This is a genomic window from Cellvibrio sp. ARAG 10.3 (assembly GCF_051846955.1).
Classification (GTDB): Bacteria; Pseudomonadota; Gammaproteobacteria; order Pseudomonadales; family Cellvibrionaceae; genus Cellvibrio.
Map to the genome: position 1 here is coordinate 1 of NZ_JBPYCU010000012.1, position 115,343 is coordinate 115,343.

Here is a 115,343-nt window from a genome sequence, read left to right on the forward strand (position 1 = left end):
TCCCCATGTGAGAGTAGGTCATCGTCAAGCTCTTAATCCCGAGCCCCGTCTGTATACACAGGCGGGGCTTTTTCTTTGTGGATCAGATAATTCTAATAAATTGACTATGTCTCGTGTGATTGATATGCATTGAGATATTTTTATGTGTAAAAATCTATCCCTCAGTAAATAACTGCTTAACAAATCTTAAATAGACTTGTCTCCGGCTCGTTTTCCGGACCTTGATGTTCAATGTTATAGTTTTGCAAACATTAAGATTCATAAAATAGAGTTTATTCCTATGCAAGCAAAAACGATAAAAAAAAATACTGTCCTGACAATTGTTTCCTTATGCTGTTTTGTCCTGGGGTTTGAGGCTGCAGCTAAAGAAAAAAAAGAACCTTGGGAGTTGGCTCAAGAAACGGAGGTTTGGGAGCCTGTTCCAAAGGTTGTTACGACATCGGAGAAGAATCCCCCCTCGGATGCTGTAGTGCTTTTTGACGGAAAGAGTCTTGATCAATGGCAAGGTGTGGATGGTGGTGCAGCGCGTTGGCACGTTGACAAGGGGGCAATGGTCGTTGCTCCTAAGACAGGAGACATAAGAACAAAGGAGACTTTTTGTGATATCCAACTGCATATTGAATGGAAATCACCAAAAGAAACCCGGGGGCTGGAAGGGCAGGGGCGTGGTAATAGCGGCGTTTTTTTGCAGGAACGCTACGAGGTTCAAATTCTTGATTCATACAAGAACGAAACATACCCCAATGGCCAGGCCGCATCAGTTTATAAACAGTCCATACCCTTAGCTAACGCTTCGCGCGGCCCTGATGTTTGGCAAAACTACGATATTATTTTTCGTTCCCCGCGGTTTGATGAAGAGGGTACTTTGATTAAACCTGCGTATGTCACTGTCTTGCATAATGGTGTATTGGTGCAAGACCATGTTGAAATTCAGGGGCCGACCTCCTGGATTGGACAGCCACCCTATGAGGCCCACGGTTGTGCTCCATTGCGTCTTCAGGATCATGGAAACCCGGTAAGCTTCAGAAATATCTGGGTCAGAAAACTTTAACTCTCCCTCCTTTATCATAAATATTACGCAGCCATTGAGAATCTGCAGTGCAGATTTTCAATGCAGGGGTGCTTATGTTCTTTCGTTTTAAATTATTATTTCTGCTTTTAACTGTACTGCCATTCACAAGTGTCTTCGCTGAATATCAATCTGACATCGGTGATTTATTCAAGCCTACTACGCATTGGCAGCATGTCGACTCGGTTGTTCTTGCAAAAGATGCCAAACAATTAAGTGTTGTTGATGGTAAGTCAGCTTCTGTTTTACTTAAAAATACGACGGAAGAGGATGATCTCATTTCCAGTACGTTTTTTGCTGATAGTCAACTCAGTTTTGAATTTATGCTGGCAGAAGATGCTCGAGCACAGGTCTACCTTCAGGGCCGTTACGCAATAAATCTCGCAGGGATTTCAAATTCAAAAGTCTTAACGCCCCTGAGTGCGGGCGGGTTAGATGTTCGTGGTGCAAATGGGGAAGGTGTCGCGCCGTTGTTAGATGCAGCCAAACCGGCCGGTGAGTGGCAACGTCTGGATGTCAAGTTTAGAGCACCCCGGTTTGATGATGCGCGTAATAAAGTTGAAGATGCGCTATTCATTGAAATCAAATTGAATGGTTTAGTAATTCAGCAAAACACTCTGGCAAATGGTGTTGGCCAAACCAGTAAATATGGCTGGGAAGATCAATACGGTCCTTTAGTTATTAGAAATCTTGAAGGTGCGGTTGCGCTTAAGAATCTGGATATAAAGCATGCGGATTTCGAGGCGGTTAAAGTGCCGGCTTCGAGCGGCCAAAAAACCAATGTTGACGGTTTAACAGACCTGGTTGCCATGGGAAATGAAACATTCCATTCACTGGGATGCGCTTCCTGCCATGCGATTAAAGAGAACGATCCGTCCGTTAAAAGCGGTCCCAATTTATTCGGTTTATTTAAGCGAGTACCGCGAGATCGAGAGGTTATTGAGGGTAAAGACAACCGCCGCTTTACCATTAAAGCGAATCGTAATTATTTGTTAAAAAGTATTCGTGAGCCCGCTGCTCAAAGAGCTGTGGCGGAAACGGGCGCCTCCGTCGGTGAGGCTTATTTGCCGATCATGCCTCCTTACTCGGATCAATCTGTTTCAGATAAACAGGTTGATGCAATCAATGCTTATCTGGCCACGCTTAATCCACTTCAAGATCAAGGGCCGATTACTCTTCTGGTGACCAAAGAGGGGCCGGCTAAATATGACCCGCTAAAGGATGATCTACAACTGCTGGTTGATGATCAAACGCGCATCCAGCGTGGTCCAATGGAGGGTGTTTCCGGGAGAGCGATTCATGTGGGGCAAACCAATGGCATTAATTACACCTTTGACCCTCGCCTGCTAGCCATCGCTAAAATATGGCAAGGTGGTTTTCTTGACGTGTCCGGTGAGCTCAAAAACCGGGGTGGACGCGGATTGAAAACCGGCTATGAGAGTCAGGTGCTGGAGATGGGGCGGGCTGGCTTCTTGCTGGCACCTATGAACGATAAAGAACAATTAATAGATTTTTCATTTAAAGAGGCTGTGTTTAATGATACGGAGACGATAGCGGAGTCTTTGTACAGCAAACAGGATCATCTTGAGCGATTAAAATCCATTGATGCACAATTTCTCGGGTATGAGCGCAATTCAGCTTCACCAGAATCGCTTCCGCAATTTCGATACCGTGTAGGGAAGAATATCATTGCAATGGAAACTCGCATCGCTGCAAGCGGCGAAACAGAGATTCATCTCCGCGGTAAATTTACAACTGCACAAACGTTTGCAATCAATACAGATGTATTGCTCGAAGCTCAAGCCTCTGCCGGCGACATCAAGCCTGGATCGGGTAGTGCTCAGGCAACATGGACTATTCCTGCAAAAACCAGTAAAGACATCGTCCTAAAAGCCAAATTGAGAGTGGCTGCATCAAGCTGGCGTCCGTCACCATCTGACTTTAACTATCAAAAACAAAAGCTACAAATTATTCCTGCCAGCGCGGAGTTGCCAGAGGGTTATAGAATAGAAAGCTATTTACCTCCGCGCGACAACTACGGCAGAGAGCAATTATTTGAAGCGCTGGGCTTAGCTGTTGCGGACGACGGCACCATTGTTGTCGCGACGCGTACAGCAGGTATATGGCGTATCGTGAAAGGTGAATGGCAATTGTTTGCGGAAGGTGTTTTCGATAGCCTGGGTGTGATAATCGAAGATAAAAAAGGTTTGCAGTTGGTGGTGGGTCAAAAGGCGGAGTTGACTCGCATCACTGACACTAATCGTGATGGCCGCGCCGATACATTTGAAACATTATTTGATGCGCACAGTTATCATGGAAACTACCATGCCTACATGCATGGCCCTGCCCGAGGTGTGGACGGTGCCTACTACATTACACTGAACCTGTCTCATACTGATGAGGCAGTCTATAAAGCCGATGGCATGTACATGGGTACGACCGGAGGTTTAAGTGGCTGGGCTATCCGTGTCACTCCTGAAGGTAAATATGATTTGTGGGCGAACGGTCTACGCAGTCCGGCAGGTATCGCGAAAGCCCCGGATGGTCGTTTATGGTATTCCGATAACCAGGGAGAGTTTGTTGCAACCTCCAAAATCTTTGTCCTGAAAAAAGAGGCATTCTACGGACATCCATCCGGTTTGGTGGATTTGCCGGGAATGACTCCTGACTCACCGGAGATTGCCTGGGAAAAGGTGCGAGACAAACGAGAAAAAGCGGTTGTTTTGCTGCCTCAGAACCGGGTTGCCAACTCGCCCGGGCACCCGGTTTGGGATACCACAGATGGCCGTTTCGGTCCCTTCACCGGTCATATGTTTATCGGTGATCAAACGCAGTCCAACTTACTGCGGGTGATAACAGAAACGGTAGATGGCATAGAGCAGGGGGTGGTTATTCCTTTTGCCACAGGCCTTGAATCCGGCGTGATGAGACCGGTGTTTTTGGCGGATGGAAGTTTGTTATTAGGACAAACCGGACGTGGCTGGCAAGCAAAAGGTGGACATGTGGCCAGTTTGCAACGCATTGTGCGGAGCAGCAAAGCGCTGCCAGCAAGCATATTCAAGGTTTCTGCCCGAACCAACGGCTTCGAGATTACATTTACCAAGCCTGTGCTGACGGCGCCGGACTCAGCAAGCCTATTGGAACAATTAAAAGTCTCCTCCTGGGTATACCGTGATGCACCCGACTATGGTTCTGAAGTTATGGACGAACGGCAGGAGTCAATAGCGGGTCTGACATGGTCGGATGACAAGACCTCTCTTGTTGTGCAGTTGGCATCAACGAAACAGCCCGAGGTTCATCCACAGCAAACTGCCCGGGTATACCATTTTGCTTTAAATGCGACTGCGCTTTACGGCGCTGAGGCGGCCCACTCCCTGGAGGCGTATTACACGCTTTACCAATTTCCTGCCAAATAGATCCGATTGATTGCGCTTAAAATCCTGTAGTCCAGATAGGGCTACAGGATTTTTTTGATTCGCGTAGCTACAGCCTCTGCCTTCCCGAAATATTCTTTATCGTCTGGATAGATTTCTAGCACCAACTTTGTTTAGATGCTTCGGCATGTGAGCGAGGTGTGCGGATTTATGAAATCATCAACGGGTATATTGACTATAGATTTATCTGCCATTGAGGCGAATTGGCGCACGATCAATAACCAGCTTTCTGGCAAGACCTCTGCTGCCGCAGTCATTAAAGCCAATGCATATGGACTGGGGGCAGCTTATGTGGGCCCGACACTTTATCAAGCAGGTTGCCGGGAGTTTTTTGTGGCCACGCTGGAAGAGGCAATGGCCGCACGTCAGTATCTGAAACCGGATGCGCGGGTTTATGTATTGGGCGGAGTCCGGCCTGGTGCAGAACGATTATTCTTGCGCAATCATCTTTCGCCGGTCTTGTTTTCTCTGGAGGATATTCGGCGTTGGCTGGCATATACCCAGGAGTGGGATAGTTCGCCCCCGTGTGCGATTAAAATCAATACGGGCATGAACCGCCTCGGCCTGGATATTCAGGAATGGTCGGCATTGCTGGCATCCGGCGAAGAGCTACAATCGCTTCGCCCGGCCTTGATAATGAGCCACTTGGCTTGTGCCGATGAACCGGAACATCCTTTGAATAGCTATCAGTTGATTCAGTTTCAGGCGTTGGTGAGTGTATCCCGGCAGCTATTGCCTGAGGCGCGTTTCAGTTTGGCTAATTCCTCCGGCATTTATCTCGGCCCAGCTTGGCATTTTGATCTTGTGCGACCAGGTGCAGCACTTTATGGCGTGAATCCTCAACCACTAGAGCCTTCGCCAGTTAAACCGGTCTTGCGCCTGGCTTTACCTATTCTCCAAATTCGTCAGTTATCAGAGGACGCCAGCATCGGCTACGGAGCAACAGTCACGGTCTCTCCGCCAGCGCGGCTTGCCGTTGTTGCTGGCGGATACGCTGATGGCTTGCACCGCACCATTGGTCGGCAGGGCTTCGGTATGATTGGCCATCATCACGTCCCTGTGGTGGGACGTATATCTATGGATACCACTATTTTTGATGTCTCAACGGCTAGTGCAGATAAGGACAGCGTAATTCATGTGTTAAACAATGAACTAACCGTCGACAGGTGGACCGTTCTGACGGGGGCGTTGGGTTACGACATTCTTACGAGCTTGGGAAACCGCTATCAACGCTGCTATGTGAAAAATGGTACGAGGGTTGAGCAAGGGGCTCTTTATGAATGATGATTCTCTGCAGCGAATTCTACAGCTGCTGGCCGATGGGCAATTTCATTCCGGACAAGAGTTGGGCGAAATATTGAACCTGAGCCGCACGGCCGTATGGAAGCAACTGCAAAAACTTGAAGGACTCGGTATTTCATTGGAATCCATCAAGGGCAAAGGCTACCGTTTGCCTGATGGGCTGGATTTGTTGAATGCCGGATATATTGAGTCACAACTTTCACCGGACGCGTCAAAGCTATTGCGCGAACTCGATATTCACACAGTCATTGACTCCACCAACAACTACGTCATGCAGCAAGCCATGAATCATGAAAATGGTTATGTTTACCTGGCAGAACAACAAACCGCAGGTAAGGGGCGGCGCGGGCGCCACTGGATCAGTCCCTTTGGTAAAAATATTTACCTGTCCCTGTTATGGAATTTCAATGGTGCTGCTGCGTTGGAAGGATTAAGTTTGGCCGTCGGCGTTGTCATTGCTGAAGCATTGGGGCAATTGGGAATCGCCGGCATACAGTTAAAGTGGCCAAACGACGTGCTGTGGAGGCAACGCAAATTGGCTGGCATATTGCTGGAGATGACAGGTGACCCGGCTGGTCTTTGTCAAGTGGTGGTCGGCATCGGAATAAATGTCTCGATGCCGAAATCCAGCGCGCTAGCTATTGATCAGCCATGGGTTGATGTTGAAACAATCCAGACGGAGACCAACCTTGATCGGGAAGTCTCACGCAATGATTTAGTTGCGACCTTGTTATCCCATTTATTGCCTCTCCTGCATCATTATGCAGACCAAAAATTTATTGCCTATCGCGAGCGATGGGAGTCGCTAAATATTTTCGCCGATCAGACGGTAGAGCTTCATACTGCAAAATCTGTTGTTACTGGTCGAATGCTGGGTGTGGATGCATCGGGTGCCTTGCGTTTACGCACGGAAGAGGGCGAGACATTATTCCATGGCGGTGAGGTTTCCTTGAGGGGTGCGCCATGATATTGCAAATTGACCGGGGCAATACGCGTCTTAAATGGCGATTGCGAGAAGATCGTCGTGATGTAGCGCACGGTGCTATTCCCAATGATGAAGTTTATTCCTCACTTTCGAGTATATTGGCCGGCCAATCCATTCAGCACATTTTTATCGTTAGCGTGCTGGGCGAAGCGCAAGATAGGACATTTGCTGATTGGGCAGTAAAAGAATTCGGTGTTATGCCTCGTTTTGCCAGGGCCGAAAGCAAATGCGCTGGAGTAACCAATGGATATGCTTTTCCGGAGCGCCTCGGTGTTGATCGATGGTTAGCGATGCTTGCCAGTTATACGCGAGTGAATGGCTCTTGTGTGGTGGTTGATTGCGGCAGTGCGATCACTGTGGATTTGCTGGATCAACAAGGGGTTCATCACGGCGGTTATATTGCACCGGGTATCGCCGCTATGCAGCGCGCTTTGTCCATCAACACGCAAGGCGTGAAAGTGCAGGGTGGGGTGATGTCAACTGGCCTCGCTCCAGGCCGGGATACGGTCTCTGCTGTTGCTGCCGCCCAGCTGGCTATGATGGTCGGCTTGGTTCAACAGGCGATCCAGCAGCTTTCGTTAATCGAAAACTCGGCCTTTCCTCCTGCGCTTTTGTTCACTGGCGGGGATGGATCCCTGCTGGCGAAATTCTTTAATACGGCAGTGTTTGTGCCTGATCTGGTGCTAGATGGTCTGGAATTAATATTTTCCGCCGATTAATTTTTGTTTTATGGGGATGCGTTAACTATGCGTTCAATTTGCTTATCGTTGTTGGGCATCAACATTGTTGTTCTTTTGATGCAATTATTTGTAGGGCCTGACGAGCCTGCCAGATCAAGTGCTGCGCCTCCTGCGCGCGCTTTAAGTGGTGCTTCGTTAAAAATGCTCAGCGAGGCAGAGCGTGACATATTGACGGAAAAAGCGGGTGCAAATAAAAGTTCATCGAGAAACCCTTCAGCAAGTAATAGCGAAATGTGCACGATGGTTGGGCCGTATGCGCAACTGCTTCACGCCGAATACCTTGTGGAGCGACTGGCAGCGATGGATGCCCATGCAGCGATCACCTCCGTTGAAGTGCCGGACAGCGTCGCATATTGGGTCTACCTGCGTCCGGAAATGTCTGAGAAAGAGGCATTGCGTCGATTGTATGAAATTCAGTCTAAAAATATTGATAGTTACATCATTCCTTCAGGTGAGCTGGCAAACGGTATTTCATTCGGCATGTTTAATGATCAATCAGCCGCGCAGGCGCGCCTTGAAGAAATCCGTATGCAAGGATATCAACCAGAACTACGCGAAGTTGAGCGCACGCATAACGAAACCTGGGTAACACTCGCGCCCGGTGAAGCGGAAAAAATAGACGCTGCGGTTTGGGTAGATTTGCTGAATCAGCAGCCGGGCCTCGAAAAAAGACAAAATTTCTGTCTGGGTGTTGCGCGCGGTTAAAACTTTCACTAGAATCCCGCCTCCACAATAAGTCGTGGTTTTAAAAGCTGGCGTAGCTCAGTAGGTAGAGCAGCTGACTTGTAATCAGCCGGTCGGGGGTTCAATTCCTCTCGCCAGCTCCATTTTTAAGCATGACTTATTCGTAACTCTGTGAATTTGTTGAAAAAAATAAGTTGACAGTGGTTCGGGTCGGCCTGAAAATGCCGGCTGTTTTTGGCAGGGGTTCCCGAGCGGCCAAAGGGATCAGACTGTAAATCTGACGCGTGAGCTTCGGTGGTTCGAATCCACCCCCCTGCACCATATTCCAGCTGACTTCCTGTGTTGGCAAACGCCGCTGAGTAGTGATGTAGATTCCCGTATTCGGTGGTGAGGCAAGATTGATCGTCAGGTTACAGGTTTAAATCTGGCGTAAGTCGGGCGGGTTCGGCGGGTATAGTTCAATGGTAGAACCTCAGCCTTCCAAGCTGATGACGCGGGTTCGATTCCCGCTACCCGCTCCAGATTTTGCCTCATGGCAAGGTTTCGGCTCAAGTAGCTCAGTTGGTAGAGCACACCCTTGGTAAGGGTGAGGTCGGCAGTTCAAATCTGCTCTTGAGCTCCATATCTGCTGCGGGAGTCCATGCTCTCGCGGCTGTTTTTTGTCTGTGTATTTGGTTTTTCACAACTGATTGCGTTTTATTTCATATATATAGTCTGAGGAGGCGCTCGCAATGGCGAAGGAAAAGTTTGAACGTAACAAGCCCCACGTCAACGTGGGCACCATTGGTCACGTTGACCACGGCAAAACCACATTGACTGCAGCGCTGACCCGCGTGTGTGCAGAAACCTGGGGTGGTTCAGCGGTAGCATTTGATGGTATCGACAATGCACCGGAAGAGAAGGCGCGCGGTATTACCATCAATACCTCGCACGTTGAATACGATTCGCCGACACGCCACTATGCGCACGTCGACTGCCCGGGTCACGCCGACTATGTAAAAAACATGATCACCGGTGCGGCCCAGATGGACGGCGCTATCCTGGTGTGTGGTGCGACTGACGGTCCGATGCCGCAAACCCGTGAGCACATCCTGTTGTCCCGTCAGGTAGGCGTTCCCTACATTGTGGTCTTCCTGAACAAGGCTGACCTGCTGGCTGAAGACTGTGGCGGTGTAGGTACCGACGAATACAACGAAATGCTGGAACTGGTTGAGATGGAACTGCGTGAGTTGCTGAGCAACTACGACTTCCCGGGTGATGACACCCCGATCATTGCCGGCTCTGCGCTGATGGCGCTGAATGGTGAAGATGAGAACGGTCTGGGCACCAGCGCCGTGAAGAAACTGGTTGAGTCTCTGGATGCATACATTCCTGAGCCGGTTCGCGCCATTGACCAGCCCTTCCTGATGCCGGTAGAAGACGTATTCTCCATCTCTGGTCGCGGTACGGTAGTAACCGGTCGGGTAGAGCGTGGTGTTATCAAGGTGGGTGAAGAGATTCAGATCGTTGGTCTGAAAGAAACCATCAAGACCACCTGTACCGGTGTGGAGATGTTCCGCAAGCTGCTTGATGAAGGTCGTGCCGGTGAAAACGTTGGTGTGTTGTTGCGTGGTACCAAGCGTGATGAAGTGGAGCGTGGCCAGGTATTGTGTAAGCCAGGTTCAGTGACACCGCATACCAAGTTCCAGGCAGAAGTGTACGTGCTGTCCAAAGAGGAAGGTGGTCGTCATACGCCGTTCTTCAAGGGCTACCGTCCGCAGTTCTACTTCCGTACCACGGACGTAACTGGTGCCTGTGAGTTGCCGGAAGGTGTAGAGATGGTTATGCCAGGTGACAACATCCAGATGGCGGTGACGCTGATTCACCCGATTGCGATGGAAGAAGGTCTGCGCTTCGCGATTCGTGAAGGTGGCCGTACTGTCGGTGCTGGTGTCGTTGCCAAGATCATTCAGTAAGCAACCTTCTCTCAAAAAAGGCGCCTCATTGAGGCGTCTTTTTTTATCTGGAGGGAATATCGGATAAGTTGATAGCTTTTCCCGATGATTGTATGGGGTGACGATAGATTCGGGGCGTTAAATTGCGGGTTGAGCTCGGTATTTTTTGTTGCTGGTGCGTCTCGTCGTGCAATAGTGGCAGAGGCTTTTGTCTGATCGCTACGCTATCGGGTTTGTGCTGTTAAATATCTTTATCTTTTTAAATTATCCCTGTTGACAGCTTGTGTGCTGATCATTAAGATTGCGCCTCCTTTTGCTGGGGTGCTTTCTGCGTCAGCAAGCAAGGTTGTTCTTTAATAACATTTGGAGTTCGGTTCACATGCAGAATCAACGCATTCGGATTCGCCTGAAGGCTTTCGATCACAAGCTTATCGACGCCTCTACTCAAGAGATTGTTGAAACAGCAAAGCGTACAGGTGCTCAGGTTCGTGGTCCGATTCCGCTGCCGACTCGTAAAGAGCGCTTCACTGTATTGATTTCTCCGCATGTTAATAAAGATGCGCGTGATCAGTACGAGATTCGTACACATAAGCGTTTGCTGGATATTGTTGAGCCTACTGAAAAAACTGTAGACGCCTTGATGAAGCTGGATCTGGCTGCAGGTGTTGAAGTTCAAATTAGTCTCGGCTAAGTAAATGTTTTAAGTCATGCGGCATAGGGTCGCATGACTGTGTAACGCTCTGAAATGGGCGGCCATAGCGGGTAAAAGCCCCGTACACTAAGAGGTTAGTAAAATGACGATTGGTATTGTCGGCCGCAAGAGCGGCATGACTCGCATATTTACCGATGATGGTTTATCCATTCCTGTCTCCGTGATTGAGGTTGAGCCCAACCGCGTCACTCAGGTTAAGAATGTAGAAACCGATGGTTACTCTGCTGTTCAGGTGACTATTGGTTCTCGTCGCTCCTCCCGTGTTACCAAGTCCGAAGCTGGTCATTTTGCCAAAGCGAATGCTGAGGCAGGTCGTGGCCTGTGGGAATTGCGTAACGACTCTCAAGAAGCTTTCGAAGTGGGTTCTCAGATTACTGTTGAGACCTTCGTGGCTGGTCAAAAGATTGATGTTACAGGCACCTCTAAAGGTAAGGGTTATGCCGGTACCGTCAAGCGTTGGAACTTCGGTATGCAAGATGCTACTCACGGCAACTCGCGTTCGCACCGTGTTCCTGGATCTATTGGTCAGTGTCAAACCCCGGGTCGTGTCTTCAAAGGCAAAAAAATGACTGGTCACATGGGTGCTGAGCAGGTAACTGTTCAGAATCTCGAAGTGGTTCGGGTCGACGTTGAGCGTAATCTGCTTTTGGTCAAGGGTGCTATCCCTGGTGCGCCAGGTGGCGATGTGATTGTGCGTCCAGCTGTTAAAGCGCGCAACAACGCTTAAGTATCCGAGAGGAATCGACGATGGAATTAAATATTGTTACACCCGGTGGCGCTAAAGGTACATTAAATGTATCCGAGGTGGCTTTCGGTAGAGAGTTTAATCAGGATCTGGTTCATCAGGCTGTTGTTGCTTACATGGCTGGTGCTCGTCAGGGGACGAAGGCGCAGTTGACTCGTGCTGAAGTCTCTGGTGGTGGTAAAAAGCCCTGGCGTCAAAAAGGTACTGGTCGTGCGCGTGCGGGTACTATTCGCAGCCCGATCTGGCGTTCAGGTGGTGTCACCTTTGCTGCCAAGCCGCGCAACCATGATCAAAAGCTTAACAAGAAAATGTATCGTGCAGCGCTGCAGTGCATTTTGTCTGAGCTGAACCGTCAGGATCGTCTGGTTGTTGTTGAGAGCTTCGATGTTGATGCTCCGAAAACAAAGAGTTTGGTTCAAAAGTTGGCTCAGTATGATCTGTCAGAAGCGTTGATCGTGACAGAGGAAATGAGTGAAAACCTGTTTCTTGCGTCTCGCAATCTGCACAAAGTTGACGTGCGTGATGTGCAAGGTGTTGATCCAGTCAGCTTGATTCGTTTCGATAAAGTTGTTGTTACTGTTCCTGCTCTGAAAAAATTTGAGGAGATCCTGGGATGAACCAAGAACGCCTGTACAAAGTGTTGCTAGGTCCAGTGGTTTCCGAGAAAGCCGCAGCAGCTGGCGATGCTAGTAACCAAGTTGTTTTCAAGGTGCTGCCGAGTGCGAGCAAGCTTGAAATTAAAGCCGCTATTCAGTCACTTTTTAACGCCAAAGTTGAAAGCGTAAGAGTGCTGAATGTTAAAGGCAAAACCAAGCGTACCCGCTACGGAGTTGGCGCAAAGAGCGATTGGAAGAAGGCTTATGTACGTCTTGAGCAAGGTCAAGAAATCGACTTTGCGGTAGCTGAGTAAGGGGATCGTTGCAATGGCTATTGTAAAAAGTAAACCAACCTCGCCCGGTCGCCGCTTTGTCGTCCGTGTGGTGAACCCTGATTTGCATAAGGGTGAACCCTACGCGCCGCTGTTGGAAAAGAAATCCAAAAGTGGTGGCCGTAATAATGCAGGTCGTATCACTACCCGTCATGTGGGTGGTGGTCACAAACAGCATTATCGTGTGATTGATTTTCGTCGTAACAAAGATGGCATTCCGGCAGTTGTTGAGCGTATTGAGTACGATCCAAACCGTACTGCGTATATTGCGCTGGTGTGCTACGCAGATGGTGAGCGTCGCTACATCATTGCTCCGAAAGGTTTGTCTGCCGGAGACAAGATTGAGTCAGGTGATGCCGCTTCTATCAAAGTTGGCAATGCGTTGCCAATTCGCAATATCCCGTTAGGTAGCGTGGTTCACTGTGTTGAGCTGAAGCCTGGTAAGGGAGCACAAGTTGCTCGCTCAGCAGGTGCGTCTGCTCAGTTGGTTGCTCGTGAGGGTGCGTATGCCACCTTGCGTTTGCGTAGTGGTGAAATGCGCAAAGTATTGAGTGAGTGTCGTGCTACTTTGGGCGAAGTTTCCAACAGCGAACACAACTTGCGTTCACTGGGCAAGGCGGGTGCTACTCGCTGGCGTGGTGTTCGTCCAACTGTGCGCGGTGTTGCGATGAACCCGGTTGATCACCCGCACGGTGGTGGTGAAGGTCGTACTTCTGGTGGTCGTCATCCGGTTTCACCATGGGGTATCCCAACCAAGGGTTACAAAACGCGCAAAAACAAGCGCACCGATAAGATGATTGTTCGTCGTCGCGACAAGAAGTAAGCGTCGACTTAACAGCTGAGTGAGGAAACAACAGTGCCACGTTCACTGAAAAAAGGTCCTTTTATCGATCTTCACCTGATTAAGAAGGTCGAAGCAGCGATCGCAGGTAATGATCGTCGTCCAATTAAAACCTGGTCGCGCCGTTCCATGATTATGCCGGAGATGGTGGGTTTGACTTTGGCTGTTCATAATGGACGTCAACACGTGCCGGTCCTGGTCAACGAAGAAATGGTTGGTCACAAACTTGGCGAGTTTGCAGCTACCCGCACATACCGCGGTCATGCTGCAGATAAGAAAGCTAAAAAGCGCTAAGCGCTAAAAGTGCCTACGAGGTAATACGATGGAAGTATCAGCAAAACTAAGCGGTGCTCGTCTGTCGGCGCAGAAAGCGCGTTTGGTAGCCGATCAAATTCGCGGTAAAGGCGTTGAAGACGCTCTTGATATTCTGGCCTTCAGTACTAAAAAGGGTGCCGCAATAATCAAGAAAGTGCTCGAATCTGCAATTGCAAACGCAGAGCATAACGAAGGCGCTGATGTTGACGAGTTGAAAGTGTCGACAATTTATGTGGGTGAAGGTACCAGTCTGAAGCGCATCAAGCCTCGCGCCAAAGGCCGTGCTGACCGCATTGTGAAACGCACTTGTCACATCACCGTTAAAGTAGCCGACTAGTAAGAGAGCAGGCGTTATGGGTCAGAAAGTACATCCGAACGGTATTCGTCTGGGGATCATTAAAAAGCACACCTCTGTTTGGTATGCCGATGGTACCCAGTACGCCGACAAACTGAATATAGACTTGAAAGTACGTTCGTACATTCAGGAAAAGCTTGCCAGCGCATCTGTCAGTCGCGTCGATATTGAGCGTCCGGCTAATACGGCGAGAATCACAATTCATACCGCTCGTCCGGGAATTGTGATCGGCAAGAAAGGCGAAGATGTTGATAAGTTGCGCGCTGAAATCAGCAAGCAAATGGGCGTTCCAGTCCATATCAATATCGAAGAAATTCGCAAGCCTGATCTGGATGCGGCTCTGGTAGCACAAAGCGTTGCTCAACAATTGGAGCGTCGTGTGATGTTCCGTCGCGCAATGAAACGCGCTGTACAGAATGCTATGCGTCAGGGTGCAGAAGGTATCAAAATCCAGGTGGGTGGTCGCTTGGGTGGTGCCGAGATCGCTCGTAGTGAATGGTATCGTGAAGGTCGTGTGCCGTTGCACACATTGCGTGCGGACATCGATTACGCAACTGCCGAAGCGAGCACAACCTACGGCATCATCGGTGTAAAAGTCTGGATTTTCAAAGGTGAGGTTATCGGCGAAGTGGTAGAAGCCGAAGCAGCATCCAAGAAAAAACCTGCAAAAGCCAAGTAAGGAGTACGCAAAATGTTACAACCAAAGCGTACAAAGTTTCGCAAGCAAATGAAAGGTCGCAACCGCGGCCTGGCCCAGCGCGGCTCCAAAGTGAGTTTTGGTGATTTTGGCTTGAAAGCAACTGGTCGCGGTCGCATAACTGCTCGCCAAATTGAAGCGGCTCGTCGTGCGATGACTCGTCACGTAAAACGTGGTGGAAAGATCTGGATTCGTGTATTCCCGGATAAACCAATTACCGAAAAGCCCTTGGAAGTTCGTCAAGGTAAAGGTAAGGGTAACGTGGAATACTGGGTGGCACAAATTCGTCCTGGCAAGGTTCTTTATGAAATGGATGGCGTGAGCGAAGAGTTAGCTCGTGAAGCCTTCTCTCTTGCAGCGGCTAAATTGCCTATTACTACAACATTTGTAAAACGTTCGGTGATGTGATGAAAGCTTCAGAACTCCGCGAAAAGTCCGTCGAAGAACTGAATGGCGCACTGTTGGCTCAATTGAAAGAGCAGTTCAAGCTGCGTATGCAAGCTGCTACTGGTCAGTTAGGACAATCTCACTTGTTGGCGAAGACTCGTAAAGATATCGCTCGCATTAAGACAGTGCTTAAACAAAAGGCAGGTAACTAACGATGACTCAGGCTACTAACCAGGCTCGTACATTGACCGGTAAGGTCGTTAGCGACAAGATGGATAAAACCATCACTGTGCTGATTGAGCGTCGTGTTAAGCATGAAGTTTATGGCAAGTACACGACCAAGTCATCAAAGCTGAAAGCTCACGATGAAAACAATGAATGCAAAATTGGCGACATTGTTACCGTTGCTGAGTCTCGTCCACTGTCAAAAACCAAGACTTGGACTTTAGTCAATATTGAAGAGCGCGCTACCGAGATCTAATTGATCTCAGCGACTTTATAAGTTTCGGAGACGGACGATGATTCAAACAGAAAGTTACTTAGATGTTGCTGACAATAGCGGCGCTCGCCGTGTCATGTGCATCAAGGTTCTTGGCGGCTCCCACCGTCGCTATGCATCCGTGGGCGACATCATCAAAGTTACCGTTAAGGAAGCAATTCCTCGCGGTAAGGTGAAGAAGGGCCAAGTAATGAAGGCAGTTGTCGTGCGCACCAAAAAAGGTGTTCGTCGACAAGACGGTTCATTAATCAAGTTTGACGATAATGCTGCCGTACTGCTGAACAACCAGGATGCTCCGATTGGTACCCGTATTTTCGGACCGGTAACTCGTGAGTTGCGTGGCGAGAAATTTATGAAAATCATTTCTCTTGCACCTGAAGTACTTTAAGTAACCGGGCCAAGCAGAGAATCGAGGGCAGACAAATGCGTAAGATTAAACGTGATGACGAAGTGATTGTTATCGCCGGTCGCGACAAGGGCAAGCGTGGGAAGGTATTACGCGTATTGGCTGATGATCGTTTGATTATTTCAGGCATTAACATGATCAAAAAGCACCAGAAACCTAACCCGCAACTGGGTGTGGCTGGTGGGATTGTTGAGAAAGAAGCCTCCATTCACGCTTCCAACGTTGCTATTTTCAATCCGGCAACCAAGAAAGCTGATCGCGTCGGCTTCAAGATCCTTGAAAACGGCGACAAAGTTCGTGTTTTCAAATCCAATGGCGAAGCCGTAGGGGCGTAATTAGACATGGCTAGGCTCAAAGATCTATACAGCAAAGAAATCGCCCCCAAACTCAAAGAAGAGTTGGGCTTGGCGAATGTAATGGAAGTGCCTCGCATTACCAAGATCACTTTGAATATGGGTGTAGGTGAAGCGGTAGGTGACAAAAAAGTGCTTGAGAACGCAGTGAATGACCTGATTAAGATTTCTGGTCAGAAAGCTGTTGTGACTAATGCGCGTAAATCAATTGCGGGCTTCAAGATTCGTGATGGTTGGCCGATCGGTTGTAAAGTAACTCTGCGTCAAGAGCGTATGTATGAGTTCCTGGATCGTTTGATTTCGATTGCGATTCCTCGTATTCGTGACTTCCGCGGAATCAGCCCGAAGCAGTTCGACGGTCGTGGTAACTTCTCTATGGGTGTTACCGAGCAAATTATCTTCCCGGAAATCGACTACGATAAAGTTGATAAACTCCGTGGTCTGGATATTTGTATCACCACTACTGCGCGGACAGACGAAGAAGGTCGTGCGCTGTTAAAAGCGTTCAACTTCCCGTTCAAAGGCTAAGGGTTACGTCATGGCGAAGAAATCTATGATTGCACGTGAAGTCAAGCGTGCTCAGATCGAGAAAAAATATGCCGCTAAACGCGCAGAGCTGAAGGCGACAATTGTTAATCCCGCGTCTACTGAAGAGCAAGTGTGGGAAGCGCAAATCAAACTTCAAAAAATGCCTCGTGATGCCAGCAAATCTCGTCAACGTAATCGTTGCCGTGTAACTGGTCGTCCTCATGGTGTTTATCGCAAATTCGGCTTGTGCCGTCACAAGTTGCGTGAAGCGGCCATGCGCGGTGATGTCCCCGGCTTGGTTAAAGCCAGCTGGTAAGCCTCGGCTTAATTTTAGGAGCAGAATCTGATGAGCATGCAAGATCCGTTGGCAGATATGCTGACCCGCATTCGTAATGCGCAACAAGTGGGTAAAGCAACTGTAACCATGCCATCTTCCAAGTTGAAGATCAGCGTGGCAAAAGTACTCTCTGATGAGGGTTACGTTAGTGGTTTCTCAATTAGCGAAGGTGCTAAACAAGAGTTAACCATTGAATTGAAATATTTCGAAGGCAAGCCGGTAATTGCTGAGCTTGACCGTGTAAGCCGTCCTGGCTTGCGTAACTATGCCGGTAAAACTGCGCTTCCTACCGTTCGCGGTGGCTTAGGAATCGCAATTGTTTCTACCAGTAAAGGTGTAATGACTGATCGTGCTGCACGCGCCGCTGGCGTGGGTGGCGAAGTCCTCTGCACAGTATTCTAATTGGGAAATCGTCATGTCACGAGTTGCAAAAAGTCCGGTTGAAGTACCAGCCGCGGTGACTGTAAGCCTGAATGGCCAAAGTCTCTCCGTAAAAGGTGGCAAGGGTACGTTGGCGCTCGAAATTCACCCGAATGTAGAAGTGAAACAGGATAATAACGTCCTGACCTTCGCTCCGCGTGATGGTGCCAAGCAGTCAGATGCATTAGCAGGAACAACCCGCGCACTGGTCAACAATATGATGATCGGTGTAAGTCAAGGCTTTGAGAAAAAGCTGACACTTGTTGGTGTAGGTTATCGTGCTAAAGCAGAAGGTAACACTGTAAACCTGTCTTTGGGTTATTCAAATCCCGTTAATTACTCTCTGCCTGCAGGTGTAACGGTAGAAACCCCGAGCCAGACTGAAATTGTACTTAAAAGCGCTGACAAGCAATTGCTTGGTCAAGTTGCTGCTGAGATCCGTTCTATTCGTGCACCAGAGCCTTATAAAGGTAAGGGTGTTCGTTACTCGGACGAGCAAGTACTGCGTAAAGAAGCCAAGAAAAAGTAGGGCCTAGGTTATGAGCGATAAGAAGTTATCTCGTCTTCGCCGTGCGCGCCGTGCCCGTGCAAAGATTCGTGAATTGAATATCACCCGTTTGGCGATTCATCGCACCCCGCGTCATATCTACGCGCAAGTTATTGCAGAAGATGGTGCAAAGGTGTTAGTTAGCGCCTCAACGCTTGATGCAAGTTTACGTAGCGGCAAAACCGGCAACGTTGATGCTGCGAAAGCCGTCGGCGCCCTGATTGCCGAGCGTGCCAAAGCTGCCGGTATCACCCAGGTTGCATTTGATCGCAGTGGTTTCAAATACCACGGTCGTGTCAAAGCGCTGGCTGATGCTGCGCGTGAAGGTGGACTGGAATTCTAAAGGTTAAGATATGGCTTACTCCAAGAAAGAAGAAGACAACAACGAAGGCTTGCAAGAAAAGCTGGTACAAGTAAATCGTGTTGCCAAAACTGTTAAAGGTGGTCGTATCTTTGCTTTTACAGCGCTGACTGTGGTTGGTGACGGTAATGGTAAAGTCGGCTTCGGTCGTGGTAAAGCGCGCGAAGTACCTGTAGCGATTCAAAAAGCTATGGAAGCCGCTCGCCGCAACATGATCAGTGTTGAGCTGAACGGCGATACGCTGCAATACCCAACCAAAGGACGTCATGGCGCATCGAAAGTTTACATGCAGCCTGCTTCTCAAGGTACAGGCGTAATTGCCGGTGGCGCAATGCGTGCTGTTCTGGAAATTGCAGGCGTTCAGAACGTATTGGCTAAGTGTTATGGCTCAACCAATCCTGTGAACGTTGTTCGTGCAACCTTTGACGCGTTGAAAACAATGGCCTCTCCTGATGCCGTTGCAGCGAAACGTGGTAAAAGTGTTGAAGAGATTCTGAACTAGTCGATAGTTATCGATTACTTGATAGCGGAATATCATCATGGCTAAGAAAATGATTAAGGTTACTCAGATCAAGAGCACTGCTCATCGTCTGAAGAACCACCAGGCTTGTGTGAAAGGCTTGGGCCTGCGCCGTATCGGCCATACTGTTGAGGTTGAAGATACTCCCTCAGTGCGTGGCATGATCAATTTGGTAAATTATCTGGTTAAGGTAGAGGGAGAGTAAGATGCGTCTTAATACGCTAAGCCCCGCCCCCGGCAGAATTCGCGAGAAAAAGCGTGTTGGTCGTGGTATCGGTAGTGGCCTGGGTAAAACTGCAGGTCGCGGCCACAAAGGTTTGAAGTCTCGCTCAGGCGGTTCAGTCAAGCCAGGTTTTGAAGGCGGTCAAATGCCGCTGCAGAAACGTCTGCCTAAGTACGGTTTCACATCTCGCATCAGTCTTGTTACTGCTCAGGTTCGTTTGTCAGAACTGAATCTGGTTGAAGGTGATGTCGTGGATCTGGAAACGCTGAAGCAAGCTGATGTTCTTAATGCAAATATCAAGCGCGCCAAGATTTTTGCGTCTGGCGAGTTGAAAAAAGCAGTTACAGTGAAAGGCTTGTCTGTGACTAAAGGTGCTAAAGCGGCTATTGAAGCTGCTGGCGGAAAAATCGAAGAATAAAAGAGGCGCGAATGGCAACTCCCGGTAATCTGCCGCTAGCAAATCAAAAAGGTTTAGGCGAGCTTTGGGCTCGCCTTCGCTTTCTGTTTTTGGCTATTGTGGTTTATCGCATCGGTACTCACATTCCAGTTCCGGGTCTTGACCCCGAGCGTATCGCCAACTTATTTAATCAAAGCCAGGGGACAATCCTGGGTTTGTTTAATATGTTTTCCGGTGGTGCTTTGGAACGTATGAGTATCTTGGCTCTGGGGATTATGCCCTATATTTCGGCCTCCATTATTATGCAGTTATTGACAGCTGTTACGCCGTCTCTGGAGCAGCTGAAAAAAGAAGGTGATGCAGGGCGTCGTAAGATAAACCAGTATACGCGCTACTTTACGGTTGTTCTTGCAACTGTGCAGGCATTAGCCATGGCCGTGAGCTTCTCATCATATGCCTATGGTGGAGAGCCAGGCTTTTCGTTTTACTTCATTGCTATCGTATCCCTCGTAACGGGAGCGGTATTTATGATGTGGCTTGGTGAGCAGGTTACGGAGCGTGGTATTGGCAATGGTATATCGATGCTGATTTTTGCCGGTATTGTTGCAGGCTTGCCCAGTGCGATCGGTCAGGCATTTGAAAGTGCTCGGCAGGGTGATTTGCATATCTTGTTACTGCTGGTAATCGCTGTTATTGCTCTTGCTGTTATCTGGTTGGTTGTTCGTATAGAGAGAGGCCAGCGTCGGATCACAGTAAACTACGCGAAACGGCAACAAGGTCGTCAGGGTTACGCTGCACAAAGTAGCCATCTGCCTCTGAAGATTAACATGGCTGGTGTTATCCCTGCGATTTTTGCCAGCAGTATCCTGTTGTTTCCGGCATCTATTGCTCAGTGGTTCGGTCAAGGCGGTGAAGGCGCTGTAAATGAGTTTTTACAGGAGTTTGCTTTGGCTATTGGCCCTGGGCAGCCCCTTAATATTATTCTGTTTGCCGGATTGATTACCTTTTTCTGCTTCTTCTACACGGCGTTGATGTTTAACCCGAAAGAAGTGGCCGATAACTTGAAAAAGTCAGGTGCTTATATTCCCGGGATTCGTCCTGGTGAGCACTCAGCCAAATATATCGATAGCGTGCTGACACGTTTGACAGTGGTGGGCGCTATCTATATGTCCGCGGTGTGTTTGTTACCCCAGTTCCTGGTGGTGGCTACTAACGTGCCATTCTATTTGGGCGGCACCTCTCTGCTGATTGTGGTAGTAGTGGTGATGGACTTTATGTCCCAGGTTCAGGCACACCTGATGTCTCATCAGTATGAATCACTGATGAAGAAGTCAAACTTAAAAGGATTCGGCGGCAGTAACGTCCGCTGATCCCGGTTATTAGGGTTGGATCATGAAAGTTCGTGCTTCTGTTAAAAAGATTTGTCGTAACTGTAAAATGGTGCGTCGCAACGGTGTTCTGCGGGTTATCTGCAACGTTGAGCCGCGTCATAAGCAGCGTCAAGGTTAAATAGCTTTAGAATAAGCTTGTTCTGATGCATACGCAGGTGGAGCTACACTCGCCACCTGCGTGTTGTTTTGGGGTGAGGGTTATTCGACAAATAGCTATTATGGGGGCGTTGACTGTCGTTTGATGAAAAATTCGTCAGGCTATTGATTTCAAGTGGCTTTATCGCTATCCTTTCGCGCCTTTTTGGAATGCTGGATGGCGTGGCTACTGTCAACGCTACACAATTTACGTGTTACTGGAGTAATTTGAATGGCCCGTATTGCTGGTGTAAACATACCAGATAATAAACACGCGGTTATCTCTCTGACCTATGTCTACGGGATTGGCCGTACCACAGCTAAGCAGATTTGTGCTGCTACTGGTATCGCAGAAGATGTAAAGATCTCCACGCTCTCAGAAGAGCAGATGGATGCGATCCGTAACGAGGTGGCCAAGCGCACCGTTGAAGGTGACTTGCGTCGTGTTATATCTATGAACATCAAACGCCTCATGGACTTGGGATGCTACCGTGGCTTGCGTCATCGTCGTAGTTTGCCGCTTCGTGGTCAGCGTACAAAAACCAACGCTCGTACCCGCAAAGGTCCGCGTAAGCCAATCAAGAAATAATTGATCGCTTACGTTTGTCATTCAAGTACGGTAACAACAGGTTAGGAAGAGATTGCTATGGCGAAGCCAGGTAATAAAACCGCAACGAAAAAGAAAGTTAAAAAGACGGTGGTAGATGGGGTAGCCCATATCCACGCTTCTTTTAACAACACTATTGTGACTATCACAGACCGTCAGGGTAATACCCTGTCATGGGCTACCTCAGGTGGTTCAGGTTTCCGTGGCTCACGTAAAAGTACTCCTTTTGCTGCCCAGGTCGCAGCAGAACGCGCCGGTGAAGCCGCAAAAGAATACGGCTTGAAGAACCTCGACGTTGAAGTGAAAGGCCCTGGCCCAGGTCGCGAATCAGCAGTTCGCGCACTGAACAATGTTGGTTACAAAATTACCAACATCACTGACGTAACGCCGATTCCTCACAACGGCTGTCGTCCGCCGAAGAAACGTCGCGTTTAAGGGGGATTTAGAAAATGGCACGTTATATTGGACCTACTTGTAAATTGTCCCGCCGCGAAGGTACTGATCTCTTTCTGAAGAGCGGTGCGCGCGCGCTGGATTCCAAGTGCAAGATTGAAACAGCACCCGGCCAGCATGGCCAACGTCGTGGTCGCCTTTCTGACTATGGCGTTCAGTTGCGTGAAAAGCAAAAAGTACGTCGTATTTACGGTGTGCTGGAAAAGCAATTCCGTAGTTATTACAAAGAAGCTGCACGCCGTAAAGGCGCCAGCGGTGAGAACCTGCTGAAATTGCTGGAATCTCGCTTGGATAACGTGGTTTATCGTATGGGCTTCGGTGCTACACGCGCAGAATCCCGTCAGCTCGTTTCCCACAAAGCTATCAGCGTAAATGGCAAGACTGTGAATATTGCGTCTTACCAGGTTGCTGAAGGCGATGTTGTTGCGGTTCGTGAGAAAGCGAAAAAGCAATTGCGCATCCAAAACGCTATTAACATTGCTACTCAACGCAGTCATGTTGAGTGGGTTGATGTTAATTTCGACAAGAAAGAAGGTGTTTTCAAGCGCGTTCCTGATCGCAGCGATTTGCCAGCTGATATTAACGAGAACCTCATCATAGAGCTTTACTCTAAGTAAGGGACAAACCGCTAACAGGTGTGGCTATGCAGACTGCAGTAAACGAATTTTTGACCCCGCGTCATATCGATGTTTCAGAGATCAGTTCAACCCATGCGCGCGTGGTGTTGGAACCTTTGGAGCGCGGCTTCGGACATACCCTTGGCAATGCGCTGCGTCGCATCCTGCTGTCCTCTATGGCTGGTTGTGCCATTGTTGAAGCTGAGATTGAAGGTGTTTTGCATGAGTACAGCGACATAGAGGGTGTGCGGGAAGACGTGATTGAAATCCTGCTTAACCTGAAAGGCGTTGCTGTTGTAATGCATGGTAAGGACCAAGCGGTTCTTACATTAAGTAAGAAAGGCCCCGGCGTTGTTACGGCAGCTGATATTCAGCTTGATCATGATGTGGAAATTAAAAATCCGGATCATATTATTGCCAACATTACTGGCAATACTGAGCTGAAGATGCGTCTGACAATAGCTCGTGGCCGTGGTTACCAACCGGCAGACAGTCGTCGTCGCGATGACGACGAAAGTCGCGCGATTGGTCGCCTGCAATTGGATGCTTCTTTCAGTCCGGTTAGACGTCTGGCATACAGTGTTGAAAGTGCTCGGGTAGAACAACGCACCGACCTTGACAAGCTGGTGCTTGATCTGGAAACCAATGGCACTATCGATCCTGAAGAAGCTATTCGTCGCGCAGCGACTATTCTTCAGCAACAGTTGGCGGTGTTTGTTGATCTGGAGGGTGAGAAACAATCAGCACCGGAGCAAAAAGAAGAGGCGATTGATCCTGTTCTGTTGCGTCCGGTAGATGATCTTGAACTGACCGTTCGTTCAGCTAACTGTCTGAAAGCCGAGAATATTTACTACATTGGTGATTTGATTCAGCGCACCGAAGTCGAGCTATTAAAGACTCCGAACCTGGGTAAGAAATCACTGACCGAGATCAAAGATGTGTTGGCTTCACGCGGACTATCTCTCGGTATGCGTTTGGAAAACTGGCCGCCCGCCAGCTTGAGAAACGACTAACATTATTAGTTCGCCCGTTAACTCTCTTCGGTGCGGGCGGTTAACGAGATTGCAATTAAGCAATCCATTTTGAAGGGTTTGTATCATGCGTCATCGTCTTAGTGGCCGTCAGTTAAATCGTAACGCCTCTCATCGTAAAGCCATGTTTCGCAATATGACTGCGTCTCTGGTTGAGCATGAGTTGATTAAAACTACCTTGCCAAAGGCTAAAGAACTGCGTCGTGTAGCGGAGCCGTTAATTACTTTGGCTAAAGTAGACAGCGTTGCTAATCGTCGTCTGGCTTTTAGCCGTCTGCAAAGTAAAGAAGCTGTAGGTAAGTTATTCAGCAACCTCGGTCCTCGTTACCAAAATCGTCCCGGCGGCTACATTCGTATTTTGAAATGTGGTTTTCGCGCTGGTGACAAGGCGCCTATGGCTTATGTTGAGCTGGTTGATCGTCCTGTTCAGTCAGTTGAGACAGCGGTAGAAGCTGAGTAATTACAAGCTGAAAGCGAACTAAACAAAAAAGCCAGGCGAGTGCCTGGCTTTTTTGTTTTTAATCATTGGTGATCAAGCCTTCCCTGGCAAATCTATCTGTAGTTACTTTTTCTTTGTCGCGCTGGTGACTTTTTTGGGGCTGACTTTCTTAGTTGATTGATTGCGTATCTTTGCTGATTGCAGCATGGGCTTCAAGAATCTGCCGGTATGGGAGTCTTTTTGTTTGGCGACATCTTCAGGTGTGCCGGTAGCGATAATTTGACCGCCGCCGCTGCCGCCTTCGGGGCCAAGGTCAATGATCCAATCCGCTGTTTTAATTACATCCAGATTGTGCTCGATTACCACAATGGTATTCCCATGATCACGCAGCCGATGCAAGACATTCAGCAGTTGTTGGATGTCGTAGAAATGTAGGCCGGTCGTCGGTTCATCGAGAATGTAAAGTGTTTTTCCGGTATCGCGTTTCGACAGTTCTTTAGCTAATTTCACGCGCTGTGCCTCACCTCCCGACAACGTGGTCGCGGCCTGTCCCAGGCGAATGTAAGAGAGCCCCACATCAATCAGCGTTTTTAATTTCTTCTCAACCGCCGGGATTGCCTCGAAGAAAGCGTGAGCATCTTCTACCGTCATCTCCAGGACTTCGTGAATATTCTTGCCTTTGTATTTAACCTCCAGTGTCTCACGATTGTAGCGTTTCCCTTTGCAGACATCGCAGGGAACGTAAACATCGGGCAGAAAGTGCATTTCTACTTTGGTTACACCGTCGCCCTGGCAGGCTTCGCAACGTCCGCCTTTAACGTTAAAACTGAAACGTCCGGGTTGGTAGCCGCGTGAGCGCGCCTCTTGTGTGCCGGCAAACAGGTCGCGGACCGGAGTAAAGATGCCGGTATAGGTAGCAGGATTGGAGCGCGGTGTTCTTCCAATGGGGCTTTGATCAATATCGACGCACTTGTCGAATAATTCCAATCCTTCGACGGCTTTGTAAGGGGCCGCTTTCAGAGTGCTCGCGCCGTTAAGTGCTGTCGAGGCCAAGGGGTGGAGCGTGGCATTAATCAATGTTGATTTGCCGGAACCTGAAACACCCGTCACGCATGTCATCAAGCCAACAGGAATCTCGACGGTGACATCCTGTAAGTTGTTGCCGCTGGCACCGATCAGCTTCAAAACCTGTTCCGAATTGAATGGGTGACGTTGTTCCGGTATGGCGATTTCGCGCCTGCCACTCAGGTATTGGCCGGTGATCGAGTCTTTGTTGGCCATGATTTTTTTTACATCGCCTTGGGCAATCACCTGACCGCCATGCACCCCGGCGCCGGGTCCGATATCAATAACATGGTCGGCCTGGCGAATCGCATCTTCATCGTGCTCAACAACAATCACTGTGTTTCCGAGGTCGCGCAAATGTGTCAGTGTTTTAAGCAGCCGCTCATTATCACGCTGATGCAGACCTATGGAGGGTTCATCAAGGATATACATGACGCCGACCAGCCCGGCACCGATCTGGCTGGCAAGCCGAATGCGCTGGGCCTCGCCCCCGGATAAGGTTTCTGCGCTGCGATTAAGTGTTAGATAGTTCAAGCCCACGTCAACCAGAAAGCGGAACCGATCGCGCAATTCTTTCAAAATCTTGTCGGCGATACCGGCTTTGCGTCCGCTGAATTTTAATTGTTGGAAGTACGTGTACGCATCGGCGACAGGTAGTTCCGTGATTTGCGGTAAGGTCCGCTCATCAACGAAGACGTGGCGAGCCTCTACTCTCAAGCGCGTGCCCTCGCAATCGGGGCAATGGTGGGTTGATAAAAACTTTGCCAGCTCTTCGCGCACCATTTGCGATTCGGTGTCGCGATAACGGCGTTCCATATTCGGTAGAACGCCTTCAAATATATGGCTTCGCTTGTAAATGTCGCCACGATCATTGACATAGTTAAATGCAACAACGTCGTTGCCCGACCCGTAAAGCACTGCGTCGCGCTGCTTTTGGCGGAGTTTTTTCCACGGCGTATCAACGTCAAACCCATAGTGCTCAGCCAGCGAAGCCAGCATATGAAAGTAGTATACGTTGCGTTTATCCCAGCCGCGTATCGCGCCCTCTGATAAGGAGGCTTCAGGAAACTGTACGACCTTGTCTTCATCAAAATATTGCTTAACCCCCAGCCCGTCGCATGTCGGGCAGGCGCCGGCCGGGTTGTTAAATGAAAATAGTCGCGGCTCAAGTTCGCTTAAACTGTAATCGCAAATGGGGCAAGCGTGTTTGGAGGAAAATAACCGATCAGGTTCTTCACCGTCCATGTAGCTGATGCTGGCAATACCCTCGGACAGGTTTAATGCGGTTTCAAAGGATTCGGCAAGACGTAGCTTGAGATCGTCGCGCACTTTGAAGCGATCTACCACCACATCGATATTATGTTTTTTCTTTTTATCCAGCTTGGGGGCATCATCGAGGTCTACCAACAGACCATTAATGCGCGCGCGGATAAATCCATCGCGTTTCAATTGTTCCAGGATATGGAGGTGTTCGCCTTTCCGGTCCCGCACAACGGGTGCCAACAGCATCAATTTTGTGCCTTCAGGTAATGCGCAGACGGTATCCACCATTTCACTGACGGTTTGTGCGGCAAGGGGTTCTCCATGAATAGGGCAGCGAGGCTCACCGACGCGCGCGTAAAGCAGGCGCAGGTAGTCATAGATTTCCGTGATGGTTCCGACGGTGGACCGAGGGTTATGTGAAGTCGATTTTTGCTCAATGGAAATTGCCGGGCTCAATCCTTCCACATGGTCGACATCGGGCTTTTCCATCATGGATAAAAATTGACGCGCATACGTAGACAACGACTCGACATAGCGGCGTTGGCCTTCCGCGTAGAGTGTGTCAAATGCGAGGGAGGATTTTCCTGAGCCGGAGGGGCCGGTGATGACCACCAGCTTGTCGCGCGGTATATCCAGATCAATGTTCTTGAGATTGTGGGTGCGGGCACCCCTTACGATAATCGTATCCATTAACCACCTTACATCTGCGCTGGTGAAAGAAAGACAAAGCGCTCAATTATACGGAAATCGCTTGTCAAAAGTTGTCAGGAGAGGCGTTTCTGTGGAAGAGGTTGGGAATCGTGTATTTGGCTGGCCTCTCACTCACCGCTCTTGTTAGAATCGCCTCTTTTCTTTGGGCATCATATCTGTGCAAATAACTCCGGTTCCCTTTGAGCGTCGCGTCGTTATCTCCCTGGCTGCACTTTATTCATTCCGTATGTTTGGTTTGTTTATGCTGCTGCCGGTGCTGGCGCTGCACAGCTCTGACTACAGCGGTAGCACGCCGTTCCTGCTGGGGCTGGCTTTGGGAGCTTACGGCTTTAGTCAGGCGCTGTTACAAATTCCCTTTGGTGTCCTATCGGATCGTATCGGCCGTAAACCGGTCATTTTTGCCGGTTTGATCATCTTCATCCTGGGTAGTCTGATAGCGGCTCAGGCTGACACGGTGATCGAATTAATCATTGGTCGTTTCCTTCAGGGCGGCGGCGCTATCTCAGCAGCAGTCATGGCATTGCTGACTGATCTGACATCAGAGGAAAATCGCACCAAAGCCATGGCGACCATTGGCGCATCCATTGGTGTCTCCTTTTCAATTGCATTGACTGTCGGCCCGTTGATGGCGGCATGGGCAGGTGTGTCCAGTATTTTTTGGCTGACGGCTGTTTTGGGCGTGGTCGGCATGGTCATCCTGTTCAAAGCTGTGCCGGTCGTAGCGACCCGGCGGCGTCAGCGGGAAGCAGGCGCAGTACCGGCTTTATTGTGGCGGACCTTTAGAAATCCTGATCTGTTACGGTTGAACGTCGGGATTTTTTCATTGCATTTTGTATTGATGGCCAACTTCATGGTGTTGCCTTTGATTCTTGAGCAGCAATTGAATGTTGCGCGTAATTATCACGGTCTGCTCTATTTTCCTCTTCTGGCAGCAGCGTTTGTTGTCATGTTGCCATTTATCATCGTTGCGGAGAAACGTCGAAAAATAAAACCGGTTTTTTTGGGAGCTGTTGCATTGCTGGTGTTGATGGAGCTTATGCTAATGCGCGTGCCTCCCAATCTGCCTTTGACGTTGTTAGCTATTTTTCTTTTTTTTGCTGCGTTTAATCTGCTTGAAGCGACCTTGCCATCCATGGTCAGCAAGATAGCGCCGGCGGGCTCCAAGGGTACCGCCACCGGCATTTATGCTACCAGTCAGGTATTGGGCGTATTTGCAGGCGGTGCTATCGGCGGCTGGGTGTTGCAGCACTGGGGGATGATGGCTGTCCTTTCTATGGCGGCTTTGGTTGGTCTGGTTTGGTTGATTGTGACGTGGTCCATGCGCCCACCCCGTTTCCTTGCCAGCGTACTCATTCCACTAAGGGATCATGACCCACAGGTAATCTCCGAGAAATTGCGTGCAGTGCACGGGGTTGCTGAAGTGTTGGTCGTCGCCTCGGAAAACACGGTATACCTTAAAGTGGACCCGCGTTTGGTGGATCGGCAGGCACTGACAGGCATAGTGGAAAACCAGATTTGAATGGCGTTTTAGCGGCTGTGGATGATAGAGTTGCAGCCAAATTAATAGGGCAAATGTCGCCGTCGGCGAATACACGATAAATCAAGAGGAGAAGTTTCATGGCTCGTGGAATCAATAAAGTTATTCTGATTGGTAATGTGGGTCAGGACCCGGAAGTCAAATATATGCCCTCTGGCGGAGCAGTGACCAACATCAGTGTCGCGACATCGGAAACCTGGAAAGATAAAAATACCGGACAACCCCAGGAGCGCACCGAGTGGCACAGAGTTGTATTCTTTAATCGCTTGGGTGAGATTGCAGGAGAGTACTTGCGCAAGGGCAGCAAGGTATACATAGAAGGCTCACTGCGCACGCGCAAATGGCAGGCCCAGGACGGTACAGACAGATATACCACCGAAATTGTTGCCAACGAGATGCAGATGCTTGATAGCCGTGGCGACAATAGCGGCAGCAGTATGGGTGGCGATTACGGCCAAGGCTATAATCAGGGCCAAAACTTCAACCAGCCCAAACCCGCCGCGAGTGGCCCGCAGGCAGCGCCCCAATACGGTAACCAGGGTGGTTATGCTGCAGCGGGTCAGGGCAATGCGCCCCAGCAGCCGCCGGCCGGTTTCGACAGTTTTGATGATGACATCCCGTTTTAACTGATCTTCAGTGAAAAAGCCCTGCTAGGCAGGGCTTTTTTGTATGTGGAGAGTATCACCTCTATTGCTAGAACGCGCTTACCGTTGGGCGCACGATAAGTTCATTCACATCGACGCTGTCGGGTTGTGATACGGCGTAGAGTACCGCCTGCGCAATAGCATCCGGTGTTAGTGATGCTTTGCGCCACTCCTTGAGCTGGCCTTTGGTTGCTTCATCGGTGATGTCGTGGCCCAATTCAGTCTCCACCACGCCGGGGCACAGGGTCGTCACGCGAATGTCTTTCGATTCCTGGCGCAGTCCTTCTGAGATAGCCCATACCGCATATTTAGTTGCGCAGTAAACCGCTGCAGTGGGGACGACCACATGAGCCCCAATGGAGGCTGTATTAATGAAATGGCCTTTGCCCTGCGCTTGCATGATAGGTAGGCCTGCTGCGATACCATTGAGGACGCCGCGGATATTAATATCGATCATGCGGTTCCATTCCTCAACTTTTAGCTCGCTCATGGGAGAGAGCGGCATAATACCAGCGTTGTTGAAGATAACGTCTACTCGACCGAAGGTTTGCTGCGCGAAGCTCATCAGTTTTTTCACCGCATCCAGATCTGCCACATCGACCGCCATATAGGTGGCTTGTCCGCCGTGGTGACGGATATCGGCTGCAATCTGCTCCAGTTTATCGGTGCGACGTGCACCTAATACCACCTTGGCTCCGTGCTCTGCCAGTAAGCGGGCGCTTGCTTCACCGATTCCGCTGCTGGCACCAGTTATAACAATGACTTTATCTTGAACATGTTTCATGGATGACTCCTGGGGGTGTGTTAATTGGTGGAGTCAGAGTAGGGCTTGTGGTGTGATTCGTTAATGCATGGTTCTCCATAAGGTTTGCCTAATTCTCCGATAATGCTCGGGAAGCATTTATTTCTATTGCAGGGATTTGTAATCTCAACATCACTTACTAGCTTGAGAAAACTGATATGACGGATAAGTGGCGGCAAGCAGAGTTGATTCGGCTGATTGACAAATTCTCCAAGGGAGATGGGATTCATCTCTCTGCCGTACCCGGTTTGAAATGTATCAAGGCGGCTGTGCCGAGTATGAAGATCCCGGTAGTGTATGAACCCTCTATCTGTTTGATTGTGCAGGGCGCGAAAGAGGTATTGCTGGGAGAGGAGGTCTATCGCTACAGTCCGTCACAGTTCCTGATGGTCTCGGTGGATTTGCCGGTAACCGGCCAGGTGATTCAAGCCAGCGACCAAAAGCCTTATCTCAGCCTGCAGATTGATCTTAATTTGCAGGATGTTAGCGAGCTTATTCCCGAGGTGAGTGAATGCATTGGTATGCCTGCTTTCAGCACGCGGGCCCTCTTTGTGGGCGAAACAGACATTACTTTGGAATACGCCGTCTTGCGTCTCGTCCAATTGCTGGAGAGTACAGAAGATATCTCATTCCTTGCTCCGATGATCCGGCGCGAAATTTATTACCGACTATTGAAAGGCCCTTATGGTCAGCGCGTGGTGCAGATGGCGGCCCGTGGCGGCAATATGCAGCGCATCTCGCAGGTGATTGAATTCCTGAAACGCAATTTTGACAAGACTATCGGGATCGCCCAAATGATTGATCTGGCGAACATGAGCCCATCCTCATTTCATGCGCATTTCAAGGAAGTTACTGCCATGAGCCCCCTGCAATATCAGAAGCGCCTACGCCTGCTCGAAGCGCGGCGGATGATGTTGGCAGAAGCGGTCGATGCATCCAATGCGGCCTACCGCGTCGGCTATGAAAGTCCGTCGCAGTTCAGCCGGGAATATTCGAGGATGTTTGGTGCGCCGCCGGTGCGCGATATTGAGAGTATTCGCGCGCGAACCTGACGCCGCCTGCTTCTTAATCTATCTATGGCAGCAGAGACAAGCAGGCTTAGCGGTGAAGATTTGAGAGCTTTGGATTGGCTTTTTTATTAGCGCGATAGAGTAAAACTATTTTGCCTATTTCCTGGATGAGTTCAACATGAGGCAAAGTCTGCAGCTGTGCCACGATGTCCTTGCGCTCTTCACGGTCAGTAATGGCAAGCTTAACTTTAATTAATTCGTGATCATCCAAGGCGCGATTAAGTTCTTGTAGTACGCCTTCACTCAGACCATTGCCAGCCACTGTCACAATCGGATTGAGCTGATGACCAATGGTGCGAAGTTGTTTCTTGCGGTCGGCGCTGATGGACATACAATTACCTTCTGAAGATCGGGATAGAAAAAGCGGGTTATTGTAGCTCAGGAACCATCGCCAGCGTTAATGAGATAAGCTTGTCTTTGCGTGGCCTTGTAATGCACATGATGGCCCCCACTATGAGCAAGCGGCAGAGTCATAAGCGCCCACGTGAGAAGAGATGAACCAATTGGTTGGACAATGGCCAAAACCTTTGGCAAGTCTTTTGAAGATTCAAGAGAAGAAAACCACGCCGGAACATTGTGTAATTTATTGTTAATTGACCCGGAATTCTGCAAATCACAGTCTTTCTATAAGGTGTGTCTGCCGATCTTCCGCACTATACTGATACACAAGAACGCGAAAATTTTTGATGTGCGACTGAGGATGCATCCTTGAACGATATGACAAAAAACCTGATTTTGTGGCTGGTCATCGCTGTAGTGCTATTCAGCGTGTTTGAGAATTTCAACAAGACCTCCAGCAACGAGAGCCTGAGCTACTCCGAATTTATCCTTGCCGTAAAGGATAATCGTGTTCGAGAGGTCACGATTGATGGGTTGACCATTGAGGGCTTGTACACCAATAACAGCCCCTTTAAAACAATCCGTCCCCAGGTCCAGGACCCGAAGCTGATTGACGACCTGTTAAATCACAATGTCGCTGTGAAAGGCCGCGAGGTCGAACAACCCAGTCTCTGGCACCAACTGTTGGTAGCCAGTTTCCCCATTCTGATTATTATTGCCGTATTCCTGTTCTTTATGCGCCAGATGCAAGGTGGTGGAGGTGGCCGTGGCGGGCCTATGAGCTTTGGTAAAAGTAAGGCTCGTCTGTTGGGTGAAGATCAGATCAAGACCAGCTTTGCCGATGTGGCTGGCGTGGACGAAGCGAAAGAAGAAGTCCAGGAACTGGTTGAATACCTTCGCGATCCCTCGAAATTCCAGCGCCTGGGCGGCAAGATCCCGCGCGGCGTGTTGATGGTCGGCCCTCCGGGAACGGGTAAGACGCTGTTAGCAAAAGCCATTGCCGGTGAAGCAAAAGTGCCTTTCTTCTCAATCTCCGGTTCTGACTTTGTGGAGATGTTTGTTGGTGTGGGTGCATCCCGCGTGCGTGACATGTTTGATCAAGCCAAGAAGCAGGCGCCTTGTATTATCTTTATCGACGAGATCGACGCAGTAGGCCGGCACCGTGGCGGCGGTCATGGCGGTGGCCATGACGAGCGCGAACAAACCCTGAACCAGTTGCTGGTGGAGATGGACGGCTTCGAAGGCAATGATGGTGTCATCATCATCGCTGCGACCAACCGTGCTGATGTATTGGATCGTGCTCTGTTACGTCCAGGCCGCTTCGATCGTCAGGTGTTCGTTGGCTTGCCGGATATCCGTGGTCGGGAGCAGATCCTGAAAGTCCATATGCGCAAAGTGCCGATTGATGAACGCGTCAGCGCCTCGGTTATCGCACGTGGTACTCCCGGTTTCTCCGGTGCGGACCTGGCCAACCTGGTTAACGAGGCGGCGCTTTTCGCTGCGCGCGGTAACAAGCGTCTCGTCACAATGGAAGATTTTGAAAAGGCACGCGACAAAATCATGATGGGCGCTGAGCGTCGTACCATGGTGATGAGTGAGAAAGAGAAGGAAAACACCGCTTACCACGAAGCCGGGCATGCCATTGTTGCGCGCCTGGTACCGGAACATGATCCGGTTCATAAGGTAACGATTATTCCACGCGGTCGAGCTCTGGGGGTGACCCAATTCCTGCCGGAAGCTGACAAGTACAGCATGAGTAAGCGCTCACTTGAGTCGAGCATCTGTACGTTGTTTGGCGGTCGTATCGCGGAAGAAATGACCTTGGGTTTTGATGGCATTACTACCGGTGCATCAAATGACATCGAGCGTGCTACCGATCTGGCGCGTCGTATGGTGACCAAGTGGGGGCTTTCGACCAAATTAGGCCCGCTTCATTATGGTGAGGATGAGGGGGCATATCCCGGTATGTCTTCACAGCAGTATTCTGATGAGACATCCAAGCTAATTGATGAGGAGGTTCGCCGCATCATTGATGAGTGCTATACCCGCGCAGAAAAAATCCTTGAGGATAATCGCGACATTCTGGAGGCGATGAAAGATGCCTTGATGGAGTATGAGACAATCGACTCAGAACAGGTCGATGATTTGATGGCCCGTCGCAAGGTGCGTCCGCCGCGTGATTGGCACGATGACGATTTCAACGGACATCTGCGTCCCAAAGACGCTGCGGGTGATGGCAAGAAGAATTCCGACGAGAATCCTGCCGGCCCCATTGGTGGACCAGCTAAAGATCACTAATCGCGTTATAGAGATCGAAAACAACCCCGGGCTTGCTCGGGGTTGTTTTTTTATGGCATGAACATAGAGCTCCTCACCCGCTTTGCTTTTCGAGGTACAAGATGCAACTCCATTGTGGCTCCAGGCTGCTCGATTTAACCCGCCCTGTCGTTATGGGTATTTTGAATGCCACCCCAGATTCATTCTCGGATGGTGGAAGTTTTTACCGGGAAAATCATCTGATCGTGGATCTAGCCGTGCGTAAAGCGGCACAAATGTTGGCTGAGGGTGCGCAAATCATTGATGTGGGCGGGGAGTCAACCAGGCCTGGTGCCCAACCGGTATCGGAGCAGGAAGAGCTGGATCGTGTGGTGCCGGTGGTGGAAGCCCTTGTAAAAGAGCTGGGCGCTATCGTTTCGGTTGATACCAGTACGGCCGCTGTTATGCGCGAATCGAGTACAGTCGGGGCCGGGATCATCAATGATGTACGCGCCCTGCGGCGAGAGGGTGCACTGGCGGCAGCGGCCGCATCCGGTTTACCCGTCTGCCTCATGCACATGCAGGGTGAGCCGGGTAATATGCAGCAGCGCCCGGTGTATGAGGACGTCATGACCGAGGTGAGGAATTTTCTGCAGGCTCGCGCAGAGGCTTGTCTCGCGGCAGGTATATCCGCTCGCAATATCATCCTTGACCCCGGATTTGGTTTTGGAAAGACGCTGAATCACAACCTCACCCTGTTGGCGCGCCTGGCTGAGTTGCAGGCGCTGGGTTATCCCCTGTTGGTAGGCTTATCTCGCAAATCCATGCTAGCTGCGCTGCTCAATCGTGACGTCCATGAGCGGTTGCCGGGAAGCCTTGCTCTGGCGTTAGCGGCTGCGGAACGCGGTGCAGCCATCATTCGTGTTCACGATGTTGCGGCAACGGTGGATGCGCTTAATGTCATGGCCGCCGTCAATAACATAAAAAATAACTGAAAAAAACTGGCCGCATTGCGTAAAATGCTGCCCCACTTTCTACTACATCGCATTTATTGAATATCAAAGGTGAACGGAGTCTGGTATCTATGACGCGCAAATATTTTGGCACCGACGGCATTCGTGGTCTGGTTGGTGAATTCCCGATTACTCCTGACTTCATGCTTAAACTGGGGTGGGCGGCGGGATGTGTGTTGATGGATCGCTTTGCAGGGCCGAATATGATCCTGATTGGTAAGGATACGCGCATCTCCGGCTACATGTTCGAATCAGCCCTTCAGGCGGGACTTATCAACGCGGGTGTGGATGTCGGTTTGCTGGGGCCCATGCCCACGCCTGGGGTGGCCTACCTGACCCGTACGTTTCAAGCCCAGGCCGGTATCGTCATCAGCGCTTCCCATAACAGCTATGTTGATAATGGCATCAAGTTTTTCAGCGGCAATGGCACCAAATTACCGGACGATATTGAGCTGCTGATCGAAGAACAGTTGGAAAAACCGATGATAACTGCTGAGCGCTTGGGTAAGGCGCGACGCATTACTGATGCCTCTGGTCGTTACATCGAATTCTGTAAAGGTACTATGCCCTGGGGTTTCAGCTTACAAGGGCTCCAGATTGTTCTGGATTGCGCCCATGGCGCTACATACAACATTGCACCCAGCGTTTTTACCGAGTTGGGCGCTAAAGTGGTACCGCTGTTTGTCGAACCTAACGGAACCAATATCAACCGCAGCTGCGGGTCTACCAAACCGGAAGCATTGCAAGAGCATGTTGTCGAAGTAGGTGCTGATCTTGGCATCGCATTCGATGGCGATGGCGATCGGGTGATATTTGTTGATCACAAAGGTGAATTGGTCGATGGCGATGAATTGCTTTACATCATAGCCGCCCATCAGCAGCAATACGGCGGCGGTTGTGAGGGGGTTGCTGGCACCTTGATGAGCAACTTCGGCTTTGAATTAGGGTTAAAGGAATTGGGTGTTCCTTTCGGTCGCGCCAAGGTGGGTGACCGTTATGTGATTGAGATGATGCGTGATAAAGGGTGGTCTTTGGGCGGTGAGAACTCCGGCCATATTGTTTGCAGCAATGTAACCACTACGGGTGACGGAATTATTTCGGCGTTACAAGTGCTGCTGGCGATTACGACCCTGGGTGTTCCCCTTCATAAAGCCAAGAAGGGCATGCAGAAGTTGCCGCAAACCATGATCAATGTGCATATGGCCAAGCGCATCGATGTTAATGGCGATCCAACAATTCAAAATGCTGTTGCCCAAATTGAGGCCAAACTGGCAGGTACCGGCAGAGTCTTGTTGCGGCCCTCCGGCACGGAGCCGGTAGTGCGGGTCATGGTAGAAGGGCAAAATAAAAATCAGGTCAAAGAGTTGGCTCAGGAATTGGCTTCGGTGGTTGAGACTGTTTTGAACTAAGCTTCAAAAGAAGACGGGTTTGAATCGGCAACAAACCCGATGACTCAGCCATAAACTGATAGAAAGTTGGGCATGGCCGTTAAAAATGGGATTGTATGTTCAACCCATCTTAGCTACCATTAGCGCCCGCTTTGGGGGAGGTATTGCTTGAACAAGGCAAATAACACCAAGCGTCGCCAGTTGGTTGTAGGCAACTGGAAAATGAATGGCAACCAGCGCACCAACGCTGAACTGTTAGCCAAAGTGGTAGCCGGTTGGCAGGGTAAGCACAACGCTGATGTTGCAGTTTGTCCACCCTTCCCCTACTTTCAGCACACATTGGAATTGCTCGCCTCATCAAGCATCGTGTTGGGTGCGCAGAGTGTGAGTGAGTATGAGAGTGGTGCATACACGGGTGAAGTATCTGCCCGGATGCTGGCGGACTGGCAGTGTCGTTACGTGATTGTTGGTCATAACGAACGCCGGCGGATGCAGCAGGAATCAGATACTCAGGTGGCGCAAAAGTTCGTTGCCGTACAGCGCGAACAATTGGTCCCGATACTGTGTGTCGGGGAATCGCTGGAGCAGCGTGAAACCGGTCAGGCGTTGGCTGTTATTCATCGACAACTCAATGCTGTTGTTGAAAGTGTCGGGTGCGATGCATTCGAACATGCCGTAGTAGCTTATGAGCCGGTATGGGCAGTAGGTACAGGTAAGACGGCAACCCCGCAACAAGCGCAGGAAGTTCATCATTTTATTCGTGAGCTTTTAGGTGATGTGGGGCAGCGGGTGCGCATTTTGTATGGTGGCAGTGTAAAGGCCAATAATGCAGCCCAGCTTTTCACCATGACGGATATTGATGGTGCCTTGCTCGGCGGGGCTTCATTGGATGCCGAAGAATTTTTAAGTATTTGTCGAGCAGCGGATATATAAGACCTGCTAGATACAGCAACTGAACATCGGGTTTTAGTATCAGTTGTTCAACCAGAGAGCATAACAATGGAAAAAATTATTCTTGTTATTCACGTGTTGACAGCATTGGCTATCATTGCCTTTATTCTGCTGCAACAAGGTAAAGGCGCTGCAGCCGGAGCCTCATTCGGGGCCGGTGCCTCGCAGACAGTGTTTGGTAGTCAGGGCGGCAGCAGCTTTTTTACACGTGCTACAGCGATTCTGGCCACAATATTTTTCTGCACCAGTTTCGGTTTGGCCATTATCGCCAAAAACAGTACATCCGTTGCTGTAGATGGCATTCCGGTACCGATGGAAAACCAACAGGTAGTACCGCAATCAGATGTTCCGACGGTTGAAGAAACAACGCCCGCCGCGACCAGTGATGTACCTGCTGTACCGGACTCTGAAGAGTAAACGTTTTAAAGCCCAAGTGGTGGAATTGGTAGACACGCTACCTTGAGGTGGTAGTGGCGCAAGCTGTGCCGGTTCGAGTCCGGCCTTGGGTACCATACATGTGAGAATGACTCACCGAAAAAGCCCCGTTAATCGGGGCTTTTTTGTGCCTGTCGTTCTGTCAGCGGACGAAGGCAAAAGTAACAGTGATTTCCATGAACAAATACGAGCAACTTCGCCATCAGTGCCTCTTGGAATCTTCGCGCAATTTCAACGCGCGAGGAAAATCGGTGGTGCGGTGCGAGTTCTGTCAGTTAGCAAATTTTGCTTGCCTTTGTCAGTGGCGTCCGCAGTCGATGTCCGGGTGCGATTTTGTGTTGTTGATGCATCGCGACGAAGTTTTTAAGCCCACCAATACCGGTCGCCTGATTGCGGATATCTTTCCGGACAATACCCACGTCTTTGCCTGGAGCCGTACCGAGCCGGATGCCGAGTTGCTGTGCTTGCTCAATGATCCACAGCGACAATGTTTTATTATTTATCCGTCAGCGGAAAGTGAAACGAGGGCGGTTTATTCGACGGTGCCGGTGAGCGATAAATCGCCGACATTCATTTTGTTGGATGGGACCTGGAAGCAGAGCAGCAGGATGTTTCATTTAAGCCGCTGGCTGGACAAGATGCCGGTGTTGCGTTTGCCGGAGACCTTATTGCGCGGTTACGCTGTGAGAAAGTCTCATCAGGACAATTATCTGTCGACGGTCGAGGCGGCCGCCTTGTGCTTGCAGGTGGCGGGTGAATCGCGACAAAGTGAAACCCTGCTGGATTATTTTGCGCTATTTAATCTGCATTATCTGGCAACCCGCGGTTGTTATGCTCCGGTGGTTGGAGAAGTGCATCAACGGCTGGCGAATAAACAGCAGATGGATCGTATAGCTGAATAACGTCCTTGTTATACGCGACAAATAGTTTTTTTCATCAATGTAATTTCAATCGGGGTCTCAACCAGCGGTTGATCCGGTTGGCCAACATCACCAACCCGGTTTTAATAAATCCATGAATCGCCACCTGGTGCATCCGGTAAAGCGATACATAAACAAACCGTGCCAGATGCCCTTCAATGAATAAGCTTCCGCTGCTCAAGTTGCCCATCAAATTACCGACGGTTGAATAGTTGGATAGCGAAATCAGCGAGCCGTGATCCCGGTAAACATACACTTGCAGCGGCTTATTGTTGAGCAATGCCACCAGGTTTTTGTAACAGGTGCTGGCCATCTGGTGTGCTGCCTGTGCACGGGGTGGCACCCGTTTGCCATCGGGTTGAGTAAATTGCGCGCAATCACCGATAGCAAAGATGTTCGGATCTCGCGTAGTTTGCAGGAATTCATTTACATGGAGCTGGTTAATCCGGTTGGTTTCCAATCCGCCGATATCTTTCATGAAGTCGGGCACCTTAATGCCGGCTGCCCATACAAATAAATCGGCTTCGATGCTTTCGCCTTCTTTGGTCTCCAGGCTGTGGCCGGTAGCGGCGGTGATGGTGGTATTAAGCTTTACGTCTACCCCGATGCTGATTAACTCCTTATGGGCTGCGGTGGAAATTCTTTCGGGCAGGGCGGGCAAAATTCTTGGGCCAGCTTCAACCAGCGTGACTTTTAACTGTTCGTTGGAAACGGCACTAAAGCCATAGTTGTGGAATTCCGCTACGGCATGATGAAGTTCTGCGGATAATTCCACACCGGTAGCACCGCCACCGACGATAGCGATACGCACGTTATCGTGGTTTTCCGGCAAGCGCTGGATACGTAAAAACGCATTGAGTAATTTATTGCGAAAACGGTGCGCCTGGGTGGGGCTGTCGAGGAAGATGCAATGCTGCTTGACGCCGGGGGTATTAAAATCATTGGAGACGGAGCCGAGTGCGATGATCAGGTAGTCGTAGTTAATGCGTGTGGAAGGAAGAAATTCTATTCCGTCTTCATCGCGCATGGGTGCCAGGATAACCTGCCGCGCTTCACGATCAATACCGGTCATATTGCCAACGCGAAAGTGGAAATAGTTAGCGATAGCGTGGCCGCGATAACTTACTGCGTCGACGCCTTCATCCATGGTGCCGACGGCCAGTTCATGCAGTAAGGGTTTCCACAAATGGGTCGTGCTGCGGTCGATCAGGACGATGTCCGCTTTTTTCTTTTTGCCGAGTTTGCGCCCCAGTTTGGTGGCCAATTCCAGCCCACCGGCACCGCCACCGACTACAACAATTTTGGGTGTCCGATTGGGGGGAGTCTCATGTCTGGTTAGATCGTTGCTTGCAGAATCATTGCTATCCACGTGGTTTACCTCTTGATACCGATAATGAAAATGGTAAAAAACCCAAGCAAACTATCTTCACGTTATTGATTATTGTAAGCGTAGCGCGCTAATCCAGGTTGACCCAGCTTTGCTTGGCGGCGCTGGCGAAGATGGCGTCGATGATCTTCATATTTGCCAGGGCGTCGCTCAAGGGTGTGGGAACAGGTTGTTGAGAGAAAACACTTTCAGCAAAAGCGTCCGCCATATTGCGGTAGTGATCGCACGGCGCCAGCTCAATTTCTTCGTGCTGTTGGTCGCGCTTGATGATCATCTTCGTGGTGGTATCCGCAACTGGGCTGAATGGAACAGGAATAAACACGCTGCCATTTTCGCCGCTGGCCTCCATATATTGGTTCCCTTCAATTTTGGTCGAGGCGGTAAACGTGGCGGTGCCGTCTGCAAATTCCATGATGCCGGAGACAAAGCAATCTACCTCATAACCCGGATAAGGCATGATGTGCCCCATTACCCGTAATGGCTCGCCATCAAACAGATAACGCGACAGCGAAATGCAATAACAACCGATATCCATTAAGGCGCCGCCACCCATGGCCGCGCTGTTGCGAATATTTTCCGGCTCGCGATTATTGTAGGAAAAATGGGAATGAATGCTGCGTACCTGGCCGATGCTGCCAGTGGTCACCAGGTCATGGGCCTTATCCCACTGCGGATGAAAGCGGTACATAAACGCTTCCATGACTTTTAAGTGCGGGTAACGTTGCGCGGCGTCCAGCAGGGGTTGTACGTCTGCTGTATTCAGGCCCAGAGGTTTTTCACATAACACATGTTTACCCGCTTCCAGGGCTTTAATTGACCAAGGCACATGCAGGTGGTTGGGCAGGGGGTTGTAGATCGCGTCTACCTCGGGATCGGCCAGCAGTGCTTCGTAGCTGCTGTGCGCGCGGGCGATGCCCAATTCATCGGCAACCCGTTGCGCACTCTCAGCGTCGCGGGAACAGATGGCGACCACGTCGCCGTGAAGGGAGGTCTGGATGGCAGGGATGACTTTGGTGCGTCCGATTTTGGCCGTGCTGAGCACGCCCCAGCGTAATTTTTGCATGTGATCTCACTGATAAAAGCGGGTGGGCCAGTAAAGACTGGTCATAGCGGTTGCCGATAATCAGCTCGGCGAGATCTGCAAGGTAATTCAGCGGCTGCGCGTTGTAAAGTACGGCGGTCAGGGCGTGAATATTTTCAGCATAGCCGGTGTGACGCCAGTCCAGCGCTTGAAGGCGCGCCGCAGGTTATTGGCGTCATGAAAATGGAGATAGCTGGCGACCTGCTCATTGCTCCAGCCCTGGCGGTTGATCAGGTAAAGTGCGAGGCATTTGCGTACAAGGTCGTATTGGGCCTGGAAGTGACTGTGATGCTTGCTCAGTTTGCGCTTGAGGGTGGCGCTGCTCATGGCAAAATCGGCGGCCACCTGGTCGAGGTTGGTGGGGCGTTGGATGTTGTGCAACAGGTGTGCGTAAATGCGCTCCAGAAATCCCCCTTCGAATCCCATCGCGGTTAGCTGCGCATCCGCTTCGCGTTGCGCGACGATCGCTGCGCTGGGTGAGGCATTGATCCAGGGTATATGCAGGTATTCCCGGGCGATCACCATGGCATCCATATGACTGTTGAAGGTCAATTGCTCGCCCAGATGCACCTGATACTGTTCAATGTAACGCGGCTGTTGATGGGAGAAATAGCACCGCCAAGGTAGATGTTGATCGCTTAACCATCGGCTCAGGGAGGTGAGCGCTGTGGTCATCATCTCCGTGAGGAACGGCCACTCACCGCTTGCGCCACAGGTGTCCTGCCAATACACATACAAAAAGTCGGCATCGTAATGCAGGCGTGGTGCAATCAAGGGTGTCAGTAACAAGCGATAACGCAGCAATAATTCCAACGCCTGCTGAAGATCCCGTGCATTCGACAGCGCTGCGCTGGCTGCACCGCAATGACCGGGCAGCAGTCGATGGCCCAATAAAAAACTGATGTCGTCACCGGGTAGCAAACGGCGGGCATTACTGATCAGTTGATAATATTGGCAGGGCGCAATCTGTAGATTGCCCGCCAGGATATCCTCATAAAAAAAACCGGTCCCGCGCAATAATTTATGGCTGTCGATGCCACGCTTGATCGCCATATCGATCAAGGTCGCCGGTTGCTGGTGAGCCAGGATGCAATGCGTGTCTCGTTCATACCAGGGTTTCATGGTGCAAGACTCATGCGGCGAGAAAGATATCGCGTTCCTGCTTTTCCTTCGCATGCAACAACGCCTGGTTTGCGCGCGCCAGCAAGTGTTCCGCTGAATCATCCAGCGCGAGGGCGACGCCGATGCTGACGGAGTGAAATACGCTCTCGCCCTGGCGGCTGGTTTTAAACGCAAAATGACGCACGGCGTTAGCCAGTTCCTGCGCGATCATTTGTGCCATGGTCTCGCCGGTATTGGGTAATACAATGGCAAAACGATCTCCGGCGTAGCGACACAACAGGTCGCAGCGGCGCAGGTTTAACAAAAGCAATTCTGCCAATTCGTGCAACAGGCGATCACCTTCATCCGTACCGTAGCGGCGATTGATATGGGCGAAATTATCTACGTCCAGCAACAACAATGATAAGGGTTGCTGTTGCTGGTGATGCTGGAGCAGCTCCATACGTAATTGTCGACGCAGATATTCTGCGCTGCCCAGGTGTGTAACCGGGTCCTGGATGAGATGTTCACGAAACAGTCGCTCACGTTTGCGCAAATGTTCATTGATATGCAGCTGCTCTTTATGCCAATGGAAAATGCCATAGGTCAGCAACAGTAAGCCCACGGGCATTAAACCGGATTCCACCCACTGGTCAAAGCTGACACTGTCCGGGATCTGGATGATTTCATCCAGCGCGTCCTGGAAACTGGCCAGGAATATGCCGGCCAACCCCAATACAAAAAAGTTGGTCACCCGTCCTGCCGGCCGGCTGTGAAGAATCAACAATAACCAGACCAGCGACAAGAGTGAAACCCCGCCTTCCCCGAGAATGTCGAACCAATTGATCTCGCGCCAATATTTGATGTCACCCGTACCCAGGCAGGCGAGCAATAACAGATTGGCGACAATAAGGATTAACAGGATTTTCCATTTATGCAGTGCGAGCATCGGCTGTTCCCAATTGGCGTTATAACGATGTTGCGCAGCTTTAACAGTGTGTTGTGACAACTTGATGACAGCGAAGGGAAAAACGATGTGTGCCCAAAACATGGCGTGGAGCAGGCAAATAAGCTCAACGCTTTTTTATGGTTTTTTCTTCCTGCCGCCTCCGGCCGCCATTTTTTTAGTGGCTTCCCGGTAATCGCATAGAAAAACTTTCTCCGGGATTGCCGTTAAAGGATTGGAAAATCAGTCCGTGATTTTTTCAAGAGGCATATCAGCTCAATTCGTGCCAACGAAACCCCCATAGCACCCCACTCAAGGCGTGAATGGCTAACAGCTATGAGCTACCGTCATCCGAATGTCATATCGCTTCCCTAGCGTGGCGTCATCCGTTTCAACGGTCTTCGTCAAACGCATACACAGTTATCTATGGGGAGCAGATTTGTGAACGCACCAAAAATATATTCGTTTCGCCCGACCCTCCTGGCTATGGCAGTTGCCAGCCTGGGGATGGTGGGTATCGCCCACGCAGACGGTCGTATAGAGGGCCGATTGACGGCATCGGCGAAAGATGTCTCCTTGCAGGGCGGACAGATTCGCGTGGAGGAATTAAATCTCCAAACCTTAAGCCAGCGCGATGGGCGCTTTGTTTTTGCTGGTATCCAGCCCGGCACCTACACCTTGGTGGTGAATTACATCGGTGCTAAAAGTATTCGCCGTACCCTGGTTGTTGAGGACAACAAAACCACGGTAGCTGATTTTTCCATCGCGCCAGCCAATACCGATATTGAAAACATTATTGTTATCGGCCAGGCGGCTGGTATCAACAAGGCATTAAATCGCCAACGTACTGCGGATAATATTATTACCGCTGTGTCGGCGGATGCGATTGGCCAGTTCCCCGACACCAACGTCTCGGAAGCGCTTCAGCGTTTACCGGGTTTATCCATTGAGCGTGATCAGGGTGAAGGCCGCTATGTACGGGTGCGCGGACTTGGTCCGGATTTTAACGCGGTTACCATCAATGGCGTGAATGTGCCGTCGCCAGACAGTGATCGCCGTGCCGTTGCGCTGGATGTGATTCCTTCCGATTTATTGGAAAACCTGATCGTTACCAAAACCTTGACGCCGGATATGGATGCCAACTCTTTGGGTGGCAGTATTGAGGTACAAAGTCTGTCGGCTTTTGATCGTGAAGGGTTGTTTTATCAAGTAACTGCCGAAGGCAGCTATGACGATAACACCGGAGAAACCAGCCCGAAATTGGCATTGACGGCCAGTAATTTATTCAGCGTCGGTGACGGTACCGACAATCTCGGTATTGCAGCGGGCATTAGCTCCTTTAAACGCGACTTTGGTTCCGACAATGTCGAAACCGGTGGCGAATGGGAATTTGAAGACGGTGAAGGTTTATTAAAAGAAGTGTCAGAGCGCGATTATCGCATTACCCGCGAACGCTCCGGTGCAACTTTGAATATCGATTTTCATCCCACTGAAAACACCTCGTTATACTGGCGTAATCTTTACAGCGAATATACAGATTCTGAAATTCGTTTGGCTAATGTGGTGGCGTTTACCGATGAAGATGGCGAGGATGCGGAACTGGCAGAAGGTGATGCCGGTTTTGCATCGGTAGAGCGTGAATTAAAAGATCGTGAAGAAACGCAAAAGATCTTTTCGACCAATCTCGGCGGCTCGACCCGTTTTGATAGCTGGATCATTGATTACCGCGTCGCCTACAGTGAATCCGGTGAAGACGAACCGCGCCATGTCGGTGCTGCATTGTTTACCGGCGATTTTGCTGATGTCAGCTATAACGGGAAGCGCAAAATAGATTTATCCGCCCCGGCCGATTTTTATCAGGCATCGAACTATGATTTGGATGAAGTAGAAATCGCCTCCAGTGAAACCAATGATACCAACCAATCGGCCAATCTGGATTTCACGCGCGAAATTTATCTGGGTAATAATCCGGCACAACTTAAATTTGGTGGCAAGTACAATAAGCGCGAAAAAGACAGTGACAGTGAAGTCTGGGTTCTGGAAGATTTTGATATTACACTGGACAGCTTTGCCGGAGAACCGGTGGATTATCAATTAGGCAACTTCGGCCCTTCGATTAACCCTGGTATCGTGAAAAATTTTATCACCGACTTTAATGTGGATGATGAAACACGGGATGTTGAAGAATCCAGTGTTGGTGACTTTGATATTACGGAGGAAACCCGTGCGGCTTATGTTATGGGTCGCATCGATATCAATAACTGGCGATTACTGACAGGTGTTCGTTACGAATCAACTGATTTTGATGCAATGGGTTTTCGTTTGGCCGACGAGGAACTGACCGGTACACAGTTCAATAACTCACATGACCATTGGTTACCTGCATTACACATTCGCTACAGCCTCGGTGAGCAGACCCGGATTCGTGCCGCGTGGACTAATTCCGTGGTTCGACCAAACTTCAGTCAATTATCGCCGGGCTTTTTCCTCGACGGCGACGAGGCGGAATTTGGTAATCCGGAGCTTGAGCCGCTGAAATCAAGCAATATTGATCTGGGGATCGAGCACTACACCGGTGTAGCGAGTTTGCTCTCGGCGTTCGTGTTCTACAAGGATATTGATAACTTCGCATATCAAACTGACCTGGCGGGAACCGCTGCCTATGCCGATTACGACGAAGCCGTCACTTTTGTGAATGGCGATACCGCAGAAATCTACGGTCTAGAATTATCGGCATCCAAAAAATTCGATGAGCTGCCATCCCCGTGGAATGGTTTATTGATTGGCGCCAATGCGACGTTTGCAGAGTCTGAAGCAAATATTGGCCATTACGACGAAGATGCTGGTGCGATGGTGAGCCGCACTTTGCCGCTGCCCAGCCAGTCGGATACCTCGGCAAATTTCATGGTAGGTTACGAGTCCGAGGCGCTCAGCATGCGCTTGTCAGCCAATTACAAATCAAGCTATTTGCTCGAAGTACTTGAACCGCTGGAAGAGCGTTACGATGTGTATGTCGATGCACAAACCCAACTGGATTTTTCGCTACGCTATTATGTAACGGACTCGCTTAAATTACATTTTGAAGCCCTGAACCTGACGGATGAGTCCTACTACACCTATGTCAACAACAAGGGTTTTAATAGCCAATACGAAACTTACGGACCGACCTATAAAGTGGGTATTACGTTCACGCACTTTTGATAAATCCCGGCGTCGCGGAGCGCGGCGCCAGGTTTAACAGGCTTAAGAACAACAGTCATTGCGTGAATACAACAAGAGAAAGTGTTATGCCAAGTTCATCTTATCTGTCGAGTAAACTGGGAACCGTTATCCTAAAGTCTATTTGCACATTGTGTCTGGGTGTCTCTGTGGTTGCCACGGCAGCTACAGCGCCCCACGAATTGTCTGTTCGCTATCCGGGCGCTTATGTGGATTTTATTCCCGCCGCTGAGCAGCAAAAACCTCATTGGCTGGTGGTCAGTCCGGAACAGGGCATTGTGTTGTTGAACGAAAGTTTGCAGCCACGCGCAACCCTGGATATTAACGCAGAATTATTGGATACGCGTGCGCAGCTGACATCGTCCGGTTTGGTATTCGCCACTATCGTGGAGCCGGGTCATGTACCCACCTTGTTTTCAGTGGATGTTGCGAGCGCAAAAATCAGCAAGGTGATGCAGTTGCCTGTGCCTGGTTTTCAGGTAGAAAATCTGTGTTTGCAGCGCGATACTGCCAACAATCTGTACGTGTATTTGCTGGATGAACGCGGCATAGCCGAACACTGGCTGATGTTGGATGGGCGCGGCACAGCGCTGGCGCGCCATATGCGCAACCTGCCAATTCCGCCTAACAGTAAAGCCTGTAGCGTGGATGATGCATCGGCGTCACTGTATATTGCGGAAGAAGGTATTGGCCTTTGGCACTACGGCGCTTCAGCGGAATCGGCACCCGGTCGACGTATTATTGATCTGCGCGCGCCTTTTGGCGGTTTGGCGGGCGGTACCGAATCGGTAGTTACCTTGCCGGGCGGATTGGCCACCGTGTCGCTTGAAGATAAGACGCTGCACACTTATCACATCAATGGCAAAAAAATCATTGCTGGACCAAAGCTGGAATTGTCAGCGCTTGAAGAGCCAGAACGTATTGCCGGCTGGTACGACTCGGCAACAGGCGACGCGACAATCTGGGTATACGATGATGCGGATGGCAAACACTATCCGGTAACCCTGCCTTGGGCAGCGCCGCAAAAAAAATTGTCAGCATCACCTATGCCTACGGTGAAGGCGGAAATCCAGACGGCTCCTATGTCGCGCTTTGGTGATGCGGCGGATGATCCGGCCATCTGGATTCACAGCAAGAAAGCGCAACGCAGTCTGGTGTTGGGAACCAATAAAAAGCAGGGTTTGATGGTTTACGACCTGGAGGGACGCGAGGTGCAATCCATTCCGTCAGGCAATGTCAATAACGTGGATGTCCGTTATGGTTTGCGCCTGGGCAAGAAGCTGGTTGATGTGGCGATTGCCAGCTTGCGTGACGACAACAGCCTGGCGATTTATACCATTGATCGTCGCAATGGCAAGGTTACCGAAGCAGGCAAGATCCCAACCACAATGGAAGATATTTACGGCTTGTGTATGTATCAGCCAATCACCGATGATAAAAAATCTTTCGGCGCTATCTATGCCATCGTCAATGACAAAAGCGGTGAGTTTCAGCAATTCCTGATCAGTGCCAACGGCGAGGCTATCGAAGGAAACCTGGTCAGGACATTCCGGGTTGAATCGCAACCGGAAGGCTGCGTTGCCAATGACCGGACGCGCGAATTATTTGTGGGCGAAGAAGATGTGGCAGTGTGGACTATCGGCGCCGACCCGGACGATGGTACACAATTACGTGAAGTGATTCGTGCCGGTGACGTAGTAGTCGATGATATTGAAGGGCTGGCGATTTATCATGGCCAGCAGCAGGATTACCTGGTGGTTTCCAGCCAGGGTAATGATTCCTATGTGGTGCTGGATGCATTTGCGCCCTATGCAGTGCGCGGCAATTTCCGTATTGACCTCAATGCGGAAAAAAATATCGACGGCGTCTCCGAAACGGACGGTCTGGAAGTCACCCATCACCATCTGGGTACAGGATTTAGCGAGGGGATGTTAGTGGTACAGGATGGCCACAAGGTGATGCCGGAAACGCCGCAGAATTTTAAATATGTATCCTGGAAACAGATACGCGAGGCGTTAGACCTTGAGCCTTAACCACGCCACATGACATCTAACCAGTGTCCGAGCGGATGAGAATTGACGATGAGCAAAAAAACCGAAGTGCCACCTGTGCTGGATATTGATGATATTCCGGTGAATGACTCCGGCAATCTGTCATTTGACGATATCCTCGCCTCCCGACGGCGCTTATTGAAAGGTGGTTTAGGGGTGGCCCTCGGTGGTTTTTTATTACCCGGCCTATCGGCATGCGCGGCGCCGACGCGTCACACATCACAGTTATCACTTGCAGGTACGATAGGTTTTACCTCGGTGCCCGTGCAGCAAGCCGCCGATTTTGATCAAGTGACGGTCCCGCCGGGTTACACCGCGCGGCCATTTTTTTCCTGGGGCGATGCAGTGGAAAATGGTGCGGCCCCTTGGCGAAAAGACGCCAGCAACCCCTGGCAGGAACAAATGCTGCAGGCGGGTCAGAATCACGATGGTATGGCCTATTTTCCCTTTGATGATGCCGTCAATGATCACGGCTTGCTCGTGATCAATCACGAGTACACTAATCCGACGTTGCATCCCAAGGGACCGACAACGACAGTGGATGAAGCGGGCGTTATTCATCGACCGCTTGATGAAGTGAAAAAGGAACAGGCGGCGCATGGTATCAGTGTGATCGAAATCCGGCGTGCTGCGGATGGCCAATGGCAGCGCGTAAAAAACTCGCGATTTAACCGTCGTCTCACGGCCAATTCGCCCATGCACTTAACTGGTCCTGCGGCAGGTACTGATCACCTGAAGACTGCAGCCGATCCGACCGGTACCCGCGTGCTCGGCACCATCAATAATTGTTCGATGGGCGTGACCCCCTGGGGAACCTATCTCACCTGCGAAGAAAACTGGAGCAATTATTTTATGAATCGCGATGCGCAGGATCACGCGCAGCGTGCGACCCATCATCGTTACGGTATCGCGCAGGGCAACAACAGTTACAAATACCAATGGTCGTCTGTCGATCCTCGCTTTGATGCGACGCCGCAAAAACAATCGGTGCATGGTGGCTATGTGAATGAGCCGCACCGTTTTGGTTGGGTGGTGGAGATTGATCCTTTCGATCCACAATCCACACCCAAAAAACGCACGGCCCTGGGCCGCTTCGCGCGCGAATGCGCCACGCTGTCGGTGGCGGAAGATGGTCGCATGGCGATTTATTCCGGTGACGACACGCGCGGTGAATATCTGTATAAATTTGTTCCCGATGCGCGTCTTGATCCGAAGAATCCTGATCGTGACTGTCTGGATAAAGGCACCTTGTATGTGGCGGTTTTTCACAGCGACGGTCGCGGTGAATGGCGCGCGCTGGTGCAAGGGCAGGGCGGCTTGACCCCGCGCAATGGTTTCTTTAGCCAAGCCGATGTGCTGGTCAATACCCGCGGTGCGGCGGATATCCTTGGCGCGACACCCATGGATCGGCCGGAGTGGGTGGCGGTGCATCCGCAGACACGCGAAGCTTACGTGACGCTCACCAATAATGTGCTGCGCGGCAAGGTGCCGGATCAACCCATCGACGCCGCCAATCCGCGCCGGGAAAATCATCATGGCCAGATTGTGCGCTGGCGCGAAGCGGACAACGACCCGGGCGCGACCAGCTTTACCTGGGATATTTTCCTGTTGGCCGGCCGACGTGCCGGGGCAGGTGTGCCGACGCATGAGCAAGGTAATATCATTGGCGATATTTTTTCATCACCGGACGGACTTTGGTTTGATCATCAGGGGCGGTTGTGGATCGAGACGGATTTCGATGATGAAGAGCGGCCCTATCAGGATATGGGGACTAATCAACTGCTGTGCGCCGATCCGGTAACCCGCGAGGTCAGGCGTTTTCTGGTGGGGCCGCGCGGTTGCGAAATTACCGGTCTCACGGCCACGCCGGATGGTAAAAGCCTGTGGCTCAATGTCCAGCATCCTGGTATCAGCTATCCGGCCGGCGACGGTAAAACCCGCCCGCGCTCGACAACAGTCCTGATTACCAAGGATGACGGTGGAGTGATCGGCAGTTAATGCAATTTACTTGATGGCGAGTTCTTCCAACTCGTACTGCTCATTGATGGCTTGAATAGCCTGGTCTGCAATCGTCGCCAGGGGGGCGGCGATATCCAGCGGGATCACATCAGTTTCCATCGACGGATCTTCCAGTGTAGCCAGTTGGCTATCCAGCAGTGCCGGCGCCATAAAATGCCCTGTGCGCCGATTCAGTCGGTCCTGGATAGTGTGTTTGTCTCCGCGCAGGAATATAAAGAGGGTTTTCAGACCGGCTTCGCGCAGTTGGTTGCGGTGGATTTTCTTGAGGCCTGAGAAGGCAAGGAAACAATGCTGCTGTCGGCGCGCCCTATCTTGCAGGTGCTGGCAAATGGCCGCGACCCAGGGTGCCCGCATCTCGTCGGTGAGGGGCTGGCCGCTGGCCATACGCGCCCGCGATGACTCACTGTGGAAGTCATCACCGTCCAGGTAGCAATAACCATAATGGTCCGCAAGCGAACGGGCCAGTGAAGATTTACCACTGCCGGATACGCCCATCACCACAATCAGATAAGTAGTGGCATTCATATTGGAAGGAGCTAAGCGTTGAATCATTGCGCTATTTTGGGGTATGAACCTCTGAGATTTGCCAGAGTAGCACGGGGCCAAATGATAGCGCAATCATTTCGTCTGTGTTATCGTTCCGGCACTCGTGAATCGGCGATGAGATGCGGCAATGAGATCGACGAAAAATACAACACATAAGAAAGTAACCCTAGTGGATGTGGCGGCAGTAGCCGGTGTAAGCGCCATCACCGTCTCCCGGGTTATCAACCAGCCGGACAAGGTCTCCGACCTGTTGCGGCGCCAGGTCCAGGCCGCTATCGACAGTCTGGGTTATATCCCCAATCAATTCGCCAGCTCGCTGGCTTCTGCCAAGTCCCGCGTGATTGGAGTGGCGATCCCGTCCTTATCCAACATTGTGTTTAATGACGTTTTGCGCGGTATTTACGAGGTCGCCGGCAAAGCCGGTTATAAAGTGCTGTTGGTCGACACCCATTATTCACCCCTCGAAGAAGAGAAAATGGTCCGCACGCTGCTCAGTCAGGCTCCGGAAGCGATGATCATCACTGGCGGTGACCAAACCCGCGCGTGCCAGCAACTGCTGCAAAAAGCCGGAATTCCCATCGTGCAGATGATGGAACTGCTCGATCAGCCGTTGGATATGAACGTGGGTTTTTCTCACTGGCAAGCCGGTTACGACGTGGTATCCAAACTGCTGGAAGCGGGTCATACCCGCATCGGTTTTATGGGGGCACGTATGGACCCGCGTGTACAACAGCGGATGCTGGGCTACAAAGCGGCGATGGATGCGGCTGGCATTGATTGGAAAAATTTTATCGTCACCACACCGGAGCCTTCGTCCATTGCGCTGGGTGGTGAGTTGTTCCGCAGTCTCATGGCTTCAAGTCATGGCGTGATTGATTCGATCTTCTGTTGTAACGATGACCTGGCGTTGGGCGCACTGTTTGAAAGCCAGCGCATGAATATCCGCATCCCCGAGCAATTATCCCTTTGTGGCTTTAATGACATTGAAGCATCGCAATATGTTAATCCCTCGCTGACCAGTGTGCATGTGCCGCGTTATGAAATGGGGGTGAAATCCACCGAGATGGTTATTCGTGCGCTCACCGGCAAGCCCATTGAAGAAAAACAAGTCAACATCGGTTACGAAGTGCGTTTGCGTAAATCTACGCGCAATGCCAAATAAACGCGGCTGTAAGCCGCGATATTTATAAAAGCACATAAAAATTTACAACAATAACATTGCGCGAGGAGAAAGACCGTGACTCATCACGATCGTATGGCCAAATTAAGTCTCAAGGAAAAAGTCGGCTACGCCGTCGGCGATTTCGGTTTTAACTTGTATTGGGCAAGTATTGCTTCATTTCTTGCGGTGTTTTACACCGACGTATTCGGTATTCCTGCCGCTGCTGCCGGCACCATGTTTTTAGTGACCAAAATTGTCGATGCGATTACTGACCCCATCATGGGCGCCGTAGCGGATCGCACCAGAACCCGCTGGGGAAAATTCCGTCCGTACTTGCTGTTTGCCGGTGTCCCCATGGCCGGTGCAGCGGTGATTACCTTCAGCACACCGGATCTCAATGAAAGCGGCAAAATTATCTACGCCTACATCACCTATTCTTTCATGATGGTGATGTATACCGTTCTCAGCACACCTTACTCATCCCTCTCCGGCGTGTTGACGGCGCGCAGCCAGGATCGCACCACCCTGATCAGTTTTCGTTTTATCGCGGCGTTTGTCGGTACGGCAATGGTCAATAAATTTACCTTGCCATTGGTTGAATGGCTGGGGCAGGGTGATGAAACCCTGGGCTGGCAATTAACCATGTTGTTGTACGGCATTGTTGCGGCCATTGTGTTTGCTATTACATTTTTTTCTACCACCGAGCGTATTGCGCCGCCGGCTGGCCAGCACACCAATCCGTTGAATGATATTAAAGACCTGTTGAACAATCGCCCCTGGGTTATTCTGATTGCGTTGGCGATGATCATCATGATGACCATTACCCTGCGCGGCGGCTCCGGTTATTACTATTTCGCCTACTATGTCGAACGGCCTGATTTAATCTCCAATTATTTATTTGTACAGGGCATTGCCTTGGGTGTCGGCGCGGCCTTTACACCGCTGATGACCAGGTTTATCGACAAAACCAAATTGTTGATGTTGCTGATGGGCATCGTCGGTGTCTTGTCGATTGCATTTTATTTTGTGCCCAAAGATGCCATTGGGTTAATGTTTACCCTGAATATATTGATCAGCCTTGCATTGGGGCCCAAATCGCCACTGGCCTGGTCCATGTATGCCGACAGTGCGGATTACACCGAGTGGAAAACCGGGCGGCGCGCTACCGGTATGACATTTTCGGCGGCTACTTTCGCACAAAAGCTCGGTGGTGCATTAGGTTCTGCATTTATGCTGTGGATGCTGGCTGCGATTGGCTATGTTGCGCGCGAAGCGCAAAGTGATGCGTCCCAGCAGGGTATCGCCTTGCTGCAAACGGTTATTCCCGGTGTGATTGCGTTTATCGCGGCCTTCGTGGTGAGTTTCTATCCCTTGACTAACGAAAAGCTGGAACAGATCCAGACGGACCTTAAAGCCCGTGAAACAGAGCAGCCGACTGCGGCCAGCTAATGCGTCGCGCTGCTTTTTTGCTATTGATTAACGCCGCTGCTCTTGCGGCGTTTTTTATTGTTCAGGATGAACGCTGACCCGCAGGACGCGCAGCGACATTATCATCGGAGTTTATTTATGTTGTCTCCCAGTGCCAACGGCGAACGTTATGAATTGACCAGTCCTACGGCCATGCCTCGTGCTGCCGGCTTTTTGTGGAACCAGCGGATGATGATCCAGGTAACCTGTCGCGGCTACGCTGTTGCACAATTTATGCAGCCGGAGCCGGCCAAATACGCCTACGCGCCGAATCTTGAAGCCAAAACCTTTATGCAGCCGGAGCAGCCTTATTATGCGCACCATCCGGGCCGCTTTTTTTATATTAAAGACGAAGAGAGTGGCGAGATTTTTTCTGCGCCCTATGAGCCGGTGCGCGCGGTGCCGGAGCAATTTACGTTCTCCGTCGGCAAGAGCGATATCGCCTGGTGTATCGAATGCAGGGGCGTTCGCGTAGAGATGACATTACAGCTCCCGACGCAGGATGTCGTGGAGTTGTGGCATTTGCGCGTAACGAATATTTCTCATCGCCCGCGTCGATTAAGTGTGTATTCCTATTTCCCTGTGGGCTATATGTCCTGGATGAATCAGTCTGCTGAATACCGTGCCGACCTCGGTGGGATTGTGGCTAGCTGTGTTACGCCCTATCAAAAAGTGGCGGATTACTTCAAGAATAAAAACTTCAAAGACAAAACGTTTTTCCTGCATGAAGTGGCCCCGGTCGCCTGGGAAGCGAAACAGGAAACCTTTGAGGGTGAGGGTGGATTGCACAATCCCTCGGCCTTGCAGCAGGAAACATTGGGTGGCGGTGATGCACGTTATGAAACACCGGCGGCGGTGCTGCAGTATCGTTTAGCGCTCAACCCCCAGGATTCACAGGAATATCGTTTTATCTTCGGTCCTGCGTTTGATGACGCCGAGATAGCGGCGCTGCGGGAAAAATATCTCAGCGCTGAAGCTTTCGCGAGGGCGCAACAGGATTACACGAATTATCTCCAGCAGGGGCGCGGCTGCTTAACTATCGAAACACCTGACGCCGAGTTGGATAACTTCGTCAATCACTGGCTGCCACGCCAGGTCTTCTATCACGGCGATGTAAACCGCCTGACTACAGATCCGCAGACCCGCAATTACCTGCAAGACAACATGGGCATGAGTTTTATCAAGCCCGCCGTCACGCGCGCCGCGTTTTTACATGCACTCAGCCAACAGGAAGCCAACGGCGCAATGCCCGATGGCATTTTGTTGGTGGAGGGTGCGGAGCTGAAATACATCAACCAGATTCCGCATACGGATCATTGTGTCTGGCTGCCGGTCTGCTTGCAGGCGTATCTGGATGAAACCAATGATTACGCGATTCTTGATGAACCGGTTAAAGACGCTGAAGGTGACAAAACGCTGACCGTTTTCGAGCGCATCAGCAATGCCATGCGTTGGTTGTTGAGCGCGCGGGATGAGCGTGGCTTGAGTTATATCGCCCAAGGCGACTGGTGTGATCCCATGAATATGGTGGGTTACAAAGGCAAAGGCGTGTCCGGTTGGTTGTCGGTGGCAACGGCTTATGCGTTGAACCTGTGGGCTGATATCTGTGAGGCACAGCAACAGGCGTCGCTTGCCCGGGAATTTCGCACGGCGGCGCAATCGGTTAACGCGTCAGTTAATCAATATCTATGGGATGGCGACTGGTTCGGGCGTGGTATCACAGACGATGGGGTTGTCTTTGGGGTCAGCAAAGACCTGGAGGGGCGCATCTTCCTGAACCCACAAAGTTGGGCCATCCTCGGCGGTGCGGCTGATGCAGCCCAGCGCCAGAAAATACTGAACGCGGTAGAGGAGCAGTTGGAAACCCCCTACGGCGTCATGATGTTGGCTCCGGCTTATACCGCCATGCGCGACGATGTGGGCCGCGTTACGCAAAAACATCCGGGCTCCGCAGAAAATGGTTCGGTATACAACCACGCGGCGGTGTTTTATATCTACAGCTTGTTCACCATTGCCGAACAGGACCGCGCCTATCGCCTGCTGCGTCAGATGATCCCGGGGCCGGATGAGCAGGATTATCTGCAGCGCGGCCAATTACCGGTCTTTATCCCCAACTATTATCGCGGCGCCTACCATCAGTTTCCGCGCACGGCCGGTCGCTCGAGTCAATTATTCAATACCGGCACCGTGTCCTGGGTATATCGCTCGCTTATCGAGGGATTGTTCGGGTTGAAAGGTGATCGCAAAGGCCTGCGAATTGCTCCGCAATTACCCTCACATTGGTCCCATGCCAACGTAATCCGTGAATTTCGTGGTGCGCGTTTTGAGGTGGATATGCGCAGGGAGCAAGGCGTTTCAACGGTGCAGGTGAGCCTGAATGGTCAATCGCTCCCGGAACCACACATCACCGACATTCAAGCCGGCAAGGTGTACAAGGTCGTAGTAAGGATTCCGGGTTAGGATGAGCCCACACTGCCCGGTTGGCAGTGTGGGTAAAGGTTAACGCGAGTACATCAGGAGGATTTTTTTTCGGTGGCCTTGGTGGCGGATTTGGATTTGCCGGAGCGGCTGGATTGCTTGGCTTTCACGAGACTGAGATATTTGACCCAGGCTTGCTCCACCGGTGTCTTGGGTGCACCCTGATTGGCGATGACCTTGAGCAGGTGCAGGTCTTCCGGTGTCGGATCGGACACATTGTCATCGACCAGGGCAGAGATCAGCATGCCGTGTTTACGAATCAGGCGTGCCTGGATGCCGGATAACCCACCGGCTTCAAAACCATCGGGGAAATTGAGCGGGTCCTGAAAAGCTTGTTTCAGATAATGCTCGCGCGGCAGCATAAAGACATCTCCATCAATAAGTATATGCACGTGTTATACGCTGGATACCGACAGCAGAACTGGCTCCGGCTGAAAATTTATGGCGAAGATAATCTGTTTTTATTTCACTGTATAGATGCTGATGAAGCCGGATGTGGGTTGCCCAACGAAATGGTGCATAACCAAATAACGGGCACAAAAAAACCGGCGATTGCCGGTTCTTTTGTTTTGCAATGTCGCGCTAGCCTTTTGGCTGCATCATCGCGGGTCGCTGCTATCAGGCGGCAGCAGACATCGCTTTGATCTTGCTGTTCAAACGGCTCTTGTGACGTGCGGCTTTATTCTTGTGAATAAGGCCTTTGTCAGCGATGCGGTCAATGACCGGAATAGCTGCTTCATAAGCCGCCTTGGCTGCTTCCAGATCGCCTGATGCAATGGCGTTCACCACTTTCTTCAGGTAGGTACGCCCCATAGAGCGCAGGCTGGCGTTATGCTTGCGAGCTTTTTCGTTTTGACGCGCGCGTTTTTTCGCTTGGGCTGTATTGGCCACCGTGGTGCTCCTATAAAATCTGATCTAAATCGGGTCTGGAATCAAGGACGCGACATTATGCCGTTTTAGAACGGCTTGTCAACACTTGCACCGACAGATAGCGGGCAGTTTCCACTATTGCTGTATCGGGGGTAGAGAGCTGGCGCCCTATTGGACGAATTTCCGCATCAGGCATGGCCGCTACCGGTTCCTGTTTCTATACTGGTTTGATTAAACTCGCGCCCTGTGGGGCAATTTCCACCCTTGGGCGGCATGTGACCGGCAGCCAAAAGTGGCCGACTGATCCGCGGGAAGAGTGATAAAACGGAGGGGTCCCGTGTTCAACATTCTCAAATCCCTGTTCAGGTCGAGTGCTGTGGTGGATCCGGAAAGCGCGAGCAAACCCTGGCTGGCGCGGCGCGAATGGGCGCAGGCACGCGTTCCATGCAGTGCGCGGGGCGGTTTATGGCTCGCCTGGATTTTTGCCATCTTGTGGAATGCCATTTCCTCATTTCTCTGGTTTGTTATCCCCGCAGAAGTTGCCAAGGGCAATTACATGATATTGATCGCCGCCCTGTTCCCGCTGGTGGGGCTTGGGCTGTTATGGTGGGCGATTTCAGTCACCCTGGAGTGGCGTCGTTTTGGCGAACTGTACCTGGACCTTGATCCTTACCCCGGTGCCATCGGCGGTCAGATAGGTGGCACATTGGAGTTGTCATTATCCTATGACACAACCCATGCGTTTCCGCTTTCGTTAAGTTGTATCCATAGTTACATGTCCGGCAGCGGCAAGAATCGCTCGCGTAAGGAATCCATAAAATGGCAAGCCAAGGGGTATGCTTATGCTGAGTCCTCCGCCAGAGGCACAAGGTTAAATTTTCGGTTTGATGTCCCGAAAGGTTTACCTTCCAGCGAAGTGCCACAGGGCAGTTATTACTTGTGGCGGCTGGTGATAAAAGCCGACTTGCCCGGTGTGGATTTGCATCGCCAGTTTGAACTGCCCGTATTCCCGACGGCTGAACGATCCCGCTATCAGCGAGAGGACTCCGCTGCACACCCCCTGGCATTGGAGCAGCGCGATGCACTGATTGAGTCGGTGCTCGATCTGCGGCAAGTCCATGGCGGGGTGGAACTCTACTACCCCATGTGGCGCAATGCCGGGATGAAGCTGGGCTGGATGCTATTTGGCTTGATCTTTGGCGGCGCGGGCATCGGCATGTGGTACACCGATGCGCCACGGTTTATGGCGATCATATTTACGGGTATCGGTTTGCTGGCGTGTGTGTTTTGTCTGTACGGATTGTTAAACAGCTTGCGCATCCGGCTCGACCAGCAGGGCTTGTGGACCCAGCGCCGCCTATTGGGGATGATTGTTCATAAACAGCACTATCCGCGCGCGCAAATCAAACACTTGCAGTTACACAAAAGCTACAGCGCGCAATCCGGCAGTGAATACACGGAGGTTTTTGCGCTTAAGGCTCTGGCAACGGATGGGAAAAAAATTACCGTGGGCGAAAGTCTCAAAGGTCGTGCAACGGCAGTGCAGGCGCTGGATGCTATCAGCCTGTTAAGTGGTTATCCCGCCGTTACCGATGCAGCGAAGTCCAAATAAGAGGTTGGTGTGCAGTTATCGTCAAAACATGTCTTAACCGCGGCGAGTATTCTTTTAATAGCCGCGTTTGCGCTGGCTTATTTCAATCCTGCACCGCAGCTCATTTCCACCGGAGAGACCCAGGTTGATCAGCTACTGATGCCTGATGGCGCCATCTATAACGGCGAGCTGAAGGCCGGGCTGCTGCACGGCCAGGGCGAACTGATCTGGTCCAGTGGTGCGCGCTATAACGGTGAGTTTGCGCGCGGTGTTTATTACGGGCACGGCGTATGGCGTCAAGCCAATGGCGATGAATATCGCGGTGAATTTATTGCAGGGGAATTGACCGGGCCGGGCGAGTTTATCGGTGCAGATGGTTCGCGCTACCTCGGTGAATTCTTGCGCGGTGCTTTTCACGGAAAAGGTGAGTTTATCAGTGCAGAGGGTGATCGTTATCTGGGTAATTTTGTTGAAGGCGACTTGCACGGCGAAGGCGAATTCTTCGGCAAGAACGGCGATCATTACCAGGGTGAATTCAAGTACTGGATGTTTGACGGCGTTGGTACCCTGAAAGAAAAAGACGGCGAATACAAAGGACAATTCAGCCAAGGCATCTTTCACGGTTACGGTTTATACCGCTATGCGGAAACCAGCGATGAGCCGGAAAAATTATTGGCCGGGCGCTGGCGTTGGGGCGAGTTTGAATCCGCCGGTAAGGAATCCGATCAGGATGCGTTGCCGTTTGTCATCGAAAAAGCACTTTACCAACAAGCCGATTTATTAGCGGCGGCTGGCAAACGTATCTTGCCCAGTGATCCTGAGGCGATCAATCTCTACTTCGTGGGTGTGGCCGGTTTCAGTCGGCAGGATGTGTTTCGCAAGGAGCTGGATTTTATCCATGCGCAGTTTGATCAGCAATTTGGTACGGCGGGCCGCTCTCTGGTACTCATCAATCATAATGATACGCTGACGAATATTCCCATGGCGACGCCCCACAGTATTGAGCAGGCGTTGCAGGCGGTGGCCAGCAAGATGAATCCGGACAAGGATATTTTATTTCTCTACCTGACCAGCCACGGCTCTGCCAAACATGAGTTCAGCATTGTCCAGCAAGGCTTGAGCTTACCGGACTTAACCGCTGAACGTTTGGGGGCAATGATTAAGGCTTTGCCGATCAAGTGGAAAGTCATTGTCGTATCCGCCTGCTACTCCGGTGGTTTTATTCCCTTGCTGGAAGGCCCCACAACATTGGTGATGACGGCGTCGAGTAAGGACCGCAAATCCTTCGGTTGTACCGATACCTCTGAAATGACTTATTTCGGGCGCGCCTATTTCAAAGAAGCTCTGCCGGAGGCTGACTCGTTTGAAGCCGCATTCGCCAAAAGTGACACCCTGATTGCCCAATGGGAAAAAGAACTTGACGAAGAGGTTATTCATTCCCTGCCACAGATGGTGATGGGTGAAGAGATAAAACAGTATTTGCCGCGTTGGTGGCAAACCATTGAGGCTGCAGCGCAAACACACGAACAACCTTCATTATCAGAGCGAGGCGATTGATCCATGTTAAATCCCGTAGAATTAACCGGCAGTGATTTTTCGCCTGAAAAAGGCCAGGTCATTGTGGCAGAACATAATCACCGTTATACCCGCGCGATCTACACCGAGCAGCACCAATGGTTTGCGGATGAAGCGAAACAAATTGGTGGTGATGATTACGGGCCTAGTCCTTATGAAATGTTGATGGCCGCATTAGGCGCATGCACATCAATGACTGTGCGCATGTATGCCAACCGCAAAGAGTGGCCTCTGGATGACATTCGCGTAACTCTGAGCCATCGACGCGATAACCGTGACGGTCAGGTGGTCGATATCTTTGAACGTATGATCCAGGTTGCCGGCGACTTAACCGACGAGCAACGGCAACGGTTGTTAGACATCGCCAACAAGTGCCCCGTACATAAAACATTAACCGGAACCATCGACATTCAAACCCAATTGCGCTAACCGGTTGCGCGGGTTACCGCGCACCTATTAATTCCAGTAACTCTGGCCATTGCTGCTGCCAGCAGCAGCGGTGATCAAAACCCTCAATAACCCGTGGCGGATGGCCTTGAGCCTGCAACCAATCTCGTGCAAGCAGCGGCGGTACTACCTGGTCCTTGCTGCCAAAAAAATGATATTGCACTCTGGGTCGTGTGTTGGTGAGCTCTGCCGGATTCAACGAGCCACTCAAGGGGCTGTAATGATGGTGGCGGGTCCATGCATCCACATCCAGATTGGCGGCGATGGTCACCAATCGGGTGACTTCCGGCATCCGCTGCGCCATCAAGGTCGCGATAGTGCCGCCGCCGCTATAACCAATTAACGTCACCTGCGAGTAGTCTTGTGTTGCCAGCCATTGGCGCAAAGCATCCACCATACTGGCGATGACTGTTTCTGAGTAGCGGGCATCGGTCCATAAACGCGATTCACAATGGCTATCCGCCAGGCCGTAAAAAGGATTGTTGAAATAGCAGGGGCGCCCGAGAAAAATGGCCGGTTGCGGGTCTTGTCGCATCAGCGCCAGGGTCAAGGGCGCGCGCGGTGTTGGGTCTTTGGCAATCAGATAACGTTTGATCCAGGGGCGCCCGTCACCTTCGATATACACATGAATTCTTGTAGATGAATCCGGCGACGGTTGCGACAACACCAGGTGTTGGTGATAGGGTGTGGTAATACGGCTTGCTTGCATGGCTTCGGATAAGCGCGCAAAATCATCGCGGGTGTTTCCCTGGCAACCCCATAAGATTATCGTGGCTACACTCAATAAGCCGAGGCGTAGCAATAAGCCGGGATGCAGCAATTGTCTGGTTGCAATAGCAATAAAAAAAAGCGCAGCTTGTACATTCACAGACACTTGATCGGCAGGGCATTGTTTCATTGTTTTTTCTTCCCGGGCACTCGCCGCAATATATCGGGCGTGACGGTTTTTCGCGAGTTTAATAATGAATTTGTTGTCGGAAAAATTAACACGACAGCTCACTGGAATTTTGTAAAAATTATTCAATCCCGGCGCAGATATTCCGCGCTTTTTTCGCTGTTGCGATGACTCAAAATGGATGGTTTGGTTTATGTGCACACATCACACTCCACGTTATAAAAATCCTCTTATGGCACTTTCCCTGTTGCTTACAGCGGTGTTACTTTCCGCTTGCGGCAGCCAGGATGTCAAGCAACAAATGCCGGCCAGCGGCACGCCGGACATTGAAGACCTGAATGTCGTGGACTGTTTGTTGCCGGGGCAGGTGAGAAGCCTGGGCACCACCAAATACATGACCCCCCGCCGTCCGGTGTTGACCACCGCTGCCGACTGCCGCATTCGCGGCGGCGAATACGTGGCCTATGATCGCGCTGATTATAAAACTGCCCTCGCCGTGTGGATGCCCACCGCAGAAGCCGGTGATGCAGAAGCCCAGGCCAACGTCGGCGAGATTTTTGAACGCGGTCTGGGTGGTTCTCCGAATTACGAAGCGGCCGCTATCTGGTATCGTAAAGCCGCAGAGCAGGGCAACCCGCGCGCGCAATTCAATCTGGGTACTTTATATGAGCAAGGCCTGGGGGTGGAAAAAGATAAGTTGCAGGCACTCAACTGGTATCGCAAAGCCTGGGGTCTGGAAGAAGACAGCGTAATGTATCAATCTGCCGCCCAGGAAGCCCAGGATGAATTGCGGGCACAGTTGCAGAAAACCCTGTCAGAAAAAGACACGCAAATTAAATTATTGAATAACCAAATCGCCGGCTTGCAGAAAAAAATCGGCAGCTCTGCCGAAACTGCCGAGTTACAACAGGAGTTGAATCAGCTCAAGGTGTGGGTGAAAAACCTTGAAGCAGAACGGATGGTGGCAAAGAATGAAATTGATCTGATTCCGCGCATGCGCCAACCGCAAGAAGGCCTTACCACACGTGTATCAACCACCAGCGATGCGCAGGCGATCAAAGTGGATGATATGGAATTCGGTAAATATTACGCGTTAATTATTGCCAACCAGAACTACGACAATATCGAAGACCTGCTCACGCCTTATTCGGATGCGCAACGAGCCAAAAAAATCCTCGAAGAAAACTACGGTTTTAAAGTCACGATGTTATTGGACGCCGACAACACCACGGTGATGAAGGCCATCAATGAATTAAATGAGCTGGTGACGGAAGATGATAATTTATTGATCTTCTACGCCGGTCATGGCACGCGCATTGAAGCTGGCGAATTGGAAACAGGATACTGGCTGCCGGTCAACGCCACACCGCCACCGGATGACACCTTCTGGGTTTCCAACGAATTTGTGACCCGCCACCTGGCACGCATCAAGGCGAAGCGCGTGATGGTGGTTGCCGATTCCTGTTACTCCGGCCTGTTGTCATCCGCGCCTGGCTATCTCTTTATGGATGAGAAAGCACAATACACCCAGGATTACATCCGCTACAAACTGCCCAAAAAATCCCGCTTGTTGCTGGCGTCCGGTGGAGACCAACCAGTGCTGGACAACATCGGCCAGGGCCACTCGGTTTTTGCCCGCGCGTTTCTCGATACCCTTGAAGGTGCCGGTACCATTATCAGTGGTCCGGAGCTGTATCTGAAGATCAAAGACAATGTGGCGAGTCGGGCAAAATCAGTGGGCTTTGATCAAATGCCGGAATTCAAGGCGATCAAAGGTGCCGGGCATGAGGTGGGTGATTTTTTCTTTGTGCGTAAGGCGAGCTGATTTTTTTTCTTTAGTAGCTGTTTACTTCGTAGTTCGTTTGTCATTAGGGCTTGTGTTTCGAAAACGCATGACAAGTTGTCAGGAAAGCCAATTTGCACAGCGAAGCTGCCCGTAGGGTGAGCCACATGGATGTGGCGAATGCATCATCCCTGTAGCTCCCTCAAGTCATCCCTGACTTGAGGGTTTCGAAACACAAGCCCTAACGCCAAACTTGCATTGAGCGAGCGTCATGTCTGACACCAACTTTTTCGTTTTTTATTTTCCTGCATCAAACTCCGCAAACGCCGGATATTCCCGTAACTCCGCCAACTGGCTTTCATAAAAACGCCGTGTTTCATCCGTTTCTGCTGCGCGAATATTGCGTTCCATGATGGCCAATACTTCCTGCGTCATGGATTTCACATCATCATTGGTTGCGTGGATTTGATAGGCTCGGTCGATGTTAAACACGGCGCCTTGTAAATCTCCAAACGATAGAGCTGTCTTTCCTTCCTTGATAAATGCATGAAAATTTTCCTGCATTTCTGCTGAGAGGTCGCTAAAAGGAATGGCTTCTACTTCGATGCTCTGGATATAAAAATAATTACCCAGGGCGGCAATACAAATCATGCCCACGGCGGCCGCAATGCGTTTTGGTGCGCGGGTTGCAAAGTTCAGTTTGCTGAGGAAGGTATCCGCATCGGCGACGCGCTCGTTACGTTGAAAGGCGATGGATTTTGCCAGGAGTTTGCTGAGTAACAGATTTTTCAGTTTCGGCAGCTTTGGGCTGAGGCGTTGCTCCAGGGCATTCTGGGCATTCTTACGGCCGAAGGGGTGTTCGCCGCCGAGCAGTTCGCAGGCGATGACGCCCAGTGCATAAATATCGTCACTAAAATGTGGACTTTCGTTGCGGACCATTTCCGGGCTGGCGTAGGTATAGGTGATTGCGCCCAGCTCGCCGGCATCAAAACTGTCCTGGTAAAGCTGTTCGTTGGCGGCGCGGGCGATACCGAAGTCCAACAACTTTACGGTGCCGGTTTCGGTGATGAAGACATTGCCGGGTTTTAAATCCGAATGCACGATACCTTTACTGTGCGCATAGGACAGCCCTTGGGCAATCTCGCGGATGATCTTGAGTTTTTGTTTGATGTCGAGGCTCGGCAGGTATTTATCCTGTTCCAGCAGATCTTCCAGCGAGCTGCCTTTCAGCTCTTCCATGGTGAGATAAACCAGGTCGCCGTCCCGATCGAAGTCGTACACGGTTACGATGTTCGGGTGCGCGAGATCCTGGGTTTTCTTGGCTTCCCGTTGCAGGGTAATCAATGCTTGAGGATGGTTCTTGAAATTTTCCCCCAGCACCTTAATTGCAATATAGGGCCGATCATCGCGGGCTTCTTTCTTGCGCAGATCCAGTGCGCGGAACACCGCGCCCATGCCCCCGGAGCCGAGGAGTTTATCCAGCACAAAACGTTCTTTAATTGTGTCGCCTTCGCTGAGGATATGGCCAGCGGCCGGTGCAGAAACGGCTTCCGGTTTTACCTGCGCGGGCGTGGCCTCGGTCACCGGGCGTCGGTTTTTTTGCAGCACGGTTTTGTCAGCCTGAGCCGGCGCAACACTGTTGGGGTTGAATAAGGTCTCGTCAGCGGTGCGCGGTTTTACCTGCGTTGCATCGGCAGCGGGGGATTTAAGCATCGTTTTATCCGCGACTTTGGGTTGCAACACTGTTTTATCAGCGGTGCTGGTTTTAAGCCGGGTTTTTTCGTCATCCATTTTAGGTTCTCGTTGTTGTCGTTATGAGGTCTTCAGCAGTAACGTTGCTGTAAATGCTTGCGAAAGTAGGTGGGATTCAGCGGCTCACCGGTGGCCGAGGCAATCAGGTCTTCGGTGCTCAGGATGCTGGCTTTTTGCCAGATATTGTCGTGCAACCAGTTAAATAATTCTGTGAGTTCACCGCGCGCAATCTTGCCGCGCAGGTCGGTGATGGTGCGTTCAGCTGCCGCAAATTCCTGGGCGGCATACATGGCGCCCAGGGTGTAAGACGGGAAGTATCCGAAGGCCCCGCCGGTCCAGTGAATGTCCTGCATGCAGCCATCGCGATAATTATCCTGTGTTGAGAGGCCGAGGTAGGCTTGCATCTTTTCATCCCATAATGCCGGAATGTCATCCACTTCTATATCGCCTTCAATCAGCGCCCGTTCAATTTCATAGCGCAATATCACGTGAGCCGGGTAGGTGACTTCATCGGCATTAACACGGATGTAGCCGCGCTTCATGCGCGTGTTAAAGGCGTAGATATTGTCAACCCGGAAGGCCGGGTCCTGCTCGCGTTGCAGGGCTCTCGCTGCCATGGGGGCGAGCAGTTGGGTAAATTCGCGGCTGCGCGCCAGTTGCATCTCAAAGAATAAACTTTGCGACTCATGAATGCCCATGGAGCGCGCTTCACCGACGGGTAAACCGGCCCAGGCTTTTGGCAGGTTTTGCTCATAGCGCGCGTGGCCGGTCTCGTGGATGACACCCAGCAGCGCCGTCATAAAATCCTCTTCGTCGTAGCGGGTGGTGATGCGTACATCGGTGGGCACGCCGCCGCAAAAGGGATGGGTGCTGACATCAAGGCGGCCGTGGTTGAAGTCAAAACCGAGTAGCTTCATGGCTTCCTGCCCGAGCATTTTTTGTTGCTCAATCGGGAAGGGCCCCTGGGGTACTTGCCAGGATCTTGTTGCCTGTTTTTCGTCGACCTGCTGAATCAATTCTGGCAGCCAGGTTTTCACGTCACCAAATACACCGTCCAGTTGTGCGGTTGTAACACCCGGCTCGTAAATATCCAGTAAGGCATCGTAGCTACTGAGCCCGGCATGAGCCGCGCGAATACTCGCTTCCTCGCGCGCGAGGTCCACCACCTTCGACAGATTGGCTTTGAAACTTTGCCAATCGTTTGCCGGGCGTTGGCTGCGCCACGCGTGCTCACAGGTGGACGCCGCCAGCGAAATAGCCTGGACCAGATCGCCGGGCAACAGCGTGGCGTGTTGCCAGCGCCGTTTCATGGCTTTGAGGCTGGCTTGCTGGTCTGCGTCCAACGGTTCTGTTTCGGCAGCGGCAAACCACTCCGGCAACTGTAGCGCTGTGGTTTGTTCGTGGATCAGCAGGGCCAGCTCCGCCATGGCTTCACCGCGGGCGCTGTTACCGCCCGCCGGCATCATGGCGGCCTGGTCCCAGCCACAGATGGCGCCCAGGTGGCCGAGTCGGGAAATTTTGAGAAAGTGTTGTTGTAGCCGGTCGTAATGAAGCATGGGTTGGCCTTACTGGCGAGGGTTGATGTTGTACGATGACGCTGATTCAATCGTGAGGCTATTTCTACCCCAGTGGGCCGGGTACGTCCAGCCATCATCTAACGAACAGGAGTGTTTTATGAAAGCTGTCAGGATTCATCATTATGGCAATGCCGAGGTATTGCAGTACGAGGACGCACCGGTACCGGAAATCGGCGCCGACGAGGTATTGGTGCGGGTGGTTGCGGCATCGGTTAACCCGGTGGACTGGAAAGTCCGCGAGGGTTATCTGCAACAGATGATTCCCTACCCGTTTCCCTTGACCCTGGGCTGGGATGTATCCGGCGTGGTGGCGGCGGTGGGCGATGCGGTGACCGACTTCAAGCCTGGCGACGCGGTCTATTCGCGCCCGGATATCAAACGCAACGGTACCTATGCAGAATATGTTGCGATTCGGGCGGCGGAGCTGGCGCACAAACCCCGGACGATCTCCCATGTGGAAGCTGCATCCTTGCCCTTGGCGGTCATTACGGCCTGGGAGGTGTTATTTACCACGGCTCAATTGCAGGCTGGCCAGCGCGTGCTGATTCATGCCGGCTCCGGCGGTGTGGGCAGTCTCGCCATTCAACTGGCGAAATCCTGCGGCGCCTATGTGATAACGACGACCTCGGAAAAAAACCGCGGCTTCGTCGAGTCACTGGGGGCCGATGAGGTTATCGATTACCAAACGCAAGCCTTTCATGAGGTGGTGAGCGATGTTGATCTGGTGTTCGATACGCTCGGTGGCGAGGTGCAGGAATTATCCTGGGGCGTTTTAAAACCCGAGGGCATACTGGTATCGATCATCACGCCGCCGGCGCAAGAACGTGCGGCGTCACTGGGAGTGCGTTGTGCGTTTGTGTTTATCGAACCTAATGCCGTTATTCTCCAACACGTGGCTGGTCTGGTTGACGATGGCATTATCCGGCCGATTGTCGGCGCAGAATTCGCGTTGCAGGACATTGCCAAAGCCCACGCGCTCAGCGAGTCAGGTCGCGCGCGGGGTAAGATTGTTGTGTACGTTGGCCAACCCTAACTGCTAACCAGCGAGGCGCGATCGCGCCTCACTGGTTTTTCATCCCCTGCGCTACCACGACATTCCTCTGCTTTCTTCCGGCATTTATTGATTTGCGCGTCTGTTTCCTAAACTGCCGGAAGAATAATTTATTTCATCCCCCCGCGAATTTTGCTGCGCGAACCGGTTCAAAGAAAATGCGACCTCGATAAGCTCAATAGTGGGACTTGCCGATGGTTAGTCATTCACCAATCAAAAAGGAGGCGATGATGAATACCGATATCTGGATTCTGTCTGCTGATATGCATAAAGCACGTTTGTTCAGTGCGCATACGCCTTACAGCAAAAAAATTGTTGAAATAAAAACGTTCTTACAACCGGATACTGTGTTGCCGGAACACGATCTGGTCAGCGATGGGTTGGGTCGTTACAACCAGGCCGGCGACCAACATCACCCGAAATTGCCGCGCACTTCACCGAAAGAAAAACGTGTCCATGAGTTTGCCCGGCAAATTGGTGACTACCTGGCGACAGAGCACAACAAAGGCCATTTCGCCAAATTGGGCATTGTGGCGGAACCGCAGATGTTAGGTGAGTTGCGTGCACAACTGGACAAGAACCTGAGGCACGATATTTGTTTTGAAATTGATAAGGATGTTACCAACCTGGATGAAGATGAATTACGCAAATACTTGCCCGATAACCTGACGCAACACTGAACCCGTTACGATAACTCACCTGACAGGATGACATAATGCAGAACCCGGAAGAAAAACCTGATAAAGCCCCTGATCCCTTTAAGCCGGAGCATCCGGATTGGCCCCCGGAAAAATTACCGCCGGACGCACCCACGGAGGAGCCCCCTGGCGAACCGGCAGAAGTGCCGCCCATCGATCCGCCGCAGGAGTTACCGCCCGTGTCACCACCGCCGGGCGTACCGGGTGGGCAACCTAAAGAGATTCCTTAGGGCTGTCGTTTTTCAGGAGCGGGAAGTGCACGCTGATGCATAACCCGCGATTGTCCAGACCATCGGTCACTTCCAGTTCAGCGCCGTGGGAGTGGGCGATGCGGCGTACCAACGAAAGGCCGATACCGCTGCCGCGCCGGTGATCCTGATCGGCGCGGTAAAAGCGTTCAAAAATCCGCGCGCGCTGCTCCGGGTCGGGCACGCCCGGACCGTTATCCCTGACACACAGGGTAATCCCGTCAGTTGACGGGGCGGTGCCACAGATCAACTCAATGCGGCTGCCTGCGCCAGAATAACGCAGGGCGTTATCCAATAAATTACGCAATAAAATTCCCAGTTCATCCACGTCGCCATACACAAAACAGGGTTGTGCGTCGATGTGAATAATTTGCTGGCGTTGTTGCGCCACAATGTCGAATTCATCTGCCACCAGTTTGACGACGCGCACCAGATCGACACGTTCGTGTTTCAAACCATAGTTGGATTCCAGTCGGGCTGAATCCAGCAGCTGTTGCGTCAAGCGTGTACCGCGTTCCACCGCCGTAATCAGGCGCGCCAACGCGGCGCGGGTTTCTTCTGCTGTGGCGGAACCGGCGGCCACTTGTGCGTGGGTTTGTATCGCGGCCATGGGGGTGCGCAATTCGTGGGCGGCATCCGCAATAAACTGCCGCTCGTTGTTGATCGCGGTATCAATACGCAATAACAAACGATTAAAGGATTCGATCAGCGGTTTCAGTTCCAGCGGCAATTTTTTGGTAGACAAGGGGGTGAGGTCGAACTCCTGACGCTCTGCCATATCGTGCTGTAAACAGGTGACGGGTTTGAGCGACCAACGCACGACAGCTTTCAATGTCAGTGCCAGGGTAATAAACACGACCAAAGCGGCCAGGAAAGCGCCTTTAATCCAATGTTTCAAGCTCATCTTGGCGGCATCCCAGGGAATGCCGGTTTGTACAAAGACCTTTCCGCTAGCATCTTGCGCGCTGTAAACACGCCATTTGCGGCCATCGACTTCCTCAATGGAAAAACCGCTTTGAAAGTTCGGGCGCAGTGGTATTGCAGGTGATTCAAGAGAGCGGAGCAGGCTGGTGCCATCGCTGGTCCAAATCTGGAAGCTCAGCTCATCGCGGCCCACCTCTTGATCGGGACGGAGTTGTAGTCTGCGCGAGCCAGCGGGCAACGAATCAATATTTTCCGGAAGAGAAGTAATGATCTGGTAGGTGATATCGCGCATGGATTTTTCCCACCAGCCAGTGTGCTCGCTGGTCATGGAGGCGATATACAGGCAAGACCAGAGGAGCCACATGCCTGCAAGTACCAACATGGTGGCGAGTAATAAACGTCCGCGCAGAGATCTCATAACTTTTCTTCACCAATGCGATAACCAAAACCGTGGATGGTGAGGATAATATCGTCACCGAGCTTGCGGCGCAGCTGGTGAATGTACACCGCCACAGTATTGCTTTCGATTTCACCATCGCCGCCGTACACCAACTGCTCCAATTGTTCACGTGGCACTGTGCGCCCACGGCGCTCCATCAACACCAGCAGTGTGCGGTATTCGTTGCGGCTCAAGTGAACCTGTTCATCATCGCGGGTGACGATCCGGCTGCTGGGGTCGAGGGTAATATTGCGATACTGCAACAGTGGCGACACGCGGCCCTGGGTACGGCGGATGACGGCGCGCAAGCGTGCCCCGAGTTCTTCCAGTTGGAAGGGTTTCACCAGATAATCATCTGCGCCAGCGTCCAGGCCGCGAATACGATCGCTGAGCTGATCACGGGCGGTAATGATAATCACGGGTGTGGTGTCGTAGCGGTCGCGCATGAATTTGAGTACCTGCAAACCGGAGCCGCCGGGTAAACCGAGGTCCAGTAAAACGGCAGAATAGGTGTGTTCAACCAGCGCGAGTTGAGCGGCAACGCCGTCCTCGGCGCGATCAATTTCCCAATGGTCCTGGCGCAATCCGAAGCCGATAGCTTCTGCCAGCATGTTGTCATCTTCAACCAACAGGATTTGCATAATGAACTCTCTTGCGACCGGGCAGGTGGCACTATTGTAGCGGGGATGGTGCATTATCCACGGTGGATTTTAAGACTTCCTTAAGCCGCCTGCGGTTAACCGTCGCTTTTTCTTAACCCTTTTTTAAAAACCCGCGCGTAAGATGGCATTGTTCACTCAGATGAACTGCCCGTCGGGAGCTTGCTTGATTAGCCGATGCACTCCCCGGTAATCCTACAGCGAATCAACCTGATTTGCCCTCGTGGTTGATCAAGCCCGTTAAAGCCCGCCTGTTTTTTTGCACGATACTCGCTAACCTGAAGGGGAGAATCCAATGGTGACGTCAATTCATCACAAAAATGCCATGTTGATCAAACATTTTTTACACAGCGGCTATCAGGACAACCTGGACGTGCTGGATACCTGTGTCGCTGAGTCAGTGGTGTGTCATCACTTTCCGGAATTCAGTCCGACCAGCCGTGAAGAATTCAAAGCCTTTTTTCGCTATATGGCCGATGCGATTAATCAACTGCATTTCAAGATTGAACACCTCACCGCCGATGAGCATATTGTGAAAGTGCATTTTCATATCAACGGTGTGCATCACGAAGAATTTATGGGTTTTCCTGCCAGTGGCAAACGCATTGATTTTCATGGCACCAGTGTGTTTCGCCTGGAGCGGGAGATGATTGTGGAGGCCTGGATGTACACCAGCGAGGTGGTGCTGTCAGATTTGCCTTCGCTAAAGCAACGCGACAGGGCGCGTTTGGTGTTGGCAGAGGGTGGTGTCGGTTTTCATTGTGCAGCGTTGGCACCTTGAGTGCGATGCCATCGCGTTGGTTGCCACAGAAGCAACGGCTGGCTTTAGGTTGTGGCCAATAGTAGCAACACGATGATGCCTAATATCAACGATACTGCCTGCCAGAACAACACCGGATTCTGCTCGATCAAAGGCGGACGGGTTTTGTTGAGGAATACCGGGTTGGGGTGACGCAGGTCGTAAATAAATTCAGCGGCTTCCTGGTAGCGTTTGTAAGGGTTGGGGTGGACTGCTTTGCGGATCGCCGCATCAACCCAGATGGGGATCTGTCGCTCATCTTTGACAATCGTCCGGTAATGTAATTTGTGTTGCGCGGCTTTGGTTCGGGTTTTGGCGACCTGGGTACCGTAGGGTAATTGTCCGGTAAGCATCTGGTAGGTGATCACCCCGAGTGAAAAAATATCGGCGCGGGCACTGCCGGTTTCACCGAGGAAATATTCCGGTGCAGAGTATTGCGCAGTACCGAGAATGCTGTGTGGCTCGCTCACATTTTCCATGATGCCAGCGACGCGGGTCGCGCCGAAATCAATAATTTTTACCGTACCGGAAGCGTCTATCATGATGTTATCCGGCCGCAAGTCCTGATGAACCATTTCGAGCCGATGGATAGCCCGCAAGCCTTGTGCAATTTGTTCAACGATCACGCGCACACTTTCCAGATCCGCTTGTGGGTGGTCGATCATCCACTGGGTCAATGTTTGACCGTCTACATATTCCATTACCGTGTATAAAAAATTGCGCTTCCTGTTGAGTGGATGGGCTTTCACGACGTGAGCGCTATGGATGCGCCTGGCGATCCATTCTTCTGTTAATAATCGTTCGAGGTGTTGCCTGTCCTGCTGTTGATCTACCGATGGCGTTTTAATAACTACCGGCGTTTCGGTCTCTGTGTCGACTGCGAGATACACATGGCTGCGGTGGCTGGCATGGAGTTCACGCTGGATTTTAAAACCATCGAGCATCATCCGCGCATCCAGTAGCGGCGCGAAAGGCAATTCGGTTATCGACTGATAACGCTCAGCAGCTTCTTGCGAAGGTAATTGGTCAACACGCACAAGTTGCAGGGTGAGATTATCGGTACTGCCACTTTCATAGGCGCGTTCCAGGATGGCGTGTGCCGCCTGATTGAGATCATCCGGGTGCTGTTTCAGCGTGTCGATAATCTCACTTGACGCCACATGCTCATAAACACCGTCGGTAGCCAGGATAAACAGGTCCCCCTGTTCAAGGCTCAGCGCCTGATAATCAATTTCAATATGCGGATTAACACCCAGCGCGCGGCTGAGGTAGCTGGTGTCTTCAGAGATGCGTAGACGATGGTCGATTGTTAACTGTTCCAGCGTGTTTTCATGCAGACGATAAATACGCGCATCGCCGATATGAAAAATATGCGCTGTCGTGGATTTAACAATCAGCGCACTGAAGGTGCACACGTAACCGCGATCCTGTTCATAACGGTAGGGGCTTTGGCGCGTCTGCGCGTGCAACCAGGAATTGGTCGCCATCAACACGCGCAAGGCAGATTTTTTAACGGACCAGCTTTCTGGTGTACAAAAATAATCAGCCAGAAATCCACTCACCGAGGTTTCGCTGGCGATATGGCTGACACTGCTGGTACTGATGCCATCGGCGAGCGCGATGGCAATACCTTTGGTGTTGAGCGCAGGGCCATTGGGAATATACGCACCGTGAAAATCCTGATTGGTTTCCTTGCGGCCTGTGTGAGTGGCCTGGCCGATGGTGAGTAGAAGTTGGGTGGGTGAGGGCATGGATGGAGGTGGCAGTGTTATTTTAGGTTCGAGGTGTTTGTCGGATTACGCCGCGTTGCGGCTAATCCGACTTACATTCAATGCGTATTAATTAAAAGCTGCGTTTGGGGGCGGTTCTGACATGGGTGCTGTACAGGGTTAAGCCGGTCAGCGACAAGCCACCAACCAAGTTGCCGATCACCACGGGAATTTCATTCCAGATCAGGTAATCCATAATCGAAAAATTACCGCCCATGATCAAACCGGAAGGAAACAAAAACATATTCACTACCGAATGCTCAAAACCCATGGCGAAGAACAACATGATCGGCATCCACATCGCAATCACCTTACCGCTCACACTCGTCGACACCATCGCACCCACCACACCGAGCGATACCATCCAGTTACACAACACCCCGCGGATAAAAATAGTCAACATCCCACCCGCACCATACTCCTTATAACCCAGCGTGCGACCCTCACCAATATCACCGATCACCTTGCCGACTTGACTGGGCTCAGTGGTAAAACCATAGGTAAACACAATCGCCATTAAAAACGCGACCGTCAACGCACCCAGGAAATTACCGGTAAACACCACACCCCAATGCTTAAAAATCGCACCCCAGGTAACACCGGGACGGTTATCAAACTTCGCCAGCGGCGTTAACACAAACACCCCGGTCAACAAATCAAAACCCATCAAATACAAAATACAAAACCCAACCGGAAACAACACCGCCCCCAACAACGGCGAACCGGTTTGCACCGACACCGTCACGGCAAACACCGCCGCAATAGCCAGGATCGCACCCGCCATATAGGCCCTGATCAACGCATCACGCGTGGCCATATAAATTTTGGACTCACCGGCATCCACCATTTTGGTAACAAACTCTGACGGGACAAGATAAGACATAGCGCACTCTCTCAAGAACAGATTTATCGGTAGACATGACGAAAAGCAATTTCTGCCTGACAGGCTTTTCGCAATATCTGTGCCTGATTCTTGAGAGGGTTTTGTATCTCGTTGTTTAGATTGAAATTTTTATTTTGAAGTGACAAAAATGCAGAGGGGGCAACCTATTTGTGCATTAATTTAATGCATCAAATATTCACTGAGAGCGCTAATGAATTTAAATGGCGCAAATAATTAGCACAAAAACAGTGCTAGATTTCCATTCAAAATTGCTTATTGACCTGATTTGGTGCGTTTAAATTCCATGCATTGGCACAATGTGAGTTTGTTATCAGGACAAGGTTTCGAAACCCTCAAGTCACGGACGACTTGAGGGAGCTACATGGACGTATCTATGCGATTTCGAAACCTTGTCCTGATAACAAACGGATGACGACCCTCAAACTTTCCGCTTAAAAAAGCCAAAGTTAGTCATCTTCGTCCCGCGTCACCAACTGCTCCAACCCCACCCCGGGATCCTCCTCACCACACACCGCCACATCCGCCGGACTCCCCGCCTCCGCCTCATGATGCGACAACAAAATATCCCGATGCTCCGCATCAGTCCCCCGGCTTTGTTTATCCACCTCCGGCTGCTCCGGTGCTTTACTCTCAGAATGCTTGCTCATACCTCATCTCCTGCAAAAATCACGTCAGATCAACATCAGCCTCGCTCGCCTTGGCAATAAGCTTCGCGGTGCTGATCAAGCCAAGATGGCTCAAACCCTGTGGAAAATTACCCAACTGAACCTGGCGGCGCGGATCATATTCCTCCGCCAGCAACCCCACATCATTAGCCAGGCTGAGCAGCCGCTCGAACAACCGCTCCGCATCCGCCTGTCGGCCACTCAGGCAATAGTTATCCGCCAGCCAGAAACAACAGGCGAGAAACAACCCTTCCTCGTTGGCCTGGTCCCCGCTTCGGTAACGTCGCACCAGGCCGTCTTCGCATAGATCCCGTTCAATCACCTTGACGGTGGCAAGCATGCGCGGATCATCAGCGGGTAAAAACCCCATCAGCGGAATCATCAACAGGCTGGCATCAACCTCCGGATTACCATAACGCTGCGTAAAATGACCGCCCTCCGGATCAATCCCGTGTTCGAGAATATCCGTCCGAATGTCATCGCGCAGGCGCCGCCATTTATCCAGCGGTGCGTCGAAACCGAACGTCTCTGCATCCTTGATACAACGATCAAAGGCCACCCAGCTTAAGACCTTGGAATGGGTCAGATGATCACATAGGGTACGAAACTCCCAGATACCGGTGTCCGGCTCGCGCCAGCGGGTTTCGAGGTGGCTCATGATGTCGCATTGCAGGGCCCAGATCTCATCGCGCAGGTCCAGCCCATGCTTGCGCGCCAGGTGCAGGATTTCCATCAGCTCGCCGCGCACGTCCAACTGGTACTGGCGGCTGGCGGCGTTGCCTGCGCGTACTGGCCGGCTATTGGCATAACCGGGCAGCCAGTCGAGCAACTCCTCCGGCGGCGCCACTGTGGCCTCTAGGGTATACAAGGCGTGTAGCGGTTCATCGTGCAGGTCCATTATTTTCAGTAACCAGTCGCGCCAGTGGCACGCCTCTTTGCGAAACCCTTCGTTTAACAGTACCGCCAGCGCAAAAGCGGTGTCGCGCAGCCAGCAGAAGCGATAATCGTAGTTGGCGCTGCCGCCGGGGACTTCCGGCAAGGAGGTTGTAGGCGCTGCGACCATGCCACCGGTGGGCATATAGATCATGGCTTTGAGGGTGATAAGCGAACGTCTGACCTCGCTTTCCCAGCGGCCCCGATAATCACACCGGGAGATCCAGTCACGCCAGTGGTTGGCGCAATCCACCAACGCCTGGCGGGGATCCGGCAAATCCGGTGCACGCTGATCCGCATCGCTGTAGCTGAGGACAAACCAATGTTGTTCCCCGGCATGGAGCACGAAATCGGTCTCAGCGCCGGCATCGCCGGGGGTCAGTTCAAGGTCGCTGTTGAGGAGCAGCCGCTGTTCCTGGCATTGAAAGATGATCTGCTGACCGCTTTCCCTGTGGAGCCGGGGCGCATGCTTACCGAAGTGAAAGCGGGGGTGACAGGCCATCTGCATGGTCACTGTGCCACTGATGCCCTCAACCAGGCGAATGATGTGGCACGCCGGACCCATCGGCATCGCATCCAGGATGCGCGCACTGCCGCCAGCAGTTTCAAAATGGGTTTCCAGTACCAGCGTATCAACCTGGTAATGGCGGTGGCTGTCCACCAGCACATCGCGGGGTGCAATAGACCAATAGCCGTGACGCTCGTCACCCAGTAACGCGCTGAAGCAGGCGGGTGCATCAAAGCGACCGGGGCAAAACCAGTCGATGCTGCCGTCCCGGGCCACCAGGGCGGCGCAATGCAAGCTGCTGAGCAGGGCGTAGTCTTCGATGGGTTTGGACACGGTATTTCCTTTTAATCAATTAACCACACGGATAGCAGGGCGAGGCAAATCATCGCTGACAGGCCAGTCAGGGGCGCGCGATAGATGCTGAGCCAGTATTGCAGGCTCCAGTCAGTGGCCCGGGCATCAAATCGGCCATGGCTGGCGAAGTCGCCGGCTACCGGCGTGAACAGGTTGTCGTCCCGTTGCGCATTAGGCGGCGGGACGGAAAGATCCATTTGCCCGGCAAATCCCTGGCGGGCGGCCATGCGGTCGGCGAGGTTCGGAAACAACTTGTTGCCGACAATGGTTTTCAGGGCCGGAAAGCCGACATAGAGCTCGCGTCGCTTGTGCCGGGCGGCCCACACAATGGCCTTGGCCGCCAGTTCAGGCTGGAAGATCGGTGGCAGGGGTTGCGGCTGCGCCGATAACCGGTGGCGGGCCCACTGAAACTGGGGTGTGTTGAAGGCGGCCAGCTGCACCATGGTGAGGTGGATGGGGCTGCGCTCATACATCAGCTCAACCCGCACTGAATCGGTAAAACCGCGCACTGCAAACTTGGCAGCACAGTAGGCGGATTGCAGGGGGATGCCGCGATAGGCCAGAGCGGAACCTACCTGGACGATAGCGCCGCGCTGGCGGGCGCGCATGTATTTCAGGGCCGCGAGGGTGCCGTGTACGGTGCCCAGGTAACTGACCTCCGTGACCCGGCGATATTCCTCCGGGCTCATCTCAACCGCGCGCGAAAACAGGGTCACCATCGCGTTATTGACCCACACATCAATAGGGCCAAGTTCTTCTTCGACGCGCGCGGCGGCCTGAGTAATCTGTTCGGCATCCGCGACATCCACTGGAATCGCCAGCGCCTTGCCACCGGCCGCGGTGATTTCTTCAACTGCGGCCTGTAAACGGTCCGCGCTGCGGGCCAGGAGCGCCACGGCAGCGCCTTCTTTGGCGAAGGCCAAGGCCGCCGCCCGGCCCACCCCTGCAGAGGCACCTGATACCACTACCACCCTCATTGGTGTTTTTGTCATGCATGCTCCCTAGATAGAGCGATCCTTCTACTTTTGGACAGCCCTCTTCGTACTGGATAATTTTAATACCGGGTGATTCTTCTTTCGCTGGAGGCCAGGACCCGTGTTCCGGTTGTTCCTTCGTCCAGGGCCATGGCTACCAGCTCTGCCACATTGAATGAATGTCGACCGGTTGCCTGGCGGATCTGTTCACGGCAACTGAAGCCGTTGGTCATGATCAAGGTTTTTGCATCCGCTTTCCGTACGCTTGGCATCAGTTGCTGTTCACCGATACGCAAGGACAACTCGTGATTCGCACGCTTGAACCCGAACGACCCGGCCAGCCCGCAGCAGCCGGCATCGAGTAGCTCCGCCTCCGCCTCCATCCAGCCGAGCAGGGTGGCATCGGCGTCGGCGTCCAGAGAGGCGTGCTGATGGCAGTGGGTATGGACCAGCACGCGGCGATGCAGCGGTGGTGGCTTAAAGCCAATGGACAACAGGAATTCGCCTAGTAACTGCGTGTTGCGCGCGAGGTAATGGGCGCGCTCATCCGCCGGAAACAGGCGCGGCAGTTCGTCGCGAAAGCTGGCGACACACGATGGCTCGATACCTATCAGGCGCCGCTGCTGACTGAGGTGAGGCTCAAGGTTTTCGAGCATCTGTCCTAATTGGCGGCGGGCCAGATCCAGCATCCCTTCAGCGAACAGCGGGCGTGAGCAGCACAAGGGTTGATCTGGGATCACTACCCGCTGACCGGCGGCTTCCAGAACACGTACCGCCGCCTTTAATGTCGCAGGATAGAAGTAGTTATTGAAGGTGTCGGGCCAGAGGACTACCACAGGGCCATGGCTGTTGACCACGGGCCGCCGCAGGAACCAACGGCGAAAGTTCTCTTCCGCGAACCTTGGGATCTGGCGCGCTTGCGCAATACCGCCCAGCCATTTCAATGGCGGCGATAGCCAGGGGGATTGCAGGAAGAAATTGGCGATCCGCGGCAGGTGGGTAGCCAGCCGGCTCCAGTGCCTGATCAGCCCCATGGAATAAGCATTGCGGGGGCGCAGCCGGTGTTGGTAGTAGTGGGCCATAAATTCGGCTTTCAGGGTGGCCATATCCACATCCACCGGGCAGTCCCGCTTGCACCCTTTGCAGGCCAGACAAAGGTCGAGAGCCTCGTGAACGGCTTTACTGCTCCAACCCGCTTCGCGTTCTTCGCCATGCAACATCTCGAACAACAATCGCGCACGACCACGGGTGGAGTGTTGCTCCTCGCGGGTACCGCGATAGCTGGGGCACATGACCCCACCTTCCATATCGCGGCAGTTACCGACGCCGACGCAACGTTTAACCGCACGGGCGAAGCTGTGACGGTCGTCCGGGTAATCAAAGGTGGTGGCGATCAAGGGGGAGTGGGTGCCGGGGCCGTGCCGCAGGTCAGCGGTCATGGGGTAGGGATCGATGACCTTGCCGGGGTTCATCCTGTTCAATGGATCCCATAGGGACTTAAACGCGCGGAAGGCGTCCATTAATTCCGGGCCGTACATCTTCGGCAACAGTTCTGCCCGGACCTGGCCATCCCCGTGTTCGCCGGAGAGTGAACCGCCGTAACTCAATGCCAGGTCGGCCGCCTTTTCCATAAAGTGGCGCCACTCCGCCAGGCCGGCTTCATTACGTAGGTTGAAGTTGATCCGGCAGTGCACACAGCCGTCACCGAAGTGGCCATAGAGGGCACCAACGTAGTTGTGGCGTTTCATCAGCTCGCGAAAATCGCGCAAATAAGCCCCGACAGACTCCGGTGGCACGGCGGCGTCCTCCCAGCCGGGGTAACTGTCTCCCTGGTCTTCCGTGCGGGAGGTAGCGCCGAGGCCGGCTTCGCGAACCTCCCATAAACGCTGCTGTTCTGCCGGGTCTTCAAACAAGGTCATGGACGGTGGATTGTCGTGGGTCTGGATGTGCTCCATCAACCGCCGGGCTTTATCTCTGGCTTCTTCCAGTGTCGCTCCGCCAAATTCCACCATGACCCAGCCCCCGCCTTCCGGTAAGAGTTCCCGTTCATGGGGGTGCATGGCCTTCTCAGCCATATTATGGATCAGCACGCTATCCATTCCCTCCAGCCCGACAGGATCGGAAGCCAGAATCTCCATTACGTGGTCGCCCACGGCGTAAACGTCCTGGTAACCCATAATCAACAGTACCCGGACCGGTGGGCTGGGAATCAATTGCAACTCCGCTGCGAGGATGGTCACGCAGGTACCTTCCGAGCCCACCAGGGCGCGGGCGACATTGAAGCCCTTTTCCGGCAGCAGTTCATCAAGGTTATAGCCGGAAACACGGCGGGGTATGCGGGGATAACGCTGGCGGATGAGTTCTGCGTAGCGATCACGAATCTCTTTAAGGCCGGCATAGATCTCCCCGCGCCGACCACCATTGCTGATGATGGTTTCCAGCTCCTCTTCCGATGTAGGGCCAACGTGCAGACGCAGTCCGTCGTAAGTAAGGACTTCCATACTGATCACATTATCGGCGGTGCGCCCGGCCATCACGGAATGCACTCCACAGGAGTTGTTGCCGAGCATTCCGCCAAGGGTATTGTGGGCGTGGGTGGAGGGGTCCGGCCCAAATGTCAGGTGGTGAGCCTCCGCGGCATTACGCAGCACGTCCAGTACACAGCCCGGCTCTACCCGGGCCCGCCGATGCTGCGGATTCATCTTGACCAGGCGATTGAGGTATTTGGAAAAGTCCAGCACCACCGCCAGATTGCAGCATTGCCCCGCCAGACTGGTGCCGGCGCCGCGGGACAGCACCGGCACCTCTGCCTCCCGGCAGATGGCGAGGGTGCGTATCACGTCTTCCTCGCAGCGCGGAATGACTACGCCAAGGGGCGGGTAACGGTAGAGGGAGCCGTCGGTGGCATAGAGCGCGCGGCTGCCCCGGTCGAAGCGGACTTCGCCCTGGATGCTGCTCTCTAATTGCCGGGCCAGCGTTTGCAGGGTGGCGTCATCTATGGAAGCAGTGCTAGGGCGGGCCATAAATCCTCCTGAACATGCGGCTGCCGGTCAGATGCGGTAGGCGCTGGCGGCTTTCCTGTTGATCGTCAAGCCGTGACCGGGAAGGCTGCGCTCGGGCCAGAGTTCTCCCCCGTGCAGAGGAAGATTTTCTTCAAACAACAGGCGCTCAATGCGCACATGATCGTGAAAGTATTCCAGGTGACGCAGGCCCGGGAGGCTGGTGCATAAAGGGGCATGCACGCGCGGGGCGCAATGGGCGGATAGGGGGATATGATGGGCCTCGCCCAGATGCGCGGCCTGGATAAAACCGGTATAACCACAGCGAGTGGCATCTGCTTGCAGGGTATCCACGGCGTTAGCGGCCAGCATCCGCTGGAAATAGTGAGCATCCCACCCATATTCGCCCGCCGCGATAGCCATACCTGCCGGCGCGCGGTCACGCAGCCAGCTCAGGCCTTCCAGGTCATCCGAAGATACCGGCTCCTCTAGCCAGCACACATCGTATTCGTGCAGGCGGTCGATCAATTCCAGGGCTGCACGCGGATGGTAGGCGCCGTTGGTATCGACCATCAGAGCGACTCCCTTGCCCAGGGTGGTCCGGGCCAGCTTGACCCGGTCCAGATCTTCTTCAAGACCCTTGCCCAGCTTGATCTTTACGGCGGTGAATCCCTGTTCCAGCCAACCCTCCAGTTGTTCGCGCAGTTGTCGGCTGCTGTAGCTGGTAAAGCCGCCGCTGGCATACACCGGCACACTCTGGCGCACCTGACCCCACAGGGACACCAAAGGCACACCGAGCAGTTTGGCTTTCAGATCCCACAGGGCCTGGTCTACCGCCGCGATTGCCATCATGCCCAGGCCGGGCCGGCCGGTGTTGCGCAGGCAGTTGTTCATGCGCTGCCAGAGGAGAGGCAGGTCAAATGCATTGACGCCCATGAGGCAGGGTTCGAGCTGGCTTTTTATCAGGAGCCCGGCGGCCAGGGCAGCCGTATAGCTGTACCCCACACCGATCTTGCCGCCCGCGTGGACCCAGACCATAACCACTTCAGTGGCATCCCATGCGAGGGTACCGTCGGCCTCTGGCAGATCCGTGGGGACGCGGTAAGCCTCAACCGTCAGTTCCTCGATACAAGGGTCCGTCATCGTCACCTCAGGAATGGGGTTTCAAACCAGCAAAGAATTGTTTGGTGCTCTGTTTGATGATGCCCCACTCATTGGGATCTATCTTGGACAGAGCCCCCAGGTAGGATTTGGCCTGATCCCAGGTGATATGGGGGGGCAGGGGTGGTACATCCGGGTCAGTAATAAATTCGATCACCACGGGCCGGTCAGCAGCCAGGGCTTCGTCCCAGGCGCGATTGATGTCCTCGGGGTTGTCCACATGAATCGCCTTGAAGCCCAGCAACTTGCCGTATTCCGCGTAGGGAAAATCAATCACATTCTGAGCCGTGGGAAACTTGGGGTCGCCGGCCAGCGCGCGTTGCTCCCAGGTCACCTGGTTGAGGTCATGATTGACCAGCACCATCACGATAAAAGTGGGGTTCTGCCAACGTTCCCAGTACTGCATCACGGTGACCAGCTCAGCGTTGCCGTTCATTTGCATGGCACCGTCACCGACCATCGCAATTACTGGCCGGTCGGGATAAGCCATCTTCGCCGCGATAGCGTAGGGCACGCCGCTGCCCATGCTGGCCAGTTTGCCCGACAGGGAGCCCATCATGCCGCGTTTCATCTTGATGTTGCGGGCGTACCAGTTGGTGTGAGAGCCGCTGTCGCCACACAGGATGGTGTCAGCGGGCAATTTGGGTGAAAGCTCAGTAAATACCCGTTGCGGGTTGATGGGGTTGGCGCTTTCCATTGCCTTGGCTTCCACGTCCTCCCACCAGTCGGCCACGTTCTGTTCTATCGTCTTGCGCCACGAACGGTCTTCCTGGTATTTCAGCAGCGGCAACAGCCGTCCAAGAGTTTGCGCGCTGTCACCGATCAGGTTGATCTCTGTCGGGTAGCGGATGCCGACATTGCGCGGATTAATGTCAATTTGCACAGCGCGGGCTTCGCCGTCTTTGGGCAGGAATTCTGAATAGGGGAAGGTGGTGCCGACCATCAACAAGGTGTCGCAATTGGACATCAGTTCCCAGCTTGCCTTGGTGCCCAGCAAGCCGATGCTGCCGGTAACAAAGGGTAAATCATCCGGCAGCACGCCTTTGCCCAATAGCGCTTTGGCGGCCCCGGCCCCCAGAGTTTCGCATACCTGGATGACTTCATCGGTCGCATTGAGCGCGCCGGCCCCGACCAGCACAGCCACTTTGTTGCCCGCGTTCAGTACGTCGGCGGCAGCGCGCAATTCTGCTTCGGTGGGTATCGGGTGAGCGGTGGCCGGTGTTGCGCTGGAATAATTGCTGCCATGGGAGCGTGGCGGCGAAGGTACAGCGTCCATTAATTGCACATCATTAGCGACGATGATGCAGGTTACGGTGCGTTCTGCGGCCGCAATTCGAAAAGCGCGATCCACCACATGGCGTGCCTGGGCGGGGCTGCTGATGGTACAACAATAACTGGCGACATCCGCAAAGACGGCTTCCAGCGCAACCTCCTGCTGGAAGTCACTGCCGAGTGATGCTATCGCCTGCTGACCGACAATCGCGACCACCGGGACATGATCAAATTTGGCATCGTAAAGCCCGGCTAATAAATGCAGTGCACCGGGTCCGGAAGTTGCCATGCACACACCGACGTCGCCGGTAAATTTTGCGTGGGCGCCAGCCATAAACGCTGACATTTCTTCATGCCGCACGCGCACATAATCAAATCGTTCGCTGGCCCGGTCCATGGCGCCCATCAAACCGTTGATACCATCACCGGGGTAACCGAATATGCGTTTTACTCCCCAGTCAGTCAGACGTTGCAAGATAAAATCACCGACGGTCTCTGACATGATGCTTCCTCCGATTTGATGGTGTAAAAATGGGCTCGCTTGTTACATCTACTTGCGCAGCAACGCCTTGGTTGGCGAATAATTTTTAATGCGGTCAGTTAATGTGGGGACGTTAATGAACAGCTAAAGTTCCGGCCGAGAAATTACTGGCGCAGGTTATAGAAAAATCAGAAATTATTTTCTTTCCGTTGGCGATAAGTTACAGCGCTTCGCTAAAAAATAACCGGGCACCTGGCCCGGTTATTATGCGTCATTGGAATGTAAAAAATCAGTCGTCGTATTTGTCCATCAGTTTTTTACATTCCTTGTGCTTGTCTTTGTAGCGATCATGCTTGGCTTCTTTCCATTTCTCCAGCTGATCCATTTCAGCATCGGTCAGCACGGCATCCAGTTGTTCTTTCTTACGATCTTTAAGCGCTTTTATTTCTTCGTGCGCACGATCTTTGATGTCTTCTTTCTGGTCTTTGTAATTGTCCATGATGGTTTTTACCTGATCGGCTTTTGCACCTTGCAGGTTCAATGCTTTAATCGCATCATCATCTGCAAAGGCTGCCAGGGGCATTGCCATGGTTAAACCTGCGATTGCAATCATTTTCTTCATTTGCATGATGTATCTCCTTACATGGTCGTTTTGCATGGTTGAAACAAAGCCGGGCAATTAATGCGGCAATACATAGGCTTTTGATCGATGGTCTTCACAAAAAGTAGCGCCTTAATTACACAAACAATGGCTACCTTTTTCTTGACTGGGACGCGCGGAGAAAGTTGTGTAGGTTGCCACACATAGATAGTGATTTTTTACATGTGCTACATGGAGAAAGATATTTGGATGCCATAAAACGATTTGACCCGACACAAGGTCGGGTCAATAGGCGTAGCGGTGGACGCTCGCACAAGATTATTGCCATGGTTTGCCGCGCGTGCGTTCCACATAGGGCAATTTAATGTGCAGTGCGGCTTTGGCAACAATATGTGCACTGACCGGTGCAGTGATAAATAAAAATAAAGTCACTAATAATTCATGCAGGCTGATGCCGTCGCCGCGCGTGCTGAAAAATACCACAGAGCCGATCAAGACGCCGCCGACACCGAGGGTGGTTGCTTTGGCAGGGCCGTGCAAGCGCATATAAAAATCCGGTAGTCGAACCAAGCCGATTGAGCCGATTAACGCAAAGCTGGCGCCGATCAATAAAAACAAAGAAATAAGCAATTCAATAAACGAAAAGTTAGCCACTGATTTACCCCCACTATTCGATGATGTCACCGCGCAATAAATATTTTGATAAGGCGACAGTTCCCACAAAACCCATCACCGCGATCAATAACGCGGCTTCGAAATACAAGGCCGATTGTTGGTAAATACCGAACAGGATCAGCAGCGCGATGGCGTTCACGTACATGGTGTCCAGTGCAAGGATACGATCCGGTAACGACGGACCGATGGCCAGCCGCCACAGGTTGAGCGCGATGGCTATGCTGATCATCAACATAGCCACAGGAATGACGATCATGAGCATTCAAAGATCTCCTTCAGCGGTTGTTCATAGCGCTGTTTTAGTTCGGCAACGGATGCATCGATATCATTGACATGCAGTACATGAATCAGCAGCGCGCTACGATCAACACTCAAATCTGCGGAGACGGTGCCGGGTGTCAATGAAATGGTGCTGGCCAGGACAGTGATCGTGAAGTCTTCCTTGATGTCTAGCGGCAGGGTCATAAATGCCGGTTGTAATTTGTGGCTCGGGCCGAGGATGCGCACGGCCAGAACAGCGTTGGCGATGACGATGTCCCACAGGACCATCAACACAAAACGCAGCGCCAGCGCCGGTTTGTGCAACGTGGTTGCCTCGGGCCAAAAAGCGTGCGTCAGGAAGGGAATCAGCCAGGCGAGTATCGCCCCCAGCACAATATGGCCTGCGCTGAATTCGTTCACCATCAACAGCCATAGCACCCACATAAACAGGCTCAAGGCCGGGTGCGGCAACCAGCGGCGCGCGCTGCGCGGCAGGTGGTGCGATGAGGAGTTTCCAGTGGATTGGCTCATGGTCAATCTCCTTGCAGTGGACGGTGGTTGAGCACCGCATCAATGTAATGACCGGGGTTCATCACCTGCTCGGCAATACCGCGGGTGTACTCGATGGCGTAGTTGCCCCAGATCATCAAGGCAAAGCTGAAACCCATCAAACCGAAGATCGCGAGCAGTGACCAGATGTCGGCCTTAGGTGCTTCCTCCACCCGATTCTCCGTGCGCCAGAAGATGGTACTGCCGCTGCGGCTCAGCGCCGTCAGCACGGCGAGGCTGGCAGCCAATACCGTAGCCCACAACCACACGGCCTGGGTACCGCTGGCCGCCTGGAGTATCAGCGCCTTACCGATAAAGCCGCTGAGTGGCGGCATACCGATCACACTCACCGCACCGGCAAAGAACAGGCTGCCTAACAGGATCGGCTGACGCAGCATGGGACCGGCAACGATCTGGTCCCCCGTGATCCCCCGTTGCCGCACAATCAGGTCGGCCAGCAGGAACAGTGCACCGGCAATCCAGGTGGAATGCAGCAGGTAAAAGAGCGTTGCACCCAGGGCGACTTCGCTGTTAATGGCCACCCCGGCAAGCAGGGTACCGACGGAAATAATCACCAGATAAGCAATCTGCACCCGCAGTTCCTGGGCGGCCAGGGCGCCGATAAAGCCCAGCACCAGCGTAGTGAGCGCCAGCGGCCAGAGCCAGGGCAGGGCGAGGTTGGCCAGCGGGCCGGCTTGGTCGCCGAAGATCAAGGTGTACACCCGGATGATGGTGTAAACCCCCACCTTGGTCATGATGGCAAACAGGGCAGCAATGGGCGCGCTGGCGGAGGCATAAGCGCGCGGTAGCCAGAAATACAAGGGTACCATCGCAGCCTTGAGACCAAAGACCAGCAACAGCAGGATGGCAGCGGCGGCCACCAGGGGAGCATCGGCCGGATTCACCTGGGCCACCCGTTGCGCCATGTCCGCCATGTTGAGTGTGCCGGTCAGGCCGTACAGGATGGCGACCGCGATCAGGAACAGCGCCGATCCCGCCAGGTTAAGCACGACGTAGTGCAAACCCGCCTTGGCCCGCGCAGCGCCATTGTCCTGTAACAGCAGGGAGTAGGACGCCAGCAGCAATACCTCGAAGAACACAAACAGATTAAAGATATCGCCGGTCAGGAAGGCGCCGTTGACGCCCATTAATAGAAAGTGCGCCAGGCTATGGAATGACTGACCACCCTGGGGTGCCTCTTCGGCGGTGGTGTAGAGCAGACTGAAAAACGCCAGGGTACTGGTCAGCACCAACAAGAGTGCGCTCAAGCGATCCAGCACCAGCACGATACCGAAGGGCGGCGCCCAGTTGCCCAAGGCATATACCACCAACTCGCCAGTGTTAGCGGTAAACAGCAATTGGAGGGTGACCAAAGTCAGCAAGGCTGTGCTGATCAGGCTCAGGACATGCCCGAGCATCCGGCGGCGCTCCGGTACCAGCAGGAGTAACAATCCCGTCAGTAGCGGCAGCAGGATAGGAAGGATAATCAGGTGGCTCATTGCGCTTTATCCTCCGCCGCCGGGCGGCCATCCACATGGTCATTCCCCAACTCAGCGCGGGCGCGCAGGGCCAGTACCAGCAAAAACGCCGTCATGGCAAAGCTGATAACGATGGCGGTGAGCACCAGGGCCTGGGGCAGGGGATCGGTGTAGCGATCACCGGCACCGATCACGGCGGGGGCGCCGCTGTGCAGACGACCCATGACGAAGATAAACAGGTTGACGGCGTAAGACAGCAACGTCAGCCCGATGATGACGGGAAAGGTACGGCCGCGCAGCATGAGATAGACGCCGCACCCGGTCAGTACCGCAATAATGATGGAGATCAGAGCTTCCATGGGGAGTCCTCTTGTGTGGTCTCGGCGGGTATGTCATAGCTGGTCTGGGCCAGCTTGCCCAGGTTGGACAGGATGACCAGGGTCGCGCCGACGACGGTGATATACACGCCGGTGTCAAACACCATGGCAGATGCCAGTTCGAATTCACCTACCACCGGCCAGTGAACATGGGTAAAGGTGGAGGTGAGGAAGGGATAACCAAACACCCAACTGGCCAGGCCCGTCGCGGTGGCGATCAGGACACCGCCGGCAGCGACGCTGCGGTAGGACCAGTTAAGCCGCTGCTGTACCCAGTCGGTACCGCTGGCGACATATTGCAGGATCAAGGCCACGCTGGTAACCAGGCCCGCGATAAAGCCGCCGCCCGGCAGGTTGTGGCCACGCAGGAAAATATAGAAGGACACCATCAACGCCAGGGGCAACAGAATGCGCGCCAGCACCATCAGGATGGGCGGATAAGGATCTTTCGACCAGACCCGACCGGTGCCATCGGCATTGGGTACCGGCAGGCGCAGCCGACGCAGCATGGCGAAGATGCCCACTGCCGCAATGGCCAACACGGTAATTTCTCCCAAGGTATCAAAACCGCGGAAATCCACCAGGATCACATTGACCACATTGGTCCCGCCCCCGCCGCTGACGCTGTTGGCCAGGTAATAATCGGCAATGGTGTCGTAAGGGCGGGTGAGCACCGCCCAGGTCAGCAGGCCCATACCGATACCGGCGGCACCGGCGAGCAAAATGTCGCGACTGATACGCAACCGGCTGGATTCGCTCGGGCTGACCTGGGGCAGGAAGTAAAGCGACAACATCATGAGTACGATGGTGACCACCTCGACAGAGAGTTGCGTCAAGGCCAGATCCGGTGCCGAGAAGCGGACAAAGATCAGCGCCACAATCAAGCCCACCACGCTCAACAGCAGGAGTGCGGCGAAGCGATTGTGGTGGATGATCACCGTACCCAGCGCACCCACAATAAGCACCAGAGTAGCCAGTACACTGACACCGTCGAGGGGTGTGGTGGCCACTGCGCCGGTGAAACCTGCCAATGGCCATAACTCAAGCCCGGCAGCCACTATCGCCATGCCGACAAACAACACCAGATAACGTTGCAGGGAACCCGTCTCCAGCCGTTTAGTGATCGACTGCGCCAGACGGACGCTGCGCTGGACCCGGGCCTCAAAGACGATCTTCTCGTCGCGGCGGTACTGGCGCTCATAAAAAGCAAAGAACCCTTTGCGTTGGTAGTAGAGAAGCAATCCCCCGGCGAGCGCAAGAAAACTCATCAACAGCGGCAGGTTGAATCCGTGCCATATGGCGATCTGGTAACTGGGCATCTCCGTGCCGATCACTGCCAGGCTGGCGGCATCAAGGAAGGGCGCCACTGTGAAGTTGGGCAGGGTGCCCACGAGCACACACAAGACCACCAGGATGGCCATGGGCACGATCATATAAGGCGGTGCTTCATGAGGCGGGTATTTAGGCAGGTCGATGGGTTCGCCGTTAAAGAACACATCGTGAATAAACCGGTAGGAATAGGCCACTGCGAAGATACCCGCGAGCGTTGCCAGCATTGGCACCAGCCAGGCGTAATGCCCCAGTGCTTCCAGATGCAGGGTCTCGGCAAAGAACATCTCTTTGCTTAAAAAGCCGTTGAGCAGGGGCACACCCGCCATGGCCGAGGCGGCCACCATGGCGACGGTAGCGGTCACCGGCATATAGCGCCACATGCCGTTGATGCGCCGCATGTCCCGCGTGCCGGTCTCATGGTCGATGATCCCTGCCGCCATAAACAGCGAGGCCTTGAAGGTGGCGTGATTGATGATATGGAAGATCCCGGCAATCGCGCCCAACTGGCTGTTCAACCCGAACAGCATAGTAATCAGCCCCAGGTGACTGATGGTGGAAAACGCCAGCAGCCCTTTCAGATCATGTTTGAAGAGCGCGGTATAGGCGGCAAATACCAGGGTGGTCAGGCCGGTGCCGGTTACGATGTAGAACCATAAATCGGTACCCGCCAACGCCGGATACATCCGGGCCAGCAAGAACACCCCGGCTTTCACCATGGTGGCCGAATGCAGGTAAGCGGAGACGGGCGTGGGAGCTGACATCGCATGGGGCAGCCAGAAGTGGAACGGAAACTGGGCCGACTTGGTGAAGGCGCCCAGCAACACCAGGATCAGCACCACCGGGTACAAACTGTGCGCGCGGATTTCGTCTCCGGAGGCCAGGATCACACTCAAGCTGAAGCTGCCGACGATATCACCCAACAACAAAGCGCCCGCCAGCAGCGCCAGGCCACCGGCACCGGTAATCATCAGCGCCATGCGCGCACCTTTGCGCGCTTCGGATTTGATCGACCAGTAGCTGATCAGCAGGAAAGAACTGAGGCTGGTCAACTCCCAGAACACAATCATTAACAGGATGTTGTCGGACATGACGATGCCCAGCATCGCCATCATGAAGATCTGCAAAAGCCCGTAAAGTTTGCCGAGCGAATCTTTTTCGGCCAGGTAATAACGCGCGTAAAGAATAACCAGCAAGCCGATGCCGGTAATCAATAATCCGAACATCATGCTCAGGCCATCAAGCCGCAGGCTCAGGTTCATTCCCAGCAGCGGCAACCACTCCTGGTGAAAAAACAGCACATCGCCAGCAAAGATAACCGGCAGATGATAAATCAATAAACCAATGGAAATGAGCGGCGCAACCGCCGCTGAAAAAGCGCACACCGTGCGCCCGTAGCGTTCACACCACAAAGGCAGGCACGCGCCTAACAAGGGTAAAAAAATAACGAGCAGTAATGTCATGGAAACAACACTCCTGGTAGCAAGACACAGCCAGTCAGCGTGAGCGCTGACAATAATTATTGCAATATGGCAGAGGTGCCAACCAGCGGTGGGTCAGTGAAGAAGGGGCGGCGCTTTGCGCGGAAACAGCGCGCGCGCAACGTGAAGATAATATGCAGGATTGACATTTCGCGTCCTGTTAGGGTTGTGAGTGGATAATAAATGCAACACCCAGCCAACATAAAGCCCGACAGTTATACCGCGAGACGTAGGGCAACGCCAGTATTTCTTATAACCCGGTGTGGTAGACAACTGAGCTAAACGTCGTGCCAAACCACGTTCCGGTAGATAAGTGGCCGGGTTAACTTTTGTAAGGAAAAATAAACAGGCGGGATGAAACAGCTTTCATTGCGAAAGCTGTTTCAGATGTAACCGTTGGCAAATAAAAAGAGTTAATGCTTGACGATGGCGATCTGGATACTGCCCACACGAAAACCCCATTTGCGCAGGATGGAATGATTGATTACGGTGTTTTCATCGACTCGCCACATCCAGTCTTCTACATTGAGGTTGATCTTTTTATCGCGGTAATCAATCTCCAGCACGTAATCCACCTGCATGGCATTACCGCTGATTTGTGCTTTGCCTGCGCCGATCACATCACCGGCCGTAGCCTGGTAAGTGTTCTGGCCTGAGGGTGTTAAGGTCCAGGTTCGAAATTGCACTTCGCCGTCGTTGAAGACGAAACGTTCTGCCAAGGTGCCGACATTGTTGCTCCAGGATGCATCAATCGTCGCGGTGAAATATCGGGTAACTTCGCCGCGCCGATTCTTCAAAACGCCGTGGGCGGTTAAATGGCCGTTGAAAAATTCCTGTGGGGCAAAGGCGGGGATGTTGTCAGAGTATTGGCGCACGTCCGTTGCAGAACATGCGCCGAGGGTGGTAGCGAAATACAGCAGCAGGATTTTTTGCCAATGTTTAAACGGAGCCAGACTGATCATGTATCACCTCTTACATGAAGATCGGTAACGGCTCCCTAAAATAAATCGGTAAAGATGAATCCCAGGGCAACGACCTGTGAATGGTCGTTGTAATCAATCAGCGATTGGCCGTAACCATTAAAGTATTTAACGTAACCGCGAATGGTTTGGGAGCGTTGCGATACCGGAAAGCTCCAGCCCAATTCCACCGCACCTTTATTCTCGCTGCGTAAGTTGTTGCGCAACATGACATTAAAGATGTTCTGTTTACGTTTATAGGCACTGTTTAGTTCAAAGTTACCCATAAATTTTTCGATATCCGGATTGTCATCACCGCGCGGGTCACCCGGATAATCCTCCTCATCTTCCGGCAGGCGATACCAGGGCGTAAAGGCGAAGACATAATTCCCTCTTTCGAAAACCGTATTAAACATCACGCGATTCCAACTGCGCGACAGTTCACCGCTCTGACCATTGGACTGGTGATTGATGACGCCTTCGTTCAACACATTGCGGAAACCGAAGATTTCCCAATCGTTGGTGAAACTCAGGATCAGCTCCGGTTGATGGTTGGTATCGCGAAAGGGAGCCGATATATCGCGGTTGTAGACCTGCCAGAATGCCTGATTGGTATACCCCAGGAACAAGTGCCCGTTGTCATCAAAAATGCCTTCGCGCAACAGAATCTTGACGCTCAACTGGAATTCCGCTTCCGTATGCCGCAAGTTCTGCAATTGATGATCTGCGGCAATATAGGGTTCGTTGTTGGGGTCATCCTTGTAGCTGGCGAGCATAATGTAGTTGCGCCGGTGCGGGGTAAGGGTAAATCGGTTGGTCCGGTTCAAGGCTTCGATGGTCATGCGCTCGTTCAGCGCGCGCCGCTCGTTCCTGGGCTTTTCTGAAATCGTTTGGGTTTCCAACTCGTCAGATTGTGAAAGAACTTTTTTTTCCAGCAGGATGATGCATGCAGCTTTTAGTTCTTCTACCGACATATCGTCTGCCGCGCCGGTCACGCTGGAGCGGAGGCATGCATTCAGGTCCGGGGTCGGGATGGTAATGTCTGTTGCAGAGGTTTGGGCTTGGGTACTTACGGCGGACAATAAGAGCCCGCTCGCCAACAACAACCGGTTTGCCATGGATACCACCTGAAAAATGAAAAGTTTGCGGGTATTGTAGGTATTGTGTCCGTTTAGGCAAGCATTCATTTACGGGGCGCCAGCGCAGTCGGGTGCTTTGACCGGGCCAGGTGTTAAGCGGATTGCAACCAGGTTTCGATATCTTCCTCGTGCCAGCGCGTAATCAGCTGAATACCGTCTTCAATAACGTGCAGGTAGACATCGATAATATCGGTGGCAACGTTGAACAAGCGATTGCTGTCAGTGGTAATTTTTCCACCGTGCAATACATCGGTTTCGACCATGGTGAGCAGGAACATCAGCTTTATTTCGTAACTTTTCAGTTGTCCCAGAAGGCCGATGTCACCTTCCAGTATGCCTTCCAGGCGTTTGGCCTGATGCCGTAGTTTTTCATTATTGACCCGCGTGCATTGAATCACATAACGCAATTTCCCATCGTGGTGACTGTCGCAATGACCGATAGCGGCTGCGTAGGTCGACAGCGCGCGAATGCGGCCTATCTGTTCAACCACCGATGGCATCAGGCGGGTGGAAAAGTGAAGGACTTCCAGGTGGCGAAAACGGTTGGGATAGCTGGTGCCATCAACATTCACCAGCGGGACATCGGCATGGTTATTCACCAGGGCCGACACCGGTTGCTCCAGTTGTTTGGCCAGGGTCGCGAGCATCCCCAGCAATTGCTCTATCAGGTGACAGTGGAGCTCATAATTGTCGATCACCGAGTCCTGCTGCCAATCGCGACTGATGGTTACCCAGGCGCTGTGCAGATTTTCCTGGTCCCGCTCGGACAATAACTGGTTGGTGTGTGCCGCAAAGGTTTGCAGCGACATCAGCCTGCGCTCCAACTGCAGTTGCAAGCGATCAAATTCCTCGCGGAACAGTGTGTTACCACCCAATAGCGCCATGCTCATGCCGCGATGCCGTTGAACCGCCTTGATCATTTGTATAAGTTGTTTGATCAGGTTGAGCGCGTCCTGGCGTTGGCGGTAGAGTTCACAGAACTGCGCGAACATCCCGGTGTCCGTGCTGGCAGATGGTGCAGAAAATAAACCCTTGTGTGCAATCATGGTGCTCTTGAGTCACTTGTGCCGATGATGAAGATACAAACGTGCCGGGTAAGGGCTCAGCGGTGGTGCATTAGCGAAAATGTGAGCAACAGCTATGCCAGTTAGCTACTACTGAGTGAGTTACCTGGCTAGGCCGGACCGGTGCCGGGGAGCGGCTTTGTGTCGATTATAACCGCCTCTATGGCTGACTATCGATGCCGTATTTCTATCCACACAAACGCCCATAAACGTATGGCGTATGACATTTTTATCTAACGAAGGAAATTCTGTTATGAAATTACTAGCCATTAGTGGAAGCCTACGCAAAGGTTCTCTCAACACGCATTTGGTACAGGCCGCGATCCAGGCCCTGCCAAACGGTGTAACTGCCGACCTTGTCTCGATTGCCGATATCCCGGTGTACAACGAAGACCTGGACGGTGAAGATAAGCCGGATGCCGTTGTTCGCTTGAAAGAAGCGGTGGCGGCCGCAGACGCGTTATTGATTGCCACTCCCGAATACAATTACGCATTGCCGGGTGGTTTGAAAAACACCCTGGACTGGTTGTCACGCCCGGCGTTCAAATCCGTGTTGGCCCATAAACCGGCAGCCATTATGAGTGCCTCCAAAGGGCCTACCGGCGGAGCCCGCGCCCAGGGGCAATTAAAGTTGGTGTTGGCCGCAGTGTTGGCGGAAGCCTATCCTGCACCGGAATTTATTGTGCCCCAAGCTCAGCAATCCTTTACCGAAGACGGGGTATTAACTGACGATAATGTTAAAACCCGGCTGCAACGCTTTGTGACTGATTACATCGCCTGGGTGGAGGCGCGCTTTAGCCGCTAGTCTATTTCACTGGATGTGGATTTCAGGATGTCCGCAGGCATCACGCGGCGGACATCACCACGCGTCTTTTTTACACGGGTCTTTTTGAGCCTTTATCTTCAATTAAACCTTTCTCGACAATGCCGTTCTCCAAACGCTGCTCCGTTAAATAGTGTTAGATCGCTACAAAAATCCTGACTTGTATACTAGAGTTCAAAAACAATAACGAGGACTCACACTATGAATATTTCCCGCCGTAAATTGTTGGCATCTACAGCTTTGCTAGGCACCTTGGCCCAACTGAAACACGCAGCCTTCGCGAAAGCGGTTGCGGATACCGGGCTAAAAGACCACTACCAAAAAGACTTTCTTATCGGCACCGCCGTCAGTTCTGCTTCCCTGGCTGAAAATGATAGCAAGATGCTCGGTCTGATCGCGCGCGAATTTAATTCCATCACCGCCGAAAACGCGATGAAATGGGGGCCGATTCGTCCAACCCTTGATAATTGGCAGTGGGAGTTGGCCGACAAGTTTGTTGACTTCGGCACGCGCAACAAGATGCACATTGTTGGTCACACACTGGTGTGGCACAGCCAGGTACCGGATAGCGTCTTTTTCGATGAAAAAGGCAAACCCCTTAACAAAAAAGCGCTGCTCAAGGTGATGGAAGAGCATGTCACCACCTTGATGGAACGCTACAAAGGTCGCATCCCCGCCTGGGATGTTGTCAATGAAGCGATTGAGGATGATGGACAGTGGCGCCAGAGCCCCTGGTATAAAGCCACCGGCACAGACTACATTGCGCGCGCTTTCCAACTGGCCCACGAGATCGATCCTAAAGCCCATTTGATGTACAACGACTACAACATGGCCATGCCGGGCAAGCGCGCCGGGGTGGTCGCCATGTTGAAAGAGTTTAAGAAAAAAGGCGTGCCCATTCACGGCGTGGGTCTGCAGGGCCACGTGGGTATGGAACATCCTGAGCTGGCAGAGTTGGAGGCGAGCATCGTCGCTTACGCGGAGCAGGGCGTGCGCGTGCATATCACCGAACTGGATGTTGATGTCTTGCCAAGTGTATGGGGTATTACCGGCGCGGACGTCGCCACCCGCTTCCAATACCGCCCGGAGATTGATCCTTACATCAATGGCCTGACCGCCGAAGCCGAAGAGGCGCTGAGCGAAAGGTATGTGGCGCTGTTCAAGATCTTCCTCAAGCACCGCGACAAGATTGACCGGGTAACCTTGTGGGGTGTGAGCGATAACCTCAGTTGGCTCAATGATTTTCCGGTGCCGGGGCGGACCAACTACCCGCTGCTGTTTGATCGCGAGCTGAAACCCAAAGCGGCTTACTTTCGATTGCTGGATCTTAAGCGTTAAGGAAAAGCGCTAACAAAAACGCCTTGCCTGCGCAGGAGCATCTGCGCAGGCGTCACGCCTCTTGGCTATCCCCGCATAATTGTCTTTTGACTATCAAATGCCCTCCTCCGATAAATCCGCTCTCGGTTACATTAAGTGTTGTTAATTGTTGTTAAACCACAGGTAATAAACATTGCACAGGTGAAAAAATTCGCCTATGATTGCGCAAATAGTCATATATACCATAATAATGCGTATAGTCAGAATATTGGCTATGCCATAAAAATATAAAAAAAGAGGTCTTTTTATGTGGAGCAGGTACCTGACCCTGGCCACACCGGCTAAATCCCGCAGTTGCTGGCTGCGATCCCTATGCTTGATAGTTTGGGCTTTGGCGTGGGCAATGTCCGCCAGTGCGGCTCTGACAGAGCAAGGTATGCGTATCTGGTTTGATCAGCCCGCCAGTGATTGGGAGCGCGAAGGCCTGCCGATTGGTAACGGTGCTATGGGCGCGGTTATCCAGGGCGGTGTTGCGCTCGACCAGATCCAGTTCAATGAAAAAACCCTCTGGACCGGTGGCCCCGGTTCAACTCAGGGGTATGACTTCGGACTGCCGAAGGAGCCGCGCCTGGAGGCTTTGGCCAAGGTACGCAAAACCCTGGAAACGCAAGGCCGGATGAAGCCGGAGGCCGTTGCGCAACAACTGGGCAATAAAATTACCGGCTATGGTGACTATCAAACCTTTGGTGATTTGCTGCTGGAATTTCCCTCGCTTGATGGCGTGAGCCACTATCGACGCGAACTGGATTTAGAGAATGCGGTTGCGCGGGTGACTTATTTCCATGAGGGCGTGAACTATTCACGTGAATATTTTGCGAGTTACCCTGACAAGGTCATCGTGGTACGTGTGACGGCGGATCAGCCGGGTAAAATCCATTTCAACGCGCGTTTCCAAACACCGGACAATCGCACACAAAAATCCACAGCGCGCAACGGGCGGATTACCCTGGCGGGCCATTTGAAAGACAACCGCCTTGCCTTCGAGGCACAGGTTCACGTGATTAACGAGGGCGGTCGTCTATCCAGTCGTAAAGAGGGAAGCGTAACGGTAAGCGGTGCCGATGCGGCAACCCTGATTCTTCATGCCGGTACGGATTACGCGTTGGACTATCCGCATTACCGTAGCGACAATCCCCACGCGCGTGTCAGCCAGCGTGTAACACAAGCCAGCAAAAAAACCTATCAACAATTATTGCGCGACCACCAGGCTGACTATCGCGCACTGTTTGGCCGCGTTTCATTGGACATTGGGCAAACCATTCCCGATAAGCCCACGCCGCAACTGCTGGCGAATTATCGCAAAGGTGATCACGCCGCTGATCGAGCGCTTGAAGCGATATATTTTCAGTTTGGTCGGTATTTATTAATTGCTTCGTCGCGCGCCGGCTCATTGCCAGCAAACTTGCAAGGTGTCTGGAATCACTCAACTACACCGCCGTGGAATGCGGATTATCATGTGAATATTAATTTGCAGATGAATTATTGGCCGGCGGAAGTCACCAACCTCAGTGAAACCACCGGTCCCTTGTTTGATTTTGTCGACGCATTGGTTGAACCCGGTCGCGTCTCCGCCAAAAAATTATTGGGCGCGGATGGCTGGACGCTCTTTCTGAATACCAATATCTGGGGTTTCACCGGTGTTATTGAATGGCCCACCGCATTCTGGCAACCGGAAGCCGGCGCCTGGCTGGCGCAACATTACTACGAACATTACTTGTTTCATGGTGACGAGAAATTTTTGCGTGACCGTGCTTATCCGGTGATGAAAGGTGCCGCGCAATTCTGGCTGGATGCCCTGATAAAAGACCCGCGTGACGGTTTGCTGGTGGTCTCTCCCAGTTACTCGCCAGAGCAAGGTGATTTCACTGTGGCGGCGGCCATGTCCCAACAAATTGTGTTTGATTTGCTGACCAATGTGCACGCGGCAGCGGAACAACTGGGTGACGCTCAATTTCAACAGCAGGTCGGCAAAACCCTGCTGCAACTGGATAAAGGAATTCGCATCGGTTCATGGGGACAATTGCAGGAATGGAAACTGGACCTTGATGACCCGAAGAACGACCATCGTCACGTCTCACATTTATTTGCCTTGCATCCCGGTCATCAGATCAACAACAGTGACAATCAAACATTATTGGCCGCAGCGCGCACCTCATTAAATGCCCGTGGCGACGGTGGAACCGGCTGGGCGCAAGCATGGAAAGTGAATTTGTGGGCACGTTTACTTGATGGTGATCGCGCTCATAAATTGCTGGGCGATCAGTTAACCGCAAGCACCTTGCCCAATCTCTGGGACAACCATCCCCCCTTTCAAATCGACGGCAATTTTGGCGCAACAGCGGGCATGGCGGAGATGTTGCTGCAAAGCCAGAATCGCGAGATTTATTTATTACCCGCCTTGCCCAAGGCCTGGTCAACTGGCTCGGTAACCGGCTTGCGCGCGCGCGGTGATGTGACACTCGCCATGGAGTGGAATCATCACCAATTGGAACGTGCAACCATTAAAGCCGGCAAGGCAGCAACACTTTATTTGCGCACACCACTGTTCAACAAAACATTTCAGTTAACCAGGCTCTCTGACGGAGCTGCCATCACCACCCAGGGTGATGGCCACACCAGGCACTTTGCTGCGCAGGCAGGAGAAACCTACCTCTTATCCAAAGCCTTCGCAGAATAAAACCATAACAACCGGGATAGTAGATAAAAATTAAACGGCTTTAGTTTTCGGAAAATAGTGATAACAGATAGCGAAACGTCGTATCGAACATACTGGGCTTTTAACATCGTAAGGAAATAGCCATAACCATGGCAAAACAATAATAGATGTTCGGGGTGGTTTAACCTTCATTTGGAGAAAATTCATGATAATTAAAAATAAAGATCAATTTTTAAAGAAAAAATTACCACTGCATATCAAGCTGGCCTCCGGCCTCTCGCTGTTGGGCGCGATGAGCGCAGTCGCACCAGCGATGGCTCAGGATATTGGCGGTAGTGATATTGAGGAGATTGTTGTATCGGGGCAACGGGGGAGTGTTCAGTCTGCGCAACTGATCAAACAGAATTCTGAACAAATCGTTGATTCGATCGTATCGGACGATATTGGTAAATTACCGGATCGCAGCATCACCGAAGCTATCCAGCGTATTCCCGGTGTAACCATCGAACGCTTTATTTCCATCGGTGATCCAGAACACTTTTCTGCAGAGGGAAGTGGTGTTGCTATTCGCGGTATGAAACACGTTCGCAGTGAGTTGAACGGTAGAGACAGTTTCTCTGCCAGCGGCGGTCGTAGCTTATCATTTGAAGATGTGCCGGCAGAATTGATGGCCGGAGTGGATGTATATAAAAACCCGTCAGCCGATATGATCGAAGGTGGTTTGGGTGGTACGGTAAACCTGCGTACCAAGATGCCATTTGACAGCGATGGCCAACACCTGGCTGTGTCCGCCAGTGCAAACTATGGCGATTTCGCTGAAGAAACCAGGCCATCTTTTTCTGCACTCTACAGCAACCGCTGGGACACAAACGCTGGTGAGTTCGGCTTACTTCTGGATGTAGCCTCTTCAGAAATCGCCACGCGCACCGACGGTATTTTCGTGCGTCCGTTCTTTGCGCGCACAGACATAGTTGAAGGCGAGACAACCTGGGTTCCAAAGGGAGCTGACTGGCGGACGATGAACTTCGAGCGTGAACGCCTGGGGACTTATGGCGCATTGCAATGGCGACCCAACGACGAAACTGAAGTCTACTTTACGGTGTTCCGCAGTGAATACGATATGAATTGGGATGAAGATGCCATCTTTGTTCAGAACGATCCCTGGGCTACCAATTTCTCTGATGACTCTGTCTATGATGAGAATGGAGTTTTTGTCAGCGGTAGATTAACCAACGCTGCTCCACCAGATTGGGCCCCGCAAGTGCCGGGTATTCCATTCGGTGCTGACATTCGCGTCTCAACCAGAACATCAATCACTACCGATTACTCTACAGGTATTAAATGGCTTCCCAGTGACCGCTGGGAGTTCAGTACTGACTTTCAATACACCGATTCATCTACGGAATCGCTTGATAGCACCGTCGCTACCGGCATCAATTTGAATTACATTGATGTTGATTTGTCTGGCGGCTTGCCTTCCATCCGTACCGATGCGGATTATCTGGCGGATCCGACCAATTATTACTGGGGCTTTGCAATGCCTCATATCGAGGATAGCGATGCGGATCAATTCGCATGGCGAGCGGACGCGCAATATAACTTCGAAAGTTCAGTGGTTAAATCGGTAAAATTTGGTGTGAGGGTTACCGATCGTAAAGCTGAAAACATCAACACCGGTTACCACTGGCAAGGTATCTATCAAACCTGGATGACAACCGCATGGGACGGTGCGCTCAATGTTGATGAATTGGGTATGCCCTACATGCAAGACGGCTCCCAGATGCGTTTTAATACCTTCTCAAACTTCTTCCGCGGTGATGCGGATCTACAAGGTGTAGTTTGGGCGCCCAGTTTGGATATTGCCAAAGGCTACCCGGAAAGTTTCGTACAGCTCTACGCGGATGCCGGTGCTTATGCGGATTCTTTAGGGCACACTGCAGCAGATGGCACGCCGTTTTCTGAGTTTTATCCTTACACTCTGCGCGATAAAAATGATCCTGAATGGCTGAATGTCCAGGAAGAAAAAACCTACGCAGCTTATGCGTTATTGCGTTTTGGTTTTGAAGACTGGTCGCTTCCGTTAGATGGTAATCTGGGATTGCGTGTTGTTCAGACGGATGCCGTTTCAGAGGGTAATCTTGTATATCCTAATACGGTGCCACAGGCTTCTTATGGCAATGGTCAATCGGAAACCATACAGGTTGGCAACAAATATACTGATGTGTTGCCGAGCCTGAACCTGCGGTTACAAATTACCGATACGCTGATTGCACGTCTGGCACTATCACAGGCTATTGCCCGACCTGACTTTAGCCAGATGCAAGCTTACCGCGTGCTAAATGCCGATCTTGATTCCACTTCAGGTGAATGGGATTTGACGGCCAGCTCCTGGAATAATCCTAATCTTCGTCCGTTGGAAGCTGACCAGGCTGACTTGTCGTTTGAGTGGTACTTCAATGATGCCGGTGGAATGGCTCACCTCAACTTCTTCCACAAATCTATCGACGGCATTATCCGTAACCAGACAATAGTGGAGCAGTATCCGGACCTGAACGGCACAATGCAAGATTATGACGTTACCCAGCCCATCAATGCGGGTACTGCAGATATCAACGGATTTGAAATCGGATACAGTCAATTTTTCGATCAGTTACCCTCGCCGCTGGATGGTTTAGGTTTGCAACTCAACTACACCTTTATCGACAGTTCTACGGATATCCCCCTGTCTGATGATCCTGATAATCCTGGTCAAACCATCGCGCCTCGAGATACGGATGGCCGCGACTATGTCGGTGAACTGCCTTATGAAGGACTTTCAGAGCACGCATACAACATTGTTGGTATGTATGAAAAAGGTCCGTTATCGATTCGTCTGGCTTGGAGTTGGCGCGACGAGTATCTGATGTCAATCGGACCAAACGGGTTTAACGGGACCGACGGCGGGATAGGTTCTAACCAAAGCGCAAGTTGGAGACTACCCGTATACAGTGATGACAGTGGTCAGCTCGATGGTTCGATTTTCTACAAGCTCAATGACAATCTGCAGATTGGTTTAGAAATGAATAACCTGACCAATGAAGAAACCCGTACCATCATGAAGCAAAACCCTGATGGCGCTGGCGATCACTACGCGTCTTACTTCGTCAACGACACCCGCTACGCCCTGACACTGCGCGCTAATTTTTAATTAGCGCGTTTCAGTTACCTTGCACCGACGGCGGCGGTGCAAGGGGCCTGTTGAGTGTCGTATCAGGTGTAGCCTGAATGCTCAATAGAATGCTGTTTAACGATGTGGGTTAAGTGGTGTTCGTTAGGTTGAGTTGTACCACCGCTAAACTATGCCGAGTTGGAGCTCTTGCGCGTCCACAGACTTTTTGCGAAGTGTGTGGGCGCATTTTTATTGAGCGGTAGTGGTTATCGAATCGGAGAATGCTATGCCTACCCGCCGTATGGTTGATGCAGGTTGTGGTCTGTTTTTGCGTTACCTTTTTTCCTGCTTATCGCTCCTTGCGTTGACTGTTTTGCCAACACAGGCTGCGGAAATTCCCTCCTTGGTTTCCCAGAACGGTCGCCATGCGTTGATGGTGGATGGTGAGCCCTATTTGATCCTCGGCGCACAGACCAATAATTCGGCGAATTATCCTGCGGCTCTGAAAGATGTCTGGCCGACGCTGGAAAAAATGCACGCGAACACCTTGAGTATTCCTGTGGCCTGGGAGCAGATAGAGCCAGAAGAGGGAAAATTCGATTTCTCGTTTGTAGATTATCTGGTTAAAGAATCCCGTAAGCGCGGCTTACGTTTAAATTTATTATGGTTTGCTACCTGGAAAAATAACGCGCCACATTACGCTCCGGCATGGGTGAAACTGGACAATAAGCGCTTCCCGCGCGTGGTAAAACAGGATGGCGATACCTTGAATTCTTTGTCGCCACATTTCAGAACCACTCTGGAAGCCGATAAAAAAGCCTTTGTGGCGCTGATGAGCCACTTAAAAAAGATAGATAAGCAACACACTGTCATACTTGTACAGGTGGAGAACGAAGTAGGCACCTACGGCTCGGTAAGGGATTTTTCACCCACTGCACAAAGATTATTTAATTCGCCCGTGCCCGAAACACTGGTTAAAAAGCTCGGTACGAAATCAGGTACCTGGGCGCAGGTGTTCGGTAAAGATGCGGACGAATTTTTTCACGCCTATCATATTGCGATTTATGTCGATGAAATCGCCGCGGCCGGTAAAGCCGTAAAACCCTTGCCAATGAATGTGAACGTGGCATTGCGTAATCCCTTCAATCCCGGATTACCGGGCCAGTATTCCAGTGGGGGTCCAACGGATAACGTGATTGATATCTGGAAGGCGGCGGCGGCCCATATTGATATGCTCTCCCCGGATATTTATTTCCGCGATTACAAAGCGGTTGACAAGGTGCTGGAACTTTATTCGCGGCCAGACAATGCGTTGTTTGTTGCCGAGATCGGCAACGATCAACCTTTTGCCCGTTATTTTTTTTCTACATTGGGTTACCAGGGCATTGGCTTTGCACCCTTTGGCATGGATGACACCGATTACGTTAATTATCCCTTAGGTACTCGGGAGATGAATGATGCAGCCATTGAGCATTTTGCGCAAAACTATCGCCTGCTGGCACCTATGGCGCGAGAATGGGCGAAATTAAGCTTTGAGCGCAAGGTGTGGGGTGTGGCAGAACCGGTCGACACCAACGTCACGAATAAAAAAATCTGGAATGCCGAAGCTACACCGGAAGAACAAAAGGCGGAAGCGGTAAAAAATGCAGCGAATTATACCCAGTTACTCGACCTGGGTTTGTGGGATGCTGAGGTGACCTATGGTCGGCATATGTTCTGGATTGATCCTCCAGTGGGCAACAATCCTTCTTCCGGCGGTGTACTGATTGCACAGCTCAGTGACAATGAATATCTTGTCACCGGCTATCGGGCGCGTGTCACCTTCAAGGGCTCAGCCGAGGTGCAGGGTAAAAAATATATGATCGACCGCGTAGAAGAAGGCCACTATAAAGATGGACAATGGGTGTTCGAGCGAGTATGGAATGGCGATCAGACCGATTGGGGTTTGAATTTCACGTCGCGTATGCACCTATTGAAAGTGCGTATGGCGACCTATGAAACGCAGTAGTCACTAATAAATAAAATTCGAGGAGAAAACGATGCTAACCACCGGGCATTTTATCAAGGGGTGCGTCATAGCACTGACGTCAATCGCCCTGTTACAAGCGTGTTCCAAAAATGGCAATGAAACCCCTCCGAACGCCTCGGCCAAAACCGAACAGGTGCAGTCATTGGCGCAGGTGGAGCGCGTGGCGGATGGTGTTATCCTGACCTTGCCGGATGGGCCTGCCAAAAAAGTACGTTTGCAGGTAATGGCGGACAATATTATCCGTGTGACGGCCGTGCCCGGTGAAAGTCTTGATGTGGTTCCGCCCAGTATTCAGGTCGTCGCCCAACCCACCACTAATCTGCCATTTACCACGGATCAGCAAGGCAATAACCTCGTCCTGAAAACCGATGTGATGACGGCAGAGGTGTCACTGAGTAACGGTGTAATTACTTTCCGTGATGCAGCAGGCAACCTTTTGCTGCAGGAAGAGAATCGCGGTACCTTTTCACCGGTAATTGGCGATCCGGATGACGTGGATGCGGATTCCTTTGCGATTCGCCAGGAATTTAATCGCAACACCGATGAAGGTTTTTTTGGTTTGGGCCAACACCAGAACGGTCAGGTAAATTACGCCGGCGAAAATGTCGAGCTGACCACCTACAACCTGGTGATCTCGATTCCTTACGTTGTGTCATCGCGTAACTATGGCGTGCTGTGGGATAACAATTCGATTACCCGTTTCGGTAATCCGCACGAAGCTCAGCCCTTGAATGCTTCCTTGAAACTTTACGACGCCGAAGGCAAAGAGGGCGGCCTTACGGTGCGCTACTACATCGGTGATGAATTAAAACTGACGCGCGTTGAAGCAGATTTTGACCATCAATTCCTGCGTCAGGGGGCCAATCTGGAAAATCCGTTCCCCACCGAAGTGGCCGATGCCTACAAAAATAATACGCTGCGTGTCGAACTCGAAGGCAGTGTTGAGGCCTCGACCTCGGGCAAGCATCAGTTCAGAATGTACTCCTCCGGTTACGCCACCCTCGCTTTCGACGGCGAAACGGTGCTGGAGCGCTGGCGCATGAACTGGAACCCCTGGTACCACGACCATTATATGAACATGAATGCCGGGGAGAAAAAAGCGATTCGGGTTGACTGGAAACCCGATGGTGGTTACTTCCATTTGCGGCATCTGGATGCGCAATCAGACGAGCAACAACATCAACTGTCATTGGCTTCGGAAACGGGCAAGGCCATTGATTATTATATTGTGGTCGGTGACAACAAAGATGAGGTGATTGCGGGTTATCGTCGCCTCACAGGCAAGTCAGTTATGCTGCCAAAATGGGCCTACGGTTTTTGGCAGAGTCGTGAACGTTATAAATCTTCCGATGAAATCATCACCAACCTGAAAGAATATCGCGCGCGCAAAATTCCTATCGACAATATCGTGCTGGACTGGTCCTACTGGCCGGAAGACGCTTGGGGCAGCCATGACTTTGATAAGCAATTCTTCCCCGATCCGAAAAAGCTGGTAGATCAGGTGCACGACATGAATGCGCAGATCATGATCTCGGTGTGGCCCAAGTTTTATCCCACCACGGAAAACTACAAAGAGTTAAACGCGAAAGGTTTTATGTTTAACCGTAACATCGAAGAGGAAAATCTGGACTGGATCGGCAAGGGTTACCTGAATGCGTTTTACGATCCTTTCACGCCGGAAGCCACCGCCATTTTCTGGCGGCAAATTAAAGACAAGATTAACGTTCACGGCTTTGATGCCTGGTGGCTCGATGCGGTTGAGCCAGACATCCACTCCAATTTGAGCTTCACCAAACGCAAGGAATTGATGACTCCCAACGCCTTAGGCAACGGTGCGGAAGTGTTTAACGCTTACGCGGTTCCCCATGCGGAAGGTGTTTATCACGGTGAACGAAATACCGATGGCGATAAGCGTTCTTTCATTCTGACGCGTTCCGGCTTCGGTGGTATCCAACGTACCGGCGCTGCCATCTGGAGTGGTGATATCGTGTCGCGCTGGAGTGACATGAAAGATCAAATTGCGGCGGGTATCAGTGTGAACCTTGCCGGTGTAACCAACTGGACCTTTGATATCGGCGGCTTTACGCCGGAGAACCGTTTCCGTGGTTCAAAGAAAGGTTTTGTAGGCTCATGGAAAGATCTGGACAAAGAGCAGGTAGAAGAATGGCAAGAATTGAATGCACGCTGGTATCAGTTCGGTGCTTTCGTTCCACTGTATCGCTCCCACGGGCAAAACCCTTACCGCGAAATTTTTAATATTGCCGATCAAGGTTCGGAAACCTACGAGAGCATGGTGTGGTACACCAAACTCCGCTACCGTTTAATGCCTTACATCTACACCCTTGCAGGCGATACCTTCCACAAGGATGGCACCATCATGCGCGGCTTGGTGATGGATTTTCCTGAGGATAAAAAAGCCTGGAATATCAATACGCAGTACATGTTTGGTCCGGCATTTCTGGTGAATCCGGTGGTGGAATTCAAAGCGCGCAGCCGCGAGGTGTATTTGCCGAGCGGCACCAGCTGGTACGATTTCTACACCGGCGATAAGCACGAAGGCGGTCAAACTATCGACGCGGCAGCGCCTTACTCACGCATGCCACTATTCGTTAAAGCGGGCTCCATTGTGCCGACCGGCCCGGCTATTCAATACACGGACGAAGGGCTGAATGCACCGCTGACCTTGAACGTGTACACCGGCGCGAATGGCACCTTTGAAATTTATGAAGACGATGGTCGTTCCTACGATTATGAGAAAGGCCAATGGTCGCGCATCCCGGTCAGTTACGATGAAGCGAAAGGTGAGTTGACCATCGGCGATCGTATCGGCAGTTTTGAAGAGATGGCTGAGCAACGCCGCATCAGCGTGCGCTGGATTTCCGGCCCCACCAAAGATGCCGCCAACTTTGATGCGAAACCGGCGAAGACGTTGGAATACACCGGTAAAGCGATTATTGTAAAACGCGCACCGTAAATTACTTTTTTCACTAAAAAAAACCGCCGTGTTGTTGCCGACACGGCGGTTTTTTTCTTTTAAATGTAGGTCGGATTAGCGAAGCGTAATCCGTCACCTGGTTATTTTTGTCGGATTACGCTGGCGCTAATCCGACCTACACCAGCAAATAAAATCAATAACAACAGCAGGGGATTGCTAGCACCGCCGCCACCGCCACCAGAACTTGCCGGCGCGGAGGATGCAGCGCTGGAGGAACTTGATGATGATTGACTGCTGGATGATGAACTGGCGGCATTACAACTTGCCGGGGTAATCGTGCCGACTTCACCGGTTTGCACATACTCTCTCAGCCAGGTTAACGCCGGGCGTTCTTCTCCATTGCTGCGCACCAGGTAAGCGCCCTGATCATTGCGCCACAGGCCGGGGCGCCAACCCCACAAGGTCACACCCGCCACGCCGGGATGTTCCCAAAACGCGGGGAAGATACGTTGATAATTGGCCAGCTGCACCGCGTCATTATCCGGATTGTTTTCGCACGCATCGATATCCATCTCGGTAACATAAATCGGCAACCCGGTCGCGGCCAGTCGGTCGAGATTGCTGATGGTCGTCGCTGCACTGACGGTGGTGGAAAACGCGTGCGCTTGTACGCCAATCACATCAATCAAGTTGCGGTCCTGCAGTAATTCAATAATCTCCAGATAGGGATTAATGTTACTGCCATTGGTAACGCTGTATTCGTTGATCATCAATTTGGTATCGGGGAAATGTGTGCGGCCCAACTCAAACGCGGTGATGATCCAGTCCCATCCGGTTTCACCGGTACCGCCGAGCGCTTCGATATAATTTCCACCACCGGTGTCGTCAGTGTCCGGCGCATCATTAACCGGTTCATTCACAATTTCGATAATTTCAATATCGCTGTAACGGGCGGCGACTTCGGTAAACCATTCTTCAATTTCTTCACGTTGTTCTTCGGCGGGCAGGGTCTTGATCCACTCCGGTTGTTGATTGCCCCAGATCATAACGTGCATACGGAAAGGCAAATTATTATCTTGTGCCAATGCATAAGCCGCATCCAATTGGGCCCAGTTCATCACATCGCGCGTGGCTTCAACACTGCCCCATTTACCAGCATTTTCCGGTGCAACCTGGTTCCAGTAAGCAGTAAAATTTTGCACTTGTGAGGCGCTGTAAATATTGCCCAGATATTTTTCCTGCCCCTCGGCGATAGGTGTTTCGCCCGCCGGTTGTTCCGGTGCGACGCCGTCATCCAGATTTTGTACGGTGTAATCAGTGCCCACGGGTGCGAAGACAAATTTATCAATCCACAAACCATCTTCGCGCCCGGCGATCTGGAAGGTTTGCATCAGGGCATCGGCGGTGACGGTGAAAGTTGTTGCGGTATCGCCGCCGTCAAAGGCGGATAAATTCAGCCACTTCCAGCGCTCATGTTTACTGCCCGGATCTTCCGAGCCGGTCGCGCCGACGATTTCTTCCGGTAAAAAATACCCGGCCGCGGCTATGCCATTGGCGGTAACCCAGGCCGTTTCATCGCTCACATCTTTTGCGCCAAAGCCGTTGCCATAGTAGAAGCTGTCATCCTCAAAGGCGCCGGCTTCCGGCCCGTTGCGCAAACGCACGTAAAGGTTGTACTCGCCGGCGGCGGGAAATTCCAGTTCATACATGGCAATACGATCCACTGATGTCGGTGCTTGGCCAGCCAGGGTGGAATTGATAGCAATATAAGCGGTGGTGTGTTCAGCCGTGGTATCCGTCGCGCTATCGAATGACGAACCCAGCGCTCCACTCTCTGCTTCGACCACCAGCATATCCGCCGTAGCGAGATAGGGTAGACAGGTGCAAAGGCCGATGCCCACGAGTAATTTATTCAAGGTTTTCATCTATGACTCCGTTATTGTTATGTAAAAACGTACCCTGCCACTGCTGGAGATGTGCTATCAGCGTCAGGTAAAAGTTTGCTCTGCCATGCTTGTATGTCAGCGGTGAGGCTGGACATCCCATTTTATTGTCTTTGTGACTACAAGCTAGCGCAGCGGGCAATGAACGTCAACGCAGGCGCGGGCGGGTGAGGGGATGCCTTGTCCTAGAGAAGTCCACCAGCCTGCAACAGGGCTATGCTTGACTGCGTTAACATTGTTCTTGTGTACTAGTGTTTATTAATGCGACAAACGGAATCGCATTTTCGTCTACAGAAGGAGAGGATTGATATTTTCAGTGGCGCAAGTGACAGAAGAGTTACTAAACGTGACACGTCCCCGTCAGAGACAACAAAAAGGTTTATTCGTAAAACGCATTTCGTGAGTGAACGGGTGGGACGATTCTTGCAAAACATCTCACCCGCTGAGATCAGAGCTTTTTAAAGGCTGCGTCAACGGCTTCTACAGACCGGTCTCCACCTTATCGCGTGAAATATCCGTAACCCTGGTGCAGCCCGACAGCGCCATAGCGACACGCATTTCGTGAGCGAACATCGCCAACAACTCACTGACTCCCGCTTGTTGTCGTGCAGCAAGTGCATAAACCCACGGGCGCCCGATCATGACGGCGCGTGCGCCTAATGCAAGGGCGCGCACCATATCCAGGCCGCTGCGAATGCCACTGTCCATCAATAAGGGAAGATCATTACCTACCGCATCGGCAATACGCGGCAAGGCCCGAATGGCAGAGATGGCACCATCCAGCTGACGGCCGCCGTGATTGGATACCACGATGCTATCGGCGCCGATCGAAGCTGCCGTGCGCGCATCGTCAGGATCAAGAATACCTTTAATAACGAAATGGCCAGGCCATTCTGCGCGGATACGATCAATATCTTCCCAGCGCACGCTGGGGTCAAAATTTTTCCCCAGCCAGGCCCAGAAATCATCAATGCCGGCGCGTTCGCCCAATACCGGAACAATGTTGCCAAGGTTGTGCGGCCGCCCCCAAAGCCCCACGTCCCAGGCCCAGCGAGGCTTGGTCATTACCTGAGTCATGCGGGCCAGTTTACGGCGTAACACGCTGCCACCGGAAAGTCCGGACCGAATATCGCGGTAGCGCGTGGCGGGCACGGGCATATCCACCGTAAACAGCAGCGTCCGGGTTCCTGCCGCATGGGCGCGGCTGAGCATTTCGCGCAAAAAGCCCCGGTCGCGAATCATATACAGCTGAAACCAGATGGGATTGATCACGGCGTTACAGACCTCATCCAGCGAGCAGGCCGAGACGGTGGATAAACAAAAAGGCACCCCCGCCGCTTCTGCGGCGCGCGCCGCCTGCACCTCGCCGCGCCGGGCGTTGAGCCCGGCAATGCCTACCGGGGCCAGGACCAGCGGCATCGCCAGAGACTGTCCAAATAAAGTGGTTTGCGTCGACACATCCGACACATCGCGCAGTACCCGCTGACGCAATGAGATCTGTTGCAGGTCCTCCTGGTTGTTGCGCAGGGTGGTCTCGCTAAAGGCGCCGCCATCAATGTATTCAAACAGGAAGCGGGGCAGGCGTTTGCGTGCCAGGCGGCGGAAATCATCGGTATTAGCGAGAATCATACTAGCCTCAGTGGGATGCTCGATGTTATGGTTTTATAGACTTTATGCTAACATGTTTTACTTATAAATAACGTTTTACATATAAATTGCGTTTGTGCTATACAAAGACCATACGAAGAGAGAAACGAGAAAGCCTGTTGATGAGCGGTTCGGACAAACGGGCACCGTAACAATAAATATAAAAGTGCGGTTGGAGGACCAATGGATAATAAAGAAAAGTTACCGCTTGTTCTGCCCCTGCTATTGATCATTAGCCTGTTTTTTTTGTGGGGCATGGCGAATCACCTGAATGATATTTTAATTACGCAGTTCAAGAAGGCATTTACGCTCTCCGATTTCGCCTCCAGCTTTGTGCAGATGGCGTTTTATTTCGGCTATTTTGTCTTTGCCATTCCTGCCGCACTGTTCATGAAATATTACGGCTATAAATCCGGCGTGATTCTGGGTTTGCTGTTGTACGGTGCCGGTGCCTTTTTGTTTTATCCCGCCGCGCAATTACACGAATATCAGATTTTTTTAATCGCCCTGTTTATCATTGCCAGCGGCCTTGCCTTCCTGGAAACATCTGCTAATCCATTAATTGTCGCCATGGGCGATCCAGAGACCGCGGAACGTCGGCTTAACTTTGCCCAATCGTTTAATCCCCTCGGGGCGCTGACCGGCATCCTGATCGGGCGTGAATTTATTCTGTCCGGCATTGAACATTCACCGGAAGAATTGGCGGCACTGGCACCTGCGGAATTGGCACAGCTGTATGAGAGGGAAGTACAAGCGGTGCAAGGGCCGTACATTGCACTGGGTATCTTTGTATTGTGTTGGGCCTTGTTGGTATTTGCCACGCGCTTTCCGGCGGTTGCCCGACAACCGGCGGCGGAAGGCAGCACCGGCGGTTGGCAGGATTTTAAAAAACTCTTGCATCACAAGCTGTTTATATTTGGTGTGGTTGCGCAATTCTTTTACGTGGGTGCGCAGGTGTGCATCTTCAGTTTTATGATTCGCTACGGTAAAGAAGCGCTGCCAGGTACGGGTGAGAAAACCCTGGCGACCTATGTATTTCTCTCGCTTGTGGCCTTTATGGCGGGTCGTTTTATTGCGACTGCGCTGATGGGCAAGATCAAAGCCTCACGCTTGATGATGTTGTTTGCAATGATCAATGTTGCCCTGTGCTTGGTGGCCGTTGTCTCGCCCAATCTGGTAGGCATGTTTGCGTTTGCCGGAACAACTTTTTTTATGTCGCTGATGTTTCCCACCATCTTTGCGTTAAGCATCAAAGGCCTGGGCGAATTAACCAAACCGGGCTCGTCACTGTTGATCATGGCAATCATCGGCGGTGCTGTGCTCACGGCATTGATGGGTTTGATTTCTGATGTAAGCGAGATCCATGTCGCCGTGCTGGTACCCATGATGTGCTTTGTGGTTATCGCACTGTTTGCGCGCGCCTGTTATCGGCGCGATACAGCAGCGGCGTGAGGTGCAGAATATGATCGACGCGCACCATCACGTCTGGCAAATCGGTCAACACGATTGCACCTGGCCCACACCGGACGACAAACCCTTGTACCGCGATTTCGGGATGGATGACGTCGTGCCACTGGCTAAGGCCGTGGGTGTACAGGGTTCAGTGCTGGTGCAATCGCAAGCAAGTGATCGCGACACGGATTATTTATTGGCGCTAGCCGAGCGCCATGATTTTGTGTTGGCGGTGGTCGGCTGGGTCGATCTGGCTGCTGGCTCGGCCCCACAACGCATTGCCCAATTGGCCCAGCGTGAAAAAATGCGCGGCCTGCGCCCGATGCTGCAAGGACTGGCAGATGATCGCTGGATTTTGCAACCGCAGCTGGTGCCAGCGGTGCAGGTTATGCAAGAACAAAAACTGAGCTTCGATGCCTTGATCTTCCCGCGTCACCTGCCGTACATCTATCAATTCGCGTGCAATTGGCCGGATCTGCCACTGGTGATTGATCACGCCGCCAAGCCGCCGATTGCACAGAATGACAAAAAAGCCTTCACCACCTGGAGTGAAGGAATGGCTCGCCTCGCGGAATTGCCCTGGGTCTATTGCAAATTATCCGGACTGTTAACGGAGGCCAATGCCGGGCAGGGTGCGGACGCATTGCAGCCTTACGTTGAACACCTCTTTCACGTTTTTGGTGCACAGCGTGTGATCTGGGGCAGCGATTGGCCGGTGGTGAATGCAGCGCCCAATCACGCTTATGCCGATTACCGGGCCTGGTTTGAGCTGGCGCACCAGTTGATTCCGGGGCAAAACGCATCGGTCACTCGGCAGGTTTTCAGTGAAAACGCGCGCACGTTTTATCGTCTGTGAAGAAATTTTCAGGCCGGGTGTGCGACAAACCTTGTTGCTGGAGGAGGCTTCTGTTAGCTTTTGGTCACGCACACTATTTGGGTTAGACATTATAAAAAATATATCAATTCACCAACTTGAAAGCGCAAACTATGAAAAATCATAAAAAACAGCTGGCCGAAACGGCCACGGAAGATGAACGTAAGTACCGGGCACCCGCGTTGGAAAAAGGACTTGATATCCTCGAGTTGCTGGCTCGCAATGGCTCACCCATGACGACTTCACAAATGGCGGCAACCTTGGGCCGCTCCGTCAGTGAGTTGTTTCGCATGGTGTTGGCACTGGAGTATCGCGGCTACATTGTGGCTTCTCCGGAAGGGCGCGAAGGCTACATGCTCACCAACAAGTTGTTCACTTTAGGTATCGCGCAGGGTTCTGCTCGCACGCTCCTGGAAGCGGCACTACCGGCCATGAAGGAACTGTCACGCGAAGTGGGGCAGTCCTGTCATCTGGTGGTGCCCTCCGGTGATCAGATTGTGGTGGTTGCCCGCATTGAAAGTGCGACCGACCTGGGATTTTCGGTGCGTGTCGGCTATCGCCGCCGGCTTATCGATACTAACTCGGGTTTGCTGTTGTATGGTCTGGCGACGCCGGAAGTTCAGGCGAGTTGGCTGCCGGAGCTCAAAGACTCGGCCCGGGATGATCCGGAGCGCATTGATGCTTTCCTGACCAAGTCCGCGGCCGCAGCGGAGCGTGGTTATATCCAGTCACCCAGCGAGTTCGTGGCTGGGGTAACCGACACCTGTATGCCCATCATGGGGATGCAGGGTGCAGTGGCCAGCCTGATCGTGCCGTTTATCGCAATCAAGCAGCAGAAAGTCACCGCCGAGCAAGTGCTGGATGTCTTGCGGGTAGCGGTAACCAAGATCGCCGAAGCCCTGAACGACGAAGGATGCTAAAGCCCCGGCTGGCACCGTCCCGCGGTTGCCAGCCAACGCTTTTCGAATAAACCTCCCCTTTCCCCCCTTGCTTTCTTCACAAAACTTGCCCAATCTTCCATCAAAAAGTCTAATTAACCATATGTCTTTTCTTTGTCGTCTTGGGTAAAATGATTTTTATTGGCAATTTTGTTTTTAATTATAAAAAAGGAAGCTGCCCATGCTTTCCACCCAAACACGCCCGTTGGGGCAATCTGCCGTGAGCCTGTCCCTCCTGGGATTTGGCGCTGCGCCTATCGGCAACCTCTACCAGGCTGTTGCAGAAGAGCAGGCAATAGCGACGGTGGATGAGGCGTTAGCGCTGGGAATTCGTTATATCGACACCGCCCCCCACTATGGCTTTGGCTTGAGCGAAACCCGCTTGGGCGCTGTGCTGCGACAACGTGCCGAAACCATTGCTATCTCCACCAAGGTGGGCCGCCTGCTGGTGCCTACAGACTCCACCGCTGCTGTGCGACACGGCTTTGCTGACACCCCGGCGCTGGAGCCGGTATTCGACTACAGCTACGAGGGCGTGATGCGCTCCTTTGAGGCAAGCCTTGAACGATTGAAGGTCGAACGTGTTGACCTCCTGCTGGCTCACGATCTGGGCGAGATGACCCACGGCGCGCAACACCCGGCCCGGTTTCGCGAATTTATTGAGGGCGGTTATCGGGCTATGCGCAACCTGCGCGACCAAGGGCTGGTGCGGGCGATCGGGGTGGGCGCCAACGAGTGGCAAGTGTGTGAACAGGCTTTGCAACATGCCGATGTCGATGGATTTTTACTGGCCGGGCGCTACACCTTGCTGGAGCAGGGCGCCTGCGAAACCTTCCTGCCTTTGTGCGCCCGGCGCGGGGTGTCGGTGATCCTGGGTGGCCCGTTCAATTCCGGCATCCTCGCCTCGGGTGTGAGTGGCGCAGGGCCGGTGTATTACAACTATGAACCGGCGCCGGCGGCGATTCGGGCGCGGGTCCATGAGCTGGAATTGGTCTGCCGGGAGTTTGATGTACCCCTGGCCGCTGCCGCCCTGCAATTTCCGACGGCCCATCCACAAATCTGTTCCGTGGTTGCCGGCCTGGCCAGCCCGCAACAGGTGCGACAAGCCGTCACCTGGATGAATCACGTCATTCCCGGTGATTTCTGGCTGGCGCTACGCGAATTGGGCTTATTGCACCACCTGGCGCCGGTCCCTTCGATTCACATCCCATCAACCAAGGTTGAAGCATCCCTATGAGTAACCTGAATACGCCGGCGGCGTTTGCACAGGCGATCCTGTTGCACCCGGACGACAATGTATTGGTTTGCGTCGCGCCTATCCAACCGGGCGACCGGTTGGTGATTGACGGCGAACCCGTCACCACTACCGAGGCGATCAACGTCGGCCATAAACTCGCCCGCCGCGCTCTGCACAGAGGCGACAAAATTTTCAAGTACGGCGCGCCGGTCGGTTCGATGACCGCCGCTGCTGTGCCCGGTGCACATGTTCATATGCACAACATGCAGAGTGATTACATCCCCAGTCACACCCGCACTCACCAAAATAAAGATCGGAGTGAAAACTGATGAACACCGCCGTATCGTTTCAAGGTTATTTGCGGCAGGACGGCCGCAAAGGTATTCGCAATGTGATTGTGGTGGCTTACCTGGTGGAGTGTGCCCATCACGTGAGCCGCCGCATCGTTACCCTCGCCAATGATATGGATGTGCATCTGATTGGTTTTCCCGGTTGCTTTCCCAATGAGTATGCGTTTCGCATGATGAGTGCGGTATGCACTCATCCCAATGTGGGTGGCGCGCTGCTGGTGTCACTCGGTTGCGAAAGCATGAATCGCGAAAAATTACTCACATTGATTCGCGCCAGCGGTCGCCCTGCGGAACTATTGGTGATTCAGGAAACGGGCGGTACCCGCGCCACCATCGACGCCGGTGTTGCGGCAGTGACGCGCTTGCGCGCGCAGGCGGCCCAGGTAAAACGCGTGCCCATGGCATTGAACGAATTAATCGTGGGCACCATTTGCGGCGGCTCTGACGGCA

At 52.2% G+C, this 115,343-nt stretch carries 105 protein-coding genes and 5 tRNA genes (1 of these 110 running past the window's edge); 75 read left to right on the forward strand and 35 right to left on the reverse strand.

Annotated elements, in window-relative coordinates; translation table 11 throughout:
* Positions 1–280 precede the first annotated feature (280 nt).
* From ACSV5M_RS14845 to rplQ, 39 genes are all read left to right on the forward strand, one after another.
* On the forward strand, positions 281–1,051 hold the full coding sequence (locus ACSV5M_RS14845; protein ID WP_439177025.1) for a 3-keto-disaccharide hydrolase: 771 nt from the start codon (positions 281–283) through the stop codon (positions 1,049–1,051).
* Positions 1,052–1,125: 74 nt separating this feature from the next.
* Positions 1,126–4,485, forward strand: a complete 3,360-nt coding sequence (locus ACSV5M_RS14850; RefSeq protein ID WP_439177026.1) for a family 16 glycoside hydrolase — start codon at positions 1,126–1,128, stop codon at positions 4,483–4,485.
* Between the two features lie 168 nt (positions 4,486–4,653).
* A complete protein-coding gene (gene alr / locus ACSV5M_RS14855) occupies positions 4,654–5,787 on the forward strand; it encodes an alanine racemase (RefSeq protein WP_439177027.1) in 1,134 nt (377 codons plus the stop codon).
* Positions 5,780–6,772, forward strand: a complete 993-nt coding sequence (gene birA, locus ACSV5M_RS14860; protein WP_439177028.1) for a bifunctional biotin--[acetyl-CoA-carboxylase] ligase/biotin operon repressor BirA — start codon at positions 5,780–5,782, stop codon at positions 6,770–6,772. The genes alr and birA overlap by 8 nt, the downstream gene beginning before the upstream one ends.
* On the forward strand, positions 6,769–7,509 hold the full coding sequence (locus ACSV5M_RS14865) for a type III pantothenate kinase (RefSeq protein ID WP_439177029.1): 741 nt from the start codon (positions 6,769–6,771) through the stop codon (positions 7,507–7,509). The genes birA and ACSV5M_RS14865 overlap by 4 nt, the downstream gene beginning before the upstream one ends.
* 3 nt (positions 7,510–7,512) lie before the next feature.
* Positions 7,513–8,235 (forward strand): SPOR domain-containing protein, encoded by a 723-nt coding sequence (locus ACSV5M_RS14870; RefSeq protein ID WP_439177030.1) that lies wholly within the window; start codon positions 7,513–7,515, stop codon positions 8,233–8,235.
* Between the two features lie 46 nt (positions 8,236–8,281).
* Positions 8,282–8,357 (forward strand) — tRNA-Thr (locus ACSV5M_RS14875).
* Between the two features lie 94 nt (positions 8,358–8,451).
* Positions 8,452–8,535 (forward strand) — tRNA-Tyr (locus ACSV5M_RS14880).
* A gap of 126 nt (positions 8,536–8,661) precedes the next feature.
* Positions 8,662–8,735: transfer RNA gene (locus ACSV5M_RS14885), tRNA-Gly, on the forward strand.
* Between the two features lie 25 nt (positions 8,736–8,760).
* Positions 8,761–8,836 (forward strand) — tRNA-Thr (locus tag ACSV5M_RS14890).
* Positions 8,837–8,945: 109 nt separating this feature from the next.
* Positions 8,946–10,169 carry an elongation factor Tu gene (gene tuf, locus ACSV5M_RS14895; RefSeq protein ID WP_439177031.1) on the forward strand — a complete coding sequence of 408 codons (1,224 nt, stop codon included), beginning with the start codon at positions 8,946–8,948 and terminating at the stop codon, positions 10,167–10,169.
* Between the two features lie 358 nt (positions 10,170–10,527).
* Positions 10,528–10,839, forward strand: a complete 312-nt coding sequence (gene rpsJ, locus ACSV5M_RS14900; RefSeq protein WP_007644456.1) for a 30S ribosomal protein S10 — start codon at positions 10,528–10,530, stop codon at positions 10,837–10,839.
* 103 nt (positions 10,840–10,942) lie between these two features.
* Complete coding sequence (gene rplC, locus ACSV5M_RS14905; RefSeq protein WP_439177032.1) at positions 10,943–11,587, forward strand: 50S ribosomal protein L3; 645 nt, start codon at positions 10,943–10,945, stop codon at positions 11,585–11,587.
* Positions 11,588–11,607: 20 nt separating this feature from the next.
* Positions 11,608–12,222 carry a 50S ribosomal protein L4 gene (gene rplD / locus ACSV5M_RS14910; protein ID WP_439177033.1) on the forward strand — a complete coding sequence of 205 codons (615 nt, stop codon included), beginning with the start codon at positions 11,608–11,610 and terminating at the stop codon, positions 12,220–12,222.
* A complete protein-coding gene (gene rplW, locus ACSV5M_RS14915) occupies positions 12,219–12,515 on the forward strand; it encodes a 50S ribosomal protein L23 (protein WP_439177034.1) in 297 nt (98 codons plus the stop codon). The genes rplD and rplW overlap by 4 nt, the downstream gene beginning before the upstream one ends.
* A 13-nt stretch (positions 12,516–12,528) precedes the next feature.
* Positions 12,529–13,356, forward strand: coding sequence for a 50S ribosomal protein L2 (gene rplB, locus ACSV5M_RS14920; protein WP_439177035.1), 828 nt, complete (start codon positions 12,529–12,531; stop codon positions 13,354–13,356).
* 33 nt (positions 13,357–13,389) lie between these two features.
* Positions 13,390–13,668, forward strand: a complete 279-nt coding sequence (gene rpsS / locus ACSV5M_RS14925) for a 30S ribosomal protein S19 (RefSeq protein ID WP_087466565.1) — start codon at positions 13,390–13,392, stop codon at positions 13,666–13,668.
* Between the two features lie 28 nt (positions 13,669–13,696).
* A complete protein-coding gene (gene rplV / locus ACSV5M_RS14930; protein WP_087466564.1) occupies positions 13,697–14,026 on the forward strand; it encodes a 50S ribosomal protein L22 in 330 nt (109 codons plus the stop codon).
* 16 nt (positions 14,027–14,042) lie between these two features.
* Entirely contained in the window at positions 14,043–14,723 is a 681-nt protein-coding gene (gene rpsC, locus ACSV5M_RS14935) for a 30S ribosomal protein S3 (protein ID WP_439177036.1), read from the forward strand.
* Positions 14,724–14,735: 12 nt separating this feature from the next.
* Entirely contained in the window at positions 14,736–15,149 is a 414-nt protein-coding gene (rplP, locus tag ACSV5M_RS14940) for a 50S ribosomal protein L16 (protein WP_439177037.1), read from the forward strand.
* Entirely contained in the window at positions 15,149–15,340 is a 192-nt protein-coding gene (rpmC, locus tag ACSV5M_RS14945) for a 50S ribosomal protein L29 (RefSeq protein WP_087466561.1), read from the forward strand. The genes rplP and rpmC overlap by 1 nt, the downstream gene beginning before the upstream one ends.
* A 2-nt stretch (positions 15,341–15,342) precedes the next feature.
* Positions 15,343–15,609, forward strand: a complete 267-nt coding sequence (gene rpsQ, locus ACSV5M_RS14950; protein ID WP_439177038.1) for a 30S ribosomal protein S17 — start codon at positions 15,343–15,345, stop codon at positions 15,607–15,609.
* Positions 15,610–15,646: 37 nt separating this feature from the next.
* Entirely contained in the window at positions 15,647–16,015 is a 369-nt protein-coding gene (gene rplN / locus ACSV5M_RS14955) for a 50S ribosomal protein L14 (RefSeq protein ID WP_087466559.1), read from the forward strand.
* A gap of 35 nt (positions 16,016–16,050) precedes the next feature.
* On the forward strand, positions 16,051–16,368 hold the full coding sequence (gene rplX, locus ACSV5M_RS14960) for a 50S ribosomal protein L24 (RefSeq protein WP_439177039.1): 318 nt from the start codon (positions 16,051–16,053) through the stop codon (positions 16,366–16,368).
* A 6-nt stretch (positions 16,369–16,374) separates the two neighbouring features.
* Positions 16,375–16,914, forward strand: coding sequence for a 50S ribosomal protein L5 (rplE, locus tag ACSV5M_RS14965; RefSeq protein ID WP_439177040.1), 540 nt, complete (start codon positions 16,375–16,377; stop codon positions 16,912–16,914).
* Positions 16,915–16,924: 10 nt separating this feature from the next.
* Complete coding sequence (rpsN, locus tag ACSV5M_RS14970; protein ID WP_439177041.1) at positions 16,925–17,230, forward strand: 30S ribosomal protein S14; 306 nt, start codon at positions 16,925–16,927, stop codon at positions 17,228–17,230.
* Between the two features lie 30 nt (positions 17,231–17,260).
* Positions 17,261–17,653, forward strand: coding sequence for a 30S ribosomal protein S8 (gene rpsH, locus ACSV5M_RS14975; protein WP_439177042.1), 393 nt, complete (start codon positions 17,261–17,263; stop codon positions 17,651–17,653).
* 13 nt (positions 17,654–17,666) lie between these two features.
* Positions 17,667–18,200 carry a 50S ribosomal protein L6 gene (gene rplF, locus ACSV5M_RS14980; protein WP_439177043.1) on the forward strand — a complete coding sequence of 178 codons (534 nt, stop codon included), beginning with the start codon at positions 17,667–17,669 and terminating at the stop codon, positions 18,198–18,200.
* A gap of 10 nt (positions 18,201–18,210) precedes the next feature.
* Entirely contained in the window at positions 18,211–18,561 is a 351-nt protein-coding gene (gene rplR / locus ACSV5M_RS14985; RefSeq protein ID WP_439177044.1) for a 50S ribosomal protein L18, read from the forward strand.
* Between the two features lie 10 nt (positions 18,562–18,571).
* Positions 18,572–19,081, forward strand: coding sequence for a 30S ribosomal protein S5 (gene rpsE, locus ACSV5M_RS14990; protein ID WP_087466552.1), 510 nt, complete (start codon positions 18,572–18,574; stop codon positions 19,079–19,081).
* A 37-nt stretch (positions 19,082–19,118) separates the two neighbouring features.
* A complete protein-coding gene (gene rpmD, locus ACSV5M_RS14995; RefSeq protein WP_087466551.1) occupies positions 19,119–19,304 on the forward strand; it encodes a 50S ribosomal protein L30 in 186 nt (61 codons plus the stop codon).
* A gap of 1 nt (position 19,305) precedes the next feature.
* The gene (rplO, locus tag ACSV5M_RS15000) at positions 19,306–19,740 is read left to right on the forward strand and encodes a 50S ribosomal protein L15 (protein ID WP_439177045.1); all 435 of its coding nucleotides are present in this window, start codon (positions 19,306–19,308) and stop codon (positions 19,738–19,740) included.
* Positions 19,741–19,751: 11 nt separating this feature from the next.
* Positions 19,752–21,089 carry a preprotein translocase subunit SecY gene (gene secY, locus ACSV5M_RS15005; protein ID WP_439177046.1) on the forward strand — a complete coding sequence of 446 codons (1,338 nt, stop codon included), beginning with the start codon at positions 19,752–19,754 and terminating at the stop codon, positions 21,087–21,089.
* A 22-nt stretch (positions 21,090–21,111) separates the two neighbouring features.
* Positions 21,112–21,228, forward strand: a complete 117-nt coding sequence (rpmJ, locus tag ACSV5M_RS15010; RefSeq protein WP_039912586.1) for a 50S ribosomal protein L36 — start codon at positions 21,112–21,114, stop codon at positions 21,226–21,228.
* 249 nt (positions 21,229–21,477) lie between these two features.
* Positions 21,478–21,834, forward strand: a complete 357-nt coding sequence (gene rpsM / locus ACSV5M_RS15015; RefSeq protein WP_087466548.1) for a 30S ribosomal protein S13 — start codon at positions 21,478–21,480, stop codon at positions 21,832–21,834.
* Between the two features lie 57 nt (positions 21,835–21,891).
* Positions 21,892–22,287, forward strand: a complete 396-nt coding sequence (rpsK, locus tag ACSV5M_RS15020) for a 30S ribosomal protein S11 (protein ID WP_087466547.1) — start codon at positions 21,892–21,894, stop codon at positions 22,285–22,287.
* A 14-nt stretch (positions 22,288–22,301) separates the two neighbouring features.
* Positions 22,302–22,922 carry a 30S ribosomal protein S4 gene (rpsD, locus tag ACSV5M_RS15025; RefSeq protein ID WP_439177047.1) on the forward strand — a complete coding sequence of 207 codons (621 nt, stop codon included), beginning with the start codon at positions 22,302–22,304 and terminating at the stop codon, positions 22,920–22,922.
* Between the two features lie 26 nt (positions 22,923–22,948).
* Positions 22,949–23,935, forward strand: a complete 987-nt coding sequence (locus tag ACSV5M_RS15030; protein ID WP_439177048.1) for a DNA-directed RNA polymerase subunit alpha — start codon at positions 22,949–22,951, stop codon at positions 23,933–23,935.
* Between the two features lie 85 nt (positions 23,936–24,020).
* Positions 24,021–24,413 (forward strand): 50S ribosomal protein L17, encoded by a 393-nt coding sequence (gene rplQ, locus ACSV5M_RS15035; RefSeq protein ID WP_439177049.1) that lies wholly within the window; start codon positions 24,021–24,023, stop codon positions 24,411–24,413.
* 102 nt (positions 24,414–24,515) lie between these two features.
* On the opposite strand, the gene uvrA is transcribed toward rplQ, so the two are convergent.
* Positions 24,516–27,410, reverse strand: coding sequence for an excinuclease ABC subunit UvrA (gene uvrA, locus ACSV5M_RS15040; protein ID WP_439177050.1), 2,895 nt, complete (start codon positions 27,408–27,410; stop codon positions 24,516–24,518).
* Between the two features lie 178 nt (positions 27,411–27,588).
* Here uvrA and ACSV5M_RS15045 point away from each other — a divergent pair, with 178 nt between their 5' ends.
* Positions 27,589–28,950 carry an MFS transporter gene (locus ACSV5M_RS15045; protein ID WP_439177051.1) on the forward strand — a complete coding sequence of 454 codons (1,362 nt, stop codon included), beginning with the start codon at positions 27,589–27,591 and terminating at the stop codon, positions 28,948–28,950.
* 98 nt (positions 28,951–29,048) lie between these two features.
* Complete coding sequence (gene ssb / locus ACSV5M_RS15050) at positions 29,049–29,594, forward strand: single-stranded DNA-binding protein (protein ID WP_439177052.1); 546 nt, start codon at positions 29,049–29,051, stop codon at positions 29,592–29,594.
* Positions 29,595–29,661: 67 nt separating this feature from the next.
* Here the strand turns inward: ssb and ACSV5M_RS15055 are convergent, their stop codons facing one another.
* Entirely contained in the window at positions 29,662–30,396 is a 735-nt protein-coding gene (locus ACSV5M_RS15055) for an SDR family oxidoreductase (protein ID WP_439177053.1), read from the reverse strand.
* Positions 30,397–30,572: 176 nt separating this feature from the next.
* Between ACSV5M_RS15055 and ACSV5M_RS15060 the strand changes: the two genes are divergently transcribed.
* Positions 30,573–31,466 (forward strand): AraC family transcriptional regulator N-terminal domain-containing protein, encoded by an 894-nt coding sequence (locus ACSV5M_RS15060; protein ID WP_439177054.1) that lies wholly within the window; start codon positions 30,573–30,575, stop codon positions 31,464–31,466.
* A gap of 46 nt (positions 31,467–31,512) precedes the next feature.
* Here ACSV5M_RS15060 and ACSV5M_RS15065 read toward each other — a convergent pair whose 3' ends face one another.
* Positions 31,513–31,815, reverse strand: a complete 303-nt coding sequence (locus ACSV5M_RS15065) for a YhbY family RNA-binding protein (RefSeq protein ID WP_439177055.1) — start codon at positions 31,813–31,815, stop codon at positions 31,513–31,515.
* Positions 31,816–32,201: 386 nt separating this feature from the next.
* Between ACSV5M_RS15065 and ftsH the strand changes: the two genes are divergently transcribed.
* The 7 genes from ftsH to ACSV5M_RS15100 all read left to right on the forward strand — a co-directional run bounded on the left by ftsH (position 32,202) and on the right by ACSV5M_RS15100 (position 38,768).
* Positions 32,202–34,121: an ATP-dependent zinc metalloprotease FtsH gene (gene ftsH, locus ACSV5M_RS15070; protein WP_439177166.1), complete on the forward strand. Its 1,920-nt coding sequence runs from the start codon at positions 32,202–32,204 to the stop codon at positions 34,119–34,121.
* A 101-nt stretch (positions 34,122–34,222) separates the two neighbouring features.
* Positions 34,223–35,074 (forward strand): dihydropteroate synthase, encoded by an 852-nt coding sequence (gene folP / locus ACSV5M_RS15075; protein ID WP_439177056.1) that lies wholly within the window; start codon positions 34,223–34,225, stop codon positions 35,072–35,074.
* Between the two features lie 89 nt (positions 35,075–35,163).
* Complete coding sequence (gene glmM, locus ACSV5M_RS15080) at positions 35,164–36,501, forward strand: phosphoglucosamine mutase (RefSeq protein WP_439177057.1); 1,338 nt, start codon at positions 35,164–35,166, stop codon at positions 36,499–36,501.
* Between the two features lie 147 nt (positions 36,502–36,648).
* Positions 36,649–37,413, forward strand: coding sequence for a triose-phosphate isomerase (tpiA, locus tag ACSV5M_RS15085; protein WP_439177058.1), 765 nt, complete (start codon positions 36,649–36,651; stop codon positions 37,411–37,413).
* 66 nt (positions 37,414–37,479) lie between these two features.
* On the forward strand, positions 37,480–37,848 hold the full coding sequence (gene secG / locus ACSV5M_RS15090) for a preprotein translocase subunit SecG (RefSeq protein WP_439177059.1): 369 nt from the start codon (positions 37,480–37,482) through the stop codon (positions 37,846–37,848).
* Positions 37,849–37,858: 10 nt separating this feature from the next.
* Positions 37,859–37,943 (forward strand) — tRNA-Leu (locus ACSV5M_RS15095).
* 240 nt (positions 37,944–38,183) lie between these two features.
* Entirely contained in the window at positions 38,184–38,768 is a 585-nt protein-coding gene (locus tag ACSV5M_RS15100) for a tRNA-uridine aminocarboxypropyltransferase (protein ID WP_439177060.1), read from the forward strand.
* Between the two features lie 34 nt (positions 38,769–38,802).
* On the opposite strand, the gene ACSV5M_RS15105 is transcribed toward ACSV5M_RS15100, so the two are convergent.
* The 4 genes from ACSV5M_RS15105 to ACSV5M_RS15120 all read right to left on the reverse strand — a co-directional run bounded on the left by ACSV5M_RS15105 (position 38,803) and on the right by ACSV5M_RS15120 (position 43,406).
* The gene (locus tag ACSV5M_RS15105) at positions 38,803–40,155 is read right to left on the reverse strand and encodes an NAD(P)/FAD-dependent oxidoreductase (protein ID WP_439177061.1); all 1,353 of its coding nucleotides are present in this window, start codon (positions 40,153–40,155) and stop codon (positions 38,803–38,805) included.
* A gap of 88 nt (positions 40,156–40,243) precedes the next feature.
* A complete protein-coding gene (locus ACSV5M_RS15110) occupies positions 40,244–41,236 on the reverse strand; it encodes a Gfo/Idh/MocA family protein (protein ID WP_439177062.1) in 993 nt (330 codons plus the stop codon).
* A gap of 117 nt (positions 41,237–41,353) precedes the next feature.
* On the reverse strand, positions 41,354–42,376 hold the full coding sequence (locus ACSV5M_RS15115) for an AraC family transcriptional regulator ligand-binding domain-containing protein (protein ID WP_439177063.1): 1,023 nt from the start codon (positions 42,374–42,376) through the stop codon (positions 41,354–41,356).
* Between the two features lie 10 nt (positions 42,377–42,386).
* On the reverse strand, positions 42,387–43,406 hold the full coding sequence (locus tag ACSV5M_RS15120; RefSeq protein WP_439177064.1) for a GGDEF domain-containing protein: 1,020 nt from the start codon (positions 43,404–43,406) through the stop codon (positions 42,387–42,389).
* A 336-nt stretch (positions 43,407–43,742) separates the two neighbouring features.
* Between ACSV5M_RS15120 and ACSV5M_RS15125 the strand changes: the two genes are divergently transcribed.
* From ACSV5M_RS15125 to ACSV5M_RS15135, 3 genes are all read left to right on the forward strand, one after another.
* Positions 43,743–46,502, forward strand: a complete 2,760-nt coding sequence (locus ACSV5M_RS15125; RefSeq protein WP_439177065.1) for a TonB-dependent receptor — start codon at positions 43,743–43,745, stop codon at positions 46,500–46,502.
* 86 nt (positions 46,503–46,588) lie between these two features.
* Positions 46,589–48,553 (forward strand): phytase, encoded by a 1,965-nt coding sequence (locus tag ACSV5M_RS15130; RefSeq protein WP_439177066.1) that lies wholly within the window; start codon positions 46,589–46,591, stop codon positions 48,551–48,553.
* A gap of 48 nt (positions 48,554–48,601) precedes the next feature.
* Entirely contained in the window at positions 48,602–50,569 is a 1,968-nt protein-coding gene (locus tag ACSV5M_RS15135; RefSeq protein ID WP_439177067.1) for a PhoX family protein, read from the forward strand.
* 6 nt (positions 50,570–50,575) lie between these two features.
* Here the strand turns inward: ACSV5M_RS15135 and ACSV5M_RS15140 are convergent, their stop codons facing one another.
* Entirely contained in the window at positions 50,576–51,142 is a 567-nt protein-coding gene (locus ACSV5M_RS15140; RefSeq protein WP_439177068.1) for a gluconokinase, read from the reverse strand.
* 121 nt (positions 51,143–51,263) lie between these two features.
* Here ACSV5M_RS15140 and ACSV5M_RS15145 point away from each other — a divergent pair, with 121 nt between their 5' ends.
* The 3 genes from ACSV5M_RS15145 (at position 51,264) to ACSV5M_RS15155 (ending at position 56,225) form a co-directional block, all read left to right on the forward strand.
* On the forward strand, positions 51,264–52,298 hold the full coding sequence (locus tag ACSV5M_RS15145; RefSeq protein ID WP_439177069.1) for a LacI family DNA-binding transcriptional regulator: 1,035 nt from the start codon (positions 51,264–51,266) through the stop codon (positions 52,296–52,298).
* Between the two features lie 93 nt (positions 52,299–52,391).
* Positions 52,392–53,747 (forward strand): MFS transporter, encoded by a 1,356-nt coding sequence (locus tag ACSV5M_RS15150; protein ID WP_439177168.1) that lies wholly within the window; start codon positions 52,392–52,394, stop codon positions 53,745–53,747.
* A 117-nt stretch (positions 53,748–53,864) separates the two neighbouring features.
* On the forward strand, positions 53,865–56,225 hold the full coding sequence (locus tag ACSV5M_RS15155; protein WP_439177070.1) for a GH36-type glycosyl hydrolase domain-containing protein: 2,361 nt from the start codon (positions 53,865–53,867) through the stop codon (positions 56,223–56,225).
* A gap of 53 nt (positions 56,226–56,278) precedes the next feature.
* Here ACSV5M_RS15155 and maoP read toward each other — a convergent pair whose 3' ends face one another.
* Both maoP and rpsT read right to left on the reverse strand, forming a co-directional pair.
* Positions 56,279–56,635, reverse strand: a complete 357-nt coding sequence (maoP, locus tag ACSV5M_RS15160; RefSeq protein WP_439177071.1) for a DUF413 domain-containing protein — start codon at positions 56,633–56,635, stop codon at positions 56,279–56,281.
* A gap of 226 nt (positions 56,636–56,861) precedes the next feature.
* On the reverse strand, positions 56,862–57,134 hold the full coding sequence (gene rpsT, locus ACSV5M_RS15165; protein ID WP_439177072.1) for a 30S ribosomal protein S20: 273 nt from the start codon (positions 57,132–57,134) through the stop codon (positions 56,862–56,864).
* Between the two features lie 316 nt (positions 57,135–57,450).
* On the opposite strand from rpsT, the gene ACSV5M_RS15170 reads away from it, so the two are divergent.
* The 3 genes from ACSV5M_RS15170 to ACSV5M_RS15180 are packed head-to-tail and all read left to right on the forward strand — an operon-like array spanning position 57,451 to position 60,708.
* Positions 57,451–58,725: a hypothetical protein gene (locus ACSV5M_RS15170; protein WP_439177073.1), complete on the forward strand. Its 1,275-nt coding sequence runs from the start codon at positions 57,451–57,453 to the stop codon at positions 58,723–58,725.
* Between the two features lie 9 nt (positions 58,726–58,734).
* The gene (locus ACSV5M_RS15175; protein ID WP_439177074.1) at positions 58,735–60,261 is read left to right on the forward strand and encodes a C13 family peptidase; all 1,527 of its coding nucleotides are present in this window, start codon (positions 58,735–58,737) and stop codon (positions 60,259–60,261) included.
* A 3-nt stretch (positions 60,262–60,264) separates the two neighbouring features.
* Entirely contained in the window at positions 60,265–60,708 is a 444-nt protein-coding gene (locus ACSV5M_RS15180) for an OsmC family protein (RefSeq protein WP_439177076.1), read from the forward strand.
* Positions 60,709–60,721: 13 nt separating this feature from the next.
* Here the strand turns inward: ACSV5M_RS15180 and ACSV5M_RS15185 are convergent, their stop codons facing one another.
* Positions 60,722–61,624, reverse strand: coding sequence for an alpha/beta fold hydrolase (locus tag ACSV5M_RS15185; protein WP_439177077.1), 903 nt, complete (start codon positions 61,622–61,624; stop codon positions 60,722–60,724).
* Positions 61,625–61,853: 229 nt separating this feature from the next.
* On the opposite strand from ACSV5M_RS15185, the gene ACSV5M_RS15190 reads away from it, so the two are divergent.
* Positions 61,854–63,446: a caspase family protein gene (locus ACSV5M_RS15190; RefSeq protein ID WP_439177079.1), complete on the forward strand. Its 1,593-nt coding sequence runs from the start codon at positions 61,854–61,856 to the stop codon at positions 63,444–63,446.
* Positions 63,447–63,701: 255 nt separating this feature from the next.
* On the opposite strand, the gene ACSV5M_RS15195 is transcribed toward ACSV5M_RS15190, so the two are convergent.
* Entirely contained in the window at positions 63,702–65,195 is a 1,494-nt protein-coding gene (locus ACSV5M_RS15195) for a serine/threonine-protein kinase (RefSeq protein WP_439177080.1), read from the reverse strand.
* Between the two features lie 32 nt (positions 65,196–65,227).
* The gene (locus ACSV5M_RS15200; protein ID WP_439177082.1) at positions 65,228–66,712 is read right to left on the reverse strand and encodes a carboxypeptidase M32; all 1,485 of its coding nucleotides are present in this window, start codon (positions 66,710–66,712) and stop codon (positions 65,228–65,230) included.
* Positions 66,713–66,830: 118 nt separating this feature from the next.
* On the opposite strand from ACSV5M_RS15200, the gene ACSV5M_RS15205 reads away from it, so the two are divergent.
* The 3 genes from ACSV5M_RS15205 to ACSV5M_RS15215 all read left to right on the forward strand — a co-directional run bounded on the left by ACSV5M_RS15205 (position 66,831) and on the right by ACSV5M_RS15215 (position 68,712).
* A complete protein-coding gene (locus ACSV5M_RS15205; RefSeq protein ID WP_439177083.1) occupies positions 66,831–67,766 on the forward strand; it encodes an NADP-dependent oxidoreductase in 936 nt (311 codons plus the stop codon).
* Between the two features lie 248 nt (positions 67,767–68,014).
* Positions 68,015–68,464, forward strand: coding sequence for a host attachment protein (locus tag ACSV5M_RS15210; RefSeq protein ID WP_439177085.1), 450 nt, complete (start codon positions 68,015–68,017; stop codon positions 68,462–68,464).
* A gap of 35 nt (positions 68,465–68,499) precedes the next feature.
* Positions 68,500–68,712 (forward strand): hypothetical protein, encoded by a 213-nt coding sequence (locus ACSV5M_RS15215; RefSeq protein WP_439177086.1) that lies wholly within the window; start codon positions 68,500–68,502, stop codon positions 68,710–68,712.
* On the opposite strand, the gene ACSV5M_RS15220 is transcribed toward ACSV5M_RS15215, so the two are convergent.
* Together ACSV5M_RS15220 and ACSV5M_RS15225 are read right to left on the reverse strand one after the other, a co-directional pair.
* Positions 68,696–70,072: a sensor histidine kinase gene (locus ACSV5M_RS15220; protein ID WP_439177087.1), complete on the reverse strand. Its 1,377-nt coding sequence runs from the start codon at positions 70,070–70,072 to the stop codon at positions 68,696–68,698. The genes ACSV5M_RS15215 and ACSV5M_RS15220 overlap by 17 nt on opposite strands.
* A complete protein-coding gene (locus tag ACSV5M_RS15225; protein ID WP_439177089.1) occupies positions 70,069–70,734 on the reverse strand; it encodes a response regulator in 666 nt (221 codons plus the stop codon). Before ACSV5M_RS15225 ends, ACSV5M_RS15220 begins: the two co-directional genes overlap by 4 nt.
* A 313-nt stretch (positions 70,735–71,047) precedes the next feature.
* Between ACSV5M_RS15225 and ACSV5M_RS15230 the strand changes: the two genes are divergently transcribed.
* Entirely contained in the window at positions 71,048–71,533 is a 486-nt protein-coding gene (locus tag ACSV5M_RS15230) for an ester cyclase (RefSeq protein ID WP_439177091.1), read from the forward strand.
* 44 nt (positions 71,534–71,577) lie between these two features.
* On the opposite strand, the gene ACSV5M_RS15235 is transcribed toward ACSV5M_RS15230, so the two are convergent.
* The 18 genes from ACSV5M_RS15235 to ACSV5M_RS15320 form a co-directional block, all read right to left on the reverse strand.
* Entirely contained in the window at positions 71,578–73,302 is a 1,725-nt protein-coding gene (locus ACSV5M_RS15235; protein ID WP_439177092.1) for a protein kinase domain-containing protein, read from the reverse strand.
* Between the two features lie 91 nt (positions 73,303–73,393).
* Entirely contained in the window at positions 73,394–74,203 is an 810-nt protein-coding gene (locus ACSV5M_RS15240; RefSeq protein ID WP_439177094.1) for a formate/nitrite transporter family protein, read from the reverse strand.
* Between the two features lie 467 nt (positions 74,204–74,670).
* On the reverse strand, positions 74,671–74,871 hold the full coding sequence (locus tag ACSV5M_RS15245; RefSeq protein ID WP_439177095.1) for a hypothetical protein: 201 nt from the start codon (positions 74,869–74,871) through the stop codon (positions 74,671–74,673).
* Between the two features lie 19 nt (positions 74,872–74,890).
* Positions 74,891–76,663, reverse strand: coding sequence for a glycoside hydrolase family 15 protein (locus tag ACSV5M_RS15250; RefSeq protein ID WP_439177096.1), 1,773 nt, complete (start codon positions 76,661–76,663; stop codon positions 74,891–74,893).
* A gap of 11 nt (positions 76,664–76,674) precedes the next feature.
* On the reverse strand, positions 76,675–77,676 hold the full coding sequence (locus ACSV5M_RS15255; protein ID WP_439177097.1) for an SDR family oxidoreductase: 1,002 nt from the start codon (positions 77,674–77,676) through the stop codon (positions 76,675–76,677).
* A gap of 62 nt (positions 77,677–77,738) precedes the next feature.
* Positions 77,739–80,681 (reverse strand): FAD-binding and (Fe-S)-binding domain-containing protein, encoded by a 2,943-nt coding sequence (locus ACSV5M_RS15260; RefSeq protein WP_439177098.1) that lies wholly within the window; start codon positions 80,679–80,681, stop codon positions 77,739–77,741.
* Positions 80,682–80,708: 27 nt separating this feature from the next.
* Positions 80,709–81,800, reverse strand: a complete 1,092-nt coding sequence (locus ACSV5M_RS15265; RefSeq protein WP_439177100.1) for an enolase C-terminal domain-like protein — start codon at positions 81,798–81,800, stop codon at positions 80,709–80,711.
* Between the two features lie 7 nt (positions 81,801–81,807).
* Entirely contained in the window at positions 81,808–83,592 is a 1,785-nt protein-coding gene (locus ACSV5M_RS15270) for a thiamine pyrophosphate-requiring protein (protein WP_439177101.1), read from the reverse strand.
* 268 nt (positions 83,593–83,860) lie between these two features.
* Positions 83,861–84,199 carry a hypothetical protein gene (locus tag ACSV5M_RS15275; protein WP_439177102.1) on the reverse strand — a complete coding sequence of 113 codons (339 nt, stop codon included), beginning with the start codon at positions 84,197–84,199 and terminating at the stop codon, positions 83,861–83,863.
* A 291-nt stretch (positions 84,200–84,490) separates the two neighbouring features.
* The gene (locus tag ACSV5M_RS15280) at positions 84,491–84,826 is read right to left on the reverse strand and encodes a Na+/H+ antiporter subunit G (protein WP_439177104.1); all 336 of its coding nucleotides are present in this window, start codon (positions 84,824–84,826) and stop codon (positions 84,491–84,493) included.
* A gap of 13 nt (positions 84,827–84,839) precedes the next feature.
* Positions 84,840–85,109, reverse strand: a complete 270-nt coding sequence (locus tag ACSV5M_RS15285) for a K+/H+ antiporter subunit F (RefSeq protein ID WP_439177105.1) — start codon at positions 85,107–85,109, stop codon at positions 84,840–84,842.
* Positions 85,100–85,639 (reverse strand): Na+/H+ antiporter subunit E, encoded by a 540-nt coding sequence (locus ACSV5M_RS15290; RefSeq protein WP_439177106.1) that lies wholly within the window; start codon positions 85,637–85,639, stop codon positions 85,100–85,102. The genes ACSV5M_RS15285 and ACSV5M_RS15290 overlap by 10 nt, the downstream gene beginning before the upstream one ends.
* Positions 85,640–85,641: 2 nt before the next feature.
* A complete protein-coding gene (locus ACSV5M_RS15295; RefSeq protein WP_439177107.1) occupies positions 85,642–87,156 on the reverse strand; it encodes a monovalent cation/H+ antiporter subunit D in 1,515 nt (504 codons plus the stop codon).
* On the reverse strand, positions 87,153–87,494 hold the full coding sequence (locus ACSV5M_RS15300; RefSeq protein WP_439177108.1) for a Na+/H+ antiporter subunit C: 342 nt from the start codon (positions 87,492–87,494) through the stop codon (positions 87,153–87,155). The genes ACSV5M_RS15295 and ACSV5M_RS15300 overlap by 4 nt, the downstream gene beginning before the upstream one ends.
* Positions 87,482–90,304, reverse strand: coding sequence for a monovalent cation/H+ antiporter subunit A (locus ACSV5M_RS15305; protein WP_439177109.1), 2,823 nt, complete (start codon positions 90,302–90,304; stop codon positions 87,482–87,484). The genes ACSV5M_RS15300 and ACSV5M_RS15305 overlap by 13 nt, the downstream gene beginning before the upstream one ends.
* 431 nt (positions 90,305–90,735) lie before the next feature.
* Positions 90,736–91,284: a DUF3833 domain-containing protein gene (locus ACSV5M_RS15310; protein WP_439177110.1), complete on the reverse strand. Its 549-nt coding sequence runs from the start codon at positions 91,282–91,284 to the stop codon at positions 90,736–90,738.
* A 35-nt stretch (positions 91,285–91,319) separates the two neighbouring features.
* On the reverse strand, positions 91,320–92,399 hold the full coding sequence (locus tag ACSV5M_RS15315) for a phospholipase A (RefSeq protein ID WP_439177112.1): 1,080 nt from the start codon (positions 92,397–92,399) through the stop codon (positions 91,320–91,322).
* Between the two features lie 113 nt (positions 92,400–92,512).
* The gene (locus ACSV5M_RS15320; protein ID WP_439177114.1) at positions 92,513–93,466 is read right to left on the reverse strand and encodes a hypothetical protein; all 954 of its coding nucleotides are present in this window, start codon (positions 93,464–93,466) and stop codon (positions 92,513–92,515) included.
* 271 nt (positions 93,467–93,737) lie between these two features.
* On the opposite strand from ACSV5M_RS15320, the gene ACSV5M_RS15325 reads away from it, so the two are divergent.
* From ACSV5M_RS15325 to ACSV5M_RS15350, 6 genes are all read left to right on the forward strand, one after another.
* Positions 93,738–94,289: an NADPH-dependent FMN reductase gene (locus ACSV5M_RS15325; RefSeq protein ID WP_439177115.1), complete on the forward strand. Its 552-nt coding sequence runs from the start codon at positions 93,738–93,740 to the stop codon at positions 94,287–94,289.
* A 219-nt stretch (positions 94,290–94,508) separates the two neighbouring features.
* The gene (locus tag ACSV5M_RS15330) at positions 94,509–95,645 is read left to right on the forward strand and encodes an endo-1,4-beta-xylanase (protein ID WP_439177116.1); all 1,137 of its coding nucleotides are present in this window, start codon (positions 94,509–94,511) and stop codon (positions 95,643–95,645) included.
* A 415-nt stretch (positions 95,646–96,060) separates the two neighbouring features.
* A complete protein-coding gene (locus tag ACSV5M_RS15335) occupies positions 96,061–98,361 on the forward strand; it encodes a glycoside hydrolase family 95 protein (protein WP_439177118.1) in 2,301 nt (766 codons plus the stop codon).
* A 184-nt stretch (positions 98,362–98,545) separates the two neighbouring features.
* On the forward strand, positions 98,546–101,527 hold the full coding sequence (locus tag ACSV5M_RS15340) for a TonB-dependent receptor (protein ID WP_439177119.1): 2,982 nt from the start codon (positions 98,546–98,548) through the stop codon (positions 101,525–101,527).
* 247 nt (positions 101,528–101,774) lie between these two features.
* Positions 101,775–103,496, forward strand: coding sequence for a DUF5597 domain-containing protein (locus ACSV5M_RS15345; RefSeq protein ID WP_439177120.1), 1,722 nt, complete (start codon positions 101,775–101,777; stop codon positions 103,494–103,496).
* A gap of 31 nt (positions 103,497–103,527) precedes the next feature.
* Positions 103,528–106,491, forward strand: coding sequence for a TIM-barrel domain-containing protein (locus ACSV5M_RS15350; RefSeq protein WP_439177122.1), 2,964 nt, complete (start codon positions 103,528–103,530; stop codon positions 106,489–106,491).
* Between the two features lie 101 nt (positions 106,492–106,592).
* Here the strand turns inward: ACSV5M_RS15350 and ACSV5M_RS15355 are convergent, their stop codons facing one another.
* Entirely contained in the window at positions 106,593–108,377 is a 1,785-nt protein-coding gene (locus ACSV5M_RS15355) for an endo-1,4-beta-xylanase (RefSeq protein ID WP_439177123.1), read from the reverse strand.
* Positions 108,378–108,875: 498 nt separating this feature from the next.
* Entirely contained in the window at positions 108,876–110,024 is a 1,149-nt protein-coding gene (locus tag ACSV5M_RS15360) for an L-lactate dehydrogenase (RefSeq protein WP_439177125.1), read from the reverse strand.
* Positions 110,025–110,225: 201 nt separating this feature from the next.
* On the opposite strand from ACSV5M_RS15360, the gene fucP reads away from it, so the two are divergent.
* From fucP to ACSV5M_RS15390, 6 genes are all read left to right on the forward strand, one after another.
* On the forward strand, positions 110,226–111,494 hold the full coding sequence (gene fucP, locus ACSV5M_RS15365) for an L-fucose:H+ symporter permease (RefSeq protein WP_439177126.1): 1,269 nt from the start codon (positions 110,226–110,228) through the stop codon (positions 111,492–111,494).
* Positions 111,495–111,504: 10 nt separating this feature from the next.
* On the forward strand, positions 111,505–112,350 hold the full coding sequence (locus ACSV5M_RS15370; RefSeq protein ID WP_439177127.1) for an amidohydrolase family protein: 846 nt from the start codon (positions 111,505–111,507) through the stop codon (positions 112,348–112,350).
* A 131-nt stretch (positions 112,351–112,481) separates the two neighbouring features.
* Positions 112,482–113,288, forward strand: coding sequence for an IclR family transcriptional regulator (locus ACSV5M_RS15375; protein WP_439177129.1), 807 nt, complete (start codon positions 112,482–112,484; stop codon positions 113,286–113,288).
* A 199-nt stretch (positions 113,289–113,487) separates the two neighbouring features.
* A complete protein-coding gene (locus ACSV5M_RS15380) occupies positions 113,488–114,543 on the forward strand; it encodes an aldo/keto reductase (RefSeq protein ID WP_439177130.1) in 1,056 nt (351 codons plus the stop codon).
* Complete coding sequence (locus tag ACSV5M_RS15385) at positions 114,540–114,872, forward strand: UxaA family hydrolase (RefSeq protein WP_439177132.1); 333 nt, start codon at positions 114,540–114,542, stop codon at positions 114,870–114,872. The genes ACSV5M_RS15380 and ACSV5M_RS15385 overlap by 4 nt, the downstream gene beginning before the upstream one ends.
* A protein-coding gene (locus ACSV5M_RS15390; RefSeq protein WP_439177134.1) for a UxaA family hydrolase crosses the window boundary here: on the forward strand, positions 114,872–115,343 show its 5' end (the start). The gene runs 746 nt beyond the window's last position; the window shows 472 of its 1,218 coding nt (coding positions 1–472); its start codon is at positions 114,872–114,874; the stop codon falls past the right edge of the window. The genes ACSV5M_RS15385 and ACSV5M_RS15390 overlap by 1 nt, the downstream gene beginning before the upstream one ends.

Coding starts and splice junctions, on each gene's coding strand:
- rplO (WP_439177045.1), top strand. CDS start 19,306: ATGCGTCTTAATACGCTAAGCCCCGCCCCCGGCAGAATTCGCGAGAAA.
- ACSV5M_RS15300 (WP_439177108.1), bottom strand. CDS start 87,494: ATGGAAGCTCTGATCTCCATCATTATTGCGGTACTGACCGGGTGCGGC.
- ACSV5M_RS15330 (WP_439177116.1), top strand. CDS start 94,509: ATGAATATTTCCCGCCGTAAATTGTTGGCATCTACAGCTTTGCTAGGC.
- ACSV5M_RS15245 (WP_439177095.1), bottom strand. CDS start 74,871: ATGAGCAAGCATTCTGAGAGTAAAGCACCGGAGCAGCCGGAGGTGGAT.
- ACSV5M_RS15325 (WP_439177115.1), top strand. CDS start 93,738: ATGAAATTACTAGCCATTAGTGGAAGCCTACGCAAAGGTTCTCTCAAC.
- rpsK (WP_087466547.1), top strand. CDS start 21,892: ATGGCGAAGCCAGGTAATAAAACCGCAACGAAAAAGAAAGTTAAAAAG.
- rpsD (WP_439177047.1), top strand. CDS start 22,302: ATGGCACGTTATATTGGACCTACTTGTAAATTGTCCCGCCGCGAAGGT.
- ACSV5M_RS15180 (WP_439177076.1), top strand. CDS start 60,265: ATGTTAAATCCCGTAGAATTAACCGGCAGTGATTTTTCGCCTGAAAAA.
- ACSV5M_RS14865 (WP_439177029.1), top strand. CDS start 6,769: ATGATATTGCAAATTGACCGGGGCAATACGCGTCTTAAATGGCGATTG.
- secY (WP_439177046.1), top strand. CDS start 19,752: ATGGCAACTCCCGGTAATCTGCCGCTAGCAAATCAAAAAGGTTTAGGC.
- rplB (WP_439177035.1), top strand. CDS start 12,529: ATGGCTATTGTAAAAAGTAAACCAACCTCGCCCGGTCGCCGCTTTGTC.
- ACSV5M_RS15340 (WP_439177119.1), top strand. CDS start 98,546: ATGATAATTAAAAATAAAGATCAATTTTTAAAGAAAAAATTACCACTG.
- ACSV5M_RS15260 (WP_439177098.1), bottom strand. CDS start 80,681: ATGGCCCGCCCTAGCACTGCTTCCATAGATGACGCCACCCTGCAAACG.
- ACSV5M_RS15290 (WP_439177106.1), bottom strand. CDS start 85,639: ATGAGCCAATCCACTGGAAACTCCTCATCGCACCACCTGCCGCGCAGC.
- ACSV5M_RS15150 (WP_439177168.1), top strand. CDS start 52,392: ATGGCCAAATTAAGTCTCAAGGAAAAAGTCGGCTACGCCGTCGGCGAT.
- rplX (WP_439177039.1), top strand. CDS start 16,051: ATGCGTAAGATTAAACGTGATGACGAAGTGATTGTTATCGCCGGTCGC.
- ACSV5M_RS15065 (WP_439177055.1), bottom strand. CDS start 31,815: ATGTCCATCAGCGCCGACCGCAAGAAACAACTTCGCACCATTGGTCAT.
- ACSV5M_RS15275 (WP_439177102.1), bottom strand. CDS start 84,199: ATGCAAATGAAGAAAATGATTGCAATCGCAGGTTTAACCATGGCAATG.
- rplN (WP_087466559.1), top strand. CDS start 15,647: ATGATTCAAACAGAAAGTTACTTAGATGTTGCTGACAATAGCGGCGCT.
- ACSV5M_RS15120 (WP_439177064.1), bottom strand. CDS start 43,406: ATGTTTTGGGCACACATCGTTTTTCCCTTCGCTGTCATCAAGTTGTCA.
- ACSV5M_RS15155 (WP_439177070.1), top strand. CDS start 53,865: ATGTTGTCTCCCAGTGCCAACGGCGAACGTTATGAATTGACCAGTCCT.
- ACSV5M_RS15370 (WP_439177127.1), top strand. CDS start 111,505: ATGATCGACGCGCACCATCACGTCTGGCAAATCGGTCAACACGATTGC.
- ACSV5M_RS15190 (WP_439177079.1), top strand. CDS start 61,854: ATGGCACTTTCCCTGTTGCTTACAGCGGTGTTACTTTCCGCTTGCGGC.
- ACSV5M_RS14850 (WP_439177026.1), top strand. CDS start 1,126: ATGTTCTTTCGTTTTAAATTATTATTTCTGCTTTTAACTGTACTGCCA.
- ACSV5M_RS15295 (WP_439177107.1), bottom strand. CDS start 87,156: ATGAGCCACCTGATTATCCTTCCTATCCTGCTGCCGCTACTGACGGGA.
- rplE (WP_439177040.1), top strand. CDS start 16,375: ATGGCTAGGCTCAAAGATCTATACAGCAAAGAAATCGCCCCCAAACTC.
- ssb (WP_439177052.1), top strand. CDS start 29,049: ATGGCTCGTGGAATCAATAAAGTTATTCTGATTGGTAATGTGGGTCAG.
- ACSV5M_RS15060 (WP_439177054.1), top strand. CDS start 30,573: ATGACGGATAAGTGGCGGCAAGCAGAGTTGATTCGGCTGATTGACAAA.
- secG (WP_439177059.1), top strand. CDS start 37,480: ATGGAAAAAATTATTCTTGTTATTCACGTGTTGACAGCATTGGCTATC.
- glmM (WP_439177057.1), top strand. CDS start 35,164: ATGACGCGCAAATATTTTGGCACCGACGGCATTCGTGGTCTGGTTGGT.
- ACSV5M_RS15130 (WP_439177066.1), top strand. CDS start 46,589: ATGCCAAGTTCATCTTATCTGTCGAGTAAACTGGGAACCGTTATCCTA.
- rpsN (WP_439177041.1), top strand. CDS start 16,925: ATGGCGAAGAAATCTATGATTGCACGTGAAGTCAAGCGTGCTCAGATC.
- ACSV5M_RS15285 (WP_439177105.1), bottom strand. CDS start 85,109: ATGCTCATGATCGTCATTCCTGTGGCTATGTTGATGATCAGCATAGCC.
- rpsQ (WP_439177038.1), top strand. CDS start 15,343: ATGACTCAGGCTACTAACCAGGCTCGTACATTGACCGGTAAGGTCGTT.
- ACSV5M_RS15205 (WP_439177083.1), top strand. CDS start 66,831: ATGAAAGCTGTCAGGATTCATCATTATGGCAATGCCGAGGTATTGCAG.
- rplD (WP_439177033.1), top strand. CDS start 11,608: ATGGAATTAAATATTGTTACACCCGGTGGCGCTAAAGGTACATTAAAT.
- ACSV5M_RS15385 (WP_439177132.1), top strand. CDS start 114,540: ATGAGTAACCTGAATACGCCGGCGGCGTTTGCACAGGCGATCCTGTTG.
- rpsM (WP_087466548.1), top strand. CDS start 21,478: ATGGCCCGTATTGCTGGTGTAAACATACCAGATAATAAACACGCGGTT.
- ACSV5M_RS15115 (WP_439177063.1), bottom strand. CDS start 42,376: ATGAAACCCTGGTATGAACGAGACACGCATTGCATCCTGGCTCACCAG.
- ACSV5M_RS15320 (WP_439177114.1), bottom strand. CDS start 93,466: ATGATTGCACACAAGGGTTTATTTTCTGCACCATCTGCCAGCACGGAC.
- alr (WP_439177027.1), top strand. CDS start 4,654: ATGAAATCATCAACGGGTATATTGACTATAGATTTATCTGCCATTGAG.
- ACSV5M_RS15315 (WP_439177112.1), bottom strand. CDS start 92,399: ATGGCAAACCGGTTGTTGTTGGCGAGCGGGCTCTTATTGTCCGCCGTA.
- ACSV5M_RS15100 (WP_439177060.1), top strand. CDS start 38,184: ATGTCCGGGTGCGATTTTGTGTTGTTGATGCATCGCGACGAAGTTTTT.
- ACSV5M_RS15380 (WP_439177130.1), top strand. CDS start 113,488: ATGCTTTCCACCCAAACACGCCCGTTGGGGCAATCTGCCGTGAGCCTG.
- ACSV5M_RS15240 (WP_439177094.1), bottom strand. CDS start 74,203: ATGTCTTATCTTGTCCCGTCAGAGTTTGTTACCAAAATGGTGGATGCC.
- ACSV5M_RS15220 (WP_439177087.1), bottom strand. CDS start 70,072: ATGAGATCTCTGCGCGGACGTTTATTACTCGCCACCATGTTGGTACTT.
- rplF (WP_439177043.1), top strand. CDS start 17,667: ATGTCACGAGTTGCAAAAAGTCCGGTTGAAGTACCAGCCGCGGTGACT.
- ACSV5M_RS15310 (WP_439177110.1), bottom strand. CDS start 91,284: ATGATCAGTCTGGCTCCGTTTAAACATTGGCAAAAAATCCTGCTGCTG.
- ACSV5M_RS15270 (WP_439177101.1), bottom strand. CDS start 83,592: ATGTCAGAGACCGTCGGTGATTTTATCTTGCAACGTCTGACTGACTGG.
- rplW (WP_439177034.1), top strand. CDS start 12,219: ATGAACCAAGAACGCCTGTACAAAGTGTTGCTAGGTCCAGTGGTTTCC.
- ACSV5M_RS15185 (WP_439177077.1), bottom strand. CDS start 61,624: ATGAAACAATGCCCTGCCGATCAAGTGTCTGTGAATGTACAAGCTGCG.
- ACSV5M_RS15335 (WP_439177118.1), top strand. CDS start 96,061: ATGCGTATCTGGTTTGATCAGCCCGCCAGTGATTGGGAGCGCGAAGGC.
- rpmD (WP_087466551.1), top strand. CDS start 19,119: ATGGCTAAGAAAATGATTAAGGTTACTCAGATCAAGAGCACTGCTCAT.
- ACSV5M_RS15265 (WP_439177100.1), bottom strand. CDS start 81,800: ATGACGGACCCTTGTATCGAGGAACTGACGGTTGAGGCTTACCGCGTC.
- birA (WP_439177028.1), top strand. CDS start 5,780: ATGAATGATGATTCTCTGCAGCGAATTCTACAGCTGCTGGCCGATGGG.
- ACSV5M_RS15215 (WP_439177086.1), top strand. CDS start 68,500: ATGCAGAACCCGGAAGAAAAACCTGATAAAGCCCCTGATCCCTTTAAG.
- ACSV5M_RS15145 (WP_439177069.1), top strand. CDS start 51,264: ATGAGATCGACGAAAAATACAACACATAAGAAAGTAACCCTAGTGGAT.
- ACSV5M_RS15305 (WP_439177109.1), bottom strand. CDS start 90,304: ATGACATTACTGCTCGTTATTTTTTTACCCTTGTTAGGCGCGTGCCTG.
- rpsC (WP_439177036.1), top strand. CDS start 14,043: ATGGGTCAGAAAGTACATCCGAACGGTATTCGTCTGGGGATCATTAAA.
- ACSV5M_RS15110 (WP_439177062.1), bottom strand. CDS start 41,236: ATGCAAAAATTACGCTGGGGCGTGCTCAGCACGGCCAAAATCGGACGC.
- ACSV5M_RS15030 (WP_439177048.1), top strand. CDS start 22,949: ATGCAGACTGCAGTAAACGAATTTTTGACCCCGCGTCATATCGATGTT.
- ACSV5M_RS15200 (WP_439177082.1), bottom strand. CDS start 66,712: ATGCTTCATTACGACCGGCTACAACAACACTTTCTCAAAATTTCCCGA.
- ACSV5M_RS15360 (WP_439177125.1), bottom strand. CDS start 110,024: ATGATTCTCGCTAATACCGATGATTTCCGCCGCCTGGCACGCAAACGC.
- ACSV5M_RS15375 (WP_439177129.1), top strand. CDS start 112,482: ATGAAAAATCATAAAAAACAGCTGGCCGAAACGGCCACGGAAGATGAA.
- rplR (WP_439177044.1), top strand. CDS start 18,211: ATGAGCGATAAGAAGTTATCTCGTCTTCGCCGTGCGCGCCGTGCCCGT.
- rpmJ (WP_039912586.1), top strand. CDS start 21,112: ATGAAAGTTCGTGCTTCTGTTAAAAAGATTTGTCGTAACTGTAAAATG.
- folP (WP_439177056.1), top strand. CDS start 34,223: ATGCAACTCCATTGTGGCTCCAGGCTGCTCGATTTAACCCGCCCTGTC.
- tuf (WP_439177031.1), top strand. CDS start 8,946: ATGGCGAAGGAAAAGTTTGAACGTAACAAGCCCCACGTCAACGTGGGC.
- rpmC (WP_087466561.1), top strand. CDS start 15,149: ATGAAAGCTTCAGAACTCCGCGAAAAGTCCGTCGAAGAACTGAATGGC.
- ACSV5M_RS14845 (WP_439177025.1), top strand. CDS start 281: ATGCAAGCAAAAACGATAAAAAAAAATACTGTCCTGACAATTGTTTCC.
- ftsH (WP_439177166.1), top strand. CDS start 32,202: ATGACAAAAAACCTGATTTTGTGGCTGGTCATCGCTGTAGTGCTATTC.
- ACSV5M_RS15195 (WP_439177080.1), bottom strand. CDS start 65,195: ATGGATGACGAAAAAACCCGGCTTAAAACCAGCACCGCTGATAAAACA.
- uvrA (WP_439177050.1), bottom strand. CDS start 27,410: ATGGATACGATTATCGTAAGGGGTGCCCGCACCCACAATCTCAAGAAC.
- rplQ (WP_439177049.1), top strand. CDS start 24,021: ATGCGTCATCGTCTTAGTGGCCGTCAGTTAAATCGTAACGCCTCTCAT.
- ACSV5M_RS15235 (WP_439177092.1), bottom strand. CDS start 73,302: ATGCCCTCACCCACCCAACTTCTACTCACCATCGGCCAGGCCACTCAC.
- ACSV5M_RS15230 (WP_439177091.1), top strand. CDS start 71,048: ATGGTGACGTCAATTCATCACAAAAATGCCATGTTGATCAAACATTTT.
- rpsH (WP_439177042.1), top strand. CDS start 17,261: ATGAGCATGCAAGATCCGTTGGCAGATATGCTGACCCGCATTCGTAAT.
- ACSV5M_RS15225 (WP_439177089.1), bottom strand. CDS start 70,734: ATGCAAATCCTGTTGGTTGAAGATGACAACATGCTGGCAGAAGCTATC.
- ACSV5M_RS15355 (WP_439177123.1), bottom strand. CDS start 108,377: ATGAAAACCTTGAATAAATTACTCGTGGGCATCGGCCTTTGCACCTGT.
- ACSV5M_RS15345 (WP_439177120.1), top strand. CDS start 101,775: ATGCCTACCCGCCGTATGGTTGATGCAGGTTGTGGTCTGTTTTTGCGT.
- rpsE (WP_087466552.1), top strand. CDS start 18,572: ATGGCTTACTCCAAGAAAGAAGAAGACAACAACGAAGGCTTGCAAGAA.
- rpsJ (WP_007644456.1), top strand. CDS start 10,528: ATGCAGAATCAACGCATTCGGATTCGCCTGAAGGCTTTCGATCACAAG.
- rplV (WP_087466564.1), top strand. CDS start 13,697: ATGGAAGTATCAGCAAAACTAAGCGGTGCTCGTCTGTCGGCGCAGAAA.
- fucP (WP_439177126.1), top strand. CDS start 110,226: ATGGATAATAAAGAAAAGTTACCGCTTGTTCTGCCCCTGCTATTGATC.
- ACSV5M_RS15255 (WP_439177097.1), bottom strand. CDS start 77,676: ATGACAAAAACACCAATGAGGGTGGTAGTGGTATCAGGTGCCTCTGCA.
- ACSV5M_RS15350 (WP_439177122.1), top strand. CDS start 103,528: ATGCTAACCACCGGGCATTTTATCAAGGGGTGCGTCATAGCACTGACG.
- ACSV5M_RS15135 (WP_439177067.1), top strand. CDS start 48,602: ATGAGCAAAAAAACCGAAGTGCCACCTGTGCTGGATATTGATGATATT.
- rplP (WP_439177037.1), top strand. CDS start 14,736: ATGTTACAACCAAAGCGTACAAAGTTTCGCAAGCAAATGAAAGGTCGC.
- ACSV5M_RS15055 (WP_439177053.1), bottom strand. CDS start 30,396: ATGAAACATGTTCAAGATAAAGTCATTGTTATAACTGGTGCCAGCAGC.
- ACSV5M_RS15140 (WP_439177068.1), bottom strand. CDS start 51,142: ATGATTCAACGCTTAGCTCCTTCCAATATGAATGCCACTACTTATCTG.
- ACSV5M_RS15210 (WP_439177085.1), top strand. CDS start 68,015: ATGAATACCGATATCTGGATTCTGTCTGCTGATATGCATAAAGCACGT.
- rplC (WP_439177032.1), top strand. CDS start 10,943: ATGACGATTGGTATTGTCGGCCGCAAGAGCGGCATGACTCGCATATTT.